Source organism: Chryseobacterium sp. T20 (genome assembly GCF_047345655.1).
GTDB lineage: Bacteria > Bacteroidota > Bacteroidia > Flavobacteriales > Weeksellaceae > Chryseobacterium.
Map to the genome: position 1 here is coordinate 1 of NZ_JBLFDU010000012.1, position 115343 is coordinate 115343.

The window sequence follows — 115343 nt, forward strand, 5'->3', positions numbered from 1 at the left end:
TTTCCTATTCCTTTTTCCAATAAGGTTATTCTTAAAATTAAGTCTTTATGATTTATTGCAAACTTACCACGCAAAGGATTGATGATTCTTATGTTTTATTTCAGGAAGCGAAGAGTTGCGACTTTGTCGCTGATGAAACTTTATGATGAATGATACGTTCGCTTAGTAAGAATCAATGAAATTGATTATACCCTTTGCTCACTTAAAAATATTGCAGCATACAGATGAAAACTTTGCGTTAAAAGAATTCTTTGAAACTTACAATTCCTCCAACGGATCCCAGAACAGCTTTTTGAAATTTTTTATTCTAAGATTTTCCACAGTGATTCCTTCAGCTTCCAACTTAGGCTGAAACTCCGGAACAGACAAAACTCCTGAACTGGAAATCACACGATGAGCAGGAACATCCTTCGGGCATCCTCCCATAGCTTTTCCTACATGTCTGGAATGATTAGGATAGCCAACAGCTTTTGCTATCGCACCATAAGTAGATACTCTTCCTTTGGGAATAAGTCTTGCCACTTCATAAACCTGTTGCTTGAAAATTTCGTCCATATCTGTTTTCTATATTTTTGCATCATTTTTGAATTCTATCAAACTCGATGATGTTTCATTAAAAAATAAAGATATGAAAAAATCATTTTTCAGGCTGTTGAATGCCGTTAATAAAAAAGTTCTTCCGAAACTGAGTCATAAGGATCCTAATCATCTCACTAAGATGGAAAAGGGAATTCTGGCGTATCGTTATTTTGTACTGGTGAATTCTTTGGATTGATTTTTATTTTCCCGCACATCGCGCAGATTTTCACAAATGTTTATGTGTATTTTTGGGAAAACGCAAAGACGCAAAATTATTTTAATACTATGTGTTGTAAGACGCGAGGATTTTATCTCCGATAAAATTTCATACGACATAGCTTATTTTTTCTCTCGCTGATTTTGCTGATGACGCAGATAATAAAAATCTGTGCAATTCGTGTGATCTGTGGGAATACTATATTCCACTTTTTTCAACCATTAAGAAAAATGAAGATTGTAAGAGTAATTAAGTTTCATCTTTCAATCCTAAAATAGAAAAAGCGCTCCAAATGAATTGAAGCGCTGATATGGTAATCTCTTTTGAGAATTTTGTTCTTAGTTTTCTAAAATATAAGAGAACATCAATGGTGCACAGATGGTTGCATCACTTTCAACGATAAATTTCGGTGTAGTGATATCAAGTTTACCCCAAGTGATTTTTTCATTTGGAACAGCTCCTGAATATGAACCATAAGAGGTTGTAGAATCAGAAATCTGGCAGAAATAAGACCAGAAAGGAATGTCATGCATTTCCATATCCTGATACAACATTGGAACTACACAGATAGGGAAATCTCCTGCAATACCTCCACCAATCTGGAAGAACCCAACTCCTTTTCCTCCTGAATTTTTAGTATACCAGTCAGCAAGGTAAGTCATATATTCGATACCTGATTTCATTGTAGTAGCTTTAAGCTCTCCTTTGATACAGTAAGAAGCGAAGATGTTACCCATTGTAGAATCTTCCCATCCCGGAACTACGATTGGTAAGTTAGCTTCTGCAGCAGCAATCATCCAAGAGTTTTCTCTAGGAATTTCATAATACTGCTCCAATACTCCTGAAAGTATCATTTTGTACATGAATTCGTGAGGGAAATATCTTTCTCCTTTAGCTTCTGCATCTTTCCAGATCTCTACGATATGTTTTTGCAATCTTCTGAAAGCTTCTTCTTCAGGGATACAAGTATCTGTAACTCTGTTCAGACCTCTTTCTAAAAGATCCCACTCATCCTGAGCTGTTAAATCTCTATAATGAGGAACTCTTTCATAGTGAGAGTGTGCTACAAGATTCATTAAATCTTCTTCAAGGTTAGCACCTGTACAAGAGATAAAATCTACTTTTCCCTGACGGATCATTTCAGCAAGAATCTTCCCTAATTCAGCAGTAGACATTGCTCCAGCCAAAGTAATCATCATTTTTCCGCCATCTTTAAGATGTGCAACATATCCTTTAGAAGCATCCACCAATGCAGCTGCGTTGAAGTGCAGGTAATACTTTTCTATGAATTCAGTTATCGGTTTGCTCATTTTTTAAATTTTTGCAAAGATAAAACTTAAAAACGGAATGTAATCAAAGCACTTGAAGAAAGTGTGATAGAGGAGTATTTTTTATCATTTGTTAAATTGGGAAGGTATAAGTCGGAAAACGCAAGGGCGCAAAGGGTTTTAAAACTTTGTGAATATTTAAGGCACAAGAATATTTCGACTTCGCTCAATATTAGATTTTCAGCAAGGGAAAGTATCATTTTCGCACAGATCACACAAATCACACAGATTTTTATACTATTTAAAAAATTAGTGTGTGATAAAAGATATATTATACAATATAAAATTTTATTGAAGATAAAATCCTCGCGCCTTAAAGCAGGAACCATGTCAAAAGAACTAGCGCCTTTGCGTTTTCCAACATTAGCTCTTATAAAAAAAAGCGCAGCCCAAAATGAGCCACGCTTTCATTATCATTGAACTTAATAATATTCACAGAGATTTATCCTTCCCAACTTTCCACTTTCAGGATCTCGATTTTTCTTTCTCCGTCTTTGAAAGGCCAGTTGATAATATCTCCTACTTTATACCCTACTACTGCAAGCGCAATATCAGACAGGATGGAATGTTTATTTTTTTTAAGCTTTTCTTTGCTAGATGCCACAAAAATATATTCGTGCTCAAAATCTAATGTATGGTCTTTTAATGTTACTTTTCTTTCAACCGTTACAATATCGGCAGGAAGATCTCTTCTCAGCACTTGTTTTGCCTTTCTAAGCTCTTCAGCTAATCTTTTCTCTTCTCCGATACTCACTTTTTTTCTTCTGAGTGTATCTTTTATAGCGTCATAAATTCCGGTAGTTACAATAATATGATTGGACATTTTTCATTATTTTTAAAATTAAAATGCAGTTATTCTCTGATGATCCAATGTAGAATACAGACGTATGGCAGCCTTCTTCTCTAGAAAACTGCAAAAAAGTGATAGATAAAATCCGGATTGATTCCCTGTCTTGGATCCTGACAGGGCTTATATAATGAAGTCCTTAGAACTTTTCAGAAAAGAATCTGTATGAAGATAAAGTAAAGACAGCAGCAATCCTGACCGGCGGTGTTCTGCAGATAAAAAGATTGTTGCTGTCATTATCAATTATTATTAATTCAAACAAAGATACGGCTTAAAAACGGAATGTAGCGGCTGCACTTAAAGAAACTCTATGTAAGCCTTCTTTTTGATCATCATCAAATTTATAGGTTACCCCGTTAAACTTCATTTTATTCAGAGTACCGCCACTTAAACCAACTTTTGGCCCAATAAGGAAGTTTTTACTGATCTGATATCGGTAACCAAAATCAATTTCTGCCCCGAAAGTACTTCCTGTACCTTTTACATCTCCAGTTTTGGTAGTATAAGACAGTACTCCCAATGCAATATCTGCAAATACTTTATGTCTGGTAGGCGAATTATCATTTGAAATAAGTCCGGAAACTCCAAAAAACGTAATATTATCCTTTGTAATCACAGGAACAGATACAGGCATTCCGTTTACATTGCCAAGCAAAAACCCGTCACTGGATGCGCTGTAATGAGAGTATTTTAAACCAAGTCCAAACCCGTTATTCACTTCATAATGGGCTGCAATATCAAAGTTCAGTCCGTTTTTAAGCTCTTTTACATAGTCTTTTTCTTCCTTGCTGAGTCCTGAAATTGTTTTTGCTGTTCTCCATGCATACCCTACGGAAGGTCTGATAGAAAATTTCTGAGCGAAAGACATGGCTGAGATTGAGAATACTCCAGCCAAGATTAATTTTTTTATCATGGTTTTAAAGTTTCCGGCAAAAATAAAATTTTCTACTGGAGAAACCAATTAAAACCTGAAACGTCTGTTTTCTTTTTTGTCTGAAAGCTTTTTCTTATTATCCAGCCTTTTTTGTTTCTGCCCTTTTGAGGGTTTAGTTGCGGTTCTCTTTTTGGGAACAATAAGGGCTTTGTTTACAATTTCAGTTATTTTTTCAATCGCTTTATTTTTATTCATCAGCTGGGTCCTGCTTTCGGAAACCGTGAGGAATAAAAAGCCGTCTGTATTGATTCTGTTTTTCAGTTTATGCTGAATCAACACTTTTTCATCTTCATTAAAAAATTCTGAAGCATCTACTTTCCAAAGTACGGTAACAGCTGTCTCCACTTTATTCACATTCTGTCCTCCTGCCCCACTGCTGCGGGAAGTTTTAAAGCTGAGTTCTTTTGAAAAGTCTTTCATTATTATTAGTATTTTGAGATAATAGAATCAAGATTATAAATTTACGCTTATACTTTTATATAATTCTGACCGGCTTACTTTCCCGTTAGGAGTTCTTGGAATTTCATTGATAAAAATAATTTGTTTGGGTTTATGAAAATTCTTCTCAAAAGGTATTTCCGAAACTTTTTTCATTATCTCATCAGATTCACTTCCTTCTATAACCAATACGAGTTTCTGCCCTAAAATCTCATCCGGTAACCCCATAAATACAGCTTCGTTGGGAAGTTCTTTTTTGACCAAAGCTTCAAGGGTTTCCGGGAAAATTTTTGCCCCTCCGGAATTAATCACATTATCAATTCTTCCCAGAAATTTAAACTGTTTTTCATTCTTAATATCAACTAAGTCATTAGTTTGCAATTCTTCATCGTTTACATTGGGAGCAAAGATCTTCAGACAACCTCGCTCATCCAAAGAAATGGATACATTTTCAAAAACGGTAAAATAATCTTCCTGCTCAGGCATCAATTGTTTTAAACCAATATGAGAAAGGGTTTCAGACATTCCATAGGTTTCAAAAATACGGTTTGACAGGCTAAGATTCATCTGCAGAATTTTACTTTTCAGGCTTTCTGAAACGGCAGCACCACCAATGATCAGGTTCTTAATCAGGTGAAGTTTTTCCAGTGAGTTTTCTACCTGAAGCGGTGTCATTGCACAAAAGTCTATTTCTTCTTCCAGGTCTTCAACAGGCTTTAAAGAAGGATTCGTAATTTTTAATTGTAATTTTCTTTCTATAGAACGTACAATCATCATTTTCCCGGAAATATACTCTACAGGCAGACAAAGCAATGCAGTATCGCCTTCTTTTAATCCTAAAAAATTACAGGTCATGACTGCAGAATTGATCATTTTCTTTTTCTCAATTTCAAAAATTTTCGGCACTCCGGTAGAACCTGAAGTCTGGACATTTACTCCTGTTTTTTCTGAAAACCATTCTTCCAGAAAAACTTTTACTTTCTTTTCAAATTCGGTATCGAATGATAATTGATTAATATTGAGATTATTGAAGTCTATCAGCATGTTTTCCGTAAATAAATTCTACAGTAAATTTAAAAAAAATTTCAAAAAGTTCTTGTATATAAAGAAAAAAGCTGTAAATTTGCACCACTAAAACAAACAGACTCATGGTGTAGCGGTAACACTACTGATTTTGGTTCAGTCATCTGGGGTTCGAATCCCTGTGAGTCTACAAACCACTCTTTTTTAAGGGTGGTTTTTGTTATTTTTAAATCAATCACAAAAGTTGGAGATTAAACAAAAAGTTTAAGTGATCTGAAAAGAAAAATATTCTGTCTTTTACCTCTTCTGAACTAGATCGCAGGGGAAAGCGTTTTCTAGTTTAATAATCTATCTTTTAAATTAAGATTATAAAGTTGAAGTTTCATTTTCAGTAGGCAAAAAACTATAAAAAAAATAAGAGTGGAATTTCTTCCACTCTTATCTAATTTGATGAGATTATTAAAGTAAGTATTTAACTTATTTATAAGGTCTTCCTTTACAATACCAATCATGTCTGATAATGGTATCTTTTTTATGAATGACAAGTTCTAGATTTCCCGCTCTCTTAATTATTGTATCTCCCGCTTCCACTTCATTATAATCATCAATCCAGTTATTGTGCACCATAATATTTGATTTTTTATAAGTTATAGGATGATAACCTGTAATTTTGATCCAGGAATTATCTATACTCGCTTCTCCGACAATCAAATTATATTCATCAGGATAGAACGCTTTTTTCACATCATTGCAATCAGGTTCCCCACATGAAGACACCAAGATTAAAAAGCTAAAAAAAACAAATATTTTCATACTTTAATCGAATTGAGGTTTAAGGTAAATATGTTTTTTAAACCAACTTTCATTTATTCTTGTTGTCTCGGTAGTAGCAACTCCTATATCATTACCTATCCTTAAATTTATACTTCTAGTTGCTGTCCCATAGTTTACAGTACGTCCATTTTGAGAGCTTTCACTATATTCACCACCCCAATAGTAAGCTGCTGAAACCGATCGCCCTTCTCCTTCCATACCTCCAAAAACATCAGTATATTTATGCCCTTTTCTATCTTCACCAAAGGCATTCATCTGATTAAACTGAAGTCCTACTCCATAGCTTGGTGCTATACTTCTCAAGCCACGGGTAGCAAATAAGGCTACTTTACCATCTCCTATATTATATGCTAAAGTTAAACTTCCACTTACAAGACCATAACTATAACCTACCGTAAACCCTATCGCATACCTTCCAAACATCTCAGATTCATAAGCATACAATCTTGACCTTGATTGATTTAAGTTCCATTCTTCTATTAAATTATCAATAGCACGCTCCATCATATAACTGTTGTGGGATCCTTGTCCAAAACCTCCTTTTTTACCTTTTTTACCGGTTACTACAATTTCATCAATACCAAACGGACCATAGGTTGATTCCCCAATACTGCTTAGATATTGTCCATATGTATTAGGCACCACATTCTTTTTATTAGAATATGTATTTATAAAATTACTTGCAATATAATTTATTTCTGAGAATCCTCCTTTGAAAAGTCCTCCTGTTATTGCACTTTTAAAAACGTTTTGTCCAGTTGCAATTCCATTCAATGCTCCTCCAATAAACCCGACTACAGAGTTTTCAATAAATTTGGTTCCAGCAATTGAACCGATACTTTTCATACCTGAAGCATAACTACCTCCAGCTAGTCCTCCTCCAATTACAGAAGTCCAGGTTTGTGTACTTTTCCAGTCCCATTTAACAGGGTTCCAGTTTCCATGATTTGCCTGAACTCCACTTAAATAACTTCCAACAAGTGTTCCAATAAACCACGCAATAAATTCACCATTTGGATCATTATAGATCAGAGGATTATTCATTACGTATCCATATTTGTTGTAGTTTTGAGTATTAGTAGGAGCCTGTATGTTCTCATCTGCATTTAAGAATCTTCTGAGCAGTGGATCATACAATCTTCCGTTCATATGAATAATTCCCAATTCTCCAAAATGTTCATGGCTGGTATATCCTCTATCAATAATCAATATTGAATTGTCAATAATATTCTTATCCGTAATAATGACACCATTTCCGATTTGAAGATGTGTAAAATTTCCCCAGGCATCAAAATGTCTTTGCTCAAGCTTATTTCCAGCTTCATCACTTATAGCAAGAACGCTTCCTAAGTAATCTTTATGTAAAAACTTATACGAACCATTGCTTTCACCTAAATTCTTCATATAAACAATACTTGATTCATAAGGAGTTCCACCAATGTATATAATATGCTTCTCCTTACCTGTGGTATTGTCTACCAATACTTCAAATCTTCCATCTTCATTATAAAACTTTGTAAATTTACCATTTCCATCGCTATTGAAATTACCTCCATAGGTAACTCTTTGCCTCATGCTTCCCATACCGTATTGGAATACTACATCTCCTTTCATTCCATCAATGAAAACAGGGTCATTATTTTCGTTATACACAATGCTTTGTATTAAGTCATTGTTATAATTCTGTACTCCGGCTGCATTTAAAGTCATTCCCGTCGGTTGATAAATCTTAGAAGTGTTTTCATATTTCATAGTTCCTACCTGATCATTCACCATGATTCTTCCTTTTACATCATAGGTATTTTGTGAGTTTTGTCCCATTTTAGGATTGGTCCAGCTTATCAATCTATTATTATTGTCATAATTAAATGACTCATTAATACTAAAATCTCCTCCTGTTGATCTAGTTCTGAGTTCACCTTTTACTCCATCGAATGAATAATGAATCTGCAAGATATCTGATTTTGCCTGAGATGAATGATTCATATTAGTTAAGAAACCACTTTCATCATAGATATTATTTGTAGTTGCAGATCCTAGTATTGCTTTTGTCACCTGCCCTTTTGTATTGGTTTCCTGAAGCTCCCACAATATTTTTCCGGAATTTTTGTCTCTTATTTGATAGAGTTCTCCATTCCATGGAATATACACATTTTCTATCTGGACCTTGGTAAGTACACCTGAAGAATATAGTTGCTTTTCATAAGATATTACTCTTGCCTTATCATCATAAGTAGTTCCTTTTTGAATAAAATATTTACCATTACTACTTTCAGAAGACGACAAAACTCTCCCTTGCGGATCATATACTATGTTTGAGCCATACGCTTTACCTTTTGAAGTACCGGATTTTGAAATAAGTCTTCCTTTGTCATCATACGAAAAAGCAATGTTTTTATTGGTTGTCTCACCATTATCACCTGTAGAAATTTCTTTTTGCGAAATAAGCTGGCCCAAATTGTTGTAGATATATTCCTTAGTTCCTTTTGGACTGATAATCTTTATAGGCTGTCCGAAACCATCATATTCATATTTATACAATCCGTTGGAAGGATCATTGAATTCCGATTTTCTTCCCCAGGCATCATATTTTGTGGTAACAATATTTTCAGCATATTGTGCTTTAGTTTGTTTTCCGGCTGCATTATAAGAAAACTGTATAGTTCCCCCTGCGTCAGTTGAAGAAATAACATTTCCCAAAGCATCAACCGTTTGAGAAGTTGTTCTTCCATAGCCATTAACTTCTTTATTTGTAGTAGTTAAACCAGAAACAGTGGTTATCACTTGTTTTCCTATAAAGGATTCCACTTTTTTCTCCTGAAGGCTAAGTTTTCCCAATGTTGTTGTAGTTGTTTTAACCGGGAAAAAAGTATCATCATACTCTACAAAATTCCATCTCAAATCATATGGAGGTTCAGAGTCAGCAGATGCAGATTCATAAGGCTCAGATTCTCTTATTTTCCTACCTAAACCGTCATATACAATTGCTCTTAACACAAATTTACCCTGTGCGAAAGCTTTGATAGAAGTCTTGTATTCTCGGCCGTATTTATTAATGAATTTCTTAGATACATTCCCGTTAGGATCATATTGAGTTAACGTAGTATTGGATTCAGCATCTTTATTATATTGATACTTTGTAGTACCTGCTAAATTATTTTTTGAAGTTAACAACTTGCCCCACTTATCATAAACATTGCTTGTCGTATTCCCCGAAGGATCTGTCTGCTTGATAATCTGCCCCCAATCATTATATTCTATTTTTGTAACAAGCCCTAAATTATCTGTTTTCTTTACTATGAATAAACCTTTGGAATCATATTCCATTTTTGTAGTTTGAACTTGAGCATCAAGACTATTCCTAATTTCTTTTTGATTAATATTTCCAAAGATATCATAATTATAGGTTTCCTGAAGATACCCTGTATTATCACTATTCCAGCTTTTCAGAGTTTTCAACAGATTGTTTTCATAGGTATATTCCTCTTTAGAAGACTTCATGTCATTATAAGCTTGCACTATACTTGTTTTAGATTGAGCACGCCCTATAAAATAATCTGTTCCAGTACCTCCCGGATTATGAACATATCCATATGTTATCGTCTGAACACCGAGACCATTATTAGTATTAGTTGTACCTTGCAAGGGAAGATAATATTTGTCATATACAACCTCTCCAGTGGTTACTGTATTTGTTAAAAAGTCTTTCGATCTTGTTGTTTTTGGAACAATAGAAGTTACAACTTTAGATCTATCGGCAACAGAAACTGTGTTGGTAACCTGTCCATTCACAAGTTTATCAGACTGATATGTTGTGTATTTAAAGCTTAGCAACTCGGTATTATTCTCAGATATATCAGTCGGAAAAATTTTGGATAAATCATTAGTTCTAATGGACCATTCTTTAGTAGGGACACCCTCGTTCAATGGATCCGTCTCAGTTCCTGACCATATTTTTGTGATCTCCATCCCATTAACAATCCATGAAGAACTTGCCATTTGTCGAAAACCAATTGGTTTCTTATTATGTAGATTTATAATGAGCCCACGATAATGGAAAATTTTAACCCCATTTTGATTACTAATTGCACTTACTATCGGTGAATTTACTTCACCTAATTCCATTAATGGATACTTTTCATTTTTTGTTGCCTTATAATTTCCGCTACCATAATAGCTAATGAGTGTTGGTACATCTCCCTGCTCAATTCTGTTGATTGATGATCTTTGAAGGTTTGAATAATGAGAAAAATCAGTAACTCTACCTAAATTCTGATTTGATGTGGGTGTATAGACATATAATGCATTTTGTCTTAAACCTATTATATCTCTAAAAATAACAGGTGCATTAAAATTATTAGTAACTGTCTTAGAACCAAATTGGACTCTCCCATTTACAAAGCCTTGATTTTCACTTACCTTTATTGTTAGTACAGTACTAGCAGAAGTAGATGAGGCAATATTATAATTGGTACTAAAATTAATAATATCAGATTTTCCATCTGCATTAATGTCTAAAATTTTGGCTACAGAATAATTACCATTTTTATCCGCTGTATAACTTTCAGTTGAGGCGAAATCATTAAAATATGGGATTTTCAAGAAATTCTTTCCAGTATTTAGATTGATAATATAATGATTATTAACGTTCGTACGAACAAATAAATCAGATATTCCATCTCCATTGAAATCAGCTATCTGTGCCTGCGAAGAAAGACCAGAGTACTCTGCAGAAAATACTTCAGATAAGCTATAATTTCCCTGACTATTTTTTTTCAGATTGAATGCATGAAAGTTATTTATAGGCACAGACTCTCCATTTATTATACTACTCGAAGTAATATAAGTTTTCCCAATATCATCAACCCCGTCACCATTAAAGTCTCCCAAAAGAAGATTTTCACCTTTAACAAAATCAAACTCAAAAAACGGAAAGGTATTATCCTGTTGCTTAACTACAATATATTTATGATCCTCATATGTCACTATTTCACAATCTTCTTCTGTAGGCAGATCATTTGGCAAATGTGGACATATTCTATTTCTAGTAAAAATCTTTTTCTCTAGTAAAACTTCAGGTATACCATCTCCTTCAATATCATATGCAATAAGTTTTACAATATCACTTGTTTTTTGACTATCGAAGTAAGGGTCAGGAGGGAAAGTACTTTCATTCTCATCCCATTGATTACCAGGAATAACTTTTGTTGTAACTAATTTTAAAGCGTTTGGATAATCATTAACACTTTTAGGTTTTGTTAAATCAACAAGATAGTATTTAAGAGTTAAATCTCTTGTTGCAGCATCTATGGAACAAGAAACAATTCCTTGTCTACTAATAGCAAAATTATCATTATCTTTAATATTGATTGGAATTGCATTTTTATAAACATTCTCTGTACCTAAATAATATTCTTGAGAATAATTTCCATGCTGATGCAAATAATAACCTGCAGGGCCAAAACCAGAATCATTTCTATATAAAATTAAATCAGCAGAATAGGTTCCACGAAAATCGCCACTCATAGTAACCTCATGGAAGTTTGTCCAACCTGAACTATTAAGATAGCTACTATCCGAATAATTTTCAGTCTTAACAAATTCAATTGGATTTGCAGCCTCATTTTCCGAATTATATTCTTGTATTTTATCCACAAACTGATATTTTGTATCGTCTGATTTGTAGATAATATCGTACTTTCTGTACTGAGAAGAAGCATTGCTTACAACAATGTTATCTAATAATTTATCTTGAATAAAAGATATATCGTTCACATAAGATTGTTCTATAATACTTCTGGTTGCTTTTACATTATAATTGAAACCAATTTCATTAAAATGTACCTTTCCTAAGCTTTCATTTCCTCCCCATTTAATAGAAGAAATTACTGCAACATTTGTTCCCGTATCCTGTGTATAGGTATATGTAATATAATTTCCTTTCGCATCTTTCCACTTGACGATATTATATTCCAAAGGGGTTCTTGCATTGCTGTTGCCTGAGTTTGTTGATCCGTACCAAGCTTGTGATCCATCCGTAAAAGTGACTTCCCAATATTCAGGTCCTTTCCATATTTGCCCGGCAATAGCACCGATAGACTTAATTTTTATATTTGAAAATTTTTCTGTCACATATTCAGCTCCATCTTTTCCATATTCGCCAGTCTTGAGAACTAATCTTTGCCCGTTAAAACTATAAAAATCAGAATAATCTAGTTGGATACCTTGCATTATCCCATCTTTTTCTATATCTTTTCCCGTTCTTGATATAGAAGTAATTCCAGAAATGTTCCAGCCATAACCGGCAATACCATTAGGTGAACCGCTGTTATAGACAAGAGCCACCTGTGGTTCTACACTTTTTATCCCGGGAGGTAAAGCGATTGGCACAGTAAACTGAAACTGCCCTGCTCCATTTACATCAGCAATACCCTTTGTATCCTGAAACTTTTTTCCTTCTGGAGCTGTAGTTCCAGAAGGGTTATTTTCTCCTGCCCCGGAATCTAAGGGCCCTCCTCCAGGGTTTTCTGTAGCGGGCCCAATTTTTGCAATAAAGGTATTTGAACCTCCTGGTTTAGCATGGAATCCCTGAACCATTACCACCGTTTGTGGATCCTGAACCGTCCGGGATACCGTTTCTGTCTGATACAATATGGTTTGCGAAAAAACCAACACTGAACACAAAGACAGTATCAATGATGAAAAAAATTTCATTTTAGTGTTTATAATAATGTTTAATAAATTAGATATACTATCCTGAGTACAGAATAATAATCCCGTACTCTTATCTTTGAGAATTTTATGTAAGTTTATCTTTTGGTAACGTTTCTACCAAAGACCCTTCCATCTTTTAAAGTAAAACGAAGAATATAAACTCCCCAATCGTATCCGGTCATATTGATTTTAACCTGACGATTTAACTCTGGAATATTCTGTTGCTGAAATTTCCAATGTACAGTACTATGCTGATAGAGAGATACAGATTCTATAAGTCCATCTACTTCTTCAGTCCAGTCAATTGTCAGATAATCATTTACCGGAACCGGGTAGAGTCTTATTTGTTTCCAGAATGTTTTTTCATCTATAGCAGTTATCTGCTGAACTATGACTGCTGTTCTTGCTTGTTCCTGCAATTTAGTTTCTTTCAAAGCTGTTTCTTCAACTTTTTTTCCTTCTGCATTGGTACCTCTGTATCTTTGGTTTCCGGCCTCATCATATTTAAAGTAAACTTCAGTTTGTGAAAAACCTAAAAAACCTATTAGCAGAGATAATAACGAAAATAATTTTCTTTTCATTTTTTTACTTTTTTGTGTTTAAAAGTATTTGAACCTTTTTTTTCAGTTCTTGAATTTCTTCTGACTGAGATTTTAAAATTTTATTTTCTTGCTGAAGTGCTTTTAGTTGTTTGTTTTGTTCGATGGAGTAAAGGGTAAGCTCTTCTATTTTCTGTAAGAGTTTTATTTGAAATTCACCAACATTTACCCCTTCCTTTTCCATTACTTTAGCAGAAGCAATTTCGGGTAGGTGTTTTTTTTCTTTGATGTGCTTTTCAACTTCTTCTAATTTTGGGAGATCGTATCGTTCATCAAATACAAAATCAGCAGTAGGACTTAAGGTCACTTTTATTTCTTTTGCCTCAAATTTACCCTGTAATAATGCATTTCCTGTAGAAGAAATCTTCATGATTTCAGGCATGGAAACAGGCGAATCTATTGCCACTTGCTGGGATACTGAAGCCAATAACCTGAAACCTTCATTATCGAGCATAATTGCTGTTTTTACAAAGTTTCCTTCTCCACTGCTTGAAAGCCAGCCTACATTTGATCCATTTGCTTTTACTCCATAACTCATATAAGAAGAACCGGTGCTTCGTAATGCTCCCCAGTTATTCATTGACCCACTAGCATAAGGTATTGAAAAAGCGTTTATTCCTGTCACAGAATCACCAGCTCCTGCCATAATAGTGCCTGCAACATGAAGTTTACTTAAAGGAGTCACCGTACCTATTCCAACATATCCGTTACTATCATTAATAACAAGTTTTGGATTCGTATAATCTCCTTTGGAAACAATCCATTGACTTCCATGCAAATCACCAAAAAACCACCCATTAGTTCCATTAAGATATTGGGTTTGAATTCCTCGGATAAATCCTCCATCATTGGTACTTCTTTTTAAATATAAAATAGGAGAAGGATTTTGGATAGTTACTTCAGAAAATGCACCTTGTTGTGCAAAGACAAATGATGAAGCCAATAAGGCTAACGACAATAGTTTTCTTTTCATAATATTTTTTTAAGAGTTAAATTTTCTTTATAAAATTAATTTGCTAGTATTTACTTTGCATCACTAATAAAAGTATCACCTTGCATGTATGATAATACAATCTGATATTCTCAGACCTATTTTTTGTATTAATAAATTTTATGGGATTGTTTGATATATTCTTTTGCAATACCCTTTCAGCTATTTAAGATTTTTCTTTGAAAAAGAAAAGATTAGCTTTTATATTGATGTGGTATTAATGCAATTAATTTTCTATTCATAGTTTGAGTTTTTTTCAGCTGCTAATTTAACACTTATTAACACGTATTAAAACAATATTAACAGCGTTTAATATGAGTTTTATCACTTATAAATGCAAAGATATTCGTACAAAACGACAGATCTTGTCGCAACAAAATCCAACTGATATAAATATTTAAAATACTATTGAGTTACAAAAAACAGCATAAAAAAAGACCTTTTACAAGGCCTTTTTATATTGAGAAATAATAGTATTTTTTATTTTTTAAGATCATCAATTTCTTCCTGAATCGATTTGATTCTGTCTCTTAATTCCTGGCTTATTTTTCCTGGAATCTTTTTAACTTTTCTTAAATCTAAGGCCAGCATAATGGAAGCTATTCCCATGAAGATAAAAGCAACACCTGTAAGAGTAACTAATGAAAATCCTGTAAACACCGGATTAAATATCAGCAGTAGAGAAAAAATAATTCCTCCGACACTGGCAAGGGCTACATTCCCCCAGCTCATTATTCTCATGCTTTTCAGGTCAAATGCAAAACCTAATAATTGAAAAGAACGGAACAGCAAAGTAAACCCAATTACAAATGGAAGTACTGTCATTGAAATCTGAGGATTTGCAATAAGATAAACTCCTATTGCGGTTGTTAGTAATCCGCTTACCAGAAACCAGCCCCAGCCCTGCAGGGATTTACTGTTTTGTAAGGAAAAGAATATTTCGGTAATTCCTGAAAATAAAAAGGAAACACTGAAAAAAATAGAAAGGGTAACATACGTTGCTAAAGGTACACTGAATACATAAAAACCACAGATAAGGAAAAGAATTCCGAAGATTAATGGAATATACCAATGTTTTACGGTATTGGTAAGGGTTTGAAATAAATTGGCCATAGGTGTCTTTTTTGGTCCTGCCTACTTTTTGTAACGGTTTTCGGCTTCTCCGCAGGTATTTCAAACAGATTATAATATTCACCTGAATTTGAAATATAACCTCTTACTAATATACGAAAAATAACCGAAAACGCCTTCTGATTCTGTGATTTGTTATGATAAAAAATCAGGTGGAATTAATTTATTCAATTGATTCCACCTGAATGATATAAAAAATTACTTTGTTATTTGAATTTATTTGGCTGGATTTCCGGCAGGCTGCTGTTGGGTTACACAGTGAACCATTCCTCCATTTTCATACAGGTTTCTTACATCTATTCCTATTACTTTTCTATCCGGATACTGATCCTGAATAATTTTATTGGCAATGGCATCATTCGGATCTCCATAATTGGGAACCAACACCACTGTATTTGCTACGTAATAATTTACATAAGACCCTTTTTCGTCAAGTTGTTTTCCGTAGGCTGTTTTCACTTTGTTTTTGGTAGCCGGAACATAAACTTTTTTATATTCTTTCCCATTTACATTGGTGGCTGTATAAAGCGTGTTGACATCTTTCTCTGAAAGCCCAAGATCAAGAAGATCATCTTCTTTCATGGTAATCATGGTATTATGGTTGATAAATTTCATAAAACCATCGATGTGCATATCGGTAACATCTAATCCTGTTACTCCGTCCAGCCAGATTACTTTGGATACTCCGTAGTAGGTTTCAAACATTTCTTCGGCTTCTTCCTGCGTGATATCTTTATTTCGGGTAGCTCCTTTTTTCTGGCTGATTACTGAGCTTTTACAAGCCATTAAAACTCCGTTTCCGTCCGTTTCCACAGATCCTCCTTCATTCACCATTTCATCATTCAGATTGATGACTTTTATTCCAAGGTCTGTTCCTATCTTTTGTGGAATTTCATCACAGTTTTCAAAATCAAATTTTTCGCCCCAGCCATTGAATCCCCAATCTTCAATGAGAACATTTCCTTTCTTATCTTTTACGAAAATAGGTCCGTTATCTCTGATCCATACATCATCGGTTGGATACACTTTGAAATCAACGTTTTTCATAGGAACTTTATTCTCTTCTAAAAGACGGGTAATTCTGTTTTTTTCTTCATTATTATAAGCAATAATGTGAACTTTCTCGCCAGCCTGAAGGGCTTTTGTCATGTCTACCCATGTTTGTTCTACCCTTTTACGGTAAGTCATTCCGTGTTGATAGTGATGCGGCCATTGAAGCCACGTTCCTTCATGCTTTGAAGATTCTTCGGGAAAATGATAGTCTGTCTGTGCCATATTGAATATAAAGCTCAATACTAAAGTGAGTGTGAATAATTTTTTCATATCATTAAAATTTCTTTCCTATAAATACACCGAAATTGGTATCGGTATCAAAATCGCTTCCTGTCTGGGAAATATTACTTCCTATCCCGAACTGCATCTTTTTCTTATTTTCTATTCCTAAGCGGATAATCTGACTGCTGGACTGATGTTCTTTAAAGCTGAAATCGGATTCTACAATCAGCATACTGTAAAGATTAAGCTGTTCATTGATTTTCGGAGTATATTCCAGTAACGTATAAAGTCCAAGCCCGAATTCTTTTGCATCGGTGGAATAAGTAAATGCAGGAAATATATTGACAGCAAAAACATCATTTTCTTTTCCATACGCTACACCTACAGACGGCATGATATCTTTATCCGAAAGATGAACTCCTGCAGAAATACCAAGATTCTTTACGATTCCATAATTGATATTCTGATAAAGTTCAGGATTAATTTTCTTTGATTCATAGTCGTAGCTAATAGTCCCCGAGGCGAAATAATTCCATTTTCTGCTAAAATCTTTATTATAAATTCCAAGAAGCTCAGTCTCTTTATTTCCACCATACGCCTGAACAGAAATCTGTGATTGGGCACAAAAAGGAAATAATAAGATAAGGAGAAATATATTTTTCATTCTATTTGTTTTTTAAGTTTCACATTGCAAGTTCATCATTATGATGATTGACGGGTGCAAAATTAGGTCTCTCAAAAAAACAAATCTTGTCCTAAATTGACATTCTTTTCATACAGCGAAATAAATACAGGTGATCTTATTTCTTATTCTAATTTACTGAAAATAAAAACAAAAAAGGTGAAAATCATTTGACTTTCACCTTTTTCAAAACAGGTATAGATCTGTTTTATATTTTTATTTTGGCTTGTATAATTTGTACATCACGAATAAAAAGCCAATCCATATCGGAATCAGAATCACCTGAATTTCCATTCCTGTAATGCTCATCAATCCTAAGATCAGAATTAAGAAAGCAATACAGATATAGTTGGATATCGGGTAAAATATAGACGGAAATTTTGATTGAATTCCTTCTGCATTGATTGATTTTTTAAACTTTAAATGGGTGTAGCATATCATCAGCCAGTTGATGATCAGTGTGGATACTACTAAAGCCATCAGGTATTCAAAAGCTTTTTCCGGAACTAATTTATTGATGATAATACAGATCCCTGCAAAGCATGAAGAAATAATGATTGCGTTGGTAGGCACTGAGTTTTTATTCAGTTTTTTCAGAAATTTCGGAGCATTTCCCTGCTGAGCTAATCCGAAAAGCATTCTACTGTTACTGTAGACGCTACTATTGTATACTGATAAAGCAGCTGTTAAAACAATCAGGTTAAGCACATTTGCGATCAATGTATTGAACTGAATTACTTTACCAAAAAGGCTGAATTCAAGACCATTCAGATTCTGAAATACCATTACAAACGGGCTTGATCCTTCTGTAATATCTCTCCATGGACTTAATGAAAATAAGATAACCAAAGCACCTACATAGAAAATAAGGATTCTATAGATCACCTGGTTGGTTGCCTGTGGAATGGTTTTTTCCGGATTTTTTGCTTCCGCAGCAGTAATTCCGATAAGCTCAAGACCTCCGAATGAGAACATGATCATTGCCATGGCTGCAAATAATCCTGAATACCCGTTTTCTGTTTTATTAAATAATCCTTTCGGGAAAAATCCTCCGTCATTCCACAAATTGGTGATTGTAGCTTTTTCTCCTCCTGTACCACTTATTAAAAGGTATACTCCGAAAATAATCATGGCAATAATAGCGACTACCTTGATGATGGAAAACCAGAATTCTGTTTCTCCGTAAACCTTTACAGAAGCCAGGTTAAGTGCATTAATGACTATAAAGAAGAATAAACTGGAAACCCAGAGTGGTATTTCCGGCCACCAAAAATGAATATAATGCCCAATAGCGGTAAGTTCCGCCATACTTACCAGAATATAGAGAATCCAGTAGTTCCAGCCGGAAGCAAATCCTGGGAAATTTCCCCAATATTTGTAGGCAAAGTAGCTAAAACTTCCCGAAACAGGTTCCTGAACTACCATTTCACCCAACTGACGCATAATAAAAAAGGCGATAATTCCTGCCAAAGCATAACCTAAGATTACAGAGGGTCCTGCCAGTACCGCAGCAGGTCCAATTCCCAGAAATAACCCTGTTCCTATGGCACCTCCAAGGGCAATTAATTGTATGTGTCGATTTGTTAATCCTCTAACTAAAGTCTCGTTTTGTCCTGTTTTATTTTCGTTGCTCATTGAATGAATTATTCGGTCGCTAAATATATAAAAACTTTTCAGAGAAATTCACATTCCATGGGGCAAATTGAGAATTTGCACGTAACGGGACATGAAAAAACCTTAACAGTTTGCTAAGGTTTTTTCTGCGCATAAATAATAAAATCATTGATCTTCTGTTGAAAGAGCTTTTAAAGCATTATTGAGAAATTAGTTTGTAGGCACAGCATAAATGATATTCTCGGAATAGTTACCTCCGAATCCCTGAAATAAACTTCCTGCTGATGGCGCACCTCCAATCACGTTATTTCCGGCAATGTATTTATACCTTTTTACCGCACCAGATGAGTTATTAACAATTAAACTTCCCTGAATGATAGAAAATCTTGTGAGTGAAGAAGATGTAAGCCCCTGAATAAGCCCGCTTACTAAAACAGGTGCTTCAAAAATATCTCCTGAAATATTGGCGGTATCTCCCAGGTTAATATTAGGCTGATCTGAAAAGCTTGTCCTTATCCACATCCATTGATCACTGGTTAATGCTGTTCCTGTAGGGATAATAAGTTGTTGTATTGTAACCAGCCATTTCCCCTGAGGCAGATCAATATAAGAGCCGGTATACTGAAATGTTCCGGTAGAAGTGAAAGGAATATTGATCCCGGTTCCGTTTGTTCCTCTTACCACTGTAAGCCTTACAGGTTTCCATAAGCCGTTTCCGTTGGCATCAGAAGTCATGACATAGTTTTCGTTTTGTGCTCCGTCTGCAATTTTTATTCCTGATACCGGAGCAGCTAATGTTCCTGGAGTTTTAATGTCTAAACTTGCTGTAGGGCTATTATTCCCAATACCGATATGTCCATCAGAAGTCATCACTACATCATCTGCCTGATTGGCAATACTTACAGGGCCGGAAGCCTTATTATTTTTCTTTCCGTCTAAGTGAAACATTCCCCTGGGATTGGGAGTATTCAATCCAACCTGTGCATAGGTGAAGGTTGCAAAGGCTCCTAACATCATAACATAAATCTTTTTCATTAAAATTGGTTTTTAAAGTTATTTTTTGCGAAAAAAGTACCTTAGTTTGTAACATACTTTTCCATTAGCTTCATCTATTTAACAGAAGTTAATGAGGTGCTAACCTACCGCTAAAAACAACTATTTAACGAACATATTCTGTACGAATTTTTCCACAAGATTGTAATGATATTATGACTTTAAAGAGACGGTATTAATGAATTTCGCTGTAGATCTCCAGCAGTTCAACCAAATTGGTAATTTTTAATTTCTGATAAACTCTTCTTTTATAAGTTCCTACGGTGGACTCCTCAATGTCAAGAGCATTTGCAATCTCAAGGTTTCCATTTCCTTTTGCCAGAAGATTAAAAACCTGCAGCTCTCTCTCGGATAGATTTTCAATTGCTTTTCGTTTTTTATTTCCTTTCAGTAATTCATTCATGATCTCCGGTGTATAATATTGTCCGTCTTTGAAAAGAGCTTCCACCGCTTTGACAAAATTTTCGGGATCACTCTGCTTATTCAGGAACCCATTGGCTCCTTCTTCAATGTATTGCAGTGCAATATTTTCTTTATAAGAAGTGAATATGAGGATAAGAGTATCCTCAGAGATTTCTTTGATCTCTTTGACCATTGATTTGAAAAGACTTCCCGGAAGTTCGATATCAAGAATGACCAGATCATATTTTTCGGATTCAATTTTCTGTTTTGCTTCGCCATACGTTTCTGCAAAATCAACTTCAAGGTGATTAAAGTTTTTCTCCAGAATCATAGCTGTTCCGATTCTTACCACATGATGGTCGTCTGCAATGAGTATTTTTTTTGTCATATTTTAATAAGGATTTTAATGAGGGTTCCTTTTGGGGGATTTTGATGGAAAGTCATTTCGGAATTCATCTTTATGAGCAGCTGAACAACCATATGAAGGCCTAAACCATAATTTTTAAAAATCATATGCTCATTCTCTTTTTTCTTAAACAACCCGGAATAATAAATCATCTGTTCATCAGACATTCCGGTACCCGTATCAGCAATATTGATTTCTACATGTGATCCTGTAAAGGCTGATGTGATGGTAATTTCTCCGTCTGAAGTATTTTTCACCGCATTATCTATGATGTTGTGGAAAACTGCGAGGAGAACATTCTTATTAAGTTTAATCTTAAGTTGATGGTCACAAAAATTGTAGATAAATGTATTTTTCTGAGCTGCAATTTCTTCGAATAATAATCTTTTGGTTTCAATAAGATCATAAATGGAATATTCTTCTTCCGTGCTATTTTGTTGTTTGTATAATTCTGTATATTCTTTAAGGCTCAATGTAAATTTATACAGCTGTTCTGAAGTTTTATAAATGCTGTCAAAATATTTTTTCTGAGTTTTGGGATCTTCCGACTGGTTGAGTTCCTGGGAAAGAAGCGCAATAAACTTTACGGGTGTAGTAATGTCATGACTGATACTTTCGACCAGTTTTTTCTGATAATCGGATTCATTTTTTAGCTTATTATTGGTTTCAAGCAGTTCTTTATCTTTATGATCAAGGGTATTTTTTAATACTTTATTTTTCAGTCTCAGAAAATTTGTCCTCATCTGAACAATCACCAGAATAATAAAAATAATACTACCTGCACTCAGGATTTTAAAGAATAAGGTTTGATAAAAATAAGCTTCCACTTCTACAGGAATACTTTTATAAACAAATTTCCCTGTTTCGGAAGATAAAAATCGAACGAGAAGATTATAAGTACCAGGTTCAACAGTAGCTATCCGGAATGTTTTATCATTTTTGATATTTGTCCATGAACTGTCTTCGGTATCAAGTTTAGCCTGTAAATAAATATTTTCCAGATCTGAATAGTAAGGAACATCTATATACACTTCTGCATTTTTATAACCACATTCCAGAAACAGACTATTTTTCAGCTGAATCATCTTTCCTTTTACTCTTGCTCTTTCCAGATAGACATCCTGACTTCCGGGATAATAGGTTTTCATATTTTCAGGATTAAAAAACACAAAACCTTCCATGGAAGGAAACACAAGCTGCCCATCTTCCAGCTCATGAGCACAGGGATTGGCACTTCCGTTGAATTCATTGTTCGACAGTCCCTGTTTTTTGGTGTAGCGATAATACGTGAGATCTCCTTTCGGAGCTTTCATGTATTGTAAAAGGATATTTTTATTGACTTTAAATAATCCATTATTGGAAGAAATCCATAAGTTGGAATTCCTATCCTCCACCAAAGAATGGGCATTTGCCAGGAAATCATTTTTATCGGATGGAACTCTGACCGCTTTTTCAGCTTTTATCAAATAAAGTCCTCTGTTGTATGTCGTAAACCAGATATTCCCATCTTTGGTCCGGATGATTTGTTTTACAGGAAGGCCTTTCCCAATCAACTTCTCCATTTTATTTCCGGTAAGAGAGTAAACGTAGATTCCGCCGCTGCTTCCCAGGTAAAGCAGATCTTTGTTATATCTCAAAACAGCGTCTATATTATCTTTACTTGGAATAATTCGTTCAATTTCTTTAAAACGATCCTGCTTAAAGAGATAGAGATAAGATTCTTTTCCACTGACAAGTGATGCCATATACAATCCTCCACTTTTATACAGACCATCAATTTCCTTATTTTGAAAAGAAATGGAATCGTATTTTGTAAATCCTGTATTCTTGTACCTTATATGGATAGCATTATTCTCCCTATAAACCAGATTTCCGGTGTTATCCTGCAAAATATAGCGTTTATCATAAGATTGAGAGGCCGGAAATATTCTTTCTGAAGTATTTGAATAGTATCTTATCCCTTCCTGAGTCAGAACGGAATTACCACCATAAGAAATCCCTGCATAACAGACCTCATCCTGATAAGGTAATTTTTTTCTGGAAACAGAGAAATCAGACAGACTTAAAATTTTAAGTCCATTCATAGAACTCCCGATGTATAATTTCTTCGCTGCTTTATCATAAAACATCGCTCCGGAAATTTCTTTATCAATATCTTTATAGTCCAGCAAATAAGCAAGCTTCAATTTTCCCTCCGAAAATTCACTTCTGTATATTTTACCATGACTGATGATGAATACCTGTCCGGTGATCTGCTGCCAATAGATTTTAGTATCAGCATCTGTATACATTGATGGAGCATTGATATAGGAATATTTTCCCTGATACAACTGAAGTATCTTTTTATTCTCAACATCAGGGATAAAAACATAATCTCCATGAACGAATAATCGTCTTAACTTACTATGTGGAAATTTCACATCAATTTTTGTGTTTTTCTTACTTATCTTATCAACATAAGTAATTCCATTATCTTCAAAATAGTAAGAGCCATTCTCCATCCGGATAAAATAAGAATCGATGTAAGAAATAAATCTTACAGTAACATTATTTTTAACAAGCTGTTTATAGACTTTCTGATTGAATTTCCCCCCAGGCTCAGCAATCTGAACGGATGATACTGCCATCGGCTTTCTTTGAGAAACCACAAGAAGATCTTTTTCCGAAGCATTAAAAACAGTAATGCTATCCTTTTTTATATTCCCGAAAAAATCACCGAAGCTTAAATTTTTAAGTTTGAAATTATTATACTGAACAAAGTTGCTTCCGTCATACCGTACAATTCTACCTTCCATAGACAACCAGATGAATCCATATTTATCTTTTACAATATCCTTGATACTGTTTTGTGGAAGACCATTATCCGTGTTATACCATTGGGTAGTATAGCTTTGCCCGTTGACACTTAGAAAAAACAGAAATGAAATAAAGTAGAGAAGCTTCATTCAGTAGGGCAGCGTTATATTTAAGACAAATATATTATAGAAAATTAAATTTATTGTAAACATTTATCCACAATTATGTGAATTTTTTTCTACATAATTAGATATGGATAATGTATTCATTATAATAAATTTGAAAAACCAAACATTTATTCCCTCATCAATGCCATGGTCATCAGGCATACTGAAAACACAGTCTTTTTTGTTCGCAAAAAAAAATGATCTCCTTCTGTCCGGGGAGATCATTATTTTATGATAATTAAATGTAAGTAAAAGTGAAATTTTTATAGGCTATAAAAGTTCTTTCGGAACAGAAATATTATTCTTTTTCATGTATTCCAAAAGGTTTTGGTATTTATCTTCATATTCATCATTTCCACACTTATGCGAAATACTACAGATGTCTGATGGCTTGATGTCTAAAATATCGGATATTTTAGTCAGTATCTCCAGGTTGATCTTCACCTTGGAATTCTCAATATCAGAATACGCCTTTTGGGAAATCCCCATTTCAAAAGCCATGTATTCCTGCGTAAGATCTCTGCTCCTACGTATTTTCCTAATATTTTGTCCACATACTTTCATCGTTTTTGTTTTAGTAGTTTTCGGTATATTTTAGAAGATTAGCTATTAGCCTCTAACAAAGTTAATAAATACCTTTGGCAAAACATTATACACGTTACATGATATTTATTTTCGACATAAAAAAGACTTAAAAATAGAACTTTTTTCAGAGAAAATATCACTTCGGTAAACACTATTGGAATTTATGGAGACGCAAAAATTTAATTATGACAATAATATTGTCAGAGCATTCCTCTATGCGACTATCGCATTCGGACTTGTAGGATTTCTGCTGGGGCTTACAGCTGCATTGATGCTTTTTTATCCTGAATTGCCTGAATTTTTATTCGGTACGGATGATACAACGATTAAAAGCTTAGCTTCGGGGAATATTCAGGGACTGATCAATACTCAGGGAGCGATGGGCTTCGGAAGAATCAGAATGCTTCATACCAGTGCGGTAATTTTTGCTTTCGTATGTAACTCTTTTTTCTGCGGTGCTTACTACAGTATGCAGAGACTTCTTAAAACCAGAATGTACAGTGATACCCTTTCATGGATTCACTTCTGGTCATGGCAGTTGATGATTGTAAGTGTGGTTATTACTTTCCTTATGGGAATCAATACTTCTAAAGAATATGCCGAACATGAATGGCCCATTGACATTTTAATTGCATTCTCATGGATCATTTTCGGAATCAATATGTTCGGAACTATTGCTAAGAGAAGAGTAAGACATTTATATGTAGCGATCTGGTTCTATCTGGCAACCTGGATTGCTGTGGCAATGCTTCACATCTTCAATAATCTTGAAGTTCCGTTATCTTTCACAAGCTGGAAATCTTATTCTGTATATGCAGGTGTAAAAGATGCATTAGTACAATGGTGGTATGGGCACAATGCGGTAGCATTCGTATTAACCACCCCTGTATTAGGTCTGATGTATTACTTTATGCCAAAAGCAGCTCAACGACCGGTCTTCTCATACAAATTATCCATCATTCACTTCTGGTCGCTGATCTTTGTATACCTTTGGGCCGGGCCTCACCACCTGCAATATACAGCTTTACCGGCATGGGCTCAGGCGGTAGGAACAGGATTCTCTATCATGTTGATTGCACCATCATGGGGAGGAATGCTGAATGGTCTTCTTACGTTAAGAGGAGCCTGGGATAAAGTAAGAGAAAATCCTATTCTAAAATTCTTTGTAGTAGCAGTTACATGTTATGGTATGGCTACTTTCGAAGGACCTTTATTAGCAACAAAATCATTAAATAAAATTGGTCACTATACCGATTGGGTTATCGGCCACGTACACTTGGGAGCTCTTGGATGGAATGGTTTCATGGCATTCGGAGTGGTATATTATCTGGTTCCGATCATGTGGAGAACATCCCTTTGGTCTAAAAAATTAGCCAACTGGCACTTCTGGTTAGGAACTTTAGGGATAATCTTCTACGCAGTACCGATGTATATTTCAGGATTTACACAGGGATTAATGTGGAAGCAATTCAACCCGGACGGAACTTTATTGTGGAAAAACTGGCTGGATACAGTAACTGCAATTATTCCCTACTTTAAAATGAGATTCCTTGGAGGTGTTCTTTATTTATCTGGGGCGATTTTAATGGTAGTGAATGTTATCAAAACGATTAAAGCTGGTTCATTCCAGAAAAACGTTCCTGCAGAAGCTCCGGCATTAGCCAACATTGGAAGCACAAGAAAAGAAGGCGAAGGTGTACACCTTTGGTTGGAAAGAACGCCTACTCTCCTTTCTGTACTAGCTTTCATCACTATAGCAATCGGTGGATTGGTGGAAATTGTTCCTACATTATCACTGAAGCAAAGTGTTCCGACAATTACCGCAGTAAAGCCTTATACGCCACTGGAACTGGAAGGAAGAGATTTATATATCCGTGAGGGATGTAACTCATGCCACTCACAAATGATCAGACCATTCCGTGATGAGGTTGTAAGATTTGAAGGAAAAAACGGACAGTATTCCAAAGCGGGAGAATTCGTATACGACAGACCTTTCTTATGGGGATCTAAAAGAACGGGACCGGATCTTCACAGAGAAGGAGGAAGAAACCCGGATTCATGGCACTTCAAACATATGTATAACCCAAGAATTACGTCTGCCGGTTCTATCATGCCACGTTTCCCATGGTTAATTACCAACAAACTGGACAAAACCCAAATGGTGGACAAAATGAAACTGATGAAAAATGCCTTCGATGTTCCTTATACAAAAGCTCAGATTGATTCTGCCAACCAATGGGCGGATAACCAGTCCAAAGCAATTGTACAGAGAATTTACGCTGAAGCAACAGATGTAAAAGATCAGATGGTAAAAGAAAAAACAGCAAAAGGATCTGCCTATGTACCGCTTGAACAAAGAGAAATTGTAGCAATGATTGCTTACCTGCAAAGATTAGGTACAGACATTAAAACAACACAGGTACAAACCGCAAGCGTAGAGTAACATTTAAAATTAAACTGCAATGAAAACGAGAACCCCCATTTCAATATATATCGCAACTACGATAGGTTTAACGATCATGGCCTTTGAAATGTTCGCCGGAGATTCAGGATATTTTTCTTCTCCTTTTTTCTGGGCGCTGATCTTAATCGCCACTATCCTATTGTTGATTATGAACTCTATTGGAGACCTGGTGGAAAATGAAAGTTTCAACAGATTATCCGAGGAAGAGAAAAAACAATATCTGGAAGAAAAGAAAGTTCCGTACTACCAGAAATTATGGAACTCGGCCTTCAAAAAACAAACTGCTACGGAAGAAAAAGATATTCTTATCGACCATGGTTTTGACGGAATTACAGAGCTTGACAACTCTCTTCCGAAATGGTGGATCGGCCTGTTCTGGTTCGGATGTATTTTCTGTGCAGTTTATCTGTTTGCTTTTTCTTTCACAGACTATGCTCATCCGGAAGCAGAGTACACTAAAGAAACAAAAACGATGTTAGCTTCCATTGCTGAGTATGAGAAAACTGCTCCTCAGATCAATCTGGAATCGGCAAAATACAGTGCAGATAATATTGCAGAAGGACAGGAATTGTTTAAAACAAATTGTGTTACCTGCCACGGTGACGGAGGAAAAGGTGGTATAGGTCCTAACCTTACAGACACCCACTGGATCAATATTAAAGAAAAAAGCTTATTTAAAAATGTTTTCTGGATGCTTGAAAACGGCTCTCCGAATAACCCTACCATGAGACCTTTCATCAAGGAAGGAACCATTACCGGAAGAGATGCTGAAAAGATTGCCGCTTATATCTATCACATCAACCAGGAAACCGCTCCTATCACTACGGCACAAGGTGGTGCCGCTCCTCAGGGAGAAGAAGTGAAATGGGAAAACGGAAACAACTAAATTATTATCTATCATATAAACCATGCCACGCCCCCTTCAACACTACTAACATTTGAATTTCATTTTTGCTAACTAACCTTTTCAACATTAAAAAAATGATAAAAGGGGGCGTTTTTTACAAATAACAATCCTTACTTTGGCTGTCTTACTCAACTATTCACTTGACAACTACAAACTAGAAATTCCATAAAAAGACAGCCAAGGCAGGATTTTTGCATTCGCAAAAGGGTACCACAACAAAGACCAAATAAAATAGTATTATTATCTTTGTTAGAAACCTCATCGCATTTGAAACTGAAAATCAACACCACAAAACTTTTAAGGCGTATTGCAATAACCTTTATTTTAATATTGGTTCTTCTTACCCTGTTGATCCTAAGCTTAAGGCTTCCTGCCGTCCAAAACTTCATCAAAGACAAGCTCATTGTTTATCTGGAGAAAAAAATAAAAACTCCTGTAAGCCTTGAAAGAGTTTACATAGGATTTCCCAACAGCCTTGTTATGGAAAACCTTTATCTCAAAGGACAGGATGTAGACACTCTTCTGGCCGTCAAAAAGCTGGATGTAGGGCTGCACATGATGAAGCTTCTTAATTCCACAGCAGATATTACTTCAGTCAATATGGAAGGTGCGCGTGCTCATGTTGTACGGAAACCGGATGGCAAATTCAATTTTGATTATATCATTGATGCTTTTGCTTCCACAGATAAGGAAGAAAGTCCTTCCAAACCATTCATTATTTCCCTTGATAAAATCAATTTAAAAGATGTTGGAGTAACCTTCAATGACCAGCAGTCTAAGAATGATATTCAACTCTACTTTAAATCGTTTGATACCAGAGTCAAAACTTTTGATCTCAGCAAAAACAAATATGCTGTTAATGACATCAATCTTGACGGATTAAAATTAAAGTTAAAGCAGGGACTGGTAGAAGAAGTTGCTAAAAAGGTAGAGAAAAAAGTAGACTCTCTCAATGAAAAAAAACCGATGAGCATTGGTTTAAGAGGAATCAAGCTTACTCATTTTGATATTGATTACGGAGATGAAAACACCAAAACATTTGCAAAAGTTATCTTCAAAGAACTGAGTACAAAGGTCAACAAACTTGATCTTGAAAACAATGCTTACAATGTAGCCAATGTATTTCTTTCCGGGGCAGACATCAATGCGAACCTATATCTTCCGGCTCAAAATGCCAATCCTAAAACAACAAAAGAACCTGAAGTTTCCAAAGTCTCCGATCAGGATAAAGCCATGAAACTTCTCTTAGGAAAACTTGTTTTAAACGATGTAAAAGTTAATTATAACAATACTGCCATTGCTCCAACGAAACAGGGAATGGACTTCAACCACCTCAATTTCTCAAAAATGAATGTAGAGGTAAGAAGCTTCAAAATGGAGAACAATACCTTTGTAGGAACCGTAAATTCTGCAGAAATCAAAGAAGGCAGAGGACTGGATATTCAGAAATTCAATACAGATTTTGTCTATGCAGAAAAGGAAGCATACCTGAAAGATCTTTATCTTCAAACCCCTAAAACCCTATTGCGTGATGAGGTTATTTTAAATTATAACTCCATTGATCAACTTAGCAAAAACTTAGGTGCAGTCAAGATTTCAGCCAATATCAAAGATTCAAAAATAGGGTTTTCTGATATTCTGAATCTGGTTCCAACTTTAAAAAATACGGTTCCCTTCAACAAATATCCGAACGCTATTTTAAACGTAAATGCTAATGTAAAAGGAAGCGTGAATGATCTTTTAATTCAGGATCTTAAAGTTTCCGGGCTGGATCAATTGAGGGTAATGGCTTCCGGAAAAATCAGAAATGCGATGAATCCGGATCAGTTGTATTATGATTTGAGAATCGGGGAATTTTCTTCCAGTGCCAAAACGATATTCAATCTTGTTCCTAAAAATACAATTCCTTCCAATATTTCGCTTCCTTCTCATTTCAGCATCAAAGGAAATGCAAAAGGAACGACCAAAGTGGTGAATACAGATCTTAACCTCTACTCTACTTTGGGAAATGCTGCGATCATCGCACAGGTAGACATGCGAAGAAAAAATCATGAATTGTATGATGTCAAAGCCAATCTTCAGGGGATACAGGTTGGAAAAATTATTCAGAATAAAGATATTGGTCCTATCACTGCACAAATTGCAGCAAAAGGAGAAAGTTTTGATTTTAAAAATGCCAATGCCGACTTAAAAGGCCATGTTGCTTCCGCTGTCTACAAAGGATATCGTTATCAAAACATGAACCTTACCGGAAAGATCAATAAAGGAGCTTATCATGTCATTTTAGATTCAAAAGATCCTAATGCCAGTTTACAGCTGACTGCTTCGGGAGTTTATGATGAAAAAAATCCTACAGTAAAAGTAAATGGAGAAGTCATCAAACTGGATGTCAACAAACTTGGTTTCTATGAAAAACCGATGATTATTGCCGGAAAAATTGATGGGGATTTCACCAGCTTAGATCCCAATAATTTAAATGGATATCTAAACCTTAAAGATTTTGCATTCTCGGATACCAAAGAGGTTTATCCTGTACAGGAAGTTAACCTGAAAGCATCCTCCACAACAGATTCTACTCAGATTATTTTCAATTCTCAGATTGCAGATGTGGAATTGAAAGGTAAATATAAACTGACTCAGATTTTTGGTGCTTTAACGAAAACTGTGAACCAGTATTATCAGTTCCAGAAACCGGATAACAAACAGAAAATTGATCCGGGACAACATTTTACTTTTACAGCAAAAATTAAAAATGATGATCTGATCAGAAAGTTTGTGCCGGATCTGAAAGATTTTGAAACCATCAATCTTGTTGGAAATTATGATGCAGATTCTCAGAAAATTGAAATTGACGGGCAAATACCAAGATTATTATATGGTGAAAATACCATTGAAAAGGGTGCTTTAAAAGTCACCAATGAAAATGAGGCATTGCAGTACAGCCTGAATGTCGCCGCTTTAAAAAGTTCAAGTTTTTCTTTAAACAAAATCAATATTGACGGAGATGTTGCAGACAATACAATACGATACAACGTCACCACAAAAGACGAGAAAGATGCTACCCAGTTCCTGATTGCAGGAAATGCAAAATCTCTCAATGACATTACCGAAATATCTCTGAACCCGAACGGATTAAAGCTCAATTATACGGATTGGAATGTTGCAGAAAACAACAAAATCCAGATCAGTAATAAAGGAATTCTGGCGGATAATTTTATTCTATCCAATGGAAACAGTCAAATTGCAGTACAGTCTGAAAGCAGTAGCCCAACCAGTCCTTTGAATATTTCGTTGAAAGATTTTAAAATCGAAACCATTACGGAACTTATTAAAAAAGATACTGTTCTGGCAAGAGGAACGATTAATGGTACAGCACAGCTTCGTGAGGTTACTAAAAATATGACTTTCACTTCCGACCTGAATATTTCAGACCTAATCGTCTATGGAAGTCCTGTCGGAAACCTTGCCGTAAAAGTGAACAATGCTTCACCGAAGGTTTTAAATGCAGATATTGCCCTTTCCGGAAATAACAATGACGTAAAAATCCTTGGGGATTATAATACTTCTTCCAGTACTTTCGATCTGAATATGGCGATCAACCAGCTACAGATGAAGAGTATTCAAGGGTTTTCTATGAATGCCATTACCAATACGGAAGGCTATCTTTCAGGAAATTTAAAAATCACAGGAACTACAGACCAACCGAATATTTTAGGAAAAGTAAAATTCAATGATGCAGGGCTGGAAATAGCAAAAACAGGAAGTGATTTCCGACATCTGAGTGATGAAATAAATTTTACCAGCCGCGGAATTGAGTTTGATAAATTCAAAGTTAAAGATAAAGATGGAAATGCTCTTGTTGTGGACGGACAGGTTCTTACCCAAACGTACAGAGATTTCGCCTTTAATCTGGATGTAAATGCCAAAGACTTTAAAGTCGTCAATTCAGAAAAGACCAATGATGCCATGATGTATGGTATTCTGGCTATTGATGCCGGACTACATATCCGAGGAAATCTTGACCTTCCTAAAGTAGATGGTAAGCTGAATGTGGCAGACAACACAGATTTCACGTTCGTACTTCCTCAATCTTCTCCATCTTTACAGGAAAGAGACGGTATTGTAGAATTTGTAGATCAGGATCAGGTAGTTTTAAATAAAACAATTAAAACAGATTCTCTCAACTCCAAAAGCCGCATCAAAGGAATGGATGTGAATGTCAACATTGAAGTCAGCAAAGAAGCCAAACTTTCTATTATTATTGATAAAGTAAACGGTGATTTTGTCAAGCTTCAGGGAGAAGCAGAATTGACAGGCGGAATTGATCCATCAGGAAAAATGACATTGGTAGGCGTTTATGAAGTTGAAAAAGGGAGCTACGATCTTTCTGTAAGTTTACTTAAACGTAAATTCGATATTCAGAAAGGAAGCACAATTACATGGACAGGAGAACCTACGATGGCCCAAATGGATATTACAGCGGTTTACAAAACCGAAGCCGCTCCTATTGACCTTGTGGAACAGCAGATCAGTGGAGAGAGTGCATCAACAATGAATCAGTTTAAGCAGAGGGTTCCTTTCAATGCTTTATTGAAAATGAAAGGAGAATTATTGAAACCTCAGCTTACTTTTGATATTACTACAGATGAAAAAAATAATTCTGTATCTACGAATGTAAAAGATGTTGTAGATCAGAAGCTTGCCCAGATCAGAACCCAGGAATCTGAGCTGAACAAACAGGTATTTGCCTTATTGCTTCTGAACCGTTTCATCGGAGAAAATCCATTTGAAAGCGGTGCTGGAATGTCTGCAGAAACCATGGCAAGACAGAGTGTAAGTAAAATCCTTTCTCAGCAGCTGAACAATCTTGCAGCAGGCCTGATTAAAGGAGTAGATCTTAATTTTGGACTTGATTCTTCAGAAGATTATTCCACCGGAGAGAAAAATACCAGAACTGATCTGAATGTGGATATCAGTAAAAAATTATTGAATGACCGTCTGAAAGTAACCGTAGGAAGTAATTTCGGACTGGAAGGCCAGGCTCGTCAGAATGAAAATATGACGAATATTGCAGGGAATGTTTCTGTAGATTACAGCCTTTCCAAAGACGGAAGATATATGCTTCGTGCTTACCGAAAAGATGAATATCAGGTGGCTCTTCAAGGGCAGATCATAGAGACCGGAGTCGGATTTATTATTACATTGGATTATGACAAGTTCCGGGAGATTTTCCAGAAATCAAAAGAGAAAAAGCCGAAAAAAAATCAAAATAACCAAGTGGTAGAATTTAAATAATGAGTAATAAGTTCCATATATATTGTAAGTATCTGTTGGTTTCCGGAATGGCATCCACGATAGTCTCGTGCAGCAACACCAGGTTTTTGAAAGAAGGTCAGATGCTGTACACAGGCGCCAAAGTAAAGATTGAAAACGACACGATTTCCAAAAAAGAAAAAAAAGATCTTCAGACGGCACTGGAAGAGAGCCTTACACCAAAACCCAATTCTACATTTTTGGGAATGCGTCCCAAGCTGTATTTCTATAATATCGCTAAAGAGCCGAAAAAGGATAAAGGTTTTAATTACTGGCTTAAATATAAGATAGGTGAAAAACCTGTGTTGTTAGGTGATGTAGACCGTGAATTCAATAAAGATATCATTGTCAATTATTCTGAAAACAAAGGCTATTTCAATGCCAAAGCTTCTTATGATACGGTTTCAAAGAATAAAAAAGCTCAGGTTATTTATACCCTAAGACCAGGTTCCAGATACCTGATTGACGGGGTAAAGTTTCAGAAAGATTCTACATTGGTGAACCAGGAAATTCAGGGTTTAACAAAAAGAACGTTACTTAAAAACGGAAGACCATTTGATCTTGATGTCATCAAAGCAGAGAGAGAAAGAATTGATAATGGTTTAAAGGAAAGAGGTTTCTATTACTTCCATCCTGATAATATTATCGTTCAGGCAGACAGTACGGTGAGTAAAAATCATAAAGTTGAGCTTAACGTAAAATTAAAAGATAATACTCCGGATTTAGCAACTCAGCAGTTCAGTATTGATAATGTTATTGTATTTCCTAATTACAACATCCAGGATGTAAAAGATGGTAAATACAGTATCCCGATGGATAAAGATTCTCTTTCCAAATATCGTTTCGATGACATTTATGTCATTGATCCGCAGCATAAATTCAAACCGAAAATTTTTGACAGAGCTTTATATTTCAAAAAAGGAGATCTTTACAACCGTTCGAACCACAATTTAACTCTGAACCGATTGATCAGTCTGGGTATTTTCAAATTTGTGAAAAACGAGTTCATCGTATCTGATTCTTTAAGTCATAAATTTGATGCCTATTATTTATTGACTCCAAGGCAAGTACAATCGCTTCGTCTGGAAGCATTGGGAAGAACCAACTCCGCCAACTATGCAGGTAGCGAGCTGAACCTGAACTGGACTCACCGAAATTTCTTCCGGGGTGCAGAGCAATTCAAAGCAGCTATCTTCGGAGCTTTCGATTTCCAGATGGGAGGTGCTCAGAATGCCAATAATATTTTCCGTGCAGGAACAAACGTACAGCTTTCAATCCCGAGAATTGTTGCTCCTTTCCGGTTTCATTCTTCCAGTGAATTTGTTCCCAGAACGAATATTACACTGGGTTATGAATTCCAGAACAGAACACAATATTATACCCTAAATAATTTCACCGGATCATTCGGATATGTGTGGAAAGAAAACGCAAGAAAAGAACATGATCTGAAAGTGATTGATATTACATTGGTATCCCCAGCCAATGTTACGGAAGAATATCAAATTAAAGCTGATGCAAATCCAGCAATGGCAAGAGTTGTGGCAAAGCAGCTTATTTTCGGTCCTACCTATTCTTACACCTATACCAATACCATGCTTCCAAAGACCAACACCGTTTATTATAAAGGTACGCTTGATCTTGCTGGAAATATCACTGGTCTGGCCACAGGAGCTGATGTAAAAAAAGATAAGGAAAAGAAAATATTTGGTATTCCTTTCAGCCAATATGTAAAGATTGAAAATGATTTCAGATTCTATCATAAGTTCACCGAAAAATCTTCACTGGCTACGAGATTTATTGGAGGAATTGCCTATCCCTACGGAAACTCAGAGTATATTCCTTTCTCCAAGCAGTTTTTCTCAGGAGGGAGTAACAGTATCAGGGCATTCCGTGCAAGAACATTAGGCCCGGGAAGTTTTGATCCGAGAACCCTGGAGCCTGGTACTTATTTTGACCAGTCCGGAGATATCAAACTTGAATTAAATGCGGAATACCGCGCCAATCTTTATAAGTTTTTAAATGCTGCCGTGTTTGTAGATGCCGGAAATATCTGGCTGCTTCACGATGATGATAAAAGACCGGGCGCTAAGTTTTCAAAAGACTTTTTAAATGAAATTGCGGTGGGAGCCGGAGTAGGTCTGAGACTGGATTTTTCTATCCTGATTTTAAGACTGGATCTTGCGATGCCACTGAGAGTTCCTTACTATCAGAAAGGGGACAGATGGGCCTTCGATAAAATTAATTTCGGAGACTCAAATTGGAGAAAAGACAATCTTGTTTTAAATATTGCCATCGGATATCCATTTTAATATGATCAATACTGCTAAATTTTTCTGGGAAGTTCTGAAAGATACATTCACTGAATGGAACAATTCTACTGCATCAAAAGATTCAGCAAGTCTTGCCTATTATGCCATCTTTTCTATCCCGGGATTATTGATTATTATTATCTGGGTACTTGGAAATTTCTTTGGTGAAGAAGCTATCCGTGGGCAGATCAGCACCCAGATCAGCGGTATAATGGGACCGGATGTAGCGAAAAGTATTGAAGGTATGCTCGCCGGTGCTCTTATTGACAAAAAGAATATTTTTATGAAGGCAGTTGGAGTCGGATCATTGGTTTTCGGTTCTACTACGCTCTTCTTTCAGCTTCAGCATTCATTAAATACACTTTGGGAAGTAGAAGCCGCACCCAAAAAAGCATTACTCAAATTTTTACTGGACAGAGCGAATTCTTTAGGGATGATTCTCATCCTGGGATTTCTTCTGATGATCACCATGATTTTATCTTCTCTGATCAGCCTGTTTAATACGATTATCACCCAATATTTTGGTTTTGAAACGTATATGCTGGTAGAAACCGTGAATTTCGCTGTAGGCTTTGGACTTGTAATGCTCTTATTTGCTTTAATGTTTAAAGTGTTGCCTGATGTTTTGGTCAGCTGGAAACCGGTATGGAAAGGAGCATTCTTGACTACAGTTTTATTTACACTCGGAAAATTTTTATTAAGTCTTTATTTTAATCAGGTAAAACCTACTTCAGCCTTTGGTGCTGCCGGAACAGTCATTCTGATTATGATGTGGATCAATTATTCCTGTATGCTGATATTCTTTGGCGCGGAATTCACTAAAGTGTATACTTATAAAAAAGGATATAAAGTAGTTCTTTCCAAACATGCACGATGGACTCCTGCTAAGTTGTATGCGGATAGTCTGAAACAGATGCAGGGTGAGAGTAATGATAAAACGTAGATTTGGGTTGCGAGGTTCGGGTTGCGAGATTTTGAGATTCGGGATATTCCTGATACGGGATTATTTTATGAAAGTATTTAAACTTTTATTTTTGAAACATTAAGAGTCTGTTAAGGTGTTAAGAGTATTAAGATAAACTTCGCTATAAGCCTAAAAATCAGAATGATTCATCTTAACTATACTTTATTTCTTAAATCCACCTTAATGGTTTTAATATTTTTTTATAAGTATAAAAAATTCCTATATATAAAAAAGCCTCCTGAAAAATTCAGGAGGCTTTCTATTTTTACATTCTGTTTACGGTTCCGATTCCCAGTAATTCTAACGATTTTTTGATCGTTTTTGCTGTGATATCCGAGATATTCAAACGGAATTGTTTTACATTTTCATCTTCCTGATTCAGGATCGGATTATTCTGATAGAAAGAGTTGTATGCTTTCACAAGGTCATAAACATAGTTGGCAACCAAAGCCGGACTTAAGGTTTCCGCTGACTTGGCTACAACAGTTTTAAAGTTGGTCAACTGCATGATCAATTCTTTTTCAGACTGATTCAATTCAATATCAGCAGTTTCTGACTGTAAAGCACCAGCTTTAGACAATAATGACTGAATACGTGCATACGTATATTGAATAAACGGCCCTGTATTTCCGTTGAAATCAATACTTTCTGCAGGGTTGAAAAGCATTTTTTTCTTAGGATCTACTTTAAGCATGAAATATTTCAATGCTCCTAATCCTACCGTTTCATAAGATGCTTCTTTATCTTCTTCTGAAAGGCTTTCCAGTTTTCCTAATTCCTGAGCTTTAGATTTTGCTGTTTCATACATTTCCTGCATCAGATCATCTGCATCTACTACAGTTCCTTCACGGGATTTCATTTTACCTTCAGGCAATTCTACCATTCCGTAAGAAAGGTGGAACAACTGATCTGCCCATTCATATCCTAATTTTTTCAGGATTTTAAATAAAACCTGGAAGTGATAATCCTGTTCGTTTCCTACGGTATAGATCAGTTTCTGGATATTATTCTGTTTAAAACGTTCCACTGCCGTTCCAAGATCCTGAGTCATATACACTGAGGTACCGTCTGAACGTAACAACAGTTTCTGATCAAGTCCTTCATCCGTAAGATCACACCAAACAGAACCGTCTTCTTTCTGATACAGAACACCTTTATCCAAACCAGCCTGGATAAGGTCTTTTCCTAAAATATATGTATTGCTTTCATATTGAACCTGATCAAAATCAACCCCTAATCTTTTATAGGTTTCATTGAATCCTTTGTAAACCCACGAGTTCATTTCTTCCCAAAGTGCTCTTACAGTTTGATCTCCATTTTCCCAATCCAACAGCATTTTCTGAGCTTCTTTCATTACCGGAGCATCTTTTTTCGCCTGCTCCTCTCCTACACCTTGTTCTACAAGTTCTGCAATCTCTTTCTTATAGTTTTTGTCAAATTCTACATAGTAGTTTCCAACAAATTTGTCTCCTTTGGTATTGGTCGTTTCAGGAGTTGCTCCGTTCCCGAATTTCTCCCAAGCCAGCATAGATTTACAGATATGAATACCTCTATCGTTGATGATCTGAGTTTTGATTACATCATATCCGGCTTCTTTTAAAATCTGAGCTACTGAGAATCCTAATAAATTATTTCTGATATGCCCTAAGTGCAATGGTTTATTGGTATTCGGTGAAGAATATTCTACCATTACCGTAGCATTTTTCTTTTCTATAGTGGAAAAATTCTTAGTTACGGATCTGAAGTTATCCACAAACAATTGATTTTTCACCTTCACATTAAGGAAACCTTTTACTACATTAAAGCTCTCAAAAAGATCCGTTTCTGTCAAAGCTTCACCTAATTCAACCCCAATGCTTTCAGGGTTTTTCTTCAATTGTTTTACCAACGGAAAAGTAACAATGGTAAAATCACCCTCAAATTCCGTTTTATTTTCCTGAACTTCCAGTTTGATGTCTTTTAACTGATATACATTTAAAATAACCTCCGAAAGTTTCTGTTCTATAATATCTTTAATATTCATGTTTCTAAATTCTCTTTTTAATGCTTATCACTGAAACATTTTTACAGTCTGTTTCAGCTCAAAATCTGAGTTACAAATATACGGAAATAAAAAAACCGCCCGAAGGCGGTTTAAAAATTTAAATGGTCTTAGTTATCCCACCAAACGGGTATACTCACATCACTCACGACTGCTGCATTATTATTTAATGTTCTTTCAGCTTTAGGAGTTATTAATCTCAAAGGTATTTTTTTAGATTGGCTATTTTGATTAGCGGTTAATACAGGGAAGCCTGTACGTCTCCAATCATTATAAGGCTCCATTGTAGTAAACAGGGAAGAATATTTTTGAGTAATAATATTCTGTAATGTTACTGCAGCTGAAGCTGTAGTAGCAAAAACAGGATTATCAGCACCCGTAACATCTATCAAAGATGCACTTACAGCAGCTTTCAGGGCAGCTTGAGCACCTACAGTATTTCCCAGTCTGAATTGTGCTTCTGCTTCTATGAATTTAATTTCACTATAGCTAAATATTATATTTGATGTACTTGCACTTCCTGCAAAGTAACTTCCGAAAGGAGATGCATCTGTATTACTATCTTCCGGAGCTGATCCAGAATACCCCCCGGATGCATCTAATCCAGCATAATGAGGTAGCCTTGGATCACTACTATTCTTTAAAAGATCTATAAAATATTTTCCCATAGACATATAACCTGATCTTTGATTATCAAACGCAAACCAAAGATTTTGATTATTTCCTCCATCAAACTGAGCTACTAAGTTATCAGAACTGGAAGTAAACGAGTTTTGTAAGTAGTTTAAAGCCTTCTGAGCTGCTACAGTACTTCCTTCTCTTTGAGTTAGTCTTAATGCATATCGTGCTTTAATGGCATAGGCTAATTTTTTCCATTTATCTGTATTTCCTCCATAAAAAATATCATCACCTGCCGGTAACCCTAAATTAGCACTTCCAGGTTTTGATAAATCTATTATTGCACTATCCAAATAACTTTGAATCTGAGCAATAACATTTTGCTGAGAATCATATTTCGGAGAGAAATTATTGACTCCTTGAAACGCCTCTGAAAAAGGTACATCACCCCATGTATCAGTTGCATAACCCATATTTAAGGCTAATAAAATCTTAGCCATACCTGAATAATAAGGATATTTATCCCCAAACTGAGTGATAATCTGATGAAGATTTACTCCCGTCTTATAAATATTAGACCAATCTGTTTCATTATCCAGTTCTGTTAAAAAATAATTGGTATAATCTAATGACTGAAACAGATTACCATTGGTATGCTGAGTCAACAAACTTATTTGTCTTGTCAAGTTACCTGTTGAATTACCAATTGTTCCTACAGCTGCACCGGTAAATAAAGTTTTAGGAGAAGTAACTTCTGTCGGGTTATTGGAGTTGTCATTAAACGTATCTAGTTCATGCTGGCAAGAATTTAGAAATAATCCGGCAATAATTATAGGTATATATATTATTTTTTTCATAATTAGAAAGTGAATTTAAATGATAGTGTATAACTTCTTGTTCCTGGATTATTGAAGTAATCAAATCCATTAGTATTTGAACTTGCACCAGCAATAGATGTTTCAGGGTCTACACCTTTGTAGTTAGTAATTAAAAATAAGTTTCTAGCAGAAAAAGTAACCTGAGCATCTCTTATAAAAGATAGAGTTTGAGTATTAGATAACATTTTACCAAAATTGTATGATAAACTGACATCTCGTAGCCTAAGCCAATTTATATCTCTTTCCATCTGTTGTTCATTCGCACTACCAGATCCATCTCCTATAAAGCTTGAATAATACAGTTTATTATTAATTGCTTTCGTATTAGGAGCACCAGTTTCAGTAACGCCTGGTATTGTATACATAGCTGATCTGTCATCAGCAGAAGCTTGTGTCATCCCTAATCTATTTAATCTCGCTAATGTTCCGTTCCAAATGTCTCCACCTTTACGTATATCTAACAAAAAGCTTAATGACAAATTTTTATAACTGAAATTATTTCTGATTCCTCCTAACCAGTCCGGATTAGGATTTCCAATAATTTGAGATTCTGCAGAAACTAATGGTAAACCATCAGATCCTATAATTAAATTCCCAGCCGAATCTCTTTTCCAAGCCGTACCATAAAATACTCCCAAAGGTTCACCTTTAATGATGGCAGGAACAACATTTCCTGAAAAGAAATCACCTCCCTCACTGGAGAAATTTAAATTGTCTTGTATTTCAACGACCTTATTTACGTTTTTAGCCCAGTTAAGGTTTACACTCCAGTTAAAGTTTTGATTTTTAAGAATATCATACCCTAATTCTACTTCTATACCTTTATTTTCAACTGTAGGACCGTTGGTAAAATAATTCTGAAATCCAGAAGATGGTGCAACGGGAGCTTGGATAAGTAGGTCATAGTTGGTTGATTTATAAGCACTCGCATTTAAGCGTACCCTTTTAAATAATTCTAATTCTAAACCGACTTCAAATTCGTCATTTCGCTCAGGCTTTAAATTTGGATTTTTCGCAATGGTAGTTAACCCATAGGCTCCAACTCCCATATACGGAGAAGTTAATTGTGGACCAAATGTATCAAAATAGGTTGGAGTTCCATAAGTGTTAACAATATTGTATGGATTAGCAGATGCAAAAGTTTTCGCATAAGCTACTCTTACTTTTCCTAAATTAACCCAGTTTGGTAAATTTAATGTCTTATTAAACAGCCAAGATCCTGAAACAGAAGGATAGAAATAAGAACTGTTTTGTTTAGGCAATGTACTGCTCCAATCATTTCTACCTGTTAATGTTAAATAAAACTGGTCATAAAATCCGAATTCTGCCGAAGCCAATATCCCTCTTTTAATTTGTTTGAAATCTGTATTATTGGAAACAAAAGTGGTAAAGTTAGAAAGGTTGAATTGATTAGGTTCCAACATTGTAGATCCTTGAGTATATTGATCATTTCCAAATTTAGAAATGATCTGCCCCCCAAAACTATAATTCAAATTAATGTTATCAGTAAAGTTAACTAACCCACTAAAGATTAAATCTAAATTGTATTGACTTTGTGTATAAGTGTCTACAACGACCTGGCCTGTTCGGTCAGCTGTTGAATTACCATTACTTGAGAATGAATAATTCTGCTGAGCATGAGTTGTATACGTATCAACTCCCGCTCTTAACAATATATTCAAAGCTTTATTATAATTATAAGTTAAATAACCACTAATAATGGATCTGTTTGTCTCGTCTTTATATGGGTTATTGTATACTGTATAATATGGATTGTCATATGCTGCAAAATAATTTTTATTATATCCTTGTACAGTCTGATAATCTCTAAGGTCATAGGTTGCTGGTGTTCTCAGTAAAGACAACATTACTCCAGCAATATTACTCCCTTTCTGAGCTCTTAATCCATTTGTATTCGAAAACTTTACATCAGCTCCAGCTTTTAACTTATCGGTTAACTTAAATTCAGAATTCACCCCAAAACTTGTCTTTTTAAGCGACGTATTTGGAATAATCCCCGTTTGATCAATATGTCCAAATGAAGCTCTGAAATTACCATAATCCCCACCTCCTGAAAAAGCCAGGTTATAATTTTGTGTAACACCTGTTTCAAAGAAGTTTTTAGTATTATCATAGGCCTTCAAACCAGATACGCTTGAAATTAATGGCCCCCAACTTTGATTGGTTCCCGATGTTGTAGCAAAACCATCAGAGCCATATTGAGCAGGCGCAATATAGGTAACTCCATTAGTTCCAGCGGCATAGGTTTTTTGAAGTTTCGGTAAGCGAGTAATCATATCAAAAGATACAGCTGTAGAAAAATCAATTCCAATTCCTTTTCTTTTTCTCCCTTTCTTACTTGTATAAATAATTACACCATTCCTAGCATTTTCTCCATATAACGCCGCTGCTGCGCCACCTTTCAAAATTGATACACTTTCAATATCATCAGGATTTATATCAATAGCTCTGTTCGAGTCATCTACTCCAGCCAAATTACTGCCCTGTCCTGCATTATTATTAACAGAGTTATCAATAATCTGTCCATCTAGAACTATAATAGGTTGGCTTGATAAATTAATTGACTTTTGGCCCCTAATCAGAATTTTGCTTGAAGCTCCTGGTGTACCAGAAGAGCCTGTAACTTGAATTCCCGCAGCTTTTCCTGCTAAACCTTGAATAATATTTGCCTCCCCTGACTTTTTTAAATCATCTCCATTGACTTGCGAAGTAGCATATCCTATTGTCTTTTTCTCTTTTTTAATCCCAAGTGCAGTTACTACTACACCTTCAATCTCTTTTGTCTGTGTGATGGTATCTTTTTTCTTCTGCTGAGCATTTACAATGGCAACAGAGGAAGACAATACCAAAACAAGCAGACTTGTTGTTAGTTTCTTCATATCAAAATTAATTTTTACTCAGTAAAATTGTATTTTTATTAACAATTCAACAAGCAAAACTTAAAAAAAATAACAAAACAACAAGTAAAAAGAGTAAAAACAAGCAAAACAATTAATAAAATACATTAAAAACAAAAAATTTGATAAAAAAAATAACATCATTTTTTTAATTGATATCATTTAAAACCACTTTTCAACAAAACACACAACATACTGATTTTAAGATTAATATAAACAAAAAAGTAAGATTTAATTCACAAAATTCTTTATAAAAATAATTGCAAATAAAAAAAACCGCCAAATGGCGGTTTTTTTTAGATAAATAAGAATATTTATTCTTTTCGGAAAACTAAGACTGCCTCGTCATTTCCAGGCGTATTGTCCAGGTTTTTACTATTATCATTAATTCTTAATTCAGTATTGGAATAGGAATCAATTTCTTTTTTCATTGTTTTGGAAACTCCAGCTTCTGTATAGGTAAGGGTTAATGTCTGATACATTTTATCAAAGGTCCATTTTCCTCCAAAAGAATCAAAAAGATTACAGTTTCCGGAAGAAGAAGACAAATCATATCTTTCATAAGATCCCGAGAAATCCGGATTTATAAATATAACTCCTTTCTTTTCACAGTCACTCAATGTGACATCTTTACCTCTAAACTCATACTTATATGGTTTCCAAGTCCCATTAATACTTACATTTTCATTTTCAACTGCACGGTCGTCATCACTGGAACATGATGCAACACTCATTAAAAGAACAATTCCTATAAAAAATCTCATAAAAATGTTTTTATATTCCTCAAACCTACGAGTAGGTTTGAGGAATTATTATTTAATTTAAAATTTATCCCAAAATATTTTTGTGGATACTTTGTCACCTCCAATTTTTGAAGCGGCAGCATTCACATTCTTAGCGTTAAGAAGATATTCCTGATCAGAATATTTCATTCTTACCGGTACAGATTCTACCACAGACCCCCCAGGATTTACAAATACAGGGAAGTCCAGTCTTCTTGCAAAATTCCATGCCTGGAACCCTTTATTGAACATTGCTATCCAAGCTTGCTCACCCACAGATTTTTTCCAGTTGGCAGCATTATATGGATTGGCAGCTATAAAAGTATTTGCAGTAGCCTCAGTAATACCATACTCAGTCATTGATGCTTTAATTGCAGATTCATATAGATTAGCGGCAGTATCACCAACACTAAATCCTCTTGCAGCGGCTTCAGTTCTTAAAAACTGAATTTCAGAATAATCTAATAAAAAGCCTTGTGCATTTTCTCCAGAAATTACGTTGGTAAAGTGAGAGTAGTCTTTGAAAATATTCTGGTCTCCATAAACCCCTCCAACATAAGCACCGGCAACCTGTGTAAACCACGTTGCTCTTCTTGGATCTGAAGTAGTATTCATAAAATCAACAAGAACGTCTGACGGAATAAAGTCATTTCTACCAGATTGAATAACATCCTGGTACACAGGATTTGATAACAATCCCGATGGAAAAGTCTGCAGTCCGAAATTATCCATTTTATCAGTAAATAATCCCGCAGTGTAAGCTGCTTCTGCATACGTTTTAGCCAATGCAGGGTCGCTATCTGCTAAGGTTACAGCCATTCTGAATTTCAATGAGTTACCCATTTTTTTCCATTTAGTCATGTCTCCTTTATAGATCAAATCCTTATCATATCCACTACCAGAGGTATTAATCATAGCAACAGCAGCATCAATTCTTTTGATAAGGTCCAGATACACTGTTTTTGCATCATCATAAGGAATTTCCGCACTTCCTGGATTTTCAGCGGTAGCTTTCAATGCTCCGAAATAAGGGATATCACCATATGTATCAACCAAATTAGCCCATGCATAAACATTTACTAATTCAATCATAGCAATATTGTTATTTTTAGTAACGGGATCTACTCCTTCGCTCTCAAGAAATCTTCTGGCATCTCTTAATGCAGATAATACTCCTGGAGAATTAATTGTAGCTGATGCTGATGCCATCATACGATTATAGTGATTTCTTGGAATTGGTCTTGTCACCATATCATAGTTCGTCTCATCAGTATAAGTAGTTTCTGACCACTGCTGTGTAAAAAACCTGGTGATGTTACGGTTTACATTGGCAGACAATAGCTGGTCAAGAAGTGCATGTTCAGCACTGGCAAAAAGTACTCCTGACGGAACTTCAGTTGGGTGTTTAGGGTCTTCATTTAGTGACGTAATGTCTCTTTCACAAGATGTAAAAGTTAACGATAATGAAGCTAAACCTATAATTAAAAATATTTTTTTCATTTTCTAGAATTTTAAAGTTATATCAATCCCAATATCACGGGTAGTAGGTAGTACTCCGATAGAATTACCTTTAGCTCCTAAACCATTCCCAGTACCCGCTTCCGGATCTGCATATGGTAAGTTTTTGTGGATAATCCAAAGGTTTCTACCTACAATTGAAATTTTTGCATCACGAATAGCCGTATTTGCCAGAACAGATTTAGGAAGGTTATACCCTATACTTGCTTCTCTAAGTTTTACATAAGATGCATCATAAACGAATCTTTTATTCGGCATTCTTCTATATCCGTCTACGTTACCAAAAGATCCCGGATTAATCGCAGGTGTTGTATTTACATTTCCATTCGGGTTAACACCTGGATGTACAAATCCACCCTCTCTATAATCAGCTGTTTCTGCATAAAGACCAGTTGCTAATCCGTAATACATATCGGTAGAGAATACATCACCTCCTTTTTTTACATCAATAAGGAAACTTACTGAGAAATCTTTATAACGGAAGCTGTTTCTGATACCACCTACCCAGTCTGGTGTGATATTCCCTATAACCTGATTATTATTTCTTAAATAACGACCAGTAGCTGGATCAATGACTCTATCGCCATTCGCATTATATACATAATCTGATCCTACCAAAGCTCCAAAAGACTCTCCTACACGTGCGTTAAGAGAAACTCCCCCCTGATAACTTGCTATTAAGTAATTCTGAGAATCACCATTTAATGCAATAACTTTATTCTCATTTTTAGACCAGTTCACGTTTACATCCCATGTAAAATTATTTGTTTTAAATGGTGTCCCGTTTAACTGTACTTCAATACCTTTGTTATCAATCTGTCCTGCATTTACAAGGAAGGTTCTATATCCTGTTGCGGAAGAAACCGGTAAATTGATAATCTGATCAAATGTTCTGGTTTTATAGATTGCAATATCAAAACCTAATCTGTTTTTGAAGAATTGTGCCTCCATACCAAATTCTGTTTCCTTAGATCTTTGAGGTTTCAGGTTTGGATTCGCAAGGAAAAAAGGTTGATCAAACAGACCTTCACCTCTAGCTTTGAAAGTATTTACCAATCTGTAATTGTTGGTAGAAGAACCTACTTCAGCGTAGTTTGCTCTCAATTTCCAGAAACTTAACCATGGTTGTTTTACAAATTCAGATAGAATAACAGCACCTGTAACCGAAGGATATCCATAGCTATTATTTCCTTTTGGTAAGTTAGACGACTGGTCTACACGATAAGTACCATCCACAAATAAGAAGTTCTTATACCCAAAAGATGCTGTTGCATATAAACTGGAAGTAACCCATTTTGCATAGTTTTCATCAGGAGGAAGTATCGTTCTTACAGAGTTGGATATAGCAAAAAGCCCAGGTTTAGATAACCCTCCTTCTGTACTCATAAAAATATTATCCACAAGGTTTCTTCTAACGTTCCCTCCTGCAATACCGCTAACACTTAGGTCTGAAGTAATATCAACCTTGTAATTAGCAAATAAATCAAAGTTGATCTCAGTATTTTTCACATTGGTTCTTGCGTATCCTGAACTTACATTAAGCCCGGATGCACCAAATGCCTGTGGAAGCGATCCATTCATTAATCTCTCTTCTACAACCATCTGTAAATCATCATAAGATAGTTTCCCTGTAATTCCAAAATTTTTGGAAACATCATATTTTAACTGTGCATAACTGAATATTCTGGTCCTGTCATCAGACTGATAATTTTGATATCTTTGGAAATATGGATTGTTCCAATATTGAGGAGTTCCATCAGCCGCTGTAGATCTGTTCCAGGAAAAGTTACTATTTCCATTGTTAGCATAAGCATCTCTTAATGCCAACACATCTACGTTGGTCTGCCACCACTGTCTGAAACCAGAAACAATATTATCTGAATAGCCAGTTTCATTACGTCCTCTAGTATCTTGTAAAGTTAAAGTTGTGAAAACAGAGGCGTGTAATTTATCTGTAAAATCGTGATTAAATTTCGCAGAAATTGTATTTTTTTTAAGTTCAGAGTTAGGCATCAAACCATTAGAAAGCATATTGGAATATGACAAGGAAAGATTCGAAGTTTTGTTTCCTTTTTCAATGGTAATTGTATTAATGTAGGTAACTGGTGTTTCAAAGAATTTAATAGGTCCGTTTTTCGCAGCAACCCAAGGTGTAGCTTTTCCATAGTTTGGAGAAGAGGGATCAAATGAATCCCATTGGTAAACCAATTGGTTGGGATTAAATGCCGGTCCGTAAGATGCATCATCTACAAAGTTAGCATAATTGTAACCTCCAGGTCCCGGATCTTCGTTCCATGCCTGGCCACCGTATCCTGCTCCATACTTTGTCTGATAGGTAGGGAAAGTAGATTTATCAATAAATCCGGCTGTAATTCCTGAGTTGAGAGTAACACCCCAGCTTCCGTCATTGTTTCCTCGTCCGCTTTTAGTTACAATTAAGATTACACCATCACTTCCTCTTTCACCATATAAAGCTGATGCAGCAGCACCCTTCAGTACGTTTACAGATTCTATGTCTTCCTGGTTAATATCTGAAAGAAAGTTACCGTAATCGAATACAGATCCGGTTACTGTATTATTGTTAACTGGTGAACCATCAATTACAATAAGTGGAGATCCTCCGGACAGAGATTTATATCCTCTGATCAAAAGGTTTGCAGATCCGCCAAAGTTGTTGTTTGTATTTACCTGTAGTCCGGCTACTTTACCTGAAAGAAGAGATGCGACGTTTCCGGTATTGGTAGTTCCACCGGTTAATTCCGCAGCTTTAACTTCTTCAGAAGCATAACCAAGAGATTTTTTCTCTCTTTTAATACCGAGAGCGGTTACAACCACTCCCTCAATTTCTTTTGTTTTAATAGTATCATTCTTTTGCTGAGCGTTGGCAACAGCTATGGAAGAAGACAATACTAAAACAAGAAGACTTGCTGTTAGTTTCTTCATATCAAATTAATTTTTGTGACTTTACAAATTTGTAAAACTTTCTTAATACCACAAAGCAAAATGTGAAAAAATTACAACTTATTCAATATTTTAAAACAAAAACAATCAATAAATTATTAAAATAAGTTAAAAACAAAATATTTAACAAAAACACATCATTTAAAACTTAATTTTTTTTAAGAAATAATAACAATCAATTAAATTGATATAATCTATATTCCAAATTCAACCGTTAATACAAACAAATTGAATATCAATAAATTAAAAATAAAAAGATTAAAAACTAACCCCAATCAGCAAACAATATTATGCTGCGCATATTTTTACAATTTCATTAATATTCACTTTTTAAAACAAAAAAACCGCCCGAAGGCGGTAAAATATATTAAAATTGTTTTACAAAAATTAGTTTCTAGCCCAGAATGGGGTAAATTTATTTTTAGCAAAAACATCATCCGCTGCCATGTTTGGAACATTGTTAGCGTTAGATTGATATTCGGAGTTTGGATACAACAATCTGTTAGGCTTAACTGTTTTAAGCGAGATTGTAGGTAACGGAGTTTCCGGATAAGATGTTCTTGTGTAATCAAAATACGATTGTTCAGGGTTGATTCCTGTTAAAGCAATCCATTTCTGAGTCATAATTGCTTCCATCTTATTAGTATCAGTTCCGGTCCATCCTAATTTAGGCACAGCATTTACACTAGTTATATACGCTGGTGCGCCAGACGCTCCCAGATAAGCATAAGATGCAGCAATACCTCCTTCAAAATGGGTCTGGGCAGCTGAAAATTGTGCTGGATAACGCAACGCAGCCTCGGCTAATAAAAATTCCGTTTCAGCTTTTGTCATTAGAACTCCTGCTTTTGAAGAACCTTTCTGAATTAATTCAGCTTTTCTTCCAGCAGCATCTGTAGCTCCAATAGTTTGAGATCCTACAATTAAGCCATCACCAGTTCTTGAAACAGTTCTAAGAGATGGAGCACCTGGCTGTCCAGGAGTTGCCCCTTGTCTTACTCCTTCAACATTTGCTGTAGAAAGACCATTATTATCTTTTGTGGAAACTAGAGTAAATATTCTACCTCTTCTTCCATCAACAATACCATTAAATTTCTGATATACACTTCTGGTATCCGGAACCGTAGCTAGTCCTTCTCTATGAACGGTATTACCATTTAAAGCAATAGAAATATGTTCTGAAGGAACAACTAATGTCCAGTTTTGAGGCTGAGCTCCGGCACTGGTATAAACATAATAGTTCATCCATGGATTTTGCTGAGCATCAGAACCTTGAGAATATCCAGGGTTTACAGTTACATCAGCTGTATTAAACGTTGCTCCTTGTAAAGTTGCCAGTTTTTGATCTCTATAAGTAGCTAAATCACCTGTAACATTGGACATTCTGATAAGATATCTAAGTTTTAGCGTATTTGCAAATGCTTTCCAGTTACTCATAGATCCTTTAAAAACAACATCTGAACTTCCTGGATTAGTTCCTTTGTTTGAATCTATCATTTGGATTGCACTTTCGATATCTGCAATGGAAGCTTTGTAAATATCCTCTCCTTTATCATATTTAGGAGTCAGATTTAATTCTCTTTTGAAAGCTTCAGAATATGGCATATCTCCCCATAAATCTGTCAATGTCTGAACATAATAAGCCTTCATGATTTTAGACATCGCTTTATACTGCGTATATTCACCAGTTGGATCACTGTAATCTAAAACAAACTGGAAGTTAGAAACATTTCTAAATAACTGATCCCAAACATCAGCATAAAATGCACTGGTAATATTTGGAGAATATTCATCTACAAAAGGAGTTCCATATGAGTAAGAGTTTCCAGCAACACTATTCATCATTATTCCTGCAAAAAGATTTAATCTTCTCGCCTGTACATAATAACTGTTTGTAACAGCTCCTGGAAAAACAAAGTTAGGAGTCAGATCATTTGCAGAAATCCTATCCGGACTCTCATTAATATCAAGGTAATCATTACATGAAACAGATCCAAGTAATAAAGTTGACAATGCAATTATATATAATTTATTTTTCATTTTCTTAATTAAAAAGTTGCGTTAATTTTAAAACCAAAAGTTCTTGTTGTAGGATATTGGGTTGTTAATGCAATCCCTGCAGCATTATCATTACTACTTGCCGTTTCCGGATCTGCAAAGTTTCTATTATCTTTTGAGTAAATAATAATAGGGTTTCTAGCATATAAGCTTAAACTAAGGCTGTTTACAAACGTAGAGTTTAAAACAGATTTTGGAACATCATATGATATAGCAATCTCTCTTACTTTAAATGCAGTTGCATCTACTACTAAGTTTTCCCCAACGTTTCTGTAAATTGAACCTGACCAATATGTTGTTGCCCCGTTATAATCATCACCATAAGCAGGTGTTGAGTTCGGAACATATGCACCATTAACAAGTTGAACTGAACCTGGCACAACATAACCTTGAGTTCTATCCTGGCTTGCTGTTTCTTCAAGCGCTCCAGTAAATGCTAACAATCTTTTTGAAAATGACACAAACTTACCTCCCTTACGGAAATCAGCCACCGCTGAAAGGGTAAATGCTTTATACCTGAAAGAAGTATTAAATGTCATTGTATAGTCTGGATTTAAACTTCCTAATACTTTCGTTGCAGAATTCACTAATGGTACTCCATTTGAATTTACAATGATGTTACCATTTGGATCTCTTTGATAAGTGGTTCCAACAATCGAATAGAAATTTTCACCTACTACTGCTGCCAAACCTACAGAAGGAGTTGTATATGTTAGGATAGGAACTCTTTCTGCCCCGCTGCTTAGTTCTAACAATTTTGTTCTTGACATTGCATATCCTGCGTGAAGATTCCAAGTAATATTTTGAGTTTTAATTGGTGTTACTCCTAAATCAACTTCAAATCCTTTCATTCTAGACTTACCGATATTATCTCTGTAAGAAGATAAACCAGAAGAACTTGAAGGTGTTATACTACTGATCAAATCCTGTGTAGTAGACTGATAAACAGACCCTTCTAAAGTAATTCTATCTTTTAGGAAACCTAAAGCAATATTTAAATCAAAAGTGTTTACGAACTCAGGTCTAATATTAGGATTCGTAATACTTGTAGACATGATATAAGAAGGCATAGGTCCAAAAGGATATCCTGTAGGAATAATACCCGTTGCATTAACGTTATATGGGTTAATACCTGATGAGTTTCCTACCTTTGTGAAACTCGGAGCGATTTTCATATAGTTTAACACATTTCCTCCAAAATCAAATGCTTTGGTTGGAATGAATGACACCCCCACTGAATAATAAGAATATGGCTTATTATCTGTCAATCTAGCATTTGTAAGTGGATCTCTACTATTTACTGTGTAAACAGAATTCTTTTCATATCTGAATGTTCCATTTAAGAATAGATAATCTTTATATGCTAAATCTACATTGGCAAATCCTGCAAATACTCTGTTTCTGGTAGTATAATTATCCATATACCCTCCATCAGCCTGAGCATCAGTACTTCCATATTGAGATGGATTAGATACGTTATTGTAGTTATACCATCCCGGGATAAACAATCCAGTTCCTCCAACTGTTCTTGCAGTATAATAACTATCCTGGATGTTATTTCCAATATTAAATTTCAAATTCAAATCTGATGTTAAATCATAGTCAAAATTTAACATTAAATCTCCGTAGTATTTTCTGTCGTTATAAGTTCTATTGAAATAATAAGCAGTAACATCCGGAGATCCAAACTGATTTAGAGTATGAGAATCCAGGAATGGAACTCCTGTATTAGAATAACTGATAATACCGGTAGATCCATCATTCCAGTTATCCTGCTGAGTCTTAGTAAGGTTTAAATTACCTGTATAGCTGATATTGATATGCTTATTAAATTCATATTGTAATGACAATATTCCATTTAAATAATCTCTGTTAGTATTATATCTTGCATGCTCCACAGTCCAGTAAGGGTTCGTAGAATAAGCTGTAAGGTATCCTCCAATTCCAGAATTTCTATATTTTCTAATATCATTACTAGATGGCATTTGTAAAATATCATCATAGATACCAGAATCAGTTTTATTAACTAATCTTCCAATATAATTGAACTGACCATCAATTCTTAATTTTCCAAGTTTTTTCCCTGCTTTGAATAAGAAGTTGTTCTGTCTCATCTTATCTCCATCCACAACAAAGGTATTGTCTAACCTGTTAATTGACATAAATGCATAGCCGTCAGATCCACCTGCATTTACACTCACTCCATTCTGGAAACTAACTCCATTAGTAAAGAATTTTGAAAAGTGATCTTTTACAGGAGCATATTTTTCATAGATAAATTTACCATCTGCTTGTGGTAAACCACTTGGAACCAATGTTCCTCCAAATCCTGGATAGTCATAAGCTGCTCCCCAAGACATGTTTTCCCATGGTACATAGTTAGTGCCACCATAATCAGCATCACTATAACTGTCATCCTGAACTCCTTTTCCGTATTTTTTTTGTGTAAGTGGATATTTAAATCCTTGAGTAACTTCTACAGCAGAGGTAAGATTAACCTGAATTTTTTCAGATTTTGATCCTCTTTTAGTTGTAACGATAATAGCTCCGTTTACCCCTTGAGACCCATATAAAGCAGCCCCTTGCAGCCCTTTTATAACATTCACATTCTGAATGATTTCCGGTGGTAAAGAGTTTAGAACTGTAGCATCTGAAATTACGTTATCAATAACAACCAAAGCCTGGTTGTTACCAGTAATTGATTTTGACCCCCTCAAAATGATTTTAAAACTTGGATCAACAGCACTGTTTGTGTTGGTAATTTGTAGTCCAGACACTTTTCCTGTTAACGCCTGAACTGCACCTGGAGCTGCAGCCTGGTTAAGTTCCTTGGTATTTACTATCTGCTGAGCATTTGTAATAGCGTCCGCTTTCTTCTTAATACCCAAGGCACCAGTAACAACTATTTCCTCTATATTTTTGGTTTTTAGAGTATCCTTCGTGTTTTGGGCTGACATCATCACAAATGAGGATGATAGTACAACCGCAAATACACTCGCAGTTAATTTCTTCATATCAAATTCAATTATTTTTTTACAGGCTACAAATTTGTAAAACTTTCTTAAAAACACAAAGCTTTTTCTTAAAAAAATATAATAATTTAAATTATCACCAAAAAAACACACAATAAAATCATTAATATTTATTAAAAATAAAAATTTTAACAAATATTAAAACATAATCAGACTACATTATTCAAAAAATTGTAATTAAATTTTAAATTAATAATTATCATATAAAATTCATAAAAAAAACAACAAAAACAGCCAAACTAAAGAAATAACCCTACACAAATTCAACAAAACCACCATAAGAATACAACATCATTAATCAAACAACAATTAAGCTTCTCACAAAAAAAGTAGAAAAAACATCAACAATTAAAAACAATAGTAAAATTATCAAAAAAACAACCCTTTTTAACAAAAACCATCAATTTCAAATATTTAAGGGTCATCCACAAAAAAGACAAGTACATTATATTTGACAAAATCATTCAATCAAAAAACTGATTAATACATTTGTTTTTTTAATTTTGTATCTGTTATTTCAGACAAATATGGAGCTAATAAAAAACTGGTCGAACCTTTATATCGAGGCCGGATGTGATGAAGTAGGAAGAGGATGTTTAAGTGGTCCGGTGGTAGCAGCAGCGGTAATCTTAGATGATGACTTCAAACAAAATCTGGTTAATGATTCCAAAAAATTAACGTTCAAAACACGTATGGAACTGGATAGTTATATCAAAGACAATGTGAAAAACTATGCCATCGCAGAATTACCTCCTTCCTTTATTGACGAACATAATATTCTTAATGCAAGTATTCATGCAATGCACCGTGCTTTGGATCAACTGACAATAACTCCTGAACTTATTTTGGTGGACGGAAATAAATTTCATCCTTATAACTACATCCCGCATCAATGTATTATCAAAGGAGATTCCAAGGTTTTATCTATTGCTGCAGCCTCTATTCTTGCCAAAAATTACCGAGATAAATTAATGATTCAACTCCACGAAAAACATCCTGAATACGGCTGGGACACCAATTTTGGCTATGCTACAAAAAAACATCAGGAAGCCCTTATAAAATATGGTCCAACACCTCATCACAGACAATCTTTCAGGCTTAAATATGATTGAAAAACACTCATTTTCAATTATTAAATTCGTAGACATCCATTAGAAATTTAAAATCTTTCTAAATAAAATACCCAATAAAAAAGAGAAGCAATTATAATAATTGCTTCTCTTTTTTATGCTATAATGAAGAATTACTTCTTCTTATTTCTTTGCTGTTCCTGAGTTTTTTGCTGCTCCTGAGCCTTCTCCATCATTTCTCTCATTCTCTTCTGGAATTTACCTTCTGCTTTCGGTTTTTCCTTGTTAGACTGAATCTGAGCATGGATTTTTTTCTCATCCAGAATCACATACTTAATAACAAGGATGATGAGGATGTTAATCGCATTTGATACAAAATAATACCATGAAAGACCTGAAGCCGAAGTGTTAAGGAAGAATAGGAATGTAATCGGGAAGATATACATTAAAACCTTCATATTTGGCATTCCTTCCTGCTGAGGCTGTTGCATATTTCCTGAAGTCATTACGGTATAAATCAAGATAACAACTGTACAAGCTAAAGCAAAAATACTTAAGTGATCCCCAAGGAAAGGAACTTTAAATGGAAGCTTAATCAAATCATCATACGCTGTTAAATCCTTTGCAAACCAGAACCCCTGTCCTCTAAGATCAATAAAGTTCGGGAAGAAACGGAATAAGGCATAGAAAATTGGAATCTGAACCAATGCCGGTAAACATCCCGCCATCTGATTTACTCCAGCCTTTCTGTAAACTTCCATTGTAGCCTGCTGTTTCTTCATCGGATCTGCATCCTTGAACTTCGCATTCACCTCATCGATTTCCGGACGGATCACCTTCATCATTGCACTTAGTTTGTGCTGCTTATACATAATAGGTGAAAGGATCAGTTTCACAATGATTGTCATTACAAAAATAACCCAACCTGCTGATAATCCCCACGCAGCGATAATGCTGTATAACCACATGAAGAAATAACGGTTCATTGCTCCAATGAATGACCAACCTAAAGGAAGAATCTCATCAAAGTTTTTATCATAAGATTTAAGCAATGGTAAATCCAATGGCATAAAATACCATGTGAAATCCTGGTTCAGCTCACTTCCAGTCATTTGAACGAAACCTTCATAGTTGAATTTCTTCAGATATTCTCCTTCTTCAACATTTTCCTGGTTTCCTTTATTTTGAGTAAATCCGTTTTTAGCTTCAATTACTGAAGAGAAAAACTGCTGCTTTACACCAATCCAGTTAAGGGTTTCTTTTTCCTCTTCCATTGTGGTTCGTCCATCATAATCATAGTCTTTATAATTATTGAAAGCATAAGAAAACTCGGAGTGAGACTGCTCCTGAGCTCTACCCTTTTCCAGGTTTCTTACATTATAATCCCAAATGAAATCTGCTTTATTATCAGAAGTAATTTTAGAAAGTCCCTGAGTTCTTACTTTAAAATCAAGGGTATATTTTGGAAGCAGTGTGTAAATGAATTGAATGACAGCACCATTATAATCTGCAGTTAAGGTTACCGCATTTCCATTAACAGTAGGTGAGAAAACTAAATCTTTAGTATTAACAATCTTTCCTGTTTTATCTTTAAACTGAAAACCGTAGTTAGAGTTATTTTTAGTGATCAGATAAAGTGGCTGATCTGCATTGTCTGTTTTGTGATTGTAGGCTTTATATTTTAAAAGCTCTACTTTGGAAACCTGTCCTCCTAAGCTTGAAAATTCAAGTTTCAATTCATTATTTCCAAGGCTTGCCGTCTGGATTGCATTAGGAGTTACATTTGGATTGATATTGTTTGCCTGAGTTTGCTTTACGGCATTTTTAGCCTGTTCCGTTTTTTGCTCCTGAGCTTTCAACTCAGCTTCTTTCGTTTGTTTGTTCTGGAAGTAGAACATAAAACCGAAGAGAACAAGGCATAAAACCGCGAAACTAATCATTTGCTTCTTATCGATTCCGTTGTTTTGTTGCATTTTATTTTATATTAAAATTTTAAATTTAAAATGTACGTACTGGTGTACGTAATTTGAGCTGACAAAAATACTGTTTTTTTATCAAAACTCTATGCTTTACGTTGTTACTATATAATAAACTCAGGCTGATTATTCTCAGCCTGAGTTTATATGTAGACGTTTATGATAAAATTTTACCTTATTTCTTTTCGCAAGCCTTAATGAAAGCTCTGAATAAAGGATGCGGTGTTGCTACCGTACTCTTATATTCCGGGTGATACTGAACTCCCACATAGAATGGATGATCAGGAAGTTCCAACGCTTCTACCAAACCTGTTTCAGGGTTAGTCCCTGTAGCAAGGAAACCATTTTTTTCAAACTCCTGAAGATAATCACTGTTGAATTCATAACGGTGACGGTGTCTTTCAGAAATATTTTTAGTTCCGTAGATATCGTTTAATTTAGATCCGTTTTTCAACGTACACTTCCATGCTCCAAGACGCATTGTTCCTCCTTTATCTACAACATTTTTCTGCTCTTCCATCAAAGAAATTACAGGATCAGGAGTAGCTGTATCAAATTCCATAGAGTTTGCTTTGGTATGTCCTAAAACATTTCTTGCAAATTCAATCGTCATAATCTGCATTCCTAAACAGATTCCCAACATTGGAATTTTATTTTCTCTTGCATATTTTGCAGTAAGAACTTTTCCTTCAATTCCTCTGTCTCCAAAACCTGGAGCTACAAGGATACCATTCACTCCCTTAAGAGTATCTTTGATATTTTCTTCCGTAATATCTCCACTGTATACCCATCTTACTTTTACTTCAGTTTCAAGGTCAGCACCTGCATGTTTGAATGCTTCAGCAATAGAGATATAAGAATCCTGAAGGGAAACATATTTTCCAACCAATGCAATTTCAACAGTTTTCTTAGGGTTCTGGAATTTTTTAAGGAAACTCTTCCAGTCTTTAAGATCAGCATCTTTATCACTTTTCAGATCAAGTTCTTTCAATACTACATCATCGAAGTTCTGCTTCTGAAGATACATTGGAACTTCATAGATCGTTTCAAGATCTTTACATTCGATAACATTCTCTAAAGCAACATTACAGAACTGAGCTAATTTTGCTCTCTGATCTTTAGGAATTTTATGTTCTGTTCTACACACTAAAACATCTGCCATAATTCCGCTTTCCATCAACTGACGAACGGAGTGCTGAGATGGTTTTGTTTTTAATTCCCCACTTGAAGCCAGATAAGGCAATAAAGTAAGGTGAATAACCATAGAATTCTTCTCTCCTAACTCCCATTTTAACTGACGAACAGTTTCAATATAAGGTAAAGATTCAATATCTCCAACAGTTCCTCCGATCTCAGTAATGATGATATCGTAGTTCTGCTTGGAAAGCATTTTAATTCTACGTTTGATTTCGTTAGTAATATGAGGAATTACCTGAACTGTTTTTCCAAGGAAATCTCCTTTTCTTTCTTTTTCAATTACAGTCTGGTAGATTTTTCCTGTAGTAACGTTGTTGTTTTGGGATGTAGGAGCATCAAGGTAACGCTCGTAGTGGCCTAAATCCAGATCCGTCTCTGCACCATCTTCAGTCACATAACACTCTCCGTGCTCATAAGGATTCAAAGTTCCTGGGTCGATATTGATATAAGGATCTAATTTTTGGATCGTTACATTAAAGCCGCGTGATTTTAGTAGAAGTCCCAGAGAAGCAGAAACGATTCCCTTTCCCAAAGATGAAGTTACACCTCCTGTCACAAAGATGTACTTTGTATTCTTTTTACTCATTAGATTAGGTTTGTGCAAAGTTATGGGAAAAAGAGATACAAAGCAATCTTTTACATTTTGAAAATGACAAAACCACCTTCAAACAATTATAAAACCTGATAAAAATTTTTATCTATATTTGATATAAGCAAATGAAACAAAGCTATAACCAACATGATTTCCGTCTATAAACTAAAACCCAAATTCCAGCAGCTCCTCACGCCTGTTTTATTATTTTTCCACAGAAATAAAATTACAGCCAATCAGATTACCATCAGTTCTATCCTTTTATCTGTAATCATTGGAATCTTATTCTGGAATGCGGATCTTTCAAAATGGTTCTTTTTAAGTCTTCCTGTGGGACTGCTTCTGAGAATGGCTTTAAACGCTTTGGACGGAATGATGGCCAGAAAATTCAATCAGACCAGTAAACTTGGAGAAGTTTTAAATGAGATGGGTGATATTGTTTCAGATGTGATTATATTTTTCCCGCTTCTTAAATTTCAACCAGAGAGTTTATATCTTATTGTCATCTTCATCGTACTGAGCATTATTAATGAATTTGCCGGATTGATGGGGAAAATTGTGGGAAAAGAAAGACGTTATGAAGGTCCTATGGGAAAAAGTGACCGTGCTCTTATCCTTGGACTGTATGGTTTATTAATGCTTATCGGAGTTAATATTTCCGGGGTTTCCCGATATATTTTTGGAATTATCATTGCTCTACTTTTGATCAGTACTTATATCCGACTTAAGAAATCTTTGCATGAAGCCTGAAGAAAATAAATTTGCAGATGTTCCTTTAAGGGTAAAAACATGGATTTACATCATTATTGTTTTTGCGCTGGGTATTTCACATCCTGTTGCCATGACCGTTTTTGTTTCATGGATCAGCTATCAGTGTTTTTTTGAATTTTCAAGAATGTTTAAAATTCATGCATCGCCTGTTTTTCCTTCACTGTTCATAGGTTTTCTACAGTTTTTCCTGCTCTACTTTTTAAATATTGAAACCTACCTTTTATATAGTTTTTTTATATCAACACTTATTTTCTGCCGTTTTATCTTGTCGGGAGCTCCCAAAAAGCAATTGTACGGAATTTCAGTTGCTTTATTGATCTGTCTTTTCGCTTTCCCACATTTGTTGTGGATAAGGGAAAGATCTGATGGATTGACTGCCATTATATTTATTGTTGTTGTGACAGAACTGAACGATGTATTTCAGTATCTGATGGGAAAATTTTTCGGAAAACATAAAATAACACCTCAAATCAGTCCCAATAAAACTTTGGAGGGCCTTATCGGTGGTGTCTTTCTTACTGTTATTTTGAGTAATATTTTAGGATATTTTTTGCTTGAAACTGGTATTCTGACTAACAGTATTCTAGGACTCCTTCTTGGAATTTCAGGATTTTTTGGAGATATATTTATGTCTTATGTAAAAAGGAAAACCGGGGTAAAAGATACTGGAAATCTTCTTCCGGGACATGGTGGACTTCTCGACAGAATGGATAGTCTGATGTTCAATGCTCCTCTATTCTTCTGGCTATTTCCTCTTCTGATCAAATAGTAAAACAATGGATGAAAAATTTAAAAAAGCGGTTATTTTTTCTGGAGGCGGAACGAGACTGATGATTTATCTCGGGATTTTTGCCGCGCTGGAAGAACTCGATCTCAAACCAGATCTTCTGATTGCTTCCTGTGGCGGATCATTTGCTGCTACCATCATCAATGCATTCCCCGATCATCTTTCCCGAAAAGAATATCTACAGTCAGAAGAATATTTTCAGTTTGTTTCAGGTACTGTACTGACAAAGCAGAAAAAGCTTTCGCAAATAGGACTTTTCTCTTTGAAAAAAATTCTGGATAAAAGAAAAGCACCCTTCATTGAAGATGTTTTCAACCGATATCTTGTTGAAATGCCTCAAGACCTATCCCAATGTTTTCCATCTATCCAAAATATTCAGTTTTCAAAAGAAATCCCTACGATCATTATTGGCTCTGAACTTCTTTTTATTCCCAAAGAATGTGGACAAAAGAGAAATGAAAGAAAATTATATCAAAAAACAATCTTCACAGATCCTGAAACAGCAAAGAAGATCGGTCCTGAACAAATCATTAGTAATTCTGCAAGTTTTAGGAATAGTGCAGTTGAAGAATCGATCAAAATCTTCACCCATTTTTCCCTGCTTGAAAGCACTCGGGCTTCTGTTTCCGATATGTTTTATGTACAACCGGCATTTCTTCAGGGAAAACACTTTGCAGGTGGCGCTATAGATCTTGTTCCGGCAGAAATAAGCCAACATCTGGCACAGGAAATCATTACCGAAAAAAAACATCCTTACAATGCTGTGGAAGAAGCTCTTGTACGATCCGTACTTGGATTCAGTGGAAATGAAAGGCTTACAGAAACCAACCAACTTTTATCCGGCTTGCAGATTGATACAACAAATATAAAACAGGAACTGGAAGGACATTATCTGAAAAAAGGAATTGACTGGAGAAAATTTGAGGTCAGTTTTTCATTCCCGAAAAGTTATCCACAATTTGTAAAAGACATGGAAATTCAATGGCAGTACGGATTTGATCAAACGATGAAGAGTATTAAAAAGTGATGACAAATACACCAACTGAAGACTTGCAAATTCCCCTCCTTCGGAGGGGTGGCGAAAATTCAAAGAATTTTTGACGGGGTGGTTTTGTATGGGGAATCTTTAAGTTTCGGCTAAAGCCAATAGCATTTTAATCTATTGTGATCACGGGCTAAAGCCCGTGCCTATTGAATAATTTAAACCTGTTTATATTTAATATTAAAAACATCCATCCTATTTTCACTTTTAAAATCTATTTTTACAAAAAATGAAAACCACCAAACACTTATGAACGTTTTTATCGCAGGCGGAACTTCAGGTATTGGCTATGCACTGGCCAGACATTATCTTTCTAAAGGATATTGTGTAGGAATCTGCGGAAGAGATCTTACTAAAATACCAGAGAATGATTTTAAAGATTTAAAGGCTTTCCAGACAGATGTTTGCGACATAAACGCTATGTTATCCACATTACAGTCTTTTCTTGTGGATAAAAGTACACTTGATATTTTCATTAACTGTGCCGGAAGCTACGCAGAAGATGTAGCAGGAAGAATTTCCTATGAAGAAGCTGAAGAAATGCTTCAAACCAATATTCTGGGAACCGTAAACTGCTTCGAGGCGGCAAGAAAGGTAATGAAGAATCAACAAAAAGGGAGTATCGCTGTAATTGCATCTGTTTCCGGGATACTGGAATATGAAAACTCCAGTTTGTACACGAAAACCAAACGTTCAGTAATTCAGATTGCGGATGCTTACCGCAGAGCATTGAAACCTTTTGGGATTTCCGTCACTACCATCGCACCAGGCTATATTGATACTGAGAAATTAAGACAACTCAATCAGAATAACCTAAGCAAAAAACCATTTCTTACCGATGTAGAAACAGCAGTCTCCGTCATCTCGGAAGCTATTGAAAAAAAGAAGAAGTTCATTATTTTTCCTGTAAAAATGAAATGGATGATGAAATCGTTATTCCTGCTTCCGTCTTCATTATTAAATATCATCATGTTCAGAAAAGCCCAATGGATGAAAAACGACTAACCCTACAACAAAAACTGTACGCCCTGACACTTTGTGCCATTGTATTTATGATGGTCTATAATTTCACTGCATGGTATGTTTCAAAGCTGCCTGAAGTTTCATCTTTTGTTTTTGATTTTGAAAAATATATTCCATTTATTTCATGGAGTATTATTCCTTATATGACAAGCGGAATCTTTTTCTGTGTTGTGTTTTTCTTCTGTCAGAATAAAGAACAGCTTAAAGTTTTGACACAGCGGATGCTCTTTGTCACCATTATTTCCGGAATTTGTTTTCTATTATTCCCCTTAAAATTTTCTCTGTCCAAGCCTGAGGTCGACAACTCCATTTTGGGATATTCTTTTCAGTTTTTAAAAGTTTTTGATTCTCCTTTCAATCAGGCTCCGTCACTGCATATTGCCTATGCATTTATTTTCTGGTCAGTTTTCAGAAATGTAAAAAGAGGAAAGACATTTGTAATGTTTTGGCTTATTCTATTGGGAATTTCTACTTTAACGACTTATCAACATCATTTCATTGATATTATCACCGGAAGTATTCTTGCCCATCTTTGTTTTGTGATGTTTCCTTGTAGGAAAAATGATTTTCTGTACAGAAATTTTCATGTAGCCAATATTTATTTTTTATCAGGATGGATTATTATTTTAATCGCGATTCTTGTTAATCAATTCTTTGAAAAAGCAGGATTACTTATGCTTTGGCCTGGTTTTATGACTCTTCTTATCGGGTATCATTATCAGAAAAACCATATTTTCTTTTTAAAAAACAAAGCAGGAAATATTCCATGGTTTAAAAAGATTTTCTATTTTCCTTATCTGTTATTGTATCAGATATTTTGGAGATTTTTTAGGAAAAACAGATTCCCTGTGGAAGTTGTTCCCAGATTATACATTTCTTCCAGACCTGATCATAAAAGTCTGAAAAATTTTAAAACTAATAAAACAACGCTTATTTATGATCTATCAGCTGAGATGGAAGAACTCTCTCTCATCAAAGATAAAAAGACTTATCATTCTGTTCCTTTTTTAGACATTAGTACATTTGATATAGAAGAAACACAAAAACTGGTTTCTGAAATTACAGGACATTACAGACATCTGCCTTCAGATGGAAAGATTCTGATCCACTGCACCATGGGATTCACCAGAAGTTCAGTTATCGGGATTTTAGTAATCAAAAATATTTTATCTTTATCTCTTACAGAAGCAATAACCATAATGAAAACCCACAATAAGCATGCTGTCATACCTACTTATCTGGAGGATTTTCTGAAAAAATTTTAACCTATGAACAGTGGACATTTTAAAAGTTTTGATAACAGTGAAATTTTTTATCGAGAATGGAACTACCAGCCTCACCAGAAAAGTATCATCATGATCCATCGTGGTCACGAACATTCTGAAAGATTGAATGATATTGCCCAATCTCCCCAGTTTTCACAATACAACATTTTCGCATTCGACCTTAGAGGACACGGCCATACAAAAACCAAAACCTCATCCGTTTTCATGGATTATGTAAGAGACCTGAATGCGTTCTCAAAATTTATCAGCTCGCAATACAATATAAAAACATCAGACATGTTTGTGGTTGCCAACAGTATTGGCGGAGTGGTTGCTTCTGCCTGGGCTCATGATTTTGCACCTACTATTGCAGGAATGGCACTTCTGGCTCCTGCTTTTAAAATCAACCTCATCGTTCCTCTTGCTAATGAAATGATTACTTTAGGAACGAAACTTAAGAAAGGGCTCATCATTAAAAGCTATGTGAAATCCAAAATGCTGACTCATGATCCTGAACAGCAAAAAGCCTACGATACAGATCCGCTGATCTCAAGATCTATTGATGCTGAACTTCTTATTGATCTGGCAAAAGCCGGAAAACGTCTGGTAGAAGATGCTGAAGCGATAGATACCCCAACTTTAATTCTCGCTGCAGAAAAAGATCATGTGGTTTTCAATAAGGAACAGAAAATATTCCATGAAAAGCTGGATACAGATTTGAAACATTATGAAGTTTTGCCTGATTTTTTCCATGGAATTTTATTCGATACCGGAAAGGAAAAGGTGTATGATAAAATTGTGAATTTTGCTGAGAAATGCTTCAACAGACCGATAAAACAAGCTTCCCTTTCTTCTGACCGTTTTTCTGTAAAGGAATATGAAGATCTGCAAAATAATGTGGGAAACAATCTGAATTTTAAAATGCAGAAATTGTCTCTGTCAAAGATTGGGAAAATAAGCAACGGAATGGCGATTGGCCTGAAGTACGGCTTCGATTCCGGGGCTTCACTGGATTATGTTTACCAGAATCAGCCGAAAGGGAAATTTGGTTTTGGAAAAATGATGGATAAGAATTACCTCAATGCTATCGGCTGGAAGGGGATTCGCATCAGAAAACAACATTTATTACAACTTTTAGAAAAAAATATACAGGCTCTGAAACAACAGGGCAGACCTGTTAAGATACTCGATATTGCAGGCGGAACAGGAAATTATTTATTTGATATCAAAGAGAAATATCCGGATGCTGAAATCGTGATCAACGAATTTGTAAAGTCTAATATTGAAATCGGAGAAAAGGTCATTAAAGAAAAGAATTATCAGAAGATCCGTTTTACAAACTTCGACTGTTTTGATCCACAAACCTATCAAAAACTGAATTTTGAACCCAACATTACGATTGTTTCAGGAATTCTGGAGCTTTTCGGGGATAATGAAATGGCAAGTAAAGCCATTCAGGGAATAAATTCTATTTCAGAAAAGAATGCTTACATTGTTTATACAGGGCAACCATGGCATCCTCAATTAAAAATGATTGCCTACGTCCTGAATAATCACCAGCATAAAGACTGGATTATGAGAAGGCGTTCCCAAAAAGAGCTGGACAGAGTTATGGCTTTTAATAGTATTCACAAAGAAAATATGCTGATTGATGACTTTGGAATTTTCACGGTGTCTTCAGGAAAGATGAATGTTTCAAATTAAAATATTTTAGTGCTCTCGCAGATTTTCAAGCAGCTTTATTCCTAAATTGGATCAAACTTTGACATTGATTATTTTTAACCACAACAGTCACAAAAGATTTAAACACTTAAGTTTTCTACAGAATCATTTTAAAACTTCTCCACTAAAGTATTTTTAACTGAAAGCTTTTGTGATTTTGTAAGGTGTAAATAGTTTTCATATAAAAAAAGGGTTTCCATTTTAGTGAAAACCCTTTTTTATATTTTATATGTTGAAATATTATTGTTTTACAAGCTCAAAGTAAGCTGTTACTTCAACATCTTTCGCGATACCTGCTCCTGACGGATCATATTTGATTCCGTAATCCAGACGGTTTACTGTAAATTTTGTCTGAATTCCCATGATCTCTTTTCCGTCTTTATTCTTTGTAATCCCACCCAATGTAACCGGAGCACTGATTTCTTTCTCTACTCCTTTCATGGTTAGTTTTCCTTTAACAATATAGTTGTTGTTTTTATCTTTTGTAACGGAAGAGCTCTTAAATTCAATAGTAGGATATTTGGCAACATCGAAAAACTCTTCACTGATAAGATGTCTGTCTCTCATGTCCACTCCGGTATTAATAGTAGGAACACTGATAGAAAAGTTTAAATCGGCATTATCCAGATTAGCACCACTAGTAGCCGCTTTTCCGTCAAATTTATCAAACCTTCCCTGTACAAAACTAATCCCCATGTGCTTGATATTAAAGTTAACCGATGAATGCATCTGGTCTACCTGCCAGGTTCCCTGTCCAAAAGCAACAATACTTAAAAGCGTAAATACGAAAGATAAAAATACTTTTTTCATTGTAATGATATTTTACATTAATATATTTTAATTGAATGAAGCTAAGATATGAAAGATATTCCTACGCTGCATAGATTAGTTTTTAATATTAAATTCATTTAGATTCTGAAAGAAAAATGCTTTTTTATAACTTCGCAGTATGGCAAAACTGAAAACAGCATATTTCTGTCAAAACTGCGGAACCCAGTATCCTCAATGGCTGGGACAATGTAAAAACTGTGGAGAATGGAATACTTTAGTAGAAGAGGTTGTTGAAAAACCTTCTCACAAAACTCCTCCTTTTTCAAAAACGAAACAACATGTTATCAATATTGTTGAAGTGGAAACGAGTGAAGAGCCGAGGATAAAAACTCCTTCTGAAGAACTTAACCGTGTTTTAGGAGGCGGAATCGTTTTAGGTTCCGTTACTTTGATTGGTGGCGAACCGGGAATCGGGAAGTCTACTCTTCTGCTTCAGCTTGCTTTGAAAATGAAGAAAAAAGTTTTCTATGTTTCTGGTGAAGAAAGTGCTTCTCAGATTAAAATGAGAGCGGACAGGCTTACGGACATTCAAAATCCGAACTGTTTCCTTTTCACTGAAACTTCATTGGAAAAAATTCTTCATGAGGCCAAAAAACTGGAACCGGATTTCGTGATCATTGATTCCATTCAGACCCTGCAGTCTCAGCTGATAGAAAGTTCTCCGGGAACTGTTTCTCAAATCAGAGAATGTTCCAATGAGATTATCAAATACGCCAAAGAAAATAACACTCCTGTATTTCTTGTAGGGCATATTACCAAAGACGGACAAATTGCCGGACCAAAAGTACTGGAACATATGGTGGATGTTGTTCTGAATTTTGACGGAGACCGAAATCACCTTTTCAGATTATTGAGAGCGAATAAAAACCGTTTTGGTTCTACCTCTGAAATTGGAATTTATGAAATGATTTCCCAGGGATTGAAAGAAATTAAAAATCCTTCTGAAATTCTGATCACCAAGAAATTTGAAGAGCTTTCCGGTAACTCTGTTGCGGTAACTCTGGAAGGAAACCGACCGATGCTTCTGGAAATTCAGGCATTGGTGAGTACAGCTGTTTACGGAACTCCTCAAAGAAGCTGTACCGGTTTTGACTCCAAAAGACTGAACATGCTTTTAGCCGTACTGGAAAAAAGAGCAGGTTTTCAATTGGGAGCTAAAGACGTTTTCCTGAATATTACCGGAGGAATAAAGACAGATGATCCGGCACTGGATTTAGCAGTCATTGCTTCTGTTCTTTCCTCTAATGAAGATATTGCGATTTCTGAACATTACTGCTTTGCCGGAGAAATCGGATTAAGTGGTGAAATCCGTCCGGTAGCCCAGATTGAGCAGCGAATTACTGAAGCTGAAAAATTAGGTTATGAGAAAATATTTGTTTCCAATCTTAATAAAATCCCGAAAAGAAAATTTGGAATCAAGATTGAAGAAGTGAGTAAGATTGAGGATTTTCACGAGAGGCTTTTTTAACGTGAATCGTCAATTTTGCTTCGCAAGTCAATCGTCAATCAGAATGCGGATAAAAATTCACAAGCGAAGCGGATTCACTATTCACTATTCACTATTCACTATTCACTATTATCAAACATTCACATTTAATTCATACCTTTAATTTATGAATTATCTGGCGCATTCTTTTCTTTCTTTTACCGACGGTCAGATCGTGGGGCAGTTTCTCGAAGACTTTATCCGTAACAGAGATCGTTTTACTTTCCCGAAAGATATTCAGGACGGAATTACCCTGCACAGAGCTATTGATACTTTTACAGACTCCCACCCTGCTATTCATGAAGCCAAAAAGGTATTCGCTCCTTTGGTAAGACTGTATGCAGGTGCGTTTGTAGATGTCTCTATGGATCATTTTGTAGCCAGGGATCTTTCTCTGAATTCTCTTCCGGAATGGAAAGCGCATTCCCTTAAAGTTTATCGTGTTTTAAATGCCTATGAACAATGGCTTCCGGAAAATTTCAAAAAGATGCTTGTGAAAATGGAACATGATGACTGGCTTTATAATTACCGTGAAGACTGGGGAATTAAATTCAGCATTCAGAATGTTTTGAATAAAGCGAAGTACCTTGATAAGGATATTCCTGTTTTTGAAGCTTTTCTGAAGAACAAAGACCATCTTCAGCAGTGTTATGATGATTTTTTTCCTGATCTTTTAACCCATGTAAAAGGGATTAATGCTCTTTTACAGTTGGACAATTAATTTTAAATAAAAACACTTACCTTATAATACAAGATAAGTGTTCTATAAATTTGTGTTATTAGAATTTTTTATACCTGAATACTTTATAGAAAAGCTTTTGGGAACACTTTTCTATTAAAGTTTTTATAATATTAATCTCCAATTCTGAATACTAAAAGCTGAGTTGAAGCTGCCGCCAGAGTCATCCCGGTACCTGAACAGTTTCCAGATTGCCCTCTTCCCAGTCGAATAGGCCAGGTTCTTCCCGCAGGCACGGTAGTGGCATAGGTAATAGTCCCACCATGATTGGATAAAGTACCGGAATTATGATAGGCTGTACTATGGATTCTCTGAGTTCCGGCTGCTCCGGTAGGAAAATCCACAATATACGAGCTGTTTCTACATTTATCGGCTTCTACTGTAGTTCCGTTATCATTATTATGAATCGCCTCGTATACAAAAGTGATCTGATAAGTTCCCGCAGGAAATGTAATGGTACTGGTTCCCGCATTATAACTCATTCCGGAGATTGAATTTTTTACAACAGTCATAGGAACATTAGATGAGCTTCCTGCAGCTACACCATTAAGAAAATCACTCTGCGCTGTATCCAGTCTGAAAAGAGCGGGGTTAGGAATAGATAAAGCTCCAAGGGTACCAATGGTTTTCACTACACCGGTAGCATCCAACACCATAAGTGGGTCTGTGGTTGTATTTCCGGCTGTTGTTCCCTGCAAACGTAAAGGGTTTGTTCCATTTACATGAAGTTTATTGGTAGGAGCCGCAGTTCCTACACCTACTCTGTCATTGGCAGCATCTACAGATAAAGTAGTACCATCCACTGAAAAAGCATTTACTGCTGTACCGCTAAAAGCAAGAGTATTGCTTCCTTGTGTCACAGCTCGGTTTCCTGATAAAGTTCCATCTGTATTATAAATATTAACAGAACTTGTTGCTGGAATTGCTTTCCAGGTTCCTACCCCTGCAGCATCAGAAGTAAGGACATATCCGTTCGTTTGATTTCCGTCTACAATTTTTATAGCGGCTACCGGAGACACAGGAGTTCCTGCAGACTGAACATCTAATTTAGTAGCTGGAAGTTCCGTTCCTATTCCTACATTTCCTGAAGACTTAATAGTCATTCTTGCAGCATAATCTGTAGCGTTTCTGGTGAAAACCTGTAATCCTGCATAATTGTTGGCAATATCACGGTCTATCCCTAAGATAGATGCTCCGGTAGCACCTGAAGCACTGGTAGAGGGGATAAATTCAATTCCTCCAAATAAAGTGTTACTCACATTACTATTGTAGAGGGTAATACTTCTTGGCGTTCCCTGGCCGCATGGAGCACCACAATTGTCAATTCCAGCAGACAGGATATCTGTAACATTTCCTGCTATAGGATTTAAGACGGATAAAAAACTGGAAGGTGCTGCAGTTCCTATTCCCACTCTTCTGTTAAGGGCATCTACTGAAAAGTTATTACCATTAACAGAAAAAGCATTGGTGGCATTTGCGGTAAATGCCAATGTATTGCTTCCCTGAGTTACCGTTCTGTTTCCGGTTAACGTTCCATTGGTATTATAAATATTAGTATCAATGGCATTTCCCGGATTATGAAGCTTAACCCATGCTGAACCGTTATAATAATAGTAACCTACAGCATCAATATTTACTGCATTTCCAGCTTGTGAGCCATTTCCCACACTATTCACATAGATCATTGTAGAAGTTGGAATTGCTGTCATGCTTTGGGCTCTCAATCTGTCTACGCGGGTTACTAAAAGGCCATCTACAGCATTAGAAGTTCCCGTTGGATTTTTTGCAGTAATATCCAATGTTGCGGTTGGATTAGCTGTATTAATCCCTACCTGAGCAAAAGTAAAACTACTGAATGTAAGTAGTGTCAGTGTAATGTTCTTTCTTTTCATTTTCATATTAAGTTATTTAATAATTGGGCTACTTATTCATTTTCTTTGGAAGAACGTGTTGTATTTTAAAGTTTTCATCCTATAAAAAATTATGAAATCATAGCAAAGTTGTGGTGAGTATAATCAGATTAATTCTGACTATATAAAATTGTTATTGGTAAAAAGCAGTAGATAATAAATTTATTTCACTTCATAATATAATTGATTTAATTGTTATAATTCAAAAAAAATATAAATAAATTATTAAAATAATATTAAAATAAACACATTAATATATTAAATAAAATACCAAAATTTAAACAATAAGAATAAATATTTCATGAAAATAACAAAATAATTGAAAATATAATTAAAAAATATGTTAATAATTAAAATTTAACATTTTATCAAATCATCATTTAAAAAAAATTAGTCGTCATATAGTGATTTATTTCAACTTTATTTTACGTAAAAAAAGCAGCAACCTTAGTTACTGCTTCATAAGTTTTATTATAAAATATAAATGATTAAAAGGTTTTAAACATATAGCGGTTAGGATAGGTAAGTTTTTCACTGTTTCTTTGTCCGTTTACAATAATATGGACAATGTTGATCTGATCATCAAAAAGATTATACAGAAAACTTACGGCTGTTTCCACTTTTTTCGGGGCAGCTACAGGTTCAGATTCCATAAAAACATTTACAGATTCCTGATCTTCTTCATAACCGATATAGTTTATCTTCAAAAATTTGTTATCAGCTTTTAGTTTAAAATATTCTGAACAATATTTTCGCAGAGCATCGTTCAATTTTGCTTTGTATTTTTCATCATTAAAATGAAAAGCGCCTCCATATTTTTTTCCTAAACCATTTTCCATATCATCCAGGAAAAATCTTCCCGTCACTTCAAATGTTCTTGATTTTGAATTATAATTAATTTCCACAGAGCCTACATGATAAGGGTGAAAAGCTTCACTCCTTGTAAAACTCTGAAAAGTCATTGTTAATAATAAAAGAACACTCCAAAAAAATTTACCTGACATGAATTTTATTTTACAGCAAATATAAAAAAAGCAACAGTTATAGAAACTGCTGCTTTTTAAGATAATTGGTTGATGAAGACTTATTGTTTAATTACTTTTTTCGTGATTTTTGTATTATCCTCAAGCATTATAGTGAATAGATACGTTCCTTTTATCAGTTCGGAAACATCAATTTTACCTGAATTAGTATTTACATTTACAGTTTTAATCAATTTTCCTGAAGCATCATAAATGGTTACCGTTCCTTTAGAATGTCTTCCCAATGCTACGTTAACAAAATCTTTGGCAGGATTCGGAGTGATATTCACTTCTGAATTCATTTTTACATCAGCTGTTCCCAATGTTGTTCCTGTTTTAACAAAATAACCACCAAAACCTGTTGTCTGGAAACTGACTTCCCAATATTGGTAGGTGTTATTCCAGATAATATCTGCAACATCTGGTGTAATAACTGTGGCTGCACCTCCAAAAGAAGCAACTGTTCCCGTAGTACTTGTTCCTGTATATTTTTCGATAAGAAGATTCGCTTTATTGGCAACATCGTTAGGTGAAGTAGGTAATTTCACTCCATTGGTCAGATTATATGCATCGAAATCACTCTGCTTGAAATATAAAGTTACTTTTCCGGTAGCCGTAGTAGTATTTGCATCTGAATTGATTTCATATCTTCTTGCAACATAATTGGGTTGTGCATTATCTACCCATACCTTTGAGGTGACATTTCCTGTTACTGTACTGGCAGTTTCTTTTTCAACTCTTGAGATAAGCTGGCACGCATTTGTAAAATAGTTATAACCATTTGCTACCGTATTCGCTTTTGTTTGGTTGGAAGTTGCTAAATTCTTTACTTCAGCAACGTTTTCATAGATTACGGCTCTCATTTTAAGATCAAATGTTCTGGAAGTCCATGTGGTACCGTCAGTAGAAGTTTTAGATCTGCTATTCAGTACAGCATTCTCTGCTTTCATAGCAATTCTTCCTCCTAATCCATTAACAACAATATAAAATTCTTTTCCGGTTACCATTTGTACATTCAAATCTGAAAGATTGATGTAGTTCCAGGTATATCTCTGAATATTATTAAGCCATGAAGTAATGATTTTGGTAGCAATAATATCTCCGGGATTTCCGTTAGCATCCACCTTTCTGATCTGAATATCCACCGGGATATCCGAAGGAATTGAAGACCCTGATACAAAAGAGAACCCTCCCAGTTTCCCTGTTAACGTAGGAGTATATCTTACCGCAAGAGCCATATTATCAAAATAATAATTAAATTCTGTATTGGCTACAATGTACGGCTCATCATAACTTACCGTTTCAAAATTGGATTTCACACATCCTATTTCATCAGTAACAGCTTTATAGATATCCAATTTACCATATCCCCATCTCATATTCGGAACGACACCGGTGGCACCGTCCATTCTTGCATTAGCCGTAAGACGGGTTTTCACCTGTGCTGCCGTCAATGAAGGATTAGCCTGCAGTAATAACCCTACTGCTCCAGCTACTCCTGGTGAAGACATACTTGTCCCCTGGTTTTTCACGTAATAATTGGTTCCTGAAATAATGTCTGTTGCTGCCGGAGCAGAATTGCTGGATCTTGATGAAATAACATTCTGACCTGAACCTGCAATATCCGGCTTTTGAACCCCATCCACTCTTGGTCCCTGTGAACTGAATGAAGAGATAGATTCCTGTGGGGTTGTGGTAGAATAAGCACCCGTACTATACCAGCTCGGTCTTCCCATATATGATGCTACTGTAATAGCATTAGAAGCATTCCCCGGGCTTCCTACAATATATTCATTATCCCCATTTTGCAACGTGGTTTGTACTCCCTGGCTATACAGCCAGCCATGGGTTGAGATTTGCTGTGTTCCGTTATTGGTAATTTCCAATGTATAATTCCCCTGAACATTGGTAGTTCCTGAAGTTCTGGTAATTACCAGCTGAACATACCTTTTATTGTTATCATTATTCGAATAGTTATACATTGTTGCCGTAAGCCCTCCTCCCAGTATACTGTGAGCTGTAGTTGTACTTATGTTCTGAGTATACTGCTGTCCATCGGGAGTAGTGAGCTTTGCCGTAACAGGAGTATTGTCATTGGCATACATAATAAATGAAAATACTGTAGCTGCAGAAGTATTACTTACTACCGTAAAATTATAAGTCTGGGAAGCATTAGCAGCAATATCAACTTTTCTGTGAAGAAAAGCTCCGTAATCATTACCTGCCGAAATAACAACTACTCTTCCCGCTCCTGAGGTGGTAAAATTATTAACCGCTACTTCATGGCTTGAAGTTCCATCATGAGCAGTACTCTGACCACCTATACTCATATTGACAACAATAGGTTTATTAAGTGCTGTTGCCACATTTTTGAAGTAAGTTAATGCATTAATGGTATTTGTAGTAGGAAAAGACCCGTTTCCTCCTTTCACAAAAACAATATCCGCATCAGATGAAAATCCCTTATGTCTTTTATCTGTAAAAGCGGAACCATTTCCAGCGGCAGTACCTGAAACATGGGTTCCATGACCATTGGTATCATTTTCACGAACAAAACCTGTGGGTGTACCATCCAGTTCATCATCGATCTGTGCTTTTGTATATTCTACACCAGTGGCAAACCCTGCCGGAGCAACTTCTCCTGCTTGTGCAGTTAATGTCTGATCCCAAATAGAAACAATTCTGCTTTTGGTCTGATCATCAGCCTTTCTGAAATCCGGGTGCTTCCAGTCTATTCCAGTATCATAAATTCCTACTAAAACTCCTGTTCCATTATAAGCCGTGTTATTGAAAACACCATCCTGCAAAAGACTTGCTCCGGACTGAGCGCGGCTCACATCATTATGAAGTTCATCAAACTCCGGTCCCATTACAGAGGTTACATACGGAAGCTGAGTCAGTCTTTCAATATCTTCAATAGAAACTAAAGCTGTGGAAAACGCAGGAAATTGGCTTTGTACCAGAAATCCGTCTGCCTTTAGTTTTTCAGGCTCTTTAGTATAAACAATACATGAATACATGGTTTGCGCTCCTTTTGAAGTCACTACCAGGTGCTGGTCAAGTTTCATATCAGGACGTTCCAGTTCTTTTACAGCTCTTCCATTAGCAATACTTTCTTTATTCTTCAATAAAAGATCAAACCGGGAATCCAGTTTCTGTACCTGCCCGTAAAAAGCGTAGGAATACAATCCCAAAAAGGCTGCTGTAGCATTTCTAAGAAGCTTCGCTCCTCCATGTGAAATGTTTACATTTGTAAAAAATAATTTTTTGATATCCATATTTTATTTTTAAGCAATACAATTATACAATTTTTATTCAAAACACATATAAAGCAAAATATTAATAAAGATTCAGCGTAAAAATTAAATTAAATAATAAAATTAATAATATTTTAACAATATATTCAAAATATAAAATTTTTCAATCAAAATGCAGGATTTTCTTTTTTATTTAAACCTTGGATGGGAACATATTATTTCTCTGGATGCCCTGGATCATCAGCTTTTTGTTTTGGCTTTGATAGCCGTTTACTCTTACAGTGACTGGAAAAAAATTCTGATTCTTGTGACTGCGTTCACCATTGGACATTCTATTACATTAGCATTGAGTATCCTTGATGTTTTCAGAGTTCCTTCTGACTGGGTGGAGTTTTTAATTTCTTTAACCATTGTTCTGACTTCGCTGGATAATATTATCATGAAAAATCAGAAACAGACTTTGATGCGGGCCAACTATTATCTTGCTCTGATTTTCGGTTTGGTTCATGGAATGGGATTCGCCAACACAGCAAGAGTAATGATTGCTAAAAGCCAAAGTATTGCTTTACCTCTCCTTGGGTTTAATATTGGTTTGGAACTTGGCCAGATTGTAATTGTTGCTGCCATTTTAATCATCCTGTTTATTTCACTCAATCTTTTTAAGGTGAATAAAAAAGACTGGATACTCTTTGTTTCTTCCGGAGTATTTGCTTTATCTTTAAAAATGACTTTGGAAAGAATTCCTTTTTAAAAGTTAAATATTCTCATTAATTCAACAGGTAATTACTATCTTTGATCATTAAAAAATCATTTCGGTTATGAAACTAAAAGTTGTTATACTTTCACTTTCTGTATTTGCATATACAGGTTTCACCGCACAAAATATTCAGAATAACCCGGGCAGCAATCACGGCAATAAGTTTGAGCAGCTGGGAACTATTCTACCAACACCCAACATCTACAGAACGGCTTCAGGAGCTCCCGGTCACGGATACTGGCAGAACAGAGCCGATTATAACATTACCGCTTATCTGGATGAAGATAAAAGAAATCTGAAAGGTTCAGAAACGGTGACTTACTACAATAATTCTCCTGATGAGCTGGACTATATCTGGCTGCAGCTTGATGAAAACGAACACTCAAGCATCAGAAATGCAGGATATGACACTTCGTCTGTACTTCGTTCTTCCACTACGAACCAGCAGCTTAAAGTTTCTGAACTTCCTGTAAAGGATAACGGTTATGGCGTAAGTCTTGAAAAAGTAACAGATGCGTCAGGTAATCCATTGAAGTATACGGTCAACAAAACGATGATGCGTATTGATCTTCCCAAAGTCTTGAAAAAGGGTGAGAAATTCGTTTTCAAAGTAGACTGGAACTATAATATCTCCGACAGAATTAAAATGGGAGGCCGTGGAGGTTTTGAAAACTTCCCTGAAGATGGCAATGATCTGTATACAATGGCACAATGGTACCCAAGAATGTGCGTGTATAGTGATTTCCAGGGTTGGCAGAATCATCAGTTTACCGGAAGAGGTGAATTTGCTTTGGTCTTCGGAGACTTTAAGGTTTCCATGAATGTCCCTGCAGATCATATTGTTGGAGGAACAGGAGAATGTAAAAATTACGATCAGGTATTAACATCTGATCAGCTATCAAGATACAGAAAAGCTGAAAACGCAGCAGAGCCCATCGAAATTGTAACGTTAGACGAAGCTAAAAAAGCGGAGAAAAATCATTCAAAACAAAGAAAAACATGGGTTTTCGAAGCGAAAGATGTTCGTGATTTTGCATGGACTTCTTCCCGAAAGTTTGTCTGGGACGGAATGCGTGTAACGATTCCTGAAAACAACAATAAGGTAATGGCAATGAGTTTCTATCCAAAAGAATCTTACGGTCTTTACAGAAAATTTTCTACAAAAGCGGTAGCCCATACCATCAAAACCTATTCGGAATTTACCATTCCTTATCCGTATCCTGTAGCGCAGTCTGTAGAAGCAGCGAACGGAATGGAGTATCCGATGATCTGTTTCAATTTCGGAAGAACCGAGAAAGACGGAACGTATTCTGAAGGGACAAAAAATGGAATGATCGGAGTAATTATCCACGAGGTTGGTCACAACTTCTTCCCTATGATCATCAATTCTGATGAAAGACAATGGGCATGGATGGACGAAGGTCTGAATACCTTTACAGAATATCTTACAGAAGAAAAATGGGATAATAAATTCCCATCCAAAAGAGGACCGGCATGGACAATCGTAGATTATATGAAACTTCCGAAAGATCAGCTGGAACCTATCATGAGTAACTCTGAAAATATAGTTCAGTATGGTCCGAACGCCTATTCAAAACCTGCTACAGGACTGAATATTCTTCGTGAAACAATCATGGGAAGAGAGCTTTTCGACAAAGCATTTAAAACGTATGCCAAAAGATGGGCATTCAAGCATCCTGAGCCTGCAGATTTATTCCGTACAATGGAAGATGCCAGCGGTGAAGACCTTGACTGGTTCTGGAGAGGATGGTTCTACGGTACAGATCCTGTAGATATTGCGATTGATAAAGTAACGGTTGCTGTTCCTAATCTTGAGAGTGATCCAAGAGCTGCTGCTGAAGTAAAATATCAGGTTGAAAAACCATTGGTAAACAGTTTTGAAGACCTTTCAAAAATCAGAAACAGAGAAGATAAGAATATCAAGTTCTATGTAGATGGTGATAAAGACCTTCAGGATTTCTATTACAGATATGACAGAGGCCAGGAAAAGATTGATAATAACAAGCAATACACCATCAAAACAGAGGCAGGTCTTCCTTTAGATGCCAAGGACAAAGAGAAATTCAAAAATATAACAGGATATCAGATAGATTTTGTGAACAAAGGTGGTCTGGTAATGCCAATCATTCTTGAATTCACTTTTGAAGACGGATCAAAAGTATATGACAAATCTGCAGCGCAGATCTGGAGACTGAACGAACAAAAAGTTTCCAAGACCTATTATTTTGATAAGAAAGTAAAATCTATTCAGCTGGATCCAATGAGGGAGACTGCTGATATTGATACAAGCAATAATTTCTGGAGCAATGCCGGAGCAGCAAGTGAAACTTCAAAATTCCAACTTTTCAAACAAAAACAGGGAGGAGGTTCCGTAAGAGGAGGCTCAACCGGAAAAGTCAACCCAATGCAGGCCGCAGGAAAGAGTTAAAAATCAAAAGGTTGTAACTTTTACAAATACAGCACTACTTATTATTAAAAAGATCATGAAAACTATTCTTTTCCTTTTAATACTAAGTAGTGCTAATTTTTTTTCCCAGAAGCTACTTACTCCTGAAAATTCCGGGATCAACTCAAAACTTATCCACGATGAAACTTCTGAAGCCGTATGGTTTGCTGAAAATGCAGGAACCAAAATAGAAATAGGAAGTATTGTTACGGAGATCAAAAAACTGAACAAAGCAGATCTTTTGATCAGAACAACGGTAAAAATGAAACAGGCTCCGGATACAAAATGGACGGATTCTACTCTCGTAAAAACTTCCAACTTCAACCCTATTTACCACTCATCTTACAATTCAATGAGAGATATGGTTCTCAAGTCTGAAAAAGATAAGGTCACCGGATATTATCTTGATAAGAAATCTCAGAAAAAAGATATCATCGAAATTCCTGCAGATCATTATTTCGACAGCAGCAGCTATGCCCAGCTGATCAGATACCTTCCTTTGAAAGAACACTATACTGCCGAAATTTCTATTTTCGATTATAACCCCAAATCTGAGAAAAAAGGGATGATGAAAGCCTACATTCTGGATACCCAAAAGACAGAATATAAAGGAAAACCGGTTTGGGCTGTAAAAACTAATGATGACATCAGCAACAAAGCAACCACAGTAACCTATTATATTGATGCAGCAACAAGGAAAATTGTAAAGCAGGATATAGAAATGGCAGGAAGAAAAATGTATTTAGAAACAGCTCTATAAATTACTTACATCCAGATACCAATATCTCATTTTCGTCTACAAAAAACATAACAACCTGACTTAAAAAGTTTTATATTTGAATCACATAACACCAAATGTCAAAAACCTGATTGACTTTAAATGTTCAGGACGTACCCATCAAAATATTTTTAACTATGAAAAATGCCAAACTACTAAGCAGAGATGCTCAGAAAACTATTCATGGCGGGCTTGCTGCCAGACTCGTGTGCTGTGAACGCGACGACAACGGAAAATGTACTTTATGGATCGGACCAGGACAAAACTGTCCTTAGTTCTGTCATCTGATAACAATTTTGATAAAGCCGGAAATTTCCGGCTTTTTTTGTTTTTACAACCTTTCTTCTTTACAACCTGATTATCAAAATTTTATTATAAAAAATTCAACTAAAATATATCACACAATAAAGAAAAACAGTATCTTTGATTCACTTCTTTTACACCAAATGTCAAAATCCTGATTGACTTTAAATGTTCAGGAACGTACAAACAAAATATTATTAACTATGAAAAACGCTAAATTATTAAGCAGAGATGCTCAGAAATCAATCAATGGCGGAGCAGCAGGACGTATTTGCTGTGAGTACAATTACAAAGGACAATGTATCCTGTGGATCGGACCTGGACAATATTGCCCGTAGTTCAATCCTTAGATAACAATTTAAGATAAAGCCGGAAATGTTCCGGTTTTATTTTTTAACTTAAATGTTCTTTTACATTCTTTTTATAAGTTCTCCCCAAAGGAAGCTCATCGCCATTTTTCAAAAAAACATGGCTGGAATTATACGAATTGATATGTTCTGATAATACAATATAAGACTTATGAATTCTGATAAATCCGAAATGCTGAAACTTCTCTTCAAAATTGGACATCCTATCCAGAATCATATACTTTTTCAGAGGCGTCATCAGCACAATATACTCCCCGAATCCCTGTATCCAGAGAATATCTTTTAGAAAAACTTTATTCATCACATAATTGGATTTGAACATAATAAAGTCTTCTTGTTGCTGACTGTTGGCGGAGCTTTTAAACTGAACAAAATCCCTTGCTTTATGGACTGCTTTTTTAAATGTATCAAAATCCACAGGCTTGATAAGGTAATGAACAACATCCAGTTCAAAGGCTTTCACTGCATACTTTGTCTCCAGCGTAAGAAAAATACAGAGCGGCGGATCGGGAAGTTGCTGCAAAAGCTCCACTCCATTCATCCCAGGCATATTGATATCGAAAACAACCAGATCTACTTTATTCTCTTTCAGAAATGCCAGTGCTTCTTCCGGTTTCTGAAATGAAGCCAGTAGCTCAACCTCTTCAAGCTGATCACAATATTGTTTTACAAGCTGCAATGCAGGATATTCATCATCTACATTAACGATAGTCAGGTTAGCCATTGATAGTAATTGTTAAAGCAATTTTATATTGATCATTTTCTTTCGGTCCGGAATAAAATTCATACTGATCAGGATAAAATTTTTCCAATATATGAATAATTGCTTCATTACCCAATCCGTGATAATCAGATTCAGCTACAAGAGTTCTATCTTTTCCGACAGAATTTATAATTTCAAAATACAGTTCAGAGCGCTCAATATGACAGAATAATTTTATAAAAGCATGAGCATCTTCTCCAATTGCTGAATGTTTTAAAGCGTTTTCAAATAAAGTAAGAAGTATAGCAGACGGGATTTCCGCAATGTCAAATTCTTCCTGATCTTCAATATCCATCACAATATCAAGCTGGTTATTATATTTAAGCTGATACAATGCAGCAAGCGCTTTCAGGGAAGAAAACTCCTGAGAAACCGTTACTCTTTCTTTTCCACTGTCATAAATAATATATTTTAAAAGTCTGCTCAACTGCAAAATAGAATCCGATGTTTTCTCTGAATGGGTAAAACTATTGGCATATATATTATTAAGCGTATTCAACAAAAAATGAGGATTCAGTTTAGATTTCAGCAAATCAAGATAAAGCTGATCTTTCTCTTCTCCAAGACTGATCACATCCTGTTCTATTAAAAATTTGTCTTTGGTAATTCCCAGAAAAGAACCCACCAGAATGATGATTCCTTGTGAGATATACACATTATACAGAAACCCGACATGGTAACCTTCTCCACTGAAATTCATCTGAAAAACGGCTGGTTCCCACAAAATTCTGAAAAGACTGGACCCTAAAAAAAGGATTAAAGCATAGAGAATAAACTCCGGATACTTATTCGATAAATAGAATCTAGGTACCAGATAATAGTACACCAGATAATAAATACCCACATTGAAAATTGTATTCAAAATAATACTTATCACCAACTGATTTGAATCCAGGAAGTAGTTTTCGGTGAAATAAGTCATCAAAATGAAGATAAAAAGGAAAAAAATGTGCTGAAACCTCAACAAAAATTTCCAGCGGTACTTCATAAGGCTTTCCAGAATTTTACCACTAAATAAAATTCTGATAATCAATAATATAATTATAAAATTAATGATTAAAAACATAGTCCATACCTTATTTTGAAACGCATCAAATATAATATCTTTTTGTCTCAAAATGCAGTTCGTTGAGAAAAACTGTCATTGATTGAAAAAATCCGGGCCCGCTCTTCTGAATAAATATATTTGAGAAACCGCAATATTAATCAAATATTACATGAAACTTAATATACAATTAACTCTTATTTTATCATTTTGTTTGATAACTGGTCTTTTACGTAGTCAGAGTAAAGACAACTATAATATGTGGTTTCAGTACCTGATGTCAGCAAAGCTGACTGATAAGAGTACTTTAACTGCACTTACTCAATACCGTTCTTTTGACCTGGCTTATGACACCCGACTTTTCCTTGTGAATGCCTATGTAGATTATGAAGTGGCAGAAAATATAAGACCTGCTGCAGGAGCTATGTTTCTGATCCTCGAATCTTACAATGCCGACGATTCTAAAAAGATAAGATATGAAAAAAGACCTTTCCAACAGGTAACTGCTGAGTATTTCATCGGGAGAACCTCCATCTCCAACCGCCTTAGAGTGGAAGAGCGTTTCCTCAGCAATCCCGATGAATTTGAGGTAAGAATCCGATATCTGATTTCTGTCAGAATTCCTTTCAATAAAAAAGGAGAAAAAGAAAAACTCTACGGTATTCTTAAAAATGAAATAAGAATGAATGTGGATAAAGTAGAGCCTTTCGATAGCAATCGTATTACCGCAGGACTTGGAATAAAAGTAGGCAAAAACTCTGCACTGGAGCTGGCCTTTATCAATCAAATGGAAACCGGAAAAACAAGTAACTACGGCTTTATAGGTTTCAGAAACAGTTTTGACTGGAGAAAAAAGAAACAACAATAATCTCATTAATATTTATAGATAACTATGCTTACATTTCTTGGTTTTTTAATGATTTTCATCTTCATGATCCTCATCATGAACAAAAAGATGACTCCTCTTACCGCTTTAGTCCTTGTACCAGTCCTTATAGCTGTAGTAGCAGGATTCGGGCCTGATCTGGGGGAAATGATGAAAGATGGAGTAAAAGAAATAGCACTTACGGGGGTTATGCTGATTTTTGCCATCCTGTATTTCAGTCTGATGATTGACACCGGGCTTTTCGAGCCACTTGTCAATGCCATATTAAAAGCTGTAGGAGATAATCCTGTAAAAACAACCATCGGAACGGCCCTTCTCACCACTTTGGTCTCTTTAGATGGCGATGGTTCTTCCACTTACATTATTGTGGTGGCAGCATTACTTCCACTTTATAAAAAACAGGGCATGAACCCTCTGGTTTTAACCTGTATTATCATGCTTGCAGGTGGTATTATGAATATTTTACCATGGGGTGGCCCTACTGCAAGAGTGATGAGCTCCCTTAAACTGGGGCATACTGAAATATTTGTTCCTATGATTCCGGTTATGCTGATCGGGCTGGTATGGGTATTTTTTGTGGCCTATATTCTGGGGGTTCGGGAGAAAAAAAGAATAAGCAAACATGGAAAATATACCAAATACAGCGGACAGGATATTGCAGGTGAAAATGACCCCGCATTAAGACGCCCAAAACTTATTATTGTTAATTTAATCCTGACCATTATCCTTCTTTGCGTGATGATTCTGGACATTATTCCTTTGGGAATTGCGTTTATGATTGCCTTCTGCATCGCTTCCCTGATTAATTACCCGAAACTGAAAGACCAGCAGAAAATTATTTCAAAACATGCAGGAAATGCCTTATCGGTAGCAGGAATGATTTTCGGAGCGGGAATTTTCACCGGAATACTGAATGGAACCGGAATTATGAATGCTATGGGAAACAGCATTATCAGTATTGTTCCTAAAACCTGGGGTGGATATCTGAATGTCATCACCGCAATATTCAGTGTACCGCTTACCTTTTTCCTTACCAATGATGCTTATTATTTTGGAATATTACCTGTGATTACCGCTACAGGCAGCCAGCTGAATATTCCTCCTGATATTCTGGGACGTGCCAGTCTTGTAGGGCAGGCTTCTCATTTATTAAGTCCGTTGGTGCCTTCTACTTATCTGTTGGTTTCCCTGGCCGGTGTAGAATTCTCTGACCACCTGAAATTCACCTTAAAATGGGCTATCGGATCATCAATTGTAATGTTACTGAGCGCTTTGATTCTTGGTATTATATAAGGTTATATCTTTGAATATTGTAATCTTACCATCTATAAAAAGTGAATGATGAAAACTGCCAAGCAAAAAACATTTACCGATTCTTATCTAAGAAACCTTACGCTTTATGTATTCACAGCGATTATCTGTGGAGCATTGACCGGTTATTATTTTCCGGAAGTCAGTAAACATCTGGAAACGGTAAGCAGTTATTTCTTCACACTTCTTGAAGTTTTGATTATTCCTGTTATTTTCATTGCAGTAACGTATGGGGTAAGCTATATTTTCAGCACCAAAAATGCTTTTAAAATTGTGAGCCAGATGGTTCTGTATTTTTTAATCATTACCTCCATCAGTATTTTATTGGGAATCGGGTCTGGTCTTCTTTTAAAACCGGGTGCCAATACAGGAATTATTATTTCTTCTCATAAAGAACTCCCTGAAAGATTTTTAATAAAAACTTCAAACCCATTACACATCAGCAACTATGTTCTTTTTCTTTTAATCTCAATTTCTGCGGGAGTCGTGATTGGTCTTTCAAAAAAGAGGAATAATATCTTTAAAGCTTTAGATGCGGGAAGAAATCTGTTTTTCAGACTTATCAAATATGTTTATTTATTTCTTCCTATCGTTATTTTTTCTAATATCGCCTACGGAATTTCAGTATATGGAATTAATACTCTCCTACCGTTAAGTAAAATTGTCGCTACGGTATATCTTACCAGTGTATTTTTTATTTTCGGGATATTAGGAGTTATAACAGCTTACTTTAAAATTAATCTTTGGGATTTTCTGATCAGCATCAAAGAAGAAATCATTCTTGTAGTGGCAACATCGTCTTCAAAAACGGCTTTCCCAATGATCTTTGACAAAATGGAATCACAAGGCTATGACCGGAAAATTCTTCGTCTTATTATTCCTCTCGGATACAATTTCAACCTGGCAGGAGCGTGCATTTATCTTTCCATTTCATGTATTTTCCTCGTTCAGCTTTACAATATTTCTCTTACGCCAATGGATTATTTCTGGCTTTTTATCACGATTTCCATTGCTTCCAAAACCGCTTCCGGGGTTCCAGGATCAGGTTTCCTTGCCCTGATGTTTACCCTAAGCAGGTTTGGAAAAATTCCCACCACAGATCTTGCGCTTTTATACAGCATAGACCGCTTTATGAACGAAGCGAGATCGGTTACCAATTTCATAGGCATTTCAGTTTCTGCTGCCATTATTTCAAAACTTAATCAAAATTCTATTCCCTTAAAAAATGATATTTCCTGATTTTACACACCTTTTCAATGACATCGTAGAAAACCCGGCAAAATCCATTGCTATTATCGGCAATCTTATCCTGATCGAAAGCCTTCTTTCTGTAGACAATGCAGCAGTACTGGCGACCATCGTCATGGATCTGCCCGAACATCAAAGAAAAAAAGCCCTGAAATACGGAATCCTTGGAGCTTATGTATTTCGTGGACTCGCTCTTATTTTTGCCTCCGTACTGATTTCCGTGTGGTGGCTGAAACCACTGGGAGGATTCTATCTGATCTACATTTCTTTTGACTGGTTCATCAAAAAAATTAAAAACACAAATGATGAAGAAAATTCAGAAGAAAACCCGGACAAAGAATCCAGCTGGCTGTATAAAAATTCCATCGGATTACTGGGCCAATTCTGGGCCACGGTTGCTATTGTTGAAGTGATGGATCTTGCTTTTTCTATAGATAATGTTTTTGCAGCAGTGGCTTTTTCAGACAATTTACTTCTGATTACGCTGGGAGTATTTATAGGAATTTTAGCGATGAGATTTATTGCGCAGTGGTTTGTTCGTCTCATGCAGGTATTTCCTTTCCTGGAAACTGCAGCTTTTATCGTCATTGCTATTTTAGGAATTAAACTCAGTTTGTCATTATTTGAACACTTCTACCCTGCTACGGCATTCGCTCAATTTTTAGCCAGCCATACCATGGAAATATTAGTTTCCGCCATCACTGTTCTTTTGTTTGTAGTGCCGGTAGCGACAAGTTATGCTTTCGGATTCCCGGCCCGTAAAAAATAATTTTTCTGCCAAATTTTCACATTCGGAAATAAAAGTCTGCCATTTCAGCCACCAGTGTCTCATGGCATACATTTAGAGAATTACAACACAGAAATAATTAAAAAATAAATATATTATGTCAGTAAACTTTAAACCATTGGCAGACAGAGTTCTGGTAGAGCCAATCGCAGCAGAAACTAAAACAGCTTCAGGAATCATTATCCCGGACACTGCAAAGGAAAAGCCGCAAGAAGGTACTGTAGTGGCAGTAGGTCCTGGTAAAAAAGATGAGCCTACAACAGTTCAGGTAGGTGACAAAGTTCTTTATGGAAAATATTCAGGTGCTGAATTGAAGTTGGAAGGTAAAGATTACTTGATCGTAAGAGAAGCTGATTTATTAGGAATCATCGGTTAATTTGTAAAAAGTAAAATGTATTCATGTAAAATGATATTTTCAGAATACAAAATCATTAATACATTGTACAAAGTACATTAATACAATAAGAAATTATGGCAAAAGAAATAAAATTCGATATTGAATCAAGAGACGCTCTAAAGAGAGGAGTAGATGCATTGGCTAATGCAGTAAAAGTAACTTTAGGTCCTAAAGGGAGAAACGTGGTAATTGAAAAATCTTTCGGTGCTCCACACGTAACTAAGGATGGTGTGTCTGTTGCAAAAGAAATCGAACTTGAAGACAGAGTAGAAAATATGGGAGCTCAGATGGTAAAAGAAGTGGCTTCCAAAACTAATGATATCGCAGGAGACGGTACTACTACCGCTACTGTATTGGCACAGGCTATCGTAAGAGAAGGTCTTAAGAACGTAGCGGCAGGTGCTAACCCAATGGATCTTAAAAGAGGAATCGACAAAGCGGTAACTGCTGTTGTTGAAAACCTTAAAACACAGTCTCAGGCTGTGGGAGATTCTACAGATAAAGTAAAGCAAGTAGCTTCTGTATCTGCTAACAACGACGAAACAATCGGTGCTTTAATCGCTGAGGCTTTCGGAAAAGTTGGAAAAGAAGGTGTAATCACTGTAGAAGAAGCTAAAGGTATCGATACAACAGTAGATGTTGTAGAAGGTATGCAGTTCGACAGAGGTTACCAGTCACCTTACTTCGTGACTAACCCTGAGAAAATGTTAGCTGAACTAGAAAACCCATATATCCTTTTAGTAGAGAAGAAGATTTCTTCAATGAAAGAATTACTTCCAGTTCTTGAGCCAATTGCTCAAGGTGGTAAGTCTCTATTAATCATTTCTGAAGAAGTTGAAGGTGAAGCTTTAGCTACTTTGGTAGTAAACAAACTAAGAGGTTCTCTTAAAATTGCTGCTGTAAAAGCTCCGGGATTCGGAGACAGAAGAAAAGCAATGTTAGAAGATATCGCTATCCTTACAGGTGGACAGGTGATTTCTGAAGAGCAAGGTTTCACAATGGAAAACATCTCTTTAGACATGCTTGGAACTGCTGAAAAAGTAACGATTGACAAAGACAACACAACGGTTGTAAACGGTGGTGGTGACGAAGCGAAAATCAAAGGAAGAGTAGCTCAGATCAAAGCTCAGATGGAAACTACAACTTCTGACTACGACAGAGAAAAACTTCAGGAAAGACTAGCTAAGTTAGCTGGTGGTGTTGCTGTGCTTTACGTAGGTGCTGCTTCTGAAGTAGAAATGAAAGAGAAAAAAGACAGAGTTGATGATGCTCTACACGCTACAAGAGCTGCTGTAGAAGAAGGTATCGTTGCAGGTGGTGGTGTTGCTTTAGTAAGAGCAATTAAATCTCTAGACAACCTTTCTGGTGCTAATGCTGACGAAAACACTGGTATCAAAATCGTGAAAAGAGCGATCGAAGAGCCATTAAGACAAATCGTTGCTAACGCAGGTGGAGAAGGTTCTGTAATCGTTGCTAAAGTAGCAGAAGGAACAGGTGACTTCGGATACAACGCGAAAACTGACGAGTATGTTCAAATGCTTGAAGCAGGTATCATTGACCCAACTAAAGTAACAAGAGTTGCCCTTGAAAATGCTGCTTCTGTATCTGGAATGCTTTTAACAACTGAATGTGTTATCACTGAAGTAAAGAGCGCTGAACCAGCTATGCCAATGGGTGGTGGAATGCCAGGAATGATGTAACGGTCAGCGACCGAGGCAAATTAATATACTAACCGCTCTACTTTTTGTAGAGCGGTTTTTTTATATTCGTAAAAAAAATATGAAAAACTTATTAACCATAATTTTTATAATTATTTCACATGCCTTTGTTTCCGGTCAGAATAAAAATACCATAAGTTGTAAAATCACATACTTACCCACTATAAGTCATGAGAACAAATCAACCAAAATATCAAAAATACAAGCAAGGAAGATAGACAGTTTAGTTCATCTTAAATCTTACAAAATTGATCTTAATGATGATGATTTAAAAGTGATCAAAGAGCTTTATGAGAAAAATGATTTTCAGGGGAAAAAAATTTATAAAATTTCAGAATCAACATTTTTAACATTACTTAAAGAGAAAGAAATCACTATAGACTTTGATAGTATAAACTCAGTTTCAGAAAAAAGTATCACTGATTTAATAAGTTCTGTGATTGATGGCTCTCCGTTCACTCTAACAGTAAATACAAAAAATAATCAATTGACCTTTACAAATAATTTTTCAGGTATGCCAAGGTTAAAAGAATTACGAGAGTATCTTATCTTTTATTCTATTTATAATGAGATCTCTTTTTGTAAAAATGACAATGAACTTGTAAAGAAGTATTTTGAAAGGAAAAATTTAATGAAAAACGTGATGCATTTCATGGAGAAAATGGAATCATAATAATTAAAACATTCTTATGCTTGAAGCAGGTATCATTGCCCCAACTAAAGTAACAAGAGTTGCCCTTGAAAATGCAGCTTCTGTATCTGGAATGCTTTTAACAACTGAATGTGTTATCACTGAAGTGAAGAGCGCTGAACCAGCTATGCCAATGGGTGGTGGAATGCCAGGAATGATGTAACAACGTGTCGTTGAGACAAATTTAATATACTAACCGCTCTGCTTTTGTAGGGCGGTTTTTTTATATAGAAAATCTAAAGAACTTTTTACTTAAAATTTTATTTGCAATTATATATCATATATGAGCTTAAAGTGTAAATTTGAATATCAACCGTAATTACAACAAAAAGCACATTCAAACCGATTAATCAATCATGAAAAAGTTCGCATTACTTATTTTTATATGTTTATGTATAAATCTGTTTTCACAAAAAAATATAATTCAAGATTTAAAAATTGTTGATTATGAATTAATATCGAATAATAAAATTGAAATTAAATCTTAGAAAGGAAACTTAACCGTCTATTCAGATAGCTGGGATGGGAAAAATTATTTCCAATACACATTAACTTCAGGAGAAATTAACCAATTAAACTCATTATCAGGCAAAAATATTGAATCCTTTGTCAAACAAAAACAACTCAATAGGAATGAATATTTCGCAGGAAATCCAAGATTTATTTCTTATAAATCCAACGGAAAAGTTTATAGTCTTTGCTTTATTGAGCCATTTATGAATAATGAATTTATAGACATCCTAAAAATTCTAAATTCAAAAATATACAAACATGATGAAACTGCTAAAATTCAAATGCAGACAAACGATTTCGAAAAAGTTGAAATTGAAATTATTGAAAGAAGCAAAGTAGATAATTACTTACCAACAAAAGCAGTTATTATTCAAAATTAAAAAACGCCCCTTTTTAAATATTCTCCAAAGTCCAGAGACTTCAGAGAATGCCTGGGTCATCCTGAAGTGAAGAGCTCAGAACCAGCTATACCAATGGGTGGTGGAATGCCAGGAATGATGTAACAACGTGTCGTTGAGACAAATTTAATATATTAACCGCTCTGCTTTTGTAGTGCGGTTTTTTGTTTAAATTTTCATTATTTTTATAACTATTGAGATATTATAAAATTAAGCAAATGGATAATTTTACTTTTGATGAGCTATCTCCATTAAGATTTGAAAAATTTGTTAGAGATCTATTAACAAAATATTATGGGAGATTTGAAAATTTTGCTGAAGGCAAAGATGGTGGAATAGATTTTAGGTATTCGAGCAATGATAAAGAAGTACTAATAGTTCAATGTAAAAGATATAAGGAATATAAAAATTTAAAATATTCATTGCAAAAAACTGAGTTACCAAAAATTAAAAAATTAAAATTTGATAAATATTTATTGGTAGTTTCTTTAGATCTATCTCCTTCACAAAAGGAAGAAATCTTTAATTTATTTAATGGATATCTTTCAAATCCAAATCAAATTCTAACCAAAGGAGACCTAAATGCACTAATTAAGAAAAATAAAACTGTTATATATGATTATCCTGAATTATGGATTAAAAGCATAGATATACATCAAAGAATATTTAATATAGGTATTTTACACCATTCAGGTTTTATAAAAGATAGAATTTCAAAAACATTAATAAATTTTGTCCCTACTGAAAACTATAAAAAAATAATTAATCATTTCAACACTAATAATATCCTTATTATTAGTGGAAATCCTGGCGTTGGAAAATCTACTTTAGCATATGCAACTTTATCTCACTTTATATATCATTATGAGTATAAAATCATCGATTTATCATATAGAAGCATTCAAGAAGCAGAACCATTTCTTGCAAGCGAGGAGGTAATATTCTTCCTTCTTGATGATTTTTTAGGTAGGATAAAGCTTGAGAAAAATGATGATTTTGCACATTTATTATCTTTCTTTATTGAAAAAATAGAAAATTGTGAAAATAAAAAGCTGATTATAACTTCAAGAAATCACATTCTAGAATCTGGAACTAAAAATCTTTCAGCAATTAATAATATTAATAATTTCATTCAAAAACATACAATCGAATTAAAGGAACTTACACGAAGTTCTAGAACAATGATGCTTTATAATCATCTCTACAATAGTAACATTGACATTGAATATTTAAATAATTTATTAAATAATAATTACAAAAGAATTATCGATCATCCAAATTTCAACCCAAGGATAATCGAACACCTAACTAAAAATAATTTTCTTAAAAAATCTAAAATTAATCATGAAGATTATTACCAAAATTTTATTCAAAATCTAGAAAACCCTTCCGAAATATGGAATCAGTTTTATACAAATCTCCCAAATGATTTATACAAACTAATTATAATCAACAAATTTATTATTAATGATATAATCCCATATGAGAAGCTAGAAAATGCTATAATGAAATTTATTGTAAACTGTCCACAATTTCAACATTATAGTTTTGATGACTTTGAACAGATTATTCGCGAATTAAATGGTACAATATTCATAATTGAAGATAGTTACAATGAAATGAGAAGCGAAAACTACCAGATAGTTGAATTTCATAATCCTTCAATTATAGATTTTTTAGACAATCACGTTTGGAAAAACAAGTTCTGGCTAAAGATTATCATTGAAAATGCAACATACTTTGAACAATTATTCCATTGGGAGCTACAAGAAATCGTTGAACAAGATGATGAACTTCTAAAAATATTTAAACATAAAGTCATAAATAGCTTTAATGATCTGGAAAATGCAAGTTTTGGTTTTTTTGAATACGATATAGAAGATGGAGGAACGACAATAAGTTGGAAAGGTGAAAGAAGAAATTATTTTTTACAAGAGTTTAGTTGCATGTATAATGTTAAAAATGATTCAGATGTATACGCATTTATAATAAAAGAGTTATTTAAATATCCTATAGATGGGGCCGAGGATACTTCTGAAAAGATTACTTTTGCACAAATCTGTGAAGAACTCCTTAAAGAAAATTTAATTGAAGATAAAAAGGTAATTCTAAATTATACGAATGGATTTTTTAACGACATTAAAGAACTTGTATATTTAGAGATATTGTTCTGATTATTGCTTAGATATAGTTAGATCTAATAATGAATTAGTTGAGACAGCAGATAGACTATTTATTTGGCAAATTAAAGATATTCAAAAAGAACCCGACTACATTGATATAATAGATCTTTTAGACGATTTCAAACAAATAAAAAATATCCTTCCTCTGAAAAAAGCCTCCAAGCTATTAAAAAAGATTGATTTAGAAAATTTAATTGAATCATCATTTACAAAAATAAAAGAAGCAGGTAAAACCCTTGTAGACAATGAAAAAAGCAACTATGCGGATATTAAAAATGAAGAAATTGAAGCTTTAATAGATTCTTTAAAAAAGAAGTTATAATCTCTCAACAACTACAAATAAAAAAATAACCCACTTGAAAAATTTAGAATGCTTCGATAGTTAAAATCATTACCCAAAGAGTTGCCCTTGAAAATGCAGCTTCTGTATCTGGAATGCTTCTTACAACTGAATATGTAATCACTGAAGTGGAGAGCGCTGAACCAGCTATGCCAATGGGTGGTGGAATGCTATAGTGTGCCACTAAGATAATTTAATATATTAACTGCTCTACTTTTATAGAGTATTTTTATTTATAATACTATTTCTCTTTAGTAACTATAAAAAGTAATCTATGACTATTTTAATAGCCTAATCAATTTCTCATTGCCATAATAATCATGAATAAAAATCGGAAAAGAATTTAATACAGATACTTCTAAGTTTACATTGATATAATTTTTTCTTTGATTATTAAAAATATCTAATTGGGAATATAATTCTTTAGGATAGGTATAACTATTATTTACAATATAATTTCCTTTTTTTAGGTGTTCTTTAATTATCCATTTCCAAATATTTCTATTATACAAATTAAAATCAATAATTTTCCTAATACAATTTGCATTTACAATTTTCTTATAACGTATATTTTCTTTGCATTTTACTTTTAAGCTTTTAAAACTACCTCTTTGGGGAAAATGTTTTAAAGATTCAATCATAGGGTAACTAATATAAAGTTTCCCTTTTTCTGTTTCTTCATCAAAAAAATTTAAGAGTTCTTCAAGTTTTTCATCACTAGCTATAGGATCATGACCATCATAATCAAAAAACAAATAGATTTCCGCAAAATTTGATGTACTATATTTTTTTAATGATTCTTGATTTTGTTTTCTATCTCTCAATAATGTGAATGTATCTAAATCTTCATCTGCTTTAATCTCTTCGTAAATTTGATAAATAGTAGCACAAAAAGCACAAGTAATAATAGTATTTTCTTTGATAAAAAATTTTCTCAAATTTTTCACAATACTTGCTTCTGTTTTTTCGCCTTCAAAAACAAATAAAATATTTTTAGCCATTGAACGATCCTGCTTTATACATTTTTTCAATATTGTGAGCTTCTCTCAACTCTTTGGATGATCTTTTAGACAAAGACCTTATACCTTTTTTATCTAGCAAGAAATAACAATCAGGTCTTAAAAGTTCATTAGTAATAATTGATGTATTATGAGTCGTTAAAACAAACTGTATACCTGTATTCTTTAATTCATTAACAATTAAAGCTGAAAGCTCGTGATGATAAAATGCATCAAATTCATCCACAAAAATAAACCTTATTTTCGTTTCATTCGTTACTTTTTTAAACCAATAATAAAATAATGCTAAAGCTCTCGTTCCTTGTGATGCTATACTAAAAAATGGTATATGCTTACCATTAAAATCAAAAACTAGAGTCTTTTTTTCTAAACTTTCTATTACTTCTAATTTACACTCAATTCCAGCCTTATTAAAAAAATTCTCAAGTTCTTTTATATCATATTTCTCAACAAATTCATCGTGAACATTCTTATTACCTAATTCATATCCTAAATACTGATTCTTTTGTAAAGATCTAAAAAATAACATTCCTTCAATAAAATCAAAAAACTTATTAAAAGTTTTATTAATTTCATTATCGTCTAATGATGTATTATTTTTAACATATTTAAGTATTGATAATTCATTATTTTTTATCTCTGTCTTAAGATTTTCAGCACCTTTAAAATTAAAATTTGCATTATCAGATAAAGTTCTATCAATAAATGCTAATTCCACATCATCAATCGAAAATCTTTCAAAAATTAAACTCTTATAATCTGTCTTTTTGTATTCATATACTACTTTTTTACAATCAATTAAAAATTCAAAGTAAAATTCAGCATAATCAGCTTCATTGTAAGCATTTAGATAATAAGAATACTCTGACTCTGATTTATTTTGGTCTGTTAAGTGTTCAATAATATCAAATAATGCTAGCCCAATATTTGATTTACCTACACCATTGTGTCCATAAATTAGAGCATTATTCACTATGCCATTTACTACACATCCATCATTAAACGTATATCCATTTGTATCAGTTAAGTCAAACGAAAAATTTTTTTCAAAACTTTTAAAGTTTGAGACTTTAAATTTAGCTAACATATAGTTCTTAATTATAATTCAAAGATAATGAAAAATATCATCCGTAATTTTTTTACGGATATTTTTTTTTACAATAATTAATATCTATTGCTAAACTAGGGAGAGTTTATGCAAATGAAATAACCATATCATCTACTTCCCCCAACTACAAATCCTTCTCCCTTCTGCAACGCATAGTCTCGCGACTTTGTGCAAGTAAAACAAAAATTCAAAGTTCTCAGACTTCAAACCTATTATCAATATATAGAATACTCCCCCATTTCCTATCCCCCAACTTTTACTTATATTTGTTTCTATAACGTACACAAATATGCAAAACAAAAAAATACATCAGGGGAGAAATATCAAGCGTTTTCGGGAGATGTTGGGCATCAAGCAGGAGGCTTTGGCTTTTGATCTTGGTGAGGACTGGAACCAGAAGAAGATTTCGCTTTTGGAGCAGAAAGAAACTATTGAAGATCCTTTACTGAAAAAGATTTCTGAGGTATTGAAAATTCCTGTGGAAGCGTTTCAGAATTTTGATGAGGAAGAAGCTGTAAATGTAATTGCAAATACTTTTGGAGATCACAGTATTGGTTATCAGAAAAATGATAATCCTATTTTCAATCCTATTGAGCAGGTACTAAAACTGCATGAAGAAAAAATTGCGCTGTACGAAAGAATGCTGAAGGAAAAAGATGAGATGATGGCCAGACTGGAGCAGTTGATTCAGAAATAAAAAATGCTCCCTATTAGAATATGAACAGTGCCCTCATTAAATATGTCAGCGAAAGTTTATCCGCAGAATTGAGAGAAATCTCAACATCAAAACGTGCAGGATATGAGAATGGGTTAACTATTCATGAAAAAGCCATTATTTATCACTACACAGATTCAGGATATGACTCTTTAAATGAACGATTAAGAAATGGACAAGATATAAATGATTTTGGACTTTTTTTAAATTATAGCTTAGATAAATTACCCGATTACCAAGCTCTTTGTTATCGTACTATTCGGTGTCCAAAAAGAGATCTTGAAAAATATTATTCAGCATTCAAGAACAATGGCATTATTATTGAGAAATCTTTTTTATCCTGCAGTAAATCAAGACTTTTGGCACTTCAATTCAGTGACAGCCCCGTATTCATAATTTTATCAAAAAGAGGAAAAGATATTGAAAAAATCGCTAAATTTGGAGTAGATAGCGGACAAAATGAAAAAGAAATTGTATTTAAATCGGGTTCAAGATTTAAAGTATTAGACATTAAGGAAGCAGAAAATAAAATTACGATAACGTTAGAAGAGGTATAAAAATGGATTTAATAAAAGAATACTATAAAAATACAAATTTCAAAAATGACTCTGATTTTTTTGAGAATTTGGAAGACATTTTTATGTTCGGAAATATTAAATCTGAATATAAAAACAACGATTTTATCAGCCATAAAGAGTTAATCAATTTACAACTAATAGATTTTCTTAAAAGTTTATTATCAAAAGATTTATTAACCAACAAAAGAGAAAAAGTTGCAGCTATTAATTTGATTTCAGAAATGGACCTTAGAAATGAATTTTTGGAATTAATTAAAGAGAAAAACAACAATAATACAGCTGAAATTTCTGAGAGATTAGGAGCTAAGTTTATGTCATCAGTAGATAAGAGTAAACATTAATCTGTACTGAAAAAGACTATTCCACTGTGAAGTTTACTATACTATATGAAATTTCATACTCATAATAACCGTTCTATTTTTGGAGCGGTTTTATCTTTTAAATTCTGTTATTTTTCGATAATAAATTATCCAACTCTTTTTTATTTTTATCTTTTCAATTCTATTCTATATTTATTTCAACAAATACCCAATCAATGATGAGGATATTCCTTCCTGCTAAGTTTCTCCCGAATTTACATCAATAAAAATCACCCCTCGCTACCGCATGATTATATCGTGCGGCTTTGGTTTAAATTATATTATTAAAAGGAAAGGGAAAATATAAAATATTATACGAAGACTTTTTGGTGTGATGGTATAAATCCTTTACCAGAAGACACAAAATCTCTACTTTATCATAATATTGAAAAAAACAGGCAAATAATAACAAAAGCCTGGATTGGATATAATGGCAATGAAATTTATGAAATGAAAATCAAGTTTGGGAAAAAAGCTATAGCAAATTATAAGAATAATAAAAGCTTAATCGAATGCATTCCAGGAAATAATGAAAATCCACCAACACTCTAATTTTTATCCCCAAACTTTCTCTTATCTTTGTTTCAATAACGATCTGAGCAGTGTTGACGACGTAACACCAAAACAAAATATGGCAACAAAAGAAGAATTCTGGGATAGGAAAAAGAAATTAAATGATGATTTCTTCGTAATGGGCTCCGTGTCCCATCCTGCAACTGAAGAACAAATTAAAAAATATGAAGAAAGCACAGGGTTTACCTTCAGTGAAGATGTTAAGGATTTTCTGACCTCATTCGGATCCTTACTTTTTGAAGTCAAAGAAGAGATATGGAAACGTCCCCAGGAATTTGATGTTCTTCCAAGCTGGAAATTCGGGTATGGATTTTTTGTGTACGGACTTTCGCAGGATGAAGAGATGCCTTCATGGATGGGATTTGAAGAAAAGCATCAGGAAGCCCTTGAATATAAAGAAAAACCATTGGGCCAATTATTTTTCAAGCGCAGCGGAAATCTCTACAGAGCCTATACCGACAACGGAATCATAAAAATTGAGTATGACAAATACGACGAAGAAGATTACGAAGTATTTGAAGGAAATATTTACGATTTTTTAATTGAAGAAATTAATAATTTAGAACAGGATTATCTGGAATATATCAACGAAGGAAAATCCTGATGTATTTTACACAACCTTATAATTTCTGACTTTAAGCCTATAAAACAAAAGCACTAAAACTTATTACCATTGAAAACAAAATTATTATTCCTGTCATTTTTGGGCTCATTGCTGGCCCATGCACAAACGCTTCATTTCCAAAAGCTCGCCGGTATGTCTGCAGGCAGAGGGGCCATAACAAGTGTAATAGTGAATGATAATATTTATGTGTCCAATGGCTATACAGCAGATAAAGAAGTCAATTATATTGAGAAATATAATATTACTGATGACAGTTGGAGTATTCTCAATGCTACTCTAAGTCCCAAAAGATTTGCTAATTCGGAGGCTTACAATAATAAGATCTATATTTTTAACGGTTTGGGAAACTGTCATCTTGAAATTTTAGATCTTGCAACCAATACCGTAACCGAAGGAGCAATTAATCCTTATTATGCCGGCGGTTCCGGTTCTGCCATACATAATGGGAAAATATATGTGTTTGGAGGCAGTGGATTAAACGGAGCCCCTATATATTCCGATAAATTTCAGTATTACGACATTGCTTCAGATACCTGGCATCCATTACCGGATATGCCTATAGCCAAAGAAACAAAAGGCAAAGTTGTTAATAATAAACTGTATGTAATCGGTGGTTTTAACGAAACTTCGTCTAATCTGATAGATGTTTACGACCTTAATACGAATCGTTGGACCAATCAGTATAAAATGCCTGTTGGGATATCCGGCCATTCATTGGCAGTAGCCGATAATAAAATTTTCATTGTGGGTGATTATAGTAATCAGGATTTTCTGGCCTATTTTGATACTGCCACCCATAAATTCTACCAGTTATCATCCGATATGACTCCCCGAAGACACGCAGCTGCAGAAGTATATAACAATAGATTATACATCATTGGTGGAAATACAAACACTCTTCCCTCTTCCTCTATTAAAAGTACACAATTTGCAGAGATTAATGAGATAATGTTCAATCTGAATATCCCGTTATCTCCATAGACAAAAAACATCAATACCCAACTCCTCAAAGTCGGGAGACCTGGCGCCATCAAAAAATAAAATCCAAAGTCTCCCACTTCAGATTCAGCTTTTACATATATTTGTTTCTATCAATATGTAAAACAAACACGAAATCTTACTACCATTGAAAACAAAATTATTATTCCTTTTATTTTTGGGCTCACTGCTCACCTATGCACAAACGCTTCAGTTTAAAACTCTCGCTAATATGTCTGCCGGCAGAGGAGCTACAACCAGCGTCATCGTGGATTATAATATATATGTGAGCAATGGATATCAGCAAAGCGGAGGTAATGCCAATTTTATTGAAAAATATAATATTACCAATAATAAATGGAATGTTCTCAATGTTACTCTAAGTCCAAAAAAATTTGCAAATTCGGAGACTTACGATAATAAGATTTATATTTTTAACGGTTGGGGAAACAGTCATCTTGAAATTGTAGACCTTGCCACCAATAAGGTAACGAAGGGAGCTGTTAACCGTTCCTATACCGGAAATGCAGGTTCTGCCATCCATAATGGTAAAATATACGTGTTTGGAGGCAGCGGACTCAACAATGCTGCAACCACTGTATTTTCTAACAGATTCCAATATTATGATATTGCTTCCAATACATGGCATCCATTACCGGATATGCCTACAGCCAGAGAAGCAAAAGGCAAAATTGTCAATGATAAATTGTATGTCATTGGCGGTTTTAACGGTACTTCATCCCGCCTGATCAATGTTTACGACCTTAACACTAATCTCTGGACCGATCAATATACGATGCCTTCCGGGATATCCGGACATTCATTAGCCGTATCAGGTACTAAGATTTTTATAGCAGGAGGTTATAATAATCAGGCTTTTCTGGCCTATTTTGATACGGCAACCAATAAATTCCATCAGCTGTCATCCAATATGATTCCCAGAAGACATGCTGCAGCAGAGGTATATAACAATAAATTATACATCATCGGCGGAAGTACAACGTCTTCCACCAAATCAGCTATTAAAAGCTTACAAGCAGCTGATATTACTGAAAGTGCACAGGACACAAAAGAAAATTAAATACACAGTATTCTCAAAACAAAACAATTGATGATAGACGAGATTTTAGTACAAAAAATGATTGAAGATGAAATTCATCCTGATTATACCATCTTCAGATATTATGAAACAGAGCCTTATATTTTTATTTTCTGGAAGCATAAAAAATATGATAAAGATGATGAAAGAGGAAAGTTAATTGGAGTCGGACCTATTGTTTTTGATAAAGCACAGAAGAATTATACCATTTTAGGTTCCGGATCAAACAATGAGCATTACTACAAACATTTGCCAGACAATCTCTTTGATGAATACAGAATCATCAATACTTTTGAAAGTATTAAAGCTGGAATTGTAAGGAGAAAGTATGTAAATACTGATGATGTTGACAGATTATGTCAGATTATCACTAATGGCTGGGCCAGTGTTGATTTTGACATGCATTATCCTAAAGATTATGATGTAGAAACTCATATTATTGCTGTTTTGAAAAACGAAGAACAACAAGATACCATCATCCACTTCTGGAATGAAATAGATCACCAATATAAAATACTGAGTGACACAGAAATATTACTTTGGAAAACAAAAGACGAATAAAAAATTAAAAATCAGAAAAGATGGAATTCTTTATGATAAATAAAAACAATAACTAACACAGGTTGATAATCATATTTAAATAAAAACAATGAGAAAACATATTATTTCAGGTATTTTAGTTTTAATTTTTCAGGCATTCTCTGCACAGATAAACACAGATCTTATTAAAAAGAATGTCACTGAAAATCCACAGGAAAATTTTTATAAACTTTTAGACGTATTCAAAGTAAATCCTTCTGAACTGACCCAGGAACAGTTGAATCAATTGTACTACGGAAGTAAATTCATAAAAATTGATTACACCATTGGAAATTATAACAGTGAATCCGGAACATTCTGGAAACCTGCTCAAAAAAGACTGTCAAAAAGTAAAGCGGAAAAAATGGTAACTGAAGCGGAATCAAAATACACCATCAATCCTCTCAACAAAAATTTACTGGATGATATGATGAATATTTATAGCGCACTTGATGATCATAAAAAAAGAGAATTGTGCGCTAAGCAAAAAGATGTAATCATTCAAACGATAGAAAAAAGTGGTGACGGAAAAAGTGAAGAGACCGCCATTTGTGTTTTAACCCCTGGTGAAGTTTTACAACAACTTGAAAATCTTGCTACCTCAGGACCGAGGGCTGAATTCAGTCAAAAAATGAGACAACTTTCAGACGGAAGCATTCTAACCATTTATAAAATTGGAGACAGAGAAGTATTTGTAAAATTAGTGGGTGGATATTTTTTCTAAAATGATTTCCACTTTAACGCATACAATTTATTTTTCTTAGTCCAGACAATATTTAACCATGAAAAAATTATTTTACATTTCAATTTTCCTGTTTAGTTTACAATCATTTGCTCAGGCCGGGCCGCCTCCGGTAGGCTACCCAACTGAAGAAAACAAAATTTTAATCAACCAACTGATGGAGACCGCAGAATTAAAAAGGTATATCTATAATTACTGCATTGATAGGATAGATCTCGCATCAAGATTAGAAAAATGGGATGAAAACAAGAAGAATGAAATCATAAAAAGTATTCATCTTGAAAAAATGGATGATGCCATCTATAACTCATTCAGCAATTACACCAAGGAAGAGTTACAACTGCTCATTGATTCATTCAACAAATTACCGAAAAGAAAATCATACATCATTCCAATGCCTTTAATCTTACAGTTGAGAGTGGAAGGGTTTTCTAAATCATTAATAAAAGGAGACTATTTATAATAATTTGGATGAAAAGAAGTAAAATATTTTGCGAACATACCACTGATGATACATCTCCGTATTAATAAAATAACAAAAACTAATCATGTCATATTATAAGCAATTATTCCTGTTTTTCACTCTACTTTTGCTTCCCATTCATAATTCATTTGCCCAAACAAAAAAGATCAATAAAATTGATTCTTTGATGAAATGGGCTCATCAAACCGGAGCTTTTAATGGAAATGTTTTAGTAGCAAAAAATAATAAAATCATTTACAATGCTTCTTTTGGTTTTACCGATGCTACAAAAACGGTACAACTAACACCTGATTATAGATTTAATATTGGTTCTATTACGAAGGAATTTAGTGCGGTTGCTTTATTGCAATTACAGGAACAGGGCAAATTGAAACTCAGCGACCCTATTTCCCAATACATTCCGGAATTACCAAAATGGACGGATAAAGTCACGTTAAAAAATTTATTGCAATATACGAGTGGTATTCCCAATGTAAACTGGAAAAAAATAAAAAATGACAAAGACCTTTTTGAGGGTTTACAACTTGTTGATTCTTTAGATTTCAAGCCAGGAACAAATTATGATTACAACAACAATAATATTTTTCTACGACAGTTTATTGTTGAACGACTGACCGGAATGAGTTTAAAAACCTATGCAGAAAAATTTATTTTTAAACCTTGTAAAATGGCATCTTCAGTAATGACTCCTTTTAAAAATGAAAAAAATATAGCTAAAGGATTTAATAGTGATCTGATTGCAGACAAAGAAGATTTACCCATAACAGGAGGAACCTATTTAACGACTCAAGATTTATTGAAATGGGCAAATTGTCTTCACTCCAATAAAGTAATTAGCACAAATTCTTTGTTTGAGCTGGGACAGCAATTTAATCTTCCGGAAACCCAATCTTCTTTAGGACAGGCAAAGTTTAACGACAAAAAACTCACTGAGCATATACACGACGGTAGAGCCGGAAGCTATGAAGCTCTCTTAGTTTCTGATATGAATGAAAAATTCACGATCATTTTATTAGGCAACAACTACAAAGGAAAGTTATTTGAAACTTCTGATGCTATTAAAGCTCTTTTGAAAAACGCAGAATAACTCCAATCTGATTTTACCGAGGGATTTTTATTTTTTAACTTAATATTAGCCACATCATTATTCTGGTATTTATCTGTAGATTTGGGGACTAATAATCATGATATGAACGCTCAGGAACTTCAAACATTACTCACCGAAAGAGCTGAAAAATTTCATCTCAAAAATGAAGCATTTCACACGCTCCACAAAATACTCTCAGAAGATCCTGAAGAATTGATAGGAGGCTTTGCCCGCCACGAAATTACTTTTGTATTTGAGGGATACCAATATCTGATTGAACAGCGATACCGAGAACCTATTATCCGGGCAAGAATAAGTCTTTGTGTGGAAAAGGAAACGTATGTTGAAAATTTAGAACCCATCGGGTATTATGATCTTGAAATGGATTTTGATGGCGAAATAGTGGACGACTGGTTCGTAATTGAGAAGGAAAAATACCTGAAAGATATTGGAATCATATCCTATTTTCAGGAGATGAACAAAAAGATGCCTCCTCAATATTTACGAAGAAACCACAGTGAATATAAATTTGTTTCTTACATCTCCCTGATTGGAACACTTTTCATCAGCAAAGAATTTGAAGGGGCCGGAGTATTTATCAACAGAGCAAACACTTATTTAAATGACGCCGATAATGTTTTACCAGATAAAGATTATTTAAAGAAATGCCGATACTTTCTGAAAATAATGACCCATTACTTACTAGAAAACAATTTGTTATCAGAAAGTTTGAAACAAAGATTGATCGATAATAAGATTAATGACTAATAATTAAGAAACGTGAATAAAAATGATCAGATTAAATTATGTATTTTAAATATCCTATCTACCTTCTTCTAGGTCTTATAATAATAAGCTGCCAAAGAAAAGATGAAGTTGTAAAAAGAGACAATGAACCTGATATTCATATTTTGCAAGGAGAAGACCTTGAAATGAATACAGCCATAGAAAATGCTCAGAAATCATTATACAAGTTCAAAGAAGCAATAGAAAGCCAAAACCCTGATTATTATAACTTTGCACTAAAAGAAAGATTTACCACTTCTGATTCCGGAGGTGAACATATCTGGATAAGCGAAGTTCAATATTCTGATAATAAATTCTATGGAATTGTAGATGGAGATCCCATTTCAACAACAGAAGTAAAACTGGGAGATACAATTGAAATTAATCCTCAGAATATTACAGATTGGATGTACATTGATAAAAATATTGTAAAAGGAGCTTACACGACCAGAGTTCTAAGGAAAAGAATATCACAGGACGAACGCGAAAAAATGGATAAAGAAAATGGTTTTATTTTTGAGAACGAATAAAAATATCTCTGCTTCTTACCATCTTTAATTCTGTATTTAAATTTATCCGCAAAACTATTAACCCAATAGCAATATACGAAAACTACAAATGGAAAATATTTTTAAAAATCACGAAAAAACAATAACCAGAAAACACAGCATTGGTTTCACTCCTAAATATAAAGAAGAATTCAGGACATTTGTCAACGAAGTACTTTTCATTGCCATCGCAGAAAAAACATTTGAAAAATTAGGCTGGGATATCGTTTATAAAGATGACCACAGTATCGAAGCAAAATATAAAGATACAGGCTGGATAAATGAACGCTGGACGGAAATTATTACAGCAAATTATAAAAATGGTGGGGTCTTGGTAAAAAGCGAATCTTTAGGTAACGAAATATGGGATAATGGAAAAAACTCTAAAAGAGTTAAACTATTTATTTATGCTTATCAGGAAACCTTAAAAACGTTCAATATGCAAGCGCTTAAGGATCTCGAAAAGGAAGTAGAAAAGAAAAACAACTGGGATGACTATATAATCCCTGAAACTCTTCCCCAACCAGCACCAGCAAAAATCCCTCATATAACACTGCCAATTATTGGCGGTATATCCATTTCCCTGATTACTGGATTTCTGGTAGCATGTATTTCCATAAAAGGGCTATATTTTATTGGTCTTTTTGAGTTTCTTGTAGCAACAGCTCTTGTTTTTGTGATGAAATATTTAATTAAATTCTCAAATTATACTGATTTTAACAAACTGTTATATCTACTAGGTGGAATGATTGTGCTAACATATGTTTCAAATGAATATTTTCAGTATGAAATAATTCTGAATACCAATAACCTTGAAAGAATCGGATTGTGGAATTTTTTAAGAATAAAACTTTCACAAGGTTTTATAGTAAATAAAATCAATACAGGGTGGATTGGATGGATTATTAGTTGGATTATACAACTTGGACTAACAGGTATTTTTGTTTATTTTAAACTAGCCTCTATACTTACAAAATATGTCATTGAAAGAGTACCGCCAGAAGTTGTTGATTTCACATTTTATCATCTCTTAAAAGATAAATCAGAGGAGGAAATCAGAACAGAGCTTGCTAAGAAAGGATGGTCTGAAATACAACATCAGAATGAAGCTTTCGAGGCAATTGGAGGCCATCAAAATGTAGTAACCCTGAATAGAATTAAATAATTTCTTTTGTAAATGAAAAAAAGACAATTTAAAAAACTGAACAATTCCATTTCAAGCTTTCAATGGATAAAAAAGAAAAGTGAAAGATATTGGCAGAAAGTAGATCTGATGGAATGCTGGGGATTCCAGATTCAGGAAGGAAGCAAATGGAAAAAAGGATTGTCAGAATATGAATTAGAAGATTTCCAGAACCAACTGAACATCACCTTTCCGGAGTCATTAAAAAACTATTACAGAACGATGAATGGTCTTGACAAACCTGGAATAGATAATAATGGTGGCGAAGGGGAAATTGATTTTGGTCCTAAATTTTATTCATACCCTGATGACATTCCCACTATAAAAGCAAGAATTAAACTGACCATGGAAGCCAACCGTGTGACGGAAGATATTATGAACAACCAAAATGTGCCTCCAATTATCCCCTATTTAGGACATCGGTTTTTAATACTGGATCATGAAGAAACTGTTCTTTCAATGTTTGGTGATGATATTATATTCTGGGGCGGTAATTTGTCAAAAGGAATTGCAAAAGATATTTTCCCAATTCGTCATGCTGAAAAAAAGAAAATTGATACAAGCTCATTCTGGAACAAAAAAATTGGGTAGTTAACAACTGATTTTAGTTTAAAATTTTCCCACTCGGACCAATACATTAAGCTCTTTAACCAATCATAAACTATGGAAATTAAAGCTGCCCTCGAAAAATATAAAATCATTGGCAAATACTTTGATTCTGATTATGAGCGGGAGAATGAAGTCTTAACTGAATTCAAAGCAAATAATCAAAATTTATCGGATCAACAAATAGCTGAATTAATAAATCTTCTTCGAAGTGATTCTGAAATTTCAGAAAAATATTTTGTTGCTGACTTACTTTATTTATACGACAGCTTCAGCAGGGAGCTATTTGAGCATCTATTAATAACGGCAATACATTATAAAGATTCTAGTTTCAACAGGATATTTCTAACACCTTGTCTGAATGCATTTGGAACTAAAGCTGTTGCCAATTACCTTACTGATCAATTCAACAAAGGAGACATCATCGAGCGTATAGGGATTTCTAATTTGATATATTGGCTAAAGCTAAAAGAAAATGGCGAAGCAGATCAATTGCATCATACTATTTTAGAAAGAGCCAATAACACATCCAATTTAATTGAGCTTTATCATTATAAATTACAATATAGAAATAAGCTCAATCATATCACTAATATCCCGGACAATGCTGAAAATCTTATTAAAGTTATTAAGGGGAATAAAGAATATGAAGAACTATTATTTGACAAGCTTGGCTGGATAAAAAACGCCCAAATACTCATCGAAAACAAAGGAATACAAACAGATATGTTTTACGTTCCTCCATTTACACTCAATGAAGGGGAAATTATTATTATAAATCTTTTCAACGGATCACATTTTCATGAAACAAAAATGTTCCTCAAAGATCTATTTTGTGGTAAAACAAACCATGAAAGTATTATCATCCACAAAAAGATGACTTTTGCTGAACATTTCAGAGAATCAAATTTCAGAGACATTTTTTATCCTATGACTGTGGGAGAATATTTAAGAAAGAACGCCAACCCAGTCAGTCCCTATGCAACAAAAATTTATGAAACGGAGTGGATAAATAAAAAAATAAAGGTTAATACCCTTGCAGGCAATCCAAGGCGCTTATTAACTTTATACGCTGCTCTTTCAAAAACAAAAAATATTATTTTTGATTTAGTAGGTCAAGATCCTGATGGAGCGAAAGAAACTTATAAAATAGTACAGGAAGTAGTAAAAAAAGGAGGTTCAGCCATTTTACTTGATGGATATGATGATATGAAAAACGACTGTACAAAATATATTGAACTGCAATGGAAACAAGCATAACCTCACTTAATAAAAACATGAAAAAAGCATTTGAATTTCTCACCCATTTAAAAGAAAATAACAATCGGGAATGGTTTGCCAGACATAAATCTGAATACGATGTCATTGTAAAAGAAAACAAAGTTTTTTTTAATCAGATTTATACCGAACTTCAGGAATATGATAACCTGAAAGGAATCCATATTTTCAGAATTTACAATGATGTACGTTTTTCCAAAAACAAAACACCTTATAAAACCAATTTCGGAGTGGGATATTCCCGTTCGAAACCCATGTTGAGAGGTGGATATTATATTCAGCTGGAACCGGGCAACAGTTTTGTAGGCGGTGGATTCTGGGGACCTGAAGCCAAAGATTTACTTCGCATCCGTAAAGAATTCGAAATTAGCAGCTCAGAAATTGAAAAAATTACCTCAGATAAAACTTTTATACAATATTTTGGAGAACTTAAAGGAGACACTGTAAAAACAGCACCTCGTGGGTTTGATAAAAATCATCCGGCTATTGATCTGATCAGAAAAAAGCAATTCCTTGTGATGCGGAAATTTACAGATAAGGAGGTTTTATCGGACAACTTTCAAAAAGAAGTAATTCAAACATTACTTGCCATGAGACCTTTTTTTGATTATATGAGTGAAATTCTGACCACGGATATGAACGGGGAACCTTTATTTTAAAACCGGAAGTTTTTTATGTACTCTTTATAAGAACAGGAAAGTTCAGTATGTCATTCTGAATCTAACAATCCAATAAAAAGTAATATTATCTTTCAAAATGAAACGAATACTGCAAATTTTAATTTTATCCATCATTGATTTTCTAGTCATCTGGATCTGGTTCTACAATATTGATCCTGATCCCAGCATTTCTATTGCTGTTGTAATAATTTATCCTTTATTATTTTTTATTAATGTACTGGCAGGATGCATTTTGTGGATAACAAAGAAAAAAAAAAATTATCTCTGTTGTTTATCATCAATTCTGTTGTTTCTGTTGTGATCGCTAGTTTTCTTTGGCCAAATGCTATCAGAAGACACCAAAATCGAATTTGGATCAGCTATAGCTTTCATCACAATGCAAAAAATTATAATATTAGTATTCACAAACCCGATCATACATTTATGATGACAGAATCTGTAAATCCAGGAAGTTCTACTTCATTTCTGGAAGGAGTTTGCAAATATGAAAACGGAAAAATAATTTTAAAAACGGATTCTACTCGATATAGTATTGAACACAATGTATTAATAGGATTTACAAAAAATAAAATACAGCTAAAAAAGGGATATTAAACCCTTTATAAAACATACTCCGCTAAAGCCATGAAAAAAACGTTCTTATTCATTTTTACATCTTTTATAGTATTGAGTTGTTCTGATCATTCTCAGAAGACAAAATCGATGGATTTTCGCAGTTTTAAACTTCAGGCTCCTAAAGACTGGAGCAAACTGAAAATGGATGCTTATGACAGTAATGCCGGAATTATCATCACAAAAAATAATGATTCGATTTTCTACGATTATGGACCTTATTCCTATTCATTAGAAGAAAATGTCACGATTATTAACAGAAAAGATCTCAACGAACTTCTAGCAGTGAATCCAAAAGCTGATACAACACAATTTATTGTCATTGATAAAAATACAAATAGAGAAGATTTTGTCAAAAGTAAAATAATCTATAAAAAAATTGATGGGTACAAGGCAAAAATAGTAGAGCCCAAAAAAGTAGGCAAAGGAATGACAGGAGTTTATATCGACAGCCTCAAAACTGGATCAATAGGAAAAATCAGATTCAATCTATATGGTAAAAATCTGAAGAAAGAAAGTCAGGTAGAACTTTTAAAGGCAATTCAGACATTACAGTTTAGAAAATAATATAACTAAGAATTATGTTCTATGACATTGAATAAAACCTTTCTAATAAGGATTTCCCATTAACTTTTTTATATTTTTGCTCTGCTGAAAAATTAATAAAACCATGAAAATTTGTATTTTAACCTTCCTGCTTTGCATTTTCAATCTTACAAATGCACAGGAAAAAACATATTCATCCATCAAAAAAGGAGATTTTCCGGAAGGCGTTTATATGACTTTGGAGGATGTTTTAAATAAAAAACCATCTTCAACCGAAGAGGTCTATTTCAAAGCCTGTGAAAAGTGTGATTCTCTTGACATGCCGGAAAAAGCATTCTTTTATTTCAAACAAAAAAATAAAAGGGTGAAAATTCCATTAGCTGTTTCGCATAAAGGAGAAATGTATTTTCAGACCTATAGAAAATATACCAACAAGAAAGATAATGGATATGATCCTGACCAGTATTCAAGATTTTGCAAAGTTCTGAACTATGGAAGATTCATTTATTTTGAAGAAAACATGAAAGGCTTATGGTCGAAGGCACTGTTAGGAGCATTAACTCCTCTTGCCTACTCTATCAATGGAAAAACCAAAGGAATTGTTTTAGATCTAGACAATAAAGAATTTAATATTCTGCAAAATTGTGATGATTTAAATGATTTCTTATCCAAACACGATATTCCTGAATTTCAATGTAATTCAGAAACCTTCACCATTGGAGATTTGAGAACAAAAATTGAAGAAATTAATCTGCCTTATCGCTAAGCTGATGTTGACAATATATTGAAAGCCGTTCCGTTGTAAGAACGGCTTTATTCCTTTATAAAACTTTTAACCGATGAAAAAATATATCACAGTGTATCTAATTCTTTTCTCCTGTCTGCTATGGTCACAGGAAATGATTTATCCTAAATATATTTACGAAAAAGATTTAAATAACATCACCATAGAACAAACGGAAGACATCAATCTTTTTAGATATAAACAAATACAGTACATCGGACAGCCTGAAAAAAAAATCACACTCAGCTATACGGGTAATGAATGGTATAGTGAAATTTTAAAAAAAAATTATCGGAACAAGGATTTTATTGCTCTTAATCAAGAATTTAATAAACGTCAGTATAAGGATCTCCGAATTTTTGTGGATACATCTCAAAAAACACCCTTAATTAAAACATATACCGATACTACAAAAATATCAAATCTAGACTATGATATCAAAATGGATAGTTTAGCTGCTGGTTTAAAATTATCAAAAGAGATTCCATTCATTATAACGTATTACGATGGATTTCCTGTTACCATTTATAATATAGAAGAAAGGGAGCGCATAATCGGTTTTGGCAATAATGTGATACTAGAACTTGAAGGCTTAGATAAAAATCATCAATGGAAAAAAATAGATGGCTTCAGAAAATATAATTGCGGGGTAGGTATTCAATTTTTCGTTTTAAAACCCAAAGAAATTGCAACTGTATTTGTGCCTCGTTTAACCGGTAATTTTAAAACAAAATTCAGATACAGATTAGGGAATATCCTTTCTAATGAATTTGACGGAAGCATCAATGACAAATATTTCGAAAATAAAGATTAATTTATTCTGTCAAGAAAAACAAGCCTCATGATATTCAAAGTTTTCTTACTTTCCCTTTATTTTCTGTGAAAATTGCTACCTGTAAATGCAATGGTATTCCTATCTTTATTGTTATTTCCAACTCATACCTATCTTAAAAAAATGAAAAAAATAATACTAGACCTTGCCACTACATTAGACGGATTTATTGAAGGGCCCAACGGAGAAACCGACTGGTGTATCATGGATGATGATATGGATTTTGATGGGTTTCTTTCCGGCATAGACACTATTTTCTATGGAAGAGTAAGCTATGACGCTTGGGGAAATTATCAACCGGAAGAAAATTCAATGGTGGAAGAACAAAAACTTTGGGAAGCAGTTCATTCAAAGAATAAATTTGTCTTTTCCAGTCAGAACCGAGAAGATGAAAATGCTGTTTTTATCAGTTCTGATATTGTGGAAAAAGTTTCAGAAATAAAAAACCAGGGAGGAAAAGACATCTGGTTGTATGGAGGAGCAAGTCTTATTAAAACATTTATTCAGGAGAATCTTATTGATACCTACAGAATATCTGTTCACCCCATTGCTCTTGGAAAAGGAAAACCTCTTTTTGAAGATTTAAAAGAAAGACTGAATCTAAAATTGGTCAAAACCAATGTTTTCAAATCCGGTGTAGTACAGCTTATTTATGAGGTTTAAATAAAAATAATCAAACAAATTATGAAAAAAATAGTAGGAATCTTTTTTTGTCTTGTGACTTCCTGTACGATGTCCGGGCAAAATATTTCTGTCATTGAAAAAAAACTCAACCGTTCTTTTCAAAGAATTCAATACTGGTATGATACAGGCCGCAAGAATATCCTCACCGAGGACTCTCTTTACGCTGCCAATAGAAAATTTGAAAAATTATTACATCACTATACATCATCCAATCCTCAAACCCTAAAGTATGATTTTAAATCACTTACAAAAAATGGATTATCTATCAGCTCCTCGGAAGATGGAAAATTTAGAATCTATTCGTGGAATACGCTAACCGGAGGAACAATGCGTTTTTACAGAAGTGTTTTCCAGTACGAATCCGGTAAAAAAGTACAGAGTGAAACGTTGAAAAGCGATATGGAACAGGATGCAGAATCCAATTATTATCAGATTAATGATATTGTATCACAGAATAAAAAATATTATCTGACCCAAAACATTTCTGTATACAGTACTGCCCTTTATTACTATAGAGTAAAAGTTTTTTCTATTGACAATGGAAAGTTAAACAGCAATGCTAAACTTATAAAAACCATCTCCGGAATTCAAAATGAGCTAAGCTATGAACTGGATTTTTCCGCATCTTCTAACACCAATAACTCTGTCAAAACCAAAACATTTGAAAACCTGGATATTCAATATGATCCTAAAAAGAAAATCATCAGTATTCCGTTAATTCTTGATGATTCTAAAATTACAGAAAAGAAGATCCGTTATCAGTTCAAAGGGAAGTACTTTGAAAAAATATAGTATGAAAAAAATCATTGCTGCTACAGGTCTGGTATTAGTTCTGACCCTTTATAACTACCCTGTTTATGACGACAAAAAAATAACATTTGCTATTATTTTTCTTTGTTGTGTTATTCTTATATTTTCCATTGCTAAACTCTATTCTCCTGAAGAAAAAGATTATGATTCATTTGAAAAGGAAATGGATAGCCTGCATACATTTGATGGAATCTTTCAATACACAAAAGATGGATTTTATTTCAAGCAAAACAGCGGAACAGAATTTATAAAATGGGATGAAATAATATCTGTGTACTCATTTACTATTCCTTCTCCATTTAATAAAAAACAATCCGGATTGGAAATTATTACCAGCGAAAAAAACTATGAATTTGATCAAAAGGTAACCCCGGGAATCGTAAAATTAGAAGATCAGCTTTCGACTCACCTTCCAACTTGGGAGCTGGATTCACCAACGGTCAGGGTAAACAATTTCGGGCTTGAGAAAACAAAGTTATATGAAAAAAACTTGCTCTAAAGTATAGATGATTATGCCAGCCACTATTGAAATAAAAAACAGAACCAATTGGGCTGTAACCATTATATTGGGGTTAGGCTTGTGTATCCTTTCTCTTATTATCCTGATTATTATTCCTCTTGTAAGCATCCAGGCAGAAGGTTTCTTTTTTATTGTAAACTACATTTCATTTGCTACTCCTTTTGCCGCATTTTTTATACTATTTCTGTATATCTGGTTATGGAATACTTTCGGAAAAACAATCCTCATCATTGAACCCGAAAAAATCACAGTCAGATATAAAAAGAATTGTTTACCAGTCCCAGAATCTATTTAAAAAAAGAAATTGATCAGATTCAGGTAAAAGATTTTCAGGTAGAAAAATATAAATTCGGAGTTCGTTATCATCTTTCTCTGAGTGGCTCAACCTATTCTGTTGTTTTTATACAAAATGGCAATGAAATAAGAGTTATCAACTGGATCACAGAAACCAAAGCCAGTGAAATAACAGATGAAATAAAAAAAATATGGTATTAAAAGAATGTATAATCCAACCCGAAGAAATAGAAATATTGGAACTAAAAATCAAGGACATGGCCAAAATAATAAATTGACAATTTCCTCTCCTTATGGTGATCTCAAGTCTTTTTATGAAAAGCTTACTGATTACCAAAAAGAAATACGACTTATCAACAATCATGAATTTGTATTTATAGTTGAAAGTACCCGTAAAAACTCAATTCATTCTTGTTCCATCAATGATATTCAGAAAATCATAGAGAACATACCTGCAAAAGATTATGGAGAATTAAAGTATATCATTTTAAGACAGCCTAAGCGGAAGGAAGAAATACTTTCACCGGTTTGGGGAAGGTTAATTTATAGTTACGACTTCGAAAATGAATACTTCCCTGCCATCATTCTGGATGCTATTGATTTAGAAAAGCCATTATCATGGCCAAAAAAACAGACGATAGAAGATCAACAGGAATTTGAAAGGTTAAAAACAGATGGTCATACTTTTACTGAAACAAAAAGAAATTTCATAGCAGAATTCCAACCTCAAAATATTAGAAATACTCAGCTTTATAGAACTTTGCCACATGAATTTGGGCATTATGTTCATTATTTGGAAGTTGTTGAGAGACCAGGATATAAGGACAATGAACAAGATATAGATGATGATGCATGGGACGAAAGAATGGATCTTTATTTCCGGATTCCCAAAAATGAAAAAGAAAAATTTGCTCACACTTACTCAGAGAAATTTAAAAACAAACTTATTGATGAAAATAAAATTCCTTTTGATGCACTAGATTAAAAAATTTGAAGAAAACTTACGAAAATACAATTGTAAATATTTTTTAAAATCTCATGTAATATTATCACACCTAAAAGTGTCTTATTTAAAAAATTACATGAAATCTATTCTCACCTGTATCGTTTTAATGCTTGCGGTACATCCTCTTTTTTCACAGAAATCTCAAAAACTGGAACAGTTATTTTCAACGTATGAAAAAGCAGGATTGTTCAGTGGATCTGTTTTGATTGCTGAAAAAGGAAAAATTATTTTCGAAAAAAGCTACGGCTACAGAAATGCTCCTAAAAAAGAAAAAAATACCAATAATAGTCTTTACAGAGTTTTCTCCACCACAAAAATGTTTACTGCAACCGTTATTTTTCAGTTGGAAGAACAAGGGAAATTGTCTCTGAATGATAAACTCTCCAAATACTATCCTGACTTTCCAAAAGGCGACAGCATTACCATTGCCCAGCTGCTTTCCCATACTTCAGGTATTCCCAATGATACCAACTCTGAATACACCATAGATGAGGAAACATTTTTAAAATATATTTCTGCAAAACCTTTGAATTTTTCCCCTGGTAAGGGTTGGGATTACTCCAATTCCGGGTATTATATTCTTGGTTATATCATTAAGAAAGTTACTGGTATGAATTATGATCAGGTCATAGAAAATAATATTCTGAAACCTCTGAAATTGAATCATAGTGGATTTAACTTCAATAATGTCACGGATGAAAACAAGGCATTTGGATATGAATTTTTATCAGCTAAAAGGTCTAACGAAGCATTGCGCTTCAAAACCGATCATCCTTTTGCTGCGGGAGCCATGTATTCTACGGTAGAAGATCTTTTTAAATTTAATGAAGCTTTAAAGAACTATACCCTTCTTAAAAAAGAGACCACAGATAAAGCTTTTACACCTTATCTTAAAGATCATTATGGCTTAGGTTTCCAGATCTCTACGGATTTTGATAAAAAAAGAATTGGTCATGATGGTGGCGGACCTGGTTACAGAAGCAGATATTACAGAGTTCTGGATGATGATATTTGTGTGATTCTAATTTCCAATTCAGAACTTTCGCACTCCGATTTTATTATTCCTCAAGTAGAAAAAATACTGTACAATAAACCTTATAGCATTCCATCTATTGCAAAAGTGAATGTGGAAGATTTAAAAAAGCTGGAAGGTGTTTATTCCATAGAAAATTCAAATTTTTATATCACCAGTAATGATGGACAACTTGTTTTCAAAGAAGGCAGCTATCCAAGAAATGCCTTGTTGCCAAAAAGCAAAACATCATTTCAGCTGGATGAAAAATTCACCTGTACGTTTCAATCGGATCAAAATGGAAAAATAAATACTCTGGTCATTCATTTCTGGGATGGAACTGTAAAAACAGCAAAAAGAAATACCAATACTCTTACTTGGGGAATTATTGGAAATGCCACTCCAAACGGTTGGGATGGAAAAGATATTCCGTTACAGACAGATCCTAAAAATCCGAATATTTATTTTCTGAAAAACTATACATTGAAAAAAGGCAATTTAAAATTCAGGTTTAATAATGACTGGGGATACAGCCTTGGATTGAATAACGATAATAAAAGTATTGCCTTTGATGCTTATGATTTCCCAATCCATGAAGATGGAATTTATAATATTGTTCTTGACATGACCAATACTGTACAACCACAATACAGCATTAAAAAATCAAATCCATAAAATCGGTATTCACAAAGTAAAAAATACACATTTTCAAACCATTCTGTTTCAGAATGGTTTTTTATTTTGAATATCCATTACTATTTTTATTATTTTTATCTCACACAAAATCAAATACAAAATATAATCTATGCCCCATTTTATAATAGATTGTTCGCAGGATATTCTTCAGCAGAGAACACCTGAAGAGTTAATGGATGCCGTTTACGAAATGGCAAACGGAACAGAACTATTTGCTCCCAATGACATCAAAATAAGACTTCAACCCTATCAGTATCACAAATTAGGCACAGGTAAGAAAAATTTTCTACATGTGTTTGGGTATATCATGCAGGGGCGCAATACAGAACAAAAAGCAAACCTTTCAAAGCAGATCTGTACCCGGCTTTCAGAATTGCTGCCTGATATTTCTTTTCTTTCAGCCAATATCAATGATTTCGAAGCAGCAACGTACAGCAACAAAGCACTCATCAATCCTGAAAATTCAGACCAGGACAGGCATTTTGGTTTATAACATTCACCTTTACACACACAACTAAACATTAATAATATGAGCTTAAAAACATTAGTCAGCAAAAGTGCACAGTACAACAATTGGGTAGTCAATAAATATATCGACTGGTTATCCACAAAGTCTGATGAGCAGCTTAACCAGGAAACTATTTCCAGTTTTCCGACAATTTTAAAAACGTTACACCACATCTGGCAAACTCAGGAATATTGGTGGAGTCATATTTCTGAAAAAGATGATTTTGATTTTGTAAAAACAACTGAGACTACCAGCAAAGAAGATGTTTTCAATGCCATAAAAAACAACTCGCAGAAACTGGTAGATTATGTGGAAAGTTTATCTGAAGAAGATCTTTCAAAAAATGTAAAGATAGAATCTCAATGGTTTCAGTGTGATTTTTCCAAATATGAGTATATCCAGCATGCTATTCTTCACGGAACGTATCACAGAGGACAAATTGTAACTATGGGAAGAAATATAGGAATCACGGATGCTCCTATGACGGATTTTAATTTCTGGAATATTTATAAAGACAAACAATAAAGTCAACAATTTTGTGGATAAGTCTAAGTTATAATTTCACAATATCAACTTAACTTCAATTAAACAACTGATTTAAAATAATTTAAATTAAAAATTAACCGTTATCCACATCTTTAAATAGTTGTGGATAACTTTTCCATGTTCAATGTATGCCTGTGGATAAACTATGGATAAGTTTTTTACTTTGTCAAAACAATCCACCAATTAATTGCTTTTCAATATTTTACAAAACATATTATTTTTCGTGATATTTCCACAATAGAAAATCAGGTGGATAATTTTTGTGGATAAGTTATCCACATTTTTTTTACCATAACCCTACTCCTGCAATTGTTTTAAATTCTATATAATGAACATTTATTCATAATCTATTATGAATATTTTTTTATAAATTGCATTAAAAACAAATCACCAACTAAAGAATTAATAAATATAACTTTAATGATATCAACAAATTAAAAACACA

At 34.5% G+C, this 115343-nt stretch carries 94 protein-coding genes, 1 tRNA gene and 1 pseudogene; 60 read left to right on the top strand and 36 right to left on the bottom strand.

Going from position 1 to position 115343, the window contains the following annotated elements:
- Positions 1 to 258 precede the first annotated feature (258 nt).
- A complete protein-coding gene (locus tag ACMA47_RS20775; RefSeq protein ID WP_034697384.1) occupies positions 259 to 555 on the bottom strand; it encodes an MGMT family protein in 297 nt (98 codons plus the stop codon).
- A 73-nt stretch (positions 556 to 628) separates the two neighbouring features.
- Between ACMA47_RS20775 and ACMA47_RS20780 the strand changes: the two genes are divergently transcribed.
- Entirely contained in the window at positions 629 to 775 is a 147-nt protein-coding gene (locus ACMA47_RS20780; RefSeq protein ID WP_183037440.1) for a hypothetical protein, read from the top strand.
- Positions 776 to 1134: 359 nt separating this feature from the next.
- On the opposite strand, the gene ACMA47_RS20785 is transcribed toward ACMA47_RS20780, so the two are convergent.
- The 5 genes from ACMA47_RS20785 to ACMA47_RS20805 all read right to left on the bottom strand — a co-directional run bounded on the left by ACMA47_RS20785 (position 1135) and on the right by ACMA47_RS20805 (position 5387).
- Entirely contained in the window at positions 1135 to 2106 is a 972-nt protein-coding gene (locus tag ACMA47_RS20785) for a deoxyhypusine synthase family protein (RefSeq protein ID WP_034673009.1), read from the bottom strand.
- Between the two features lie 460 nt (positions 2107 to 2566).
- Entirely contained in the window at positions 2567 to 2947 is a 381-nt protein-coding gene (locus tag ACMA47_RS20790; protein WP_114819330.1) for a GreA/GreB family elongation factor, read from the bottom strand.
- Positions 2948 to 3242: 295 nt separating this feature from the next.
- On the bottom strand, positions 3243 to 3884 hold the full coding sequence (locus ACMA47_RS20795) for a hypothetical protein (protein WP_413931312.1): 642 nt from the start codon (positions 3882 to 3884) through the stop codon (positions 3243 to 3245).
- Between the two features lie 48 nt (positions 3885 to 3932).
- Positions 3933 to 4325 carry an alternative ribosome rescue aminoacyl-tRNA hydrolase ArfB gene (arfB, locus tag ACMA47_RS20800; RefSeq protein WP_413931313.1) on the bottom strand — a complete coding sequence of 131 codons (393 nt, stop codon included), beginning with the start codon at positions 4323 to 4325 and terminating at the stop codon, positions 3933 to 3935.
- Between the two features lie 33 nt (positions 4326 to 4358).
- Entirely contained in the window at positions 4359 to 5387 is a 1029-nt protein-coding gene (locus tag ACMA47_RS20805; RefSeq protein WP_413931314.1) for an AMP-binding protein, read from the bottom strand.
- A 98-nt stretch (positions 5388 to 5485) separates the two neighbouring features.
- On the opposite strand from ACMA47_RS20805, the gene ACMA47_RS20810 reads away from it, so the two are divergent.
- Positions 5486 to 5556 (top strand) — tRNA-Gln (locus tag ACMA47_RS20810).
- Positions 5557 to 5843: 287 nt separating this feature from the next.
- Here ACMA47_RS20810 and ACMA47_RS20815 read toward each other — a convergent pair.
- From ACMA47_RS20815 to ACMA47_RS20870, 12 genes are all read right to left on the bottom strand, one after another.
- A complete protein-coding gene (locus tag ACMA47_RS20815) occupies positions 5844 to 6179 on the bottom strand; it encodes a hypothetical protein (protein ID WP_413931315.1) in 336 nt (111 codons plus the stop codon).
- Between the two features lie 3 nt (positions 6180 to 6182).
- Positions 6183 to 12914, bottom strand: coding sequence for an RHS repeat-associated core domain-containing protein (locus ACMA47_RS20820; RefSeq protein ID WP_413931316.1), 6732 nt, complete (start codon positions 12912 to 12914; stop codon positions 6183 to 6185).
- 95 nt (positions 12915 to 13009) lie between these two features.
- Positions 13010 to 13495 (bottom strand): hypothetical protein, encoded by a 486-nt coding sequence (locus ACMA47_RS20825; RefSeq protein WP_413931317.1) that lies wholly within the window; start codon positions 13493 to 13495, stop codon positions 13010 to 13012.
- A 4-nt stretch (positions 13496 to 13499) separates the two neighbouring features.
- Complete coding sequence (locus ACMA47_RS20830; protein WP_413931318.1) at positions 13500 to 14486, bottom strand: hypothetical protein; 987 nt, start codon at positions 14484 to 14486, stop codon at positions 13500 to 13502.
- Between the two features lie 498 nt (positions 14487 to 14984).
- Positions 14985 to 15617, bottom strand: a complete 633-nt coding sequence (locus tag ACMA47_RS20835) for an HdeD family acid-resistance protein (protein WP_413931319.1) — start codon at positions 15615 to 15617, stop codon at positions 14985 to 14987.
- A 234-nt stretch (positions 15618 to 15851) separates the two neighbouring features.
- Positions 15852 to 16958 carry an agmatine deiminase family protein gene (locus ACMA47_RS20840; RefSeq protein WP_413931320.1) on the bottom strand — a complete coding sequence of 369 codons (1107 nt, stop codon included), beginning with the start codon at positions 16956 to 16958 and terminating at the stop codon, positions 15852 to 15854.
- Between the two features lie 4 nt (positions 16959 to 16962).
- The gene (locus tag ACMA47_RS20845) at positions 16963 to 17574 is read right to left on the bottom strand and encodes a hypothetical protein (protein WP_413931321.1); all 612 of its coding nucleotides are present in this window, start codon (positions 17572 to 17574) and stop codon (positions 16963 to 16965) included.
- Positions 17575 to 17808: 234 nt separating this feature from the next.
- Positions 17809 to 19227 carry an amino acid permease gene (locus ACMA47_RS20850; protein ID WP_034696101.1) on the bottom strand — a complete coding sequence of 473 codons (1419 nt, stop codon included), beginning with the start codon at positions 19225 to 19227 and terminating at the stop codon, positions 17809 to 17811.
- Positions 19228 to 19416: 189 nt separating this feature from the next.
- Complete coding sequence (locus ACMA47_RS20855; protein WP_413931322.1) at positions 19417 to 20241, bottom strand: hypothetical protein; 825 nt, start codon at positions 20239 to 20241, stop codon at positions 19417 to 19419.
- A 193-nt stretch (positions 20242 to 20434) separates the two neighbouring features.
- Positions 20435 to 21049 (bottom strand): response regulator, encoded by a 615-nt coding sequence (locus ACMA47_RS20860; RefSeq protein ID WP_413931323.1) that lies wholly within the window; start codon positions 21047 to 21049, stop codon positions 20435 to 20437.
- Positions 21046 to 24012: a sensor histidine kinase gene (locus ACMA47_RS20865; RefSeq protein WP_413931324.1), complete on the bottom strand. Its 2967-nt coding sequence runs from the start codon at positions 24010 to 24012 to the stop codon at positions 21046 to 21048. Before ACMA47_RS20865 ends, ACMA47_RS20860 begins: the two co-directional genes overlap by 4 nt.
- 288 nt (positions 24013 to 24300) lie before the next feature.
- Positions 24301 to 24594, bottom strand: a complete 294-nt coding sequence (locus ACMA47_RS20870) for a helix-turn-helix domain-containing protein (RefSeq protein ID WP_413931325.1) — start codon at positions 24592 to 24594, stop codon at positions 24301 to 24303.
- Between the two features lie 184 nt (positions 24595 to 24778).
- Here ACMA47_RS20870 and ccoN point away from each other — a divergent pair, with 184 nt between their 5' ends.
- The 5 genes from ccoN to ACMA47_RS20895 all read left to right on the top strand — a co-directional run bounded on the left by ccoN (position 24779) and on the right by ACMA47_RS20895 (position 36551).
- Positions 24779 to 27058 carry a cytochrome-c oxidase, cbb3-type subunit I gene (ccoN, locus tag ACMA47_RS20875; protein ID WP_114819513.1) on the top strand — a complete coding sequence of 760 codons (2280 nt, stop codon included), beginning with the start codon at positions 24779 to 24781 and terminating at the stop codon, positions 27056 to 27058.
- A gap of 19 nt (positions 27059 to 27077) precedes the next feature.
- Positions 27078 to 27965 carry a cbb3-type cytochrome c oxidase N-terminal domain-containing protein gene (locus tag ACMA47_RS20880; RefSeq protein WP_062672552.1) on the top strand — a complete coding sequence of 296 codons (888 nt, stop codon included), beginning with the start codon at positions 27078 to 27080 and terminating at the stop codon, positions 27963 to 27965.
- 288 nt (positions 27966 to 28253) lie between these two features.
- Entirely contained in the window at positions 28254 to 33281 is a 5028-nt protein-coding gene (locus tag ACMA47_RS20885; protein ID WP_413931326.1) for a translocation/assembly module TamB domain-containing protein, read from the top strand.
- Positions 33281 to 35608, top strand: coding sequence for a BamA/TamA family outer membrane protein (locus ACMA47_RS20890; RefSeq protein ID WP_413931327.1), 2328 nt, complete (start codon positions 33281 to 33283; stop codon positions 35606 to 35608). The genes ACMA47_RS20885 and ACMA47_RS20890 overlap by 1 nt, the downstream gene beginning before the upstream one ends.
- 1 nt (position 35609) lies before the next feature.
- Positions 35610 to 36551, top strand: coding sequence for a YihY/virulence factor BrkB family protein (locus ACMA47_RS20895; RefSeq protein WP_413931328.1), 942 nt, complete (start codon positions 35610 to 35612; stop codon positions 36549 to 36551).
- Positions 36552 to 36837: 286 nt separating this feature from the next.
- Here the strand turns inward: ACMA47_RS20895 and argS are convergent, their stop codons facing one another.
- The 8 genes from argS to ACMA47_RS20935 form a co-directional block, all read right to left on the bottom strand.
- On the bottom strand, positions 36838 to 38595 hold the full coding sequence (gene argS, locus ACMA47_RS20900) for an arginine--tRNA ligase (RefSeq protein WP_413931329.1): 1758 nt from the start codon (positions 38593 to 38595) through the stop codon (positions 36838 to 36840).
- Between the two features lie 128 nt (positions 38596 to 38723).
- Positions 38724 to 40088: a SusD/RagB family nutrient-binding outer membrane lipoprotein gene (locus ACMA47_RS20905; RefSeq protein WP_413931330.1), complete on the bottom strand. Its 1365-nt coding sequence runs from the start codon at positions 40086 to 40088 to the stop codon at positions 38724 to 38726.
- Positions 40089 to 40090: 2 nt separating this feature from the next.
- Positions 40091 to 43009, bottom strand: a complete 2919-nt coding sequence (locus ACMA47_RS20910; protein WP_413931331.1) for a SusC/RagA family TonB-linked outer membrane protein — start codon at positions 43007 to 43009, stop codon at positions 40091 to 40093.
- Positions 43010 to 43341: 332 nt separating this feature from the next.
- The gene (locus tag ACMA47_RS20915) at positions 43342 to 43791 is read right to left on the bottom strand and encodes a lipocalin family protein (RefSeq protein WP_407847515.1); all 450 of its coding nucleotides are present in this window, start codon (positions 43789 to 43791) and stop codon (positions 43342 to 43344) included.
- A gap of 57 nt (positions 43792 to 43848) precedes the next feature.
- Positions 43849 to 45309, bottom strand: coding sequence for a SusD/RagB family nutrient-binding outer membrane lipoprotein (locus tag ACMA47_RS20920; protein ID WP_079243179.1), 1461 nt, complete (start codon positions 45307 to 45309; stop codon positions 43849 to 43851).
- 3 nt (positions 45310 to 45312) lie between these two features.
- Complete coding sequence (locus tag ACMA47_RS20925) at positions 45313 to 48270, bottom strand: SusC/RagA family TonB-linked outer membrane protein (RefSeq protein ID WP_407847519.1); 2958 nt, start codon at positions 48268 to 48270, stop codon at positions 45313 to 45315.
- Between the two features lie 405 nt (positions 48271 to 48675).
- Positions 48676 to 50328 (bottom strand): SusD/RagB family nutrient-binding outer membrane lipoprotein, encoded by a 1653-nt coding sequence (locus ACMA47_RS20930; RefSeq protein ID WP_413931332.1) that lies wholly within the window; start codon positions 50326 to 50328, stop codon positions 48676 to 48678.
- A gap of 8 nt (positions 50329 to 50336) precedes the next feature.
- Entirely contained in the window at positions 50337 to 53360 is a 3024-nt protein-coding gene (locus tag ACMA47_RS20935; protein ID WP_413931333.1) for a SusC/RagA family TonB-linked outer membrane protein, read from the bottom strand.
- Positions 53361 to 53905: 545 nt separating this feature from the next.
- Between ACMA47_RS20935 and ACMA47_RS20940 the strand changes: the two genes are divergently transcribed.
- On the top strand, positions 53906 to 54490 hold the full coding sequence (locus ACMA47_RS20940; protein ID WP_413931334.1) for a ribonuclease HII: 585 nt from the start codon (positions 53906 to 53908) through the stop codon (positions 54488 to 54490).
- Between the two features lie 131 nt (positions 54491 to 54621).
- On the opposite strand, the gene yidC is transcribed toward ACMA47_RS20940, so the two are convergent.
- Both yidC and ACMA47_RS20950 read right to left on the bottom strand, forming a co-directional pair.
- The gene (gene yidC, locus ACMA47_RS20945; RefSeq protein WP_034696117.1) at positions 54622 to 56421 is read right to left on the bottom strand and encodes a membrane protein insertase YidC; all 1800 of its coding nucleotides are present in this window, start codon (positions 56419 to 56421) and stop codon (positions 54622 to 54624) included.
- A 178-nt stretch (positions 56422 to 56599) separates the two neighbouring features.
- Positions 56600 to 58207, bottom strand: coding sequence for a CTP synthase (locus tag ACMA47_RS20950; RefSeq protein ID WP_129037989.1), 1608 nt, complete (start codon positions 58205 to 58207; stop codon positions 56600 to 56602).
- Between the two features lie 153 nt (positions 58208 to 58360).
- Here ACMA47_RS20950 and ACMA47_RS20955 point away from each other — a divergent pair, with 153 nt between their 5' ends.
- The 6 genes from ACMA47_RS20955 (at position 58361) to ACMA47_RS20980 (ending at position 64805) form a co-directional block, all read left to right on the top strand.
- Complete coding sequence (locus ACMA47_RS20955; protein WP_413931335.1) at positions 58361 to 58963, top strand: CDP-alcohol phosphatidyltransferase family protein; 603 nt, start codon at positions 58361 to 58363, stop codon at positions 58961 to 58963.
- The gene (locus tag ACMA47_RS20960) at positions 58953 to 59753 is read left to right on the top strand and encodes a phosphatidate cytidylyltransferase (protein WP_413931336.1); all 801 of its coding nucleotides are present in this window, start codon (positions 58953 to 58955) and stop codon (positions 59751 to 59753) included. Before ACMA47_RS20955 ends, ACMA47_RS20960 begins: the two co-directional genes overlap by 11 nt.
- A 7-nt stretch (positions 59754 to 59760) precedes the next feature.
- Positions 59761 to 60798, top strand: a complete 1038-nt coding sequence (locus tag ACMA47_RS20965) for a patatin-like phospholipase family protein (protein ID WP_413931337.1) — start codon at positions 59761 to 59763, stop codon at positions 60796 to 60798.
- Positions 60799 to 61062: 264 nt separating this feature from the next.
- Complete coding sequence (locus ACMA47_RS20970) at positions 61063 to 61818, top strand: SDR family NAD(P)-dependent oxidoreductase (protein ID WP_413931338.1); 756 nt, start codon at positions 61063 to 61065, stop codon at positions 61816 to 61818.
- A complete protein-coding gene (locus ACMA47_RS20975) occupies positions 61731 to 63101 on the top strand; it encodes a phosphatase PAP2 family protein (RefSeq protein ID WP_413931339.1) in 1371 nt (456 codons plus the stop codon). Before ACMA47_RS20970 ends, ACMA47_RS20975 begins: the two co-directional genes overlap by 88 nt.
- Before the next feature lie 3 nt (positions 63102 to 63104).
- Positions 63105 to 64805, top strand: a complete 1701-nt coding sequence (locus ACMA47_RS20980) for a bifunctional alpha/beta hydrolase/class I SAM-dependent methyltransferase (RefSeq protein WP_413931340.1) — start codon at positions 63105 to 63107, stop codon at positions 64803 to 64805.
- A 258-nt stretch (positions 64806 to 65063) separates the two neighbouring features.
- Here ACMA47_RS20980 and ACMA47_RS20985 read toward each other — a convergent pair whose 3' ends face one another.
- A complete protein-coding gene (locus ACMA47_RS20985; protein WP_253317626.1) occupies positions 65064 to 65633 on the bottom strand; it encodes a YceI family protein in 570 nt (189 codons plus the stop codon).
- A 139-nt stretch (positions 65634 to 65772) separates the two neighbouring features.
- Between ACMA47_RS20985 and radA the strand changes: the two genes are divergently transcribed.
- Entirely contained in the window at positions 65773 to 67122 is a 1350-nt protein-coding gene (gene radA / locus ACMA47_RS20990; protein WP_034696125.1) for a DNA repair protein RadA, read from the top strand.
- Positions 67123 to 67267: 145 nt separating this feature from the next.
- Positions 67268 to 67861 carry an ACP phosphodiesterase gene (locus tag ACMA47_RS20995; protein ID WP_413931341.1) on the top strand — a complete coding sequence of 198 codons (594 nt, stop codon included), beginning with the start codon at positions 67268 to 67270 and terminating at the stop codon, positions 67859 to 67861.
- A 131-nt stretch (positions 67862 to 67992) separates the two neighbouring features.
- Here the strand turns inward: ACMA47_RS20995 and ACMA47_RS21000 are convergent, their stop codons facing one another.
- The 3 genes from ACMA47_RS21000 to ACMA47_RS21010 form a co-directional block, all read right to left on the bottom strand.
- Positions 67993 to 69771, bottom strand: coding sequence for a hypothetical protein (locus tag ACMA47_RS21000; protein WP_413931342.1), 1779 nt, complete (start codon positions 69769 to 69771; stop codon positions 67993 to 67995).
- Positions 69772 to 70277: 506 nt separating this feature from the next.
- On the bottom strand, positions 70278 to 70793 hold the full coding sequence (locus ACMA47_RS21005; protein WP_413931343.1) for a DUF6702 family protein: 516 nt from the start codon (positions 70791 to 70793) through the stop codon (positions 70278 to 70280).
- Positions 70794 to 70873: 80 nt separating this feature from the next.
- Complete coding sequence (locus tag ACMA47_RS21010; protein ID WP_413931344.1) at positions 70874 to 74089, bottom strand: S8/S53 family peptidase; 3216 nt, start codon at positions 74087 to 74089, stop codon at positions 70874 to 70876.
- Between the two features lie 151 nt (positions 74090 to 74240).
- Between ACMA47_RS21010 and ACMA47_RS21015 the strand changes: the two genes are divergently transcribed.
- The 5 genes from ACMA47_RS21015 to ACMA47_RS21035 all read left to right on the top strand — a co-directional run bounded on the left by ACMA47_RS21015 (position 74241) and on the right by ACMA47_RS21035 (position 78711).
- Complete coding sequence (locus ACMA47_RS21015; RefSeq protein WP_413931345.1) at positions 74241 to 74819, top strand: HupE/UreJ family protein; 579 nt, start codon at positions 74241 to 74243, stop codon at positions 74817 to 74819.
- Between the two features lie 67 nt (positions 74820 to 74886).
- Entirely contained in the window at positions 74887 to 77274 is a 2388-nt protein-coding gene (locus ACMA47_RS21020) for a M1 family metallopeptidase (RefSeq protein WP_413931346.1), read from the top strand.
- A gap of 55 nt (positions 77275 to 77329) precedes the next feature.
- The gene (locus tag ACMA47_RS21025; protein ID WP_413931347.1) at positions 77330 to 78052 is read left to right on the top strand and encodes a hypothetical protein; all 723 of its coding nucleotides are present in this window, start codon (positions 77330 to 77332) and stop codon (positions 78050 to 78052) included.
- A 155-nt stretch (positions 78053 to 78207) separates the two neighbouring features.
- Positions 78208 to 78345 (top strand): hypothetical protein, encoded by a 138-nt coding sequence (locus ACMA47_RS21030; RefSeq protein ID WP_185103689.1) that lies wholly within the window; start codon positions 78208 to 78210, stop codon positions 78343 to 78345.
- A 231-nt stretch (positions 78346 to 78576) separates the two neighbouring features.
- Positions 78577 to 78711 carry a hypothetical protein gene (locus ACMA47_RS21035; RefSeq protein ID WP_255812661.1) on the top strand — a complete coding sequence of 45 codons (135 nt, stop codon included), beginning with the start codon at positions 78577 to 78579 and terminating at the stop codon, positions 78709 to 78711.
- A 55-nt stretch (positions 78712 to 78766) separates the two neighbouring features.
- Here the strand turns inward: ACMA47_RS21035 and ACMA47_RS21040 are convergent, their stop codons facing one another.
- Positions 78767 to 79465, bottom strand: a complete 699-nt coding sequence (locus tag ACMA47_RS21040) for a LytR/AlgR family response regulator transcription factor (RefSeq protein ID WP_413931348.1) — start codon at positions 79463 to 79465, stop codon at positions 78767 to 78769.
- The gene (locus tag ACMA47_RS21045; protein ID WP_413931349.1) at positions 79458 to 80426 is read right to left on the bottom strand and encodes a sensor histidine kinase; all 969 of its coding nucleotides are present in this window, start codon (positions 80424 to 80426) and stop codon (positions 79458 to 79460) included. The genes ACMA47_RS21040 and ACMA47_RS21045 overlap by 8 nt, the downstream gene beginning before the upstream one ends.
- Before the next feature lie 382 nt (positions 80427 to 80808).
- Between ACMA47_RS21045 and ACMA47_RS21050 the strand changes: the two genes are divergently transcribed.
- The 10 genes and pseudogenes from ACMA47_RS21050 (at position 80809) to ACMA47_RS21095 (ending at position 90672) form a co-directional block, all read left to right on the top strand.
- Positions 80809 to 81417: a DUF2490 domain-containing protein gene (locus ACMA47_RS21050; RefSeq protein ID WP_413931350.1), complete on the top strand. Its 609-nt coding sequence runs from the start codon at positions 80809 to 80811 to the stop codon at positions 81415 to 81417.
- Positions 81418 to 81441: 24 nt separating this feature from the next.
- Positions 81442 to 82728, top strand: a complete 1287-nt coding sequence (locus ACMA47_RS21055; protein WP_413931351.1) for a CitMHS family transporter — start codon at positions 81442 to 81444, stop codon at positions 82726 to 82728.
- 45 nt (positions 82729 to 82773) lie between these two features.
- Positions 82774 to 83985: a cation:dicarboxylate symporter family transporter gene (locus ACMA47_RS21060; protein ID WP_413931352.1), complete on the top strand. Its 1212-nt coding sequence runs from the start codon at positions 82774 to 82776 to the stop codon at positions 83983 to 83985.
- Positions 83972 to 84763 (top strand): TerC family protein, encoded by a 792-nt coding sequence (locus ACMA47_RS21065; RefSeq protein ID WP_413931353.1) that lies wholly within the window; start codon positions 83972 to 83974, stop codon positions 84761 to 84763. The genes ACMA47_RS21060 and ACMA47_RS21065 overlap by 14 nt, the downstream gene beginning before the upstream one ends.
- Positions 84764 to 84878: 115 nt before the next feature.
- Positions 84879 to 85157, top strand: a complete 279-nt coding sequence (gene groES / locus ACMA47_RS21070) for a co-chaperone GroES (protein ID WP_034696138.1) — start codon at positions 84879 to 84881, stop codon at positions 85155 to 85157.
- A 95-nt stretch (positions 85158 to 85252) separates the two neighbouring features.
- Entirely contained in the window at positions 85253 to 86878 is a 1626-nt protein-coding gene (gene groL, locus ACMA47_RS21075; protein WP_129054448.1) for a chaperonin GroEL, read from the top strand.
- 79 nt (positions 86879 to 86957) lie between these two features.
- Positions 86958 to 87569 carry a hypothetical protein gene (locus tag ACMA47_RS21080; protein ID WP_413931354.1) on the top strand — a complete coding sequence of 204 codons (612 nt, stop codon included), beginning with the start codon at positions 86958 to 86960 and terminating at the stop codon, positions 87567 to 87569.
- A 16-nt stretch (positions 87570 to 87585) separates the two neighbouring features.
- Positions 87586 to 87750: pseudogene (locus tag ACMA47_RS21085) on the top strand (hypothetical protein); the annotation flags it as partial.
- A gap of 553 nt (positions 87751 to 88303) precedes the next feature.
- The gene (locus ACMA47_RS21090; protein ID WP_413931355.1) at positions 88304 to 88480 is read left to right on the top strand and encodes a hypothetical protein; all 177 of its coding nucleotides are present in this window, start codon (positions 88304 to 88306) and stop codon (positions 88478 to 88480) included.
- Positions 88481 to 88716: 236 nt separating this feature from the next.
- Positions 88717 to 90672, top strand: a complete 1956-nt coding sequence (locus tag ACMA47_RS21095) for a restriction endonuclease (protein WP_413931356.1) — start codon at positions 88717 to 88719, stop codon at positions 90670 to 90672.
- Positions 90673 to 91299: 627 nt separating this feature from the next.
- Here ACMA47_RS21095 and ACMA47_RS21100 read toward each other — a convergent pair.
- Together ACMA47_RS21100 and ACMA47_RS21105 are read right to left on the bottom strand one after the other, a co-directional pair.
- Entirely contained in the window at positions 91300 to 92022 is a 723-nt protein-coding gene (locus ACMA47_RS21100) for a hypothetical protein (protein WP_413931357.1), read from the bottom strand.
- Complete coding sequence (locus ACMA47_RS21105) at positions 92015 to 93127, bottom strand: AAA family ATPase (protein ID WP_413931358.1); 1113 nt, start codon at positions 93125 to 93127, stop codon at positions 92015 to 92017. The genes ACMA47_RS21100 and ACMA47_RS21105 overlap by 8 nt, the downstream gene beginning before the upstream one ends.
- A 310-nt stretch (positions 93128 to 93437) precedes the next feature.
- On the opposite strand from ACMA47_RS21105, the gene ACMA47_RS21110 reads away from it, so the two are divergent.
- The 29 genes from ACMA47_RS21110 to ACMA47_RS21250 all read left to right on the top strand — a co-directional run bounded on the left by ACMA47_RS21110 (position 93438) and on the right by ACMA47_RS21250 (position 114877).
- Positions 93438 to 93845 (top strand): helix-turn-helix transcriptional regulator, encoded by a 408-nt coding sequence (locus ACMA47_RS21110; protein ID WP_413931359.1) that lies wholly within the window; start codon positions 93438 to 93440, stop codon positions 93843 to 93845.
- Between the two features lie 20 nt (positions 93846 to 93865).
- Positions 93866 to 94420, top strand: a complete 555-nt coding sequence (locus ACMA47_RS21115) for an ADP-ribosyltransferase (protein ID WP_413931360.1) — start codon at positions 93866 to 93868, stop codon at positions 94418 to 94420.
- Between the two features lie 2 nt (positions 94421 to 94422).
- Positions 94423 to 94782, top strand: a complete 360-nt coding sequence (locus ACMA47_RS21120; RefSeq protein ID WP_413931361.1) for a hypothetical protein — start codon at positions 94423 to 94425, stop codon at positions 94780 to 94782.
- 547 nt (positions 94783 to 95329) lie between these two features.
- Positions 95330 to 95977: a hypothetical protein gene (locus ACMA47_RS21125; RefSeq protein WP_413931362.1), complete on the top strand. Its 648-nt coding sequence runs from the start codon at positions 95330 to 95332 to the stop codon at positions 95975 to 95977.
- Between the two features lie 69 nt (positions 95978 to 96046).
- A complete protein-coding gene (locus tag ACMA47_RS21130; RefSeq protein ID WP_413931363.1) occupies positions 96047 to 96979 on the top strand; it encodes a Kelch repeat-containing protein in 933 nt (310 codons plus the stop codon).
- A gap of 145 nt (positions 96980 to 97124) precedes the next feature.
- The gene (locus ACMA47_RS21135) at positions 97125 to 98057 is read left to right on the top strand and encodes a Kelch repeat-containing protein (protein WP_413931364.1); all 933 of its coding nucleotides are present in this window, start codon (positions 97125 to 97127) and stop codon (positions 98055 to 98057) included.
- A 30-nt stretch (positions 98058 to 98087) separates the two neighbouring features.
- Positions 98088 to 98636: a hypothetical protein gene (locus ACMA47_RS21140; protein ID WP_413931365.1), complete on the top strand. Its 549-nt coding sequence runs from the start codon at positions 98088 to 98090 to the stop codon at positions 98634 to 98636.
- 88 nt (positions 98637 to 98724) lie between these two features.
- Positions 98725 to 99378 (top strand): DUF4919 domain-containing protein, encoded by a 654-nt coding sequence (locus ACMA47_RS21145; protein ID WP_413931366.1) that lies wholly within the window; start codon positions 98725 to 98727, stop codon positions 99376 to 99378.
- Positions 99379 to 99436: 58 nt separating this feature from the next.
- Entirely contained in the window at positions 99437 to 99859 is a 423-nt protein-coding gene (locus tag ACMA47_RS21150) for a hypothetical protein (RefSeq protein ID WP_413931367.1), read from the top strand.
- Between the two features lie 85 nt (positions 99860 to 99944).
- Positions 99945 to 100967 (top strand): serine hydrolase domain-containing protein, encoded by a 1023-nt coding sequence (locus ACMA47_RS21155; RefSeq protein ID WP_413931368.1) that lies wholly within the window; start codon positions 99945 to 99947, stop codon positions 100965 to 100967.
- Between the two features lie 102 nt (positions 100968 to 101069).
- Positions 101070 to 101735 carry a hypothetical protein gene (locus tag ACMA47_RS21160; protein ID WP_413931369.1) on the top strand — a complete coding sequence of 222 codons (666 nt, stop codon included), beginning with the start codon at positions 101070 to 101072 and terminating at the stop codon, positions 101733 to 101735.
- Between the two features lie 38 nt (positions 101736 to 101773).
- Entirely contained in the window at positions 101774 to 102283 is a 510-nt protein-coding gene (locus tag ACMA47_RS21165) for a YegJ family protein (protein ID WP_413931370.1), read from the top strand.
- A gap of 88 nt (positions 102284 to 102371) precedes the next feature.
- Positions 102372 to 103466, top strand: a complete 1095-nt coding sequence (locus ACMA47_RS21170; RefSeq protein WP_413931371.1) for a hypothetical protein — start codon at positions 102372 to 102374, stop codon at positions 103464 to 103466.
- Positions 103467 to 103478: 12 nt separating this feature from the next.
- Positions 103479 to 104075: an SMI1/KNR4 family protein gene (locus ACMA47_RS21175; protein ID WP_413931372.1), complete on the top strand. Its 597-nt coding sequence runs from the start codon at positions 103479 to 103481 to the stop codon at positions 104073 to 104075.
- 72 nt (positions 104076 to 104147) lie between these two features.
- Positions 104148 to 105350: a hypothetical protein gene (locus tag ACMA47_RS21180; RefSeq protein WP_413931373.1), complete on the top strand. Its 1203-nt coding sequence runs from the start codon at positions 104148 to 104150 to the stop codon at positions 105348 to 105350.
- Positions 105351 to 105367: 17 nt separating this feature from the next.
- The gene (locus tag ACMA47_RS21185; protein WP_413931374.1) at positions 105368 to 106027 is read left to right on the top strand and encodes a DUF2461 domain-containing protein; all 660 of its coding nucleotides are present in this window, start codon (positions 105368 to 105370) and stop codon (positions 106025 to 106027) included.
- A 255-nt stretch (positions 106028 to 106282) separates the two neighbouring features.
- The gene (locus tag ACMA47_RS21190; protein ID WP_413931375.1) at positions 106283 to 106642 is read left to right on the top strand and encodes a hypothetical protein; all 360 of its coding nucleotides are present in this window, start codon (positions 106283 to 106285) and stop codon (positions 106640 to 106642) included.
- Positions 106643 to 106672: 30 nt separating this feature from the next.
- On the top strand, positions 106673 to 107227 hold the full coding sequence (locus tag ACMA47_RS21195) for a hypothetical protein (RefSeq protein ID WP_413931376.1): 555 nt from the start codon (positions 106673 to 106675) through the stop codon (positions 107225 to 107227).
- 103 nt (positions 107228 to 107330) lie between these two features.
- Positions 107331 to 107972: a hypothetical protein gene (locus ACMA47_RS21200; protein ID WP_413931377.1), complete on the top strand. Its 642-nt coding sequence runs from the start codon at positions 107331 to 107333 to the stop codon at positions 107970 to 107972.
- A 73-nt stretch (positions 107973 to 108045) separates the two neighbouring features.
- Positions 108046 to 108804: a hypothetical protein gene (locus ACMA47_RS21205; protein WP_413931378.1), complete on the top strand. Its 759-nt coding sequence runs from the start codon at positions 108046 to 108048 to the stop codon at positions 108802 to 108804.
- Positions 108805 to 108945: 141 nt separating this feature from the next.
- Entirely contained in the window at positions 108946 to 109485 is a 540-nt protein-coding gene (locus ACMA47_RS21210; RefSeq protein WP_413931379.1) for a dihydrofolate reductase family protein, read from the top strand.
- 21 nt (positions 109486 to 109506) lie between these two features.
- Complete coding sequence (locus ACMA47_RS21215; protein ID WP_413931380.1) at positions 109507 to 110298, top strand: hypothetical protein; 792 nt, start codon at positions 109507 to 109509, stop codon at positions 110296 to 110298.
- 1 nt (position 110299) lies between these two features.
- Positions 110300 to 110815, top strand: a complete 516-nt coding sequence (locus tag ACMA47_RS21220; RefSeq protein ID WP_413931381.1) for a hypothetical protein — start codon at positions 110300 to 110302, stop codon at positions 110813 to 110815.
- 13 nt (positions 110816 to 110828) lie between these two features.
- Positions 110829 to 111131: a hypothetical protein gene (locus ACMA47_RS21225; RefSeq protein WP_413931382.1), complete on the top strand. Its 303-nt coding sequence runs from the start codon at positions 110829 to 110831 to the stop codon at positions 111129 to 111131.
- Positions 111104 to 111331 (top strand): hypothetical protein, encoded by a 228-nt coding sequence (locus ACMA47_RS21230; protein WP_413931383.1) that lies wholly within the window; start codon positions 111104 to 111106, stop codon positions 111329 to 111331. Before ACMA47_RS21225 ends, ACMA47_RS21230 begins: the two co-directional genes overlap by 28 nt.
- 4 nt (positions 111332 to 111335) lie before the next feature.
- Positions 111336 to 112115 carry a hypothetical protein gene (locus tag ACMA47_RS21235; protein ID WP_413931384.1) on the top strand — a complete coding sequence of 260 codons (780 nt, stop codon included), beginning with the start codon at positions 111336 to 111338 and terminating at the stop codon, positions 112113 to 112115.
- Positions 112116 to 112212: 97 nt separating this feature from the next.
- Complete coding sequence (locus ACMA47_RS21240) at positions 112213 to 113823, top strand: serine hydrolase (protein WP_413931385.1); 1611 nt, start codon at positions 112213 to 112215, stop codon at positions 113821 to 113823.
- Positions 113824 to 113953: 130 nt separating this feature from the next.
- Positions 113954 to 114337: a 5-carboxymethyl-2-hydroxymuconate Delta-isomerase gene (locus ACMA47_RS21245; RefSeq protein ID WP_413931386.1), complete on the top strand. Its 384-nt coding sequence runs from the start codon at positions 113954 to 113956 to the stop codon at positions 114335 to 114337.
- 36 nt (positions 114338 to 114373) lie between these two features.
- Positions 114374 to 114877, top strand: a complete 504-nt coding sequence (locus ACMA47_RS21250) for a DinB family protein (protein ID WP_413931387.1) — start codon at positions 114374 to 114376, stop codon at positions 114875 to 114877.
- Positions 114878 to 115343: the final 466 nt, after the last annotated feature.

Excerpts from the sequence above, each read along its gene's own strand:
- ACMA47_RS21090 (WP_413931355.1), top strand. The coding sequence starts at position 88,304 with ATGAATAATGAATTTATAGACATCCTAAAAATTCTAAATTCAAAAATA.
- arfB (WP_413931313.1), bottom strand. The coding sequence starts at position 4,325 with ATGAAAGACTTTTCAAAAGAACTCAGCTTTAAAACTTCCCGCAGCAGT.
- ACMA47_RS21025 (WP_413931347.1), top strand. The coding sequence starts at position 77,330 with ATGAAAACTATTCTTTTCCTTTTAATACTAAGTAGTGCTAATTTTTTT.
- ACMA47_RS20805 (WP_413931314.1), bottom strand. The coding sequence starts at position 5,387 with ATGCTGATAGACTTCAATAATCTCAATATTAATCAATTATCATTCGAT.
- ACMA47_RS21250 (WP_413931387.1), top strand. The coding sequence starts at position 114,374 with ATGAGCTTAAAAACATTAGTCAGCAAAAGTGCACAGTACAACAATTGG.
- ACMA47_RS21055 (WP_413931351.1), top strand. The coding sequence starts at position 81,442 with ATGCTTACATTTCTTGGTTTTTTAATGATTTTCATCTTCATGATCCTC.
- ACMA47_RS20845 (WP_413931321.1), bottom strand. The coding sequence starts at position 17,574 with ATGAAAAATATATTTCTCCTTATCTTATTATTTCCTTTTTGTGCCCAA.
- ACMA47_RS21200 (WP_413931377.1), top strand. The coding sequence starts at position 107,331 with ATGAAAATTTGTATTTTAACCTTCCTGCTTTGCATTTTCAATCTTACA.
- ACMA47_RS21040 (WP_413931348.1), bottom strand. The coding sequence starts at position 79,465 with ATGGCTAACCTGACTATCGTTAATGTAGATGATGAATATCCTGCATTG.
- ACMA47_RS20835 (WP_413931319.1), bottom strand. The coding sequence starts at position 15,617 with ATGGCCAATTTATTTCAAACCCTTACCAATACCGTAAAACATTGGTAT.
- ACMA47_RS21180 (WP_413931373.1), top strand. The coding sequence starts at position 104,148 with ATGGAAATTAAAGCTGCCCTCGAAAAATATAAAATCATTGGCAAATAC.
- ACMA47_RS21110 (WP_413931359.1), top strand. The coding sequence starts at position 93,438 with ATGCAAAACAAAAAAATACATCAGGGGAGAAATATCAAGCGTTTTCGG.
- ACMA47_RS20780 (WP_183037440.1), top strand. The coding sequence starts at position 629 with ATGAAAAAATCATTTTTCAGGCTGTTGAATGCCGTTAATAAAAAAGTT.
- ACMA47_RS21035 (WP_255812661.1), top strand. The coding sequence starts at position 78,577 with ATGAAAAACGCTAAATTATTAAGCAGAGATGCTCAGAAATCAATCAAT.
- ACMA47_RS20995 (WP_413931341.1), top strand. The coding sequence starts at position 67,268 with ATGAATTATCTGGCGCATTCTTTTCTTTCTTTTACCGACGGTCAGATC.
- ACMA47_RS21220 (WP_413931381.1), top strand. The coding sequence starts at position 110,300 with ATGAAAAAAATCATTGCTGCTACAGGTCTGGTATTAGTTCTGACCCTT.
- ACMA47_RS21060 (WP_413931352.1), top strand. The coding sequence starts at position 82,774 with ATGATGAAAACTGCCAAGCAAAAAACATTTACCGATTCTTATCTAAGA.
- ACMA47_RS20935 (WP_413931333.1), bottom strand. The coding sequence starts at position 53,360 with ATGAAGAAATTAACTGCGAGTGTATTTGCGGTTGTACTATCATCCTCA.
- ACMA47_RS21080 (WP_413931354.1), top strand. The coding sequence starts at position 86,958 with ATGAAAAACTTATTAACCATAATTTTTATAATTATTTCACATGCCTTT.
- radA (WP_034696125.1), top strand. The coding sequence starts at position 65,773 with ATGGCAAAACTGAAAACAGCATATTTCTGTCAAAACTGCGGAACCCAG.
- ACMA47_RS21195 (WP_413931376.1), top strand. The coding sequence starts at position 106,673 with ATGAAAAAAACGTTCTTATTCATTTTTACATCTTTTATAGTATTGAGT.
- ACMA47_RS21105 (WP_413931358.1), bottom strand. The coding sequence starts at position 93,127 with ATGTTAGCTAAATTTAAAGTCTCAAACTTTAAAAGTTTTGAAAAAAAT.
- groL (WP_129054448.1), top strand. The coding sequence starts at position 85,253 with ATGGCAAAAGAAATAAAATTCGATATTGAATCAAGAGACGCTCTAAAG.
- ACMA47_RS20925 (WP_407847519.1), bottom strand. The coding sequence starts at position 48,270 with ATGAAGAAACTAACAGCAAGTCTTCTTGTTTTAGTATTGTCTTCTTCC.
- ACMA47_RS20775 (WP_034697384.1), bottom strand. The coding sequence starts at position 555 with ATGGACGAAATTTTCAAGCAACAGGTTTATGAAGTGGCAAGACTTATT.
- ACMA47_RS21030 (WP_185103689.1), top strand. The coding sequence starts at position 78,208 with ATGAAAAATGCCAAACTACTAAGCAGAGATGCTCAGAAAACTATTCAT.
- ACMA47_RS21210 (WP_413931379.1), top strand. The coding sequence starts at position 108,946 with ATGAAAAAAATAATACTAGACCTTGCCACTACATTAGACGGATTTATT.
- ACMA47_RS20960 (WP_413931336.1), top strand. The coding sequence starts at position 58,953 with ATGAAGCCTGAAGAAAATAAATTTGCAGATGTTCCTTTAAGGGTAAAA.
- ACMA47_RS21000 (WP_413931342.1), bottom strand. The coding sequence starts at position 69,771 with ATGAAAAGAAAGAACATTACACTGACACTACTTACATTCAGTAGTTTT.
- ACMA47_RS20950 (WP_129037989.1), bottom strand. The coding sequence starts at position 58,207 with ATGAGTAAAAAGAATACAAAGTACATCTTTGTGACAGGAGGTGTAACT.
- ACMA47_RS21120 (WP_413931361.1), top strand. The coding sequence starts at position 94,423 with ATGGATTTAATAAAAGAATACTATAAAAATACAAATTTCAAAAATGAC.
- ACMA47_RS21165 (WP_413931370.1), top strand. The coding sequence starts at position 101,774 with ATGTATTTTAAATATCCTATCTACCTTCTTCTAGGTCTTATAATAATA.
- ACMA47_RS21115 (WP_413931360.1), top strand. The coding sequence starts at position 93,866 with ATGAACAGTGCCCTCATTAAATATGTCAGCGAAAGTTTATCCGCAGAA.
- ACMA47_RS20860 (WP_413931323.1), bottom strand. The coding sequence starts at position 21,049 with ATGACAAAAAAAATACTCATTGCAGACGACCATCATGTGGTAAGAATC.
- ACMA47_RS21240 (WP_413931385.1), top strand. The coding sequence starts at position 112,213 with ATGAAATCTATTCTCACCTGTATCGTTTTAATGCTTGCGGTACATCCT.
- ACMA47_RS20940 (WP_413931334.1), top strand. The coding sequence starts at position 53,906 with ATGGAGCTAATAAAAAACTGGTCGAACCTTTATATCGAGGCCGGATGT.
- ACMA47_RS20855 (WP_413931322.1), bottom strand. The coding sequence starts at position 20,241 with ATGAAAAAGATTTATGTTATGATGTTAGGAGCCTTTGCAACCTTCACC.
- ACMA47_RS20975 (WP_413931339.1), top strand. The coding sequence starts at position 61,731 with ATGGATGATGAAATCGTTATTCCTGCTTCCGTCTTCATTATTAAATAT.
- ACMA47_RS21225 (WP_413931382.1), top strand. The coding sequence starts at position 110,829 with ATGCCAGCCACTATTGAAATAAAAAACAGAACCAATTGGGCTGTAACC.
- ACMA47_RS20795 (WP_413931312.1), bottom strand. The coding sequence starts at position 3,884 with ATGATAAAAAAATTAATCTTGGCTGGAGTATTCTCAATCTCAGCCATG.
- ACMA47_RS21145 (WP_413931366.1), top strand. The coding sequence starts at position 98,725 with ATGAGAAAACATATTATTTCAGGTATTTTAGTTTTAATTTTTCAGGCA.
- ccoN (WP_114819513.1), top strand. The coding sequence starts at position 24,779 with ATGGAGACGCAAAAATTTAATTATGACAATAATATTGTCAGAGCATTC.
- yidC (WP_034696117.1), bottom strand. The coding sequence starts at position 56,421 with ATGCAACAAAACAACGGAATCGATAAGAAGCAAATGATTAGTTTCGCG.
- ACMA47_RS21100 (WP_413931357.1), bottom strand. The coding sequence starts at position 92,022 with ATGGCTAAAAATATTTTATTTGTTTTTGAAGGCGAAAAAACAGAAGCA.
- ACMA47_RS21175 (WP_413931372.1), top strand. The coding sequence starts at position 103,479 with ATGAAAAAAAGACAATTTAAAAAACTGAACAATTCCATTTCAAGCTTT.
- ACMA47_RS20980 (WP_413931340.1), top strand. The coding sequence starts at position 63,105 with ATGAACAGTGGACATTTTAAAAGTTTTGATAACAGTGAAATTTTTTAT.
- ACMA47_RS21005 (WP_413931343.1), bottom strand. The coding sequence starts at position 70,793 with ATGTCAGGTAAATTTTTTTGGAGTGTTCTTTTATTATTAACAATGACT.
- ACMA47_RS20965 (WP_413931337.1), top strand. The coding sequence starts at position 59,761 with ATGGATGAAAAATTTAAAAAAGCGGTTATTTTTTCTGGAGGCGGAACG.
- ACMA47_RS21095 (WP_413931356.1), top strand. The coding sequence starts at position 88,717 with ATGGATAATTTTACTTTTGATGAGCTATCTCCATTAAGATTTGAAAAA.
- ACMA47_RS20955 (WP_413931335.1), top strand. The coding sequence starts at position 58,361 with ATGATTTCCGTCTATAAACTAAAACCCAAATTCCAGCAGCTCCTCACG.
- ACMA47_RS21205 (WP_413931378.1), top strand. The coding sequence starts at position 108,046 with ATGAAAAAATATATCACAGTGTATCTAATTCTTTTCTCCTGTCTGCTA.
- ACMA47_RS21010 (WP_413931344.1), bottom strand. The coding sequence starts at position 74,089 with ATGGATATCAAAAAATTATTTTTTACAAATGTAAACATTTCACATGGA.
- ACMA47_RS20820 (WP_413931316.1), bottom strand. The coding sequence starts at position 12,914 with ATGAAATTTTTTTCATCATTGATACTGTCTTTGTGTTCAGTGTTGGTT.
- ACMA47_RS20870 (WP_413931325.1), bottom strand. The coding sequence starts at position 24,594 with ATGAAAGTATGTGGACAAAATATTAGGAAAATACGTAGGAGCAGAGAT.
- ACMA47_RS20905 (WP_413931330.1), bottom strand. The coding sequence starts at position 40,088 with ATGAAAAAAATAATATATATACCTATAATTATTGCCGGATTATTTCTA.
- ACMA47_RS20865 (WP_413931324.1), bottom strand. The coding sequence starts at position 24,012 with ATGAAGCTTCTCTACTTTATTTCATTTCTGTTTTTTCTAAGTGTCAAC.
- ACMA47_RS21245 (WP_413931386.1), top strand. The coding sequence starts at position 113,954 with ATGCCCCATTTTATAATAGATTGTTCGCAGGATATTCTTCAGCAGAGA.
- ACMA47_RS21185 (WP_413931374.1), top strand. The coding sequence starts at position 105,368 with ATGAAAAAAGCATTTGAATTTCTCACCCATTTAAAAGAAAATAACAAT.
- ACMA47_RS20915 (WP_407847515.1), bottom strand. The coding sequence starts at position 43,791 with ATGAGATTTTTTATAGGAATTGTTCTTTTAATGAGTGTTGCATCATGT.
- ACMA47_RS20825 (WP_413931317.1), bottom strand. The coding sequence starts at position 13,495 with ATGAAAAGAAAATTATTTTCGTTATTATCTCTGCTAATAGGTTTTTTA.
- ACMA47_RS21045 (WP_413931349.1), bottom strand. The coding sequence starts at position 80,426 with ATGACTTATTTCACCGAAAACTACTTCCTGGATTCAAATCAGTTGGTG.
- ACMA47_RS21140 (WP_413931365.1), top strand. The coding sequence starts at position 98,088 with ATGATAGACGAGATTTTAGTACAAAAAATGATTGAAGATGAAATTCAT.
- ACMA47_RS20970 (WP_413931338.1), top strand. The coding sequence starts at position 61,063 with ATGAACGTTTTTATCGCAGGCGGAACTTCAGGTATTGGCTATGCACTG.
- ACMA47_RS21015 (WP_413931345.1), top strand. The coding sequence starts at position 74,241 with ATGCAGGATTTTCTTTTTTATTTAAACCTTGGATGGGAACATATTATT.
- ACMA47_RS20910 (WP_413931331.1), bottom strand. The coding sequence starts at position 43,009 with ATGAAGAAACTAACAACAAGTCTGCTTGTTTTGGTATTGTCTTCCTCT.
- ACMA47_RS20850 (WP_034696101.1), bottom strand. The coding sequence starts at position 19,227 with ATGAGCAACGAAAATAAAACAGGACAAAACGAGACTTTAGTTAGAGGA.
- ACMA47_RS20840 (WP_413931320.1), bottom strand. The coding sequence starts at position 16,958 with ATGAAAAAATTATTCACACTCACTTTAGTATTGAGCTTTATATTCAAT.
- ACMA47_RS21020 (WP_413931346.1), top strand. The coding sequence starts at position 74,887 with ATGAAACTAAAAGTTGTTATACTTTCACTTTCTGTATTTGCATATACA.
- ACMA47_RS20830 (WP_413931318.1), bottom strand. The coding sequence starts at position 14,486 with ATGAAAAGAAAACTATTGTCGTTAGCCTTATTGGCTTCATCATTTGTC.
- ACMA47_RS20920 (WP_079243179.1), bottom strand. The coding sequence starts at position 45,309 with ATGAAAAAAATATTTTTAATTATAGGTTTAGCTTCATTATCGTTAACT.
- ACMA47_RS21160 (WP_413931369.1), top strand. The coding sequence starts at position 101,070 with ATGAACGCTCAGGAACTTCAAACATTACTCACCGAAAGAGCTGAAAAA.
- argS (WP_413931329.1), bottom strand. The coding sequence starts at position 38,595 with ATGAATATTAAAGATATTATAGAACAGAAACTTTCGGAGGTTATTTTA.
- ACMA47_RS21125 (WP_413931362.1), top strand. The coding sequence starts at position 95,330 with ATGAAAATCCACCAACACTCTAATTTTTATCCCCAAACTTTCTCTTAT.
- ACMA47_RS21215 (WP_413931380.1), top strand. The coding sequence starts at position 109,507 with ATGAAAAAAATAGTAGGAATCTTTTTTTGTCTTGTGACTTCCTGTACG.
- groES (WP_034696138.1), top strand. The coding sequence starts at position 84,879 with ATGTCAGTAAACTTTAAACCATTGGCAGACAGAGTTCTGGTAGAGCCA.
- ACMA47_RS20785 (WP_034673009.1), bottom strand. The coding sequence starts at position 2,106 with ATGAGCAAACCGATAACTGAATTCATAGAAAAGTATTACCTGCACTTC.
- ACMA47_RS21155 (WP_413931368.1), top strand. The coding sequence starts at position 99,945 with ATGTCATATTATAAGCAATTATTCCTGTTTTTCACTCTACTTTTGCTT.
- ACMA47_RS21235 (WP_413931384.1), top strand. The coding sequence starts at position 111,336 with ATGTATAATCCAACCCGAAGAAATAGAAATATTGGAACTAAAAATCAA.
- ACMA47_RS21170 (WP_413931371.1), top strand. The coding sequence starts at position 102,372 with ATGGAAAATATTTTTAAAAATCACGAAAAAACAATAACCAGAAAACAC.
- ACMA47_RS20985 (WP_253317626.1), bottom strand. The coding sequence starts at position 65,633 with ATGAAAAAAGTATTTTTATCTTTCGTATTTACGCTTTTAAGTATTGTT.
- ACMA47_RS20880 (WP_062672552.1), top strand. The coding sequence starts at position 27,078 with ATGAAAACGAGAACCCCCATTTCAATATATATCGCAACTACGATAGGT.
- ACMA47_RS21050 (WP_413931350.1), top strand. The coding sequence starts at position 80,809 with ATGTGGTTTCAGTACCTGATGTCAGCAAAGCTGACTGATAAGAGTACT.
- ACMA47_RS20815 (WP_413931315.1), bottom strand. The coding sequence starts at position 6,179 with ATGAAAATATTTGTTTTTTTTAGCTTTTTAATCTTGGTGTCTTCATGT.
- ACMA47_RS20890 (WP_413931327.1), top strand. The coding sequence starts at position 33,281 with ATGAGTAATAAGTTCCATATATATTGTAAGTATCTGTTGGTTTCCGGA.
- ACMA47_RS20790 (WP_114819330.1), bottom strand. The coding sequence starts at position 2,947 with ATGTCCAATCATATTATTGTAACTACCGGAATTTATGACGCTATAAAA.
- ACMA47_RS20895 (WP_413931328.1), top strand. The coding sequence starts at position 35,610 with ATGATCAATACTGCTAAATTTTTCTGGGAAGTTCTGAAAGATACATTC.
- ACMA47_RS21065 (WP_413931353.1), top strand. The coding sequence starts at position 83,972 with ATGATATTTCCTGATTTTACACACCTTTTCAATGACATCGTAGAAAAC.
- ACMA47_RS20930 (WP_413931332.1), bottom strand. The coding sequence starts at position 50,328 with ATGAAAAATAAATTATATATAATTGCATTGTCAACTTTATTACTTGGA.
- ACMA47_RS21150 (WP_413931367.1), top strand. The coding sequence starts at position 99,437 with ATGAAAAAATTATTTTACATTTCAATTTTCCTGTTTAGTTTACAATCA.